The following is a 113,090-nucleotide window of genomic DNA, read 5'->3' as shown; positions in this document are numbered from 1 at the left end:
GATAGCGGAAGCTTTCGCCATGCTCGCATTCCTTTTCCGTGAGCGTCTGGATGAATTCCCACATGGTCAGTGGCCAGGACGGATCTTTCGGCTCTTTCCAGCCGCAGGCGACATCGACCTTGGCCATGTGCGAATCTTCGGCCGTATAGGTCTCGTCGAACAGGACGCCAGAGGTCATGTCGAGCACATGCTGAAGCTTGGCGCCGGCATAGGCGGTCTTTTCGAGTTCCGGCAGATACTCGGTCACCGGCGCTTGCGGATCGAGAATACCGCGTTCGATCAGACCAGCCGATGCAGCAGCCGTCACAGATTTGGCGACAGACTGCGACAGATGCGTCGTATGACGACGCATGCCGTTCATGTAGATTTCCAGCACCACCCGACCGCGATGCATGACGAGGAACCCATCCGTATAGGTTTCGGCCAGCACTTCGCCGACAGTCCATTCCTTGCCATCGTGGTTGAAGCGGATGTTCTCGATATCGTCCGGCGCCTCGCCCAGATTGGAGGGCTGTCCGATCCCTCTCCAGACGCGAGTGGTCGGTGTCAGATCGCGAACATTCTGAAACGTCCAACGATTGTAAGGGCCGAGGTCCCAGCTCGCGCGCGGAATGATCGGAGCACCCGGTTGACGCGGGTCACGGAGTTTCTGGCTATCAGGCATGGGTGATTTTCCGGTTTTTGGCAGGGTGTCACAAACCTACCCGGTTTCAGCCGCTGGGCAAGGGGACAAATTCCTCTTCGTCACCCGGCACGATATCGAAGCGGCCTGTGCGCCACTCTTCCTTGGCCTGTTCGATGCGCTCCTTCGAGGAAGAAACGAAGTTCCACCAGACATAGCGTTTGGATGCCATGGTCGCGCCGCCGAACAGCATCACATGTACTGGTCCCGGGCCCGCCTTGAGGTCGATCACATCGCCGGGCCGGAAGACCAGCAACTGGTCTGCTTCATAGTCGGTTCCCGAGACCGAAAGCGTGCCGGAAAGAATATAGGCGGCGCGTTCTTCGGTTCCGGCGGGGAAGAGGCAGGTGGCGCCGGCTTCGATGTGAAGATCGACATAGAGCGTATCGGAAAGCACCGGCACCGGCGCCTTGAGGCCAAGAAAATCGCCGATCACCACACGGCCGGACACGCCATCGTCGGAAAAGGTCGGCAGGGCTTCGGCGCCGACATGCTGGAAGGCCGGGTCGATTTCCTCATGCCCATCCGGCAGCGCGATCCAGGTCTGCAGCCCGGAAATCGAGAGCGGTTTGCCGCGCAGCTTTTCCGGCGAGCGTTCGGAATGGACGATGCCGCGTCCGGCGGTCATCAGGTTGATGTCGCCCGGTCGGATCACCATGCCGGTGCCGAGACTGTCGCGATGGGTGATCTCGCCGTCGAACAGATAGGTGACGGTCGACAGACCAATATGCGGATGCGGCTTGACATCGAGCGCTTCGCCGGCCCGCAACAGCGCCGGCCCCATGCGATCGAAGAAGATGAATGGCCCGACCATGCGCCGCTTGGCGGTTGGCAGCGCGCGACGCACTTCAAAGCCGCCGATATCAGACGAACGCGGGATGATGAGTTGTTCGACCTGATCGATGGCGCGGGAATCACCGATTTCCGGATCTGTGCCTGGAAAGAACGACATGGAAGGCTCCTCACACTTGCTGCATCGATTGATCCGGCTGGATCTCGGCAAAGGGTAGAAGCCGGCAGACGCCTTGGCAACCGCGCATCCGTCGAACAGTGCGATCGTTCATCAGCAAAGCGCATGGCAAGGATGCGGCCTTCCGGCCGCATTCCAATCCTCCATCGATGTCGGAATGCCGTCACGCGCGCCGGCGCACGGGCTCCTGCCAATGGCTGACGGACTTGGGTGCGACGCCCAGCCGGAACTGGCTGACCCGATCCTTGAGCTTGGCAGCCTCGCCGGCAAGCAGCGCGCTTGCGGCGGTGGACTGTTCCACCATGGCGGCATTCTGCTGCGTCATCTGGTCCATCGCATTGACAGCGGCATTGACCTCACCGAGGCCGGTCGCCTGTTCCTGCGAGGATGTCGTGATGCTGTCCATATGGTGACGGATCGTCGCGATGTGGCTTCCGATCATGTTAAGAGCCGCACCGGCATCGCGAACGAGACGAACGCCATTGCCCACTTCGGTCGAGGAGCGGTCGATGAGACCCTTGATTTCCTTGGCGGCGTTGGCCGAGCGCTGGGCGAGCTCGCGCACTTCCTGTGCGACGACCGCAAAGCCCTTGCCGGCTTCGCCGGCGCGCGCGGCTTCCACACCGGCATTGAGCGCAAGCAGGTTGGTCTGGAAGGCGATTTCGTCAATGACGCCGATAATGTTGGAAATGGTCTTGGACGAATCCTCGATGCGCTGCATGGCATTTTCGGCATCGGTGACGATCTTGCCGGATTGTTCCGCATCGGCGTTAGCGGTGATTGCAACATCGCGCGCTTCGCGCGTCAGCCCGTTGGCGCCCTTCACGTTGGAATTGATTTCCTCGATGGCCGCCGCCGTCTGTTCGAGTGCCGCCGCCTGCTGTTCCGTCCGGCGCGACAGTTCATCGGTACCGGCGGCAATTTCACGCGTACCGTCATCGATGATCGACACGCTGTCGCGGATGAGGATCAGCGTTTCGCTGAGCTGGGCGACCGAGGCATTGAAATCCTGTCGCAAGCCTTCGAATTCAGGCGCAAAGGGCTCCTCGAGATGGAAGGCGAGATCGCCGCTTGCCAGCCGGCGCAGACCGGATGCCAGACCCGAGGTCGCGATCGTCAAGCGCTGCTGCGCTTCCCGCTCTGCCTGCTCCTGCGTCCGCTGACGATCAGCCTCCACCATGCGGCGGTTGGCTTCAGCCTCTTCTTCAAGCTTGCGATTGCGGATGAACGCTTCGCGGAACACATCGAGCGCACGCGCCATGTCACCGATTTCGTCGCGGCGACCCGATGCATTCGAGCTGATGTCGATATCGCCATCGGCAAGCGCCTTGGTATCGCGCGCGAGTGCCCGCAGGGGGCGGATGGCGGTGGCCCGGAGAATGAAGGTCAAGATAAGCAAGGCGATCAATGTCGTAATGCCGCTATAGATCAGCTTTTCCGTGATCTCCGCCTTTGCATTGGCCAGGTCCGGCGCAAGATCGACAGCTGCGCTATAGGCTCCGACGATTTCGCCAGCGTTGATGCCCATTTTTTCGGTGTGACAGGCCGCGCATTTCGCATCCGCCGCCGTGCCCTGACCCAGAACGACCGGCCGCGTGATCCGCAGTTTTTCACTGCCCATCACCACCTGCGGCTTCAGCTCGGAGAGGGTTTTCTCATCGATCGGATCACGGGGTCCTTCGACATCCATCTCGCCGGCCGCCTTCTGGTATTCGATCACCTTCGGCGCCATCACCAGCCAGAGTTCCACGCCCTTGCTTTGGGCGGAGAAGCTTTCCATCGTGCCGTCAAGCGTCGCGATTGCCGGATCGCCATCGGCAGTCTGATCGCGATTGAGCATGGCATTGACGTGAACCGATTCCAGCATGTCGAGCGCGGCATTGCCCCGACGTTCGGCATTTTCTGCCATTTCTCGTTTTTCGGCACCAATTTCGAACCAAAGGCTGCCGGCGAGAATCGCCAGCAGGACGAGGGTTACGCCGCCGATGATCTGGGTGGCGAGCGGTAGGTCACGCAATTTGGAAATCATGGATGGTTTGTCCGGCGACGTTCGAATTGATGAGATGCAACTTTTCGCCATCCATAATATGCAATTCATTAAGGAAGAGTTTGCGGTTGACGTAACGTAAAGAAAAAACGGCAACGTTGCAGGAGAAGAGGTCAACCTGCCCGTTTCAACCGATCCGGCTCCCCTTGCTTTGCTGGGGCGCCCGGGGCATGTATCCCGGATGAACGATAAAACGCCCGCTCCGATCCGCCTTGATCAGTTGCTCACCGACCGCAGCCTGTTTCCGAGCCGCTCCCGGGCTGCCGACGCGATCCGGCGCGGCACTGTCCGGATCGATGGACAGGTCGCGACGAAACCCGGCCAGATGGTTTTGCCTGATGCGGCGATCGCGATCGATGACCCGGCGCAATCTTATGTTTCCCGCGCGGCCCTCAAACTTGTGGCCGGACTTGACGGGTTCTCTCTCTCGCCCTCGGGCCGGCGCTGTCTCGATATCGGAGCCTCGACTGGCGGCTTCACCCAGGCGCTGCTTGAGCGTGGCGCAAACTCGGTGATCGCTATTGATGTCGGCCATGGACAGATGGACGCGAAAATCGCATCCGATGAACGTGTCACCAATATCGAAGGCCTCAATGCGCGCGCCCTCACCCGCCAGGACATTGGCGAAGGGCCGGTTGGTGCCGTTGTCTCCGATGTGTCCTTCATTTCGCTGAAACTGGCACTGCCGCCGGCTCTTGAACTGGCCGACAGAGGTGCCTGGTGTCTGTTGCTGGTAAAGCCGCAATTCGAGGCCGGTCGCGAGGCGATCGGCAAGGGCGGCATCCTGAAAAAGCCTGCCATGGGCGAAAAGATCGCCCAGGATATGGCGGGATGGCTGAATTCGCTTGGCGGCTGGCGTTCGATCGGTGTAATCCCCTCTCCAATTTCCGGCGGCGACGGAAACCAGGAATTCCTTTTGGCCGGGATGAAAGAATGAGCACCGAGACAGTCACGATCACCGCAATCGGCGCCGAAGGCGACGGCATTGCCCGCACCGGCCAGGGTCCGGTGTTCATTCCCTTCACGCTTCCGGGCGAAGAGGTGGCCATTGCGCGCGTTAAAAATCAGGGTACGGCCATGTCCTGGTCGAAACTGTCCGATGACCGGGTCGCGCCCAGCTGTCGGCATTTCGGCCCCGAAGGTGCGGGCGGCACCTGCGGCGGCTGTTCGCTGCAGCATTGGGCAGATTTGCCCTACCAGTCTTTCAAGCGCGATCTCGTGGTCTCGGCTCTCGCCGCGCGCAGGATCGAAGCGGACGTCGCGCCACTCGTTGCCTGTTCTGCCGGCGCACGTCGCCGCGTGACCTTCAGTGCGAGACTGACCGAGAAAGGTCTGGTCCTGGGCTATATGCAGGCGGGCAGCCATCACATCGTCACGATCGAGGACTGTCCCATCGCAAGCCCGGCCATCATCGGCCGACTGGCCGGCATCCGCCGGATCGCCACCGCGCTTGCAACCGGCTCGGAACCGTTCCGGATCACGGTTCTCGCCACGAAATCGGGACTTGATCTCGATTTCCTCGATCTGCGCAAGCCGGATGCCCGCAAGCAACAGGCGGCTGTCGACCTCGCCATCCAGGAAAAGGGCATCGCCCGCATCTCGCTTGGCAGCGAAGTGCTGGTCGAGCCTCAGAAACCGGAGCTGGATTTCGGCGGCATTGCCGTGATCGTGCCGCCCGGCGCCTTCGTGCAGGCTTCCGAGCATGCAGAAGCAGTGATGGCCGAGCTGGTCGGCGCCCATCTCGGCAAGGCCAAGCGCATTGCCGATCTTTTTTCCGGCTGCGGCACCTTCGCGCTCCGGCTAGCGCGCAAGAGCGCGGTCCATGCGGTGGAATTCGATGCGCCGGCGCTTGCCGCGCTCGATCAGGCGGCTCGCCGCGCGCAGGGGCTGAAGCCGGTGAGCGTTGAACGGCGCGATCTCTTCCGCCGTCCGCTGCAGCCGATGGATCTCAAGCAGATCGATGCGGTGGTGTTCGATCCACCGCGTGCGGGAGCCGAAGCGCAGGCACAGGAACTGGCGCGCTCGAAGGTGGCGCGGATTGCCGCAGTTTCCTGCAATCCGGTCACGCTTGCACGCGATCTCGAGATCCTGATTGCCGGTGGATACAAACTAAAATCGGTGACGCCGATCGACCAGTTCCTCTGGTCCGGCCATGTCGAGGCCGTGGCCTTGCTGGAGCGTTGAGCGCGTTTTCAGTGCCGCGCCTGCCTCGGCGAGATGCCAAAGCGTTTCTTGAACGCACGATGAAAATGGGATGCGTCGCGGAAACCGGCGCTCAGAGCGATGGCCTCGATCGTGCGACCGGAAAACGTGCTGTGCTCCAGCCGGTCGCGCACGAGATCAAGGCGGGCCTCGAGTTGCCAGCGGCCGAAGGTGGTGCCTTCAGCGGCAAAGCGCGACTGCACCGTTCTTGCGCTGCAGCGCAGGAGGCGCGCCAGATCCTCCAGTCTGAAATCCGCGACGGATAAGTGCTGACGGGCGACTGCCTTGATCGTGGCAAGGTCGAGGCAGCTATTTTCGCTCGGGCCTGCGGCAACATTCTCGGCGATCCGCGCAAGCAGCGCCGTCACGGGCCGGCTCATCGTGCCGGCCAACATGATCTCACCCGCGCCCATCGAACGACACATGAGCCGCATCTGGAGTTCGAGACTGCGGCCAAGCTCGGTGGTGGCTATGGCGTGATTGATTTTGGCGATAACGGACTGATCGATGGACAAACCGAGGCACTGACGATCAAGGCGCAACGAATAGAGCCGCATTCGCCGTTCACGCTCAAAATCAAGGTGAAATGGACGGGCGTTGTCGAGCAAAAAGGGTCGTCCGGCGGCGACGCGCCAATCTTCGCCGACATGGCTCGCACCATAGGCCGAAAATTCACTGAGATTGAGAAACAGGCTCTCCTCCGGTCGGCGACGCAATTGCAGCGCACCGCGATCGGCCATGTGACCCGGCGAAGCAATGGAAGCCAGAACGCCCTGCGACAATGCCACGGCCTTGAACTCGGCATCGAACACCCTGTCGTCGGGCTCAACCGGCTGAACGCCAGCATAGACATCGCAGATCGCGTCACAAAAATAGTCGAACTTCCGCACATCGTTGATCGCGGCAGTCGACATGTCCGCCAGAGGTACGGCGACCACTTCACCTGTGACCATGATTTTTCGCCTCCAGCCAGAGCCCTCCCCCGGCAGCCGCGGTAACGTATGTGCCGGTACGTTCCGGATCAAGAGGAGGAATTGATGTCCCAGACCAAACCGGCATTCGTCTTCATCCATGGCGCCTGGCACGGCGCCGCTACCTGGGCGAAGCTCTTGCCGCTTCTAGAAGCGGCAGGCCATATCTCTATCGCTATCGATCTCCCCGGCGCTGGTGCGCATGCCTCAGTTCCGGCATCGCATGCCGCAAAACCCTTCGACGCCACAGCCTTTTCAACCGAGCCTTCACCGAATGCCGCAGTGACTCAGGCCATGCGCACCGAAGCCGCGATCGCGGCGGTCCAAAAAGCTGCCACGCTCGGCAATGGCAAGGTGGTGCTGGTCGGCCATTCGCTCGGCGGCATCACGATCTCGCCGGTCGCCGAAGCGGTGCCGAACCTGCTCCATGCAGTCGTCTACCTCACGGCCTTTCTGCTGCCGCCCGGGATGCCGGCCGTCGCGATGATCCAGCACGACAGTATGAAGGCGGCGCTGGTGCCAGGCCTCTTCATGGCTGATCCGGTTGCCGTCAGGGCGCTTCGCATCCATGCCGGAAGCGAAGATCCCGACTATGTTTCCCGCATGAAGGCGGCCTTCTTCGGTGATGTCGCGGATGCCGAATTCAGCGATTTCCGCAGGACGCTTCACTGCGACGAGCCAGTACAGGTGGCCTTGCAACCCTCCGCGATCACGGCGGAGCGTTTCGGCACGGTGCCTCGTCATTACATCCACTGCGATGAGGACCGGGCGATCACGCCGGAGGGGCAGGCATTGATGGTGGAGATGACGGATGCGGCGATCGGCGGCGCGACTGTTCAGCACCGGCTCGCAGCGAGCCATTCGCCGTTCCTGTCGCAACCACAGGCGCTTGCAGAGCTGCTGGCAAAAATCGCCGCTTAGGATGCTCGCCTATTCGGATCCGACGCAGCTTCCTGATAGCTGATCATGCAAATTGCCGGAGCGGAAACGCTCCGGCAATCTATGTCTAAGCCTTATTTCTTGCGGCTCATAAAAGCCTGGAAGGCGGCGGCCGCTTCCTTGGATTTCAGCTGGTTGTTGAAAATCACCAGCTCTTCCGACATGCGCGCATGGATTTCTTCCACCGAACCCTTGAGCAGCCGACGCGACAGGAGCACGGCCTGGCGCGGACGGTTGGCGAGATCGAGTGCGGCGGCCAATGTTGTCGCCTCGAGTTCTTCTTCGGAAACCACCTTCCAGATGATTCCCGCCTCGCGGGCTTCCGCGGCGGAGAAGCCGGTACCGGCGACGAACATGGCAAACGCGCGCTGATGACCCATGATGCGCGGGCCAATCAGGCTCGAGGCCGCTTCCGGAACCAGCGCGAGATCGGTGAACGGTGCCTTGAACAGCGAGCGGGGCGTCGCAAAGGTCATGTCGCAATGCAGGTTCATGGTCGTGCCGATGCCGATCGCCAGTCCATCGACGCCCGAGAGCAACGGCTTTTCGAACTTCGCCAGCTCGAAGATGAACTGCTGCACGCCTTCGCCCTGGCTGGGATCGAGCGCGATCGCCATGAAATCGGCAAGATCATTGCCGGCCGAGAAGCTGCCAGGAACGCCGAAAATGACCACGGCGCGGACGCTGTCATCGCTGCCGGCATCCACGAGCGCCTGCGCCATGCGCTTGTACATGTCGCGCGTGATCGCGTTCTTCTTTTCAGGCCGGTTCATGCGGACAACAAGAACGCCCGGATGCGCATCGCTGCGCTCGATCAGAATATGGTCGCTCATTTGCTGTTCCTTAAGCAAGGGCTGCACGGGCTGCCGCAAGGCTTTCCGCACCATGGATGACGCGGTCCTTGAGGGCCGCAGTTTCGGACAGAAGGTTTTCGGCCGTGAAGCGGGCGAGCGCGATACGGGCATCGTCGCGACCGTCGGAGGCATCGGCAAGCCCACCGCGCGCTAGGTAGGCGCCCGTCAGGGTGAGGCCGAACAGGCGCTGATAGGGCGTGGCGCCAGCCAGCGCTTCCACCATTTTGCCCTCGCCGAGCGTTGCCAGCATCCATTCGGTGGCTTCGGTGAGTTCCGCCACTGCATCGGCGAGCTTTTCGGCAGTCTTGCCGAAACCCGGGCGGTTGGAGGCACGGACCTCTTCGACCACATCCTTGATTTCATTGATGAAGGCACGGACGTGATTGCCACCCGATTGCGGCAGCTTGCGGCCAATGAGATCGATGGCCTGGATGCCGTTTGTGCCTTCGTAGATCGGAGCGATGCGGCTGTCGCGCAACAGGCGCGCAGCACCGGTTTCCTCGATGAAACCCATTCCGCCATGAACCTGAATGCCGAGCGAGGCTACCTCGACACCGCAATCGGTGGGGAAGCTCTTGGCGATCGGCGTCAGCAGATTAGCGCGCTCTTCCCAGAAACGGCGCGTCTCGCCTTCGGTGGCATGTGCCATGTCGATGGCATGCGCGCAGGCATAGGTAATGGCGCGCGAACCCTGCGTCAGCGCCTTCATCGTGACCAGCATGCGCTGGACATCCGGATGTTCGATGATCGGGCTCATGCCTTCGCCCTTCCAGCCCGGAGCGCGGCCCTGGGTGCGGTCATTGGCATACTGGATCGCCTTCTGGGTCGCGGCTTCGGCAATCGCCACGCCCTGCATGCCAACGGCGAGACGGGCATTGTTCATCATCGTGAACATGCAGGCGAGCCCCTTGTTCTCCTCGCCGATCAGATAGCCGATCGCGCCGGGTTCGGAGCCGAACTTGCCGTCGCCGAAAATCATCTGGCAGGTGGGAGATCCATGAATGCCGAGCTTGTGCTCAAGCGCGTGAACATGAACATCGTTGCGGGCGCCAAGGCTGCCATCGTCATTGACGAGGAATTTCGGCACCAGGAACAGCGAAATGCCGCGCGAGCCGGCGGGCGCATCCGGCAGGCGCGCGAGCACCAGATGAATGATGTTGTCGGTGAAATCGTGCTCGCCATAGGTGATGAAGATCTTCTGGCCGAATATGCGGTAGGTGCCGTCGTCGCGGCGCTCGGCCCTCGATTTCATGACACCGAGATCGGAACCCGAATGCGGTTCGGTGAGGTTCATCGACCCCATCCATTCGCCCGAGATCATCCGCGGCAGATATTTGTCCTTGAGTTCCTGCGTCGCGTGCGCCTCGATCGCCTCGACCGCGCCGATCGTCAGTGTCGGCCCGAGCGTGAAGGCCATCGAGCCGCCGTTCCACATTTCGAGCGTCGCCACCAGCAGCATGTGCGGCAGGCCCTGACCACCGTAATCCACCGGCGCTGTCAGCGAGTTCCAGCCACCTTCGGCCCAGGCCTTGTAGAGGGCGGGCCAGCCTTCCGGTGTCTTGACGCCGCCATCAACGATGCGGGCCGGCTGCTTGTCGCCGATATCACCGAGCGGCGCCATCTCGTCGGTGGCAAAACGGCCACCTTCCATCAGAATGGCATCCACCAGATCCTCGGTGAGATCGCCGAGTTGCCCCTTCTTGAGGGCGGCATCCATGCCCACCACATGTTTGAGGGTAAAGAGAATGTCCTCGACCGGCGCCTTGTACATGCGTTCGCTCCTCCGCAAAGCTTATCCCGGCCGATACTAGGCATCGGCCATGGGGAAATCCATACTCCGTTTGGTTATGTGCAATAATTTATGTTTACGTAAACGTCAATAAGATCGACATCCGCGCTGGAAAATCCACAGTCCGACACGATGGGGCGGCGTGACATAAAATCTTTGCAAAACCGTCATGGTTCGCGCCTAAAGACGGGCAACCGAACCCTTCTGCGTGCGCTGCATGGAACTGCCCGTTTCCGCCATTCCCGGTTTTGTCTGGGCCCATCGTTTTCTTCCGCAGACCGGACGCTCCGAACGGCTGCCGGCGAATGTGACCTTGCCCACCCTGCTTGCCGATGACGGTTTCATCTGGCTGCATCTCGGCCTTTCGGATGCGCGCGTTCCCGCCTTTCTCGAACTGGTGCCGGGATTGTCCAGCGAAGCCCGCCAGGCGCTCACAAGCCGGGATGCGCACGCCTCGCTGCATACTTCACCTGATCTCGTCTGCGGCACGATCGTCGATTTCCAGCGCGGCTTCGATGAAATGACATCGGATATCGGCTGGCTACATTTTGCCGTCAACGAACGCATGATCATCACCAGCCGGCTGCATCCGCTCAGAAGCGTCGATCAGGCCCGTCTGGCAATCGAACGGTCCAACCGTATCCTGCGCCCGATCGATGTCTTTTCGGTGCTGATGGTCGAGTTCCAGAAAACCGTCTTCTCGCTCGTGCTGGAGATCAACGAGGAACTCAATACGATCGAGGATTTCGTCTATGAGAATGCAGTGCGCGACGAGACCCACAAGCTGGCGCCGGCGCGCCGGACGATCGTGCTCCTGCATCGGCATCTGAGAACCGAGCTTGCCCATCTGCGGCGGATCACCGCTTCGGATGAGGATGAGGTGCCGGCCGGCTTCGACGATGTCGCCCGCAAGCTGAGCGAGCGGATCGAGACGGCCGAGCGCGACGTGTCCTCGCTACAGGAGCGTGCCCGCCTCCTGCATGAAGACATCGATTCCAAGGCGACTTCGGAGACCAATCGCCATCTCTACATCCTCTCGCTCTTGACGGCCTTCCTGATGCCGCCGACGCTGGTGACGGGCTTCTTTGGCATGAACACAGCCAGCCTGCCCTTTTCCGAGGCGATCGGCGGCACCTTCTATGCCGTCATCCTGATGGCGATTTCGATGCTCGGTGCCTGGTGGTTGCTGAAGCGGGCCAGAATTCTCTGAGCGGACACGCAAACAGTTGAATGGGCTGAGAAACACCGATACTCATGGATGAGTTCGCCTGTTGCCTGCCCCGGAATTCCCATCATGTCTCTTGAACGACGCCTCGCAGCCATTTCCGCCTTCGCCATTGCGCTCACCCTTCTTGCCAGTGGCTTCCTGCTCCTGTCCGACAGCCGCGCCAATATGGACCGGGCGGAAACGAACGAGATCGAGGCAACGGCTCAGGTTCTCTCGGCTGCCATGGCCCAGGCCGAAAGCATGGTGCAGACCCAGGCAGAACTTGTGGCGCACGATCCGGAGGTGGCGCGCCTGATGGCGGCGGCCGACAGGCCCGCTCTTCAGGCAAGAATGAAGCCGGTTCTCGATATCCTCCGGCAGGAAGCCGGCATGGATGTGCTGCATTTCCACAGCCGCGACATGATCTCGTTCCTGCGCGTCTGGCAGCCGGAGGATTTCGGGCAGGATCTCGCGTTGTTCCGCCCGATGATCCTGGCTGCCAACAAGAGCCAGAAGCCGCAAAAGGGACTCGAGATCGGCCTCAAGGGGCTCAGTCTGCGCTCGGTCTCGCCGATCCTCGATCAGGGACAGCTGGTCGGTACTGTCGAGACCGGTCTTGATCTCAAGACGCTGCTCGATCAGGCCAAGGCCACGACCGGCGCAGAATTTGCCATTTACATCGCGCCGGAAGCCTTTCCGGATGGCAAGGGCGGGTTCGCCGTCGCCGGCGGTCCTCTCAGGCTTGATGCGAGCACCAACCGCGCCCTGTTCAACCAGCTCAACCTCGAAGGCCTGATCTCGCTGAGCCGGGCTGCAAAGAGCCAGGTCCACGCATTCAATGGTGCCATGCTCGGCATGCTTGGCCAACCGCTGCTCGATTTTTCGGGCAAGATGATCGGCACGCTGATCGTGGTCAAGGATGTGAGCGCGCTGGAAGCGAGCTTCAAGGCCACGCTCATTACCGTCGCGGCCGTCGCCCTCTCCGGCCTGGTGCTCTGCTATGGCATCTTCATGGTCGGCATCCGCGCCTTCGTCATCCGTCCGCTGGAACAGTTGGCGCGCGAATGCAGGGCCGGCAGCATATCGGATGCGACCTCCAGGCTCGTCGCCTATCTCGGCCTTCATGAAGTGGCGCTGAAACGGCATTCGGATGCGAGCGACAAGGAGGAAGACAGTCGATGACCGTGCTTTTTCCAAAAGCGTCATGGATGGGGCTGTTCATGGCGGTCCTTTTTCTTTTCATCGCGATTGCCGGCCGTAATCCCTCCGTCGCCGCAGAATCCGCGCCAGCAGCAGCCATTCCCGTCGGCATTCACCTGCCGGTCAAGGTTCACCTGTCGGCCCGCATTCTCAACATCGCAAGACTGTCGGAAACCGACAGCGAAGTGACGGCCCGCATCGAATTCACCTATCGCTGGCAGGATCCCGCGCGCGCCTTCAAGCCGCTCGATACCGGCACCTATCGGCAGGATTTCTACGGCACCGAGGCTGAACAGGCGCTGTCGCATGGCTGGGCGCCGGGTTTTGTCGTCGGCAACCAGATCAGCGAGCCGAGGAGCCAGACGATCGCGCTATCGGTCCAGGCCGATGGCACGGTCACGATGATTCGGCAGATCGAGGCGGACTATCGGGTGGCGATCGATCTTTCATCTTTCCCGTTCGACAGCCAGAAACTGTCCTTCCAGATTTCGACGCCGCGCTATGATGCAAGCCAGGTGATTTTCGCCATCGATGACCGCGACCGCGAACTGTCCGGCATCGCGCAAAGCCTGTCGGCATCGGACTGGCGATCCGGTGATCTGACCTTCCAGCTTTCGCAAACCTATGGCTGGAATGCCAAACCGTTCTCGAATGTCACCGTCACCGCCGAAGTCAGCCGCACGTGGCCGCGCTATCTGCTGCGCATCTTTGTGCCGTTTGCCGCCGTCGTTTCGGTCTCGATCTTCATTCTCTGGGCCCCGGACCGGATGAAGGTCGATCCGGCCGGCATCATCTATTCCGCACTTCTGGCGCTTGCGGCCCTGAGCTTCAGCTTCGAATCGAGCTTTCCCGGATCGATGTCGGTCAATTCGCCGATCGCCTTCATGATCTCGATCGGCTATTTCTATCTCGTGCTGACGCTGCTCGCGCACCTTGCGATGATCTACGGCAATCTCGAGCGCCATACCGGCAATCCCTATCTGGCGCTCGAGATCCGTCGTTCCATGCGCTTTGGCCTGCCGACGATCTTCACCATCGTCTGCATCTGCGCCGTCATCCGCCTACTGTAGTCGGATCAGATCTTGTAGACCTGACCGGTCTGGCCGCCTTCGATGCTTTTCGAATAGGCGAGCGCAGCATCGGCGACCGGAACAGGCTTGAAGCCGCGGAAGAACGGTCCGTAGCCTTCCATCGATTCAACGAACACGTTGGGGCTGATCGCATTGATGCGAATGCCGCGCGGCAGCTCGATGGCCGCGGCCTTGACGAAGGATTCAAGCGCGCCGTTGACGAGGCTGGCACTCGAGCCAAGCCGGATCGGATCATAGGCGAGAATGCCGCTGATCAGCGAGAAGGAACCGCCATCGTTGAGAGATGCCGTGCCTTCCAGCACCAGATTGACCTGCCCCATCAGCTTGTCCTTGATGCCGACCTGCATGAGATCAGCCGTCATGTCCGACAGCGGGCCGAAATGAACCTTGCCGGCGGTGCAGGCAATCGCATCCACCTTGCCGACCTTGGCATACATGGCGCGGATACTGTCGATATCCTTGATATCGACATTGACATCGCCTGAACTGCGCGAGGCGGTGATGATGTCATGGCGGCTCGACAGTTCACGAACCACTGCCTGGCCAAGCGTGCCGCTGGCGCCGATAACGAGAATTTTCATATTGATGCTCCCAGTCTGTTCCGGACCGGGAGAGTAGCCAAACTGCAAATCTATTCCAGCGCGAAAGCTTCATTCTGCCTTCAATTTTATTCAAGGCTCGATCAGAACTCTTCCCAGCCTTCGGTCGAACCGCCACCGGAAGCTTTCGCCACCGCCATTCTTGCCGGCGCCGGATGCGACGACATCGCTTTAGCGGAAGGCGCGGCCATGCGGGCATGGGTGGCACGCAGACCGGCAACCGGATTGTTCGCAGGCACATCCAGTCGGAACTGGTTGACGAGATCGCGAAGCTTGGAGGTTTCGTCTGCGAGCGTGGCGCTGGCGGCATTGGACTGTTCGACCATCGCCGCGTTCTGCTGCGTCACCTGATCCATCTGCGAGACGGCGCTGTTGACCTCTTCGAGATCGCTCGCCTGCTCCTTGGAGGATTTGGCAATCGCCTCCATATGTTCGTTGATGGATACGATATAGTCGCCGATCGTTTTCAGCGCCGTGCCCGCATCGCGTACAAGGCGAACGCCGCTATCGACCTGCTGCGACGAGTTCTGGATCAGATCCTTGATTTCCTTGGCAGCATTGGCCGAACGTTGCGCGAGGCCACGCACTTCCTGGGCCACGACGGCAAAGCCCTTGCCGGCATCGCCGGCGCGGGCTGCCTCGACCCCGGCATTGAGCGCCAGAAGGTTGGTCTGGAAGGCAATTTCATCGATGACGCCGATGATCTTGGAGATTTCCGCCGAGGATTGTTCGATGCGGCGCATGGCGTCTTCGGCATCCGTCACGACGACGGCAGAACTCGCGGCACTCTCGTTCGCACGCGCTGCAACGTCACGTGCTTCGCTCGCCCGTTCGGAGGCCGATGCCACGTTGGCGGTGATCTGGCCGAGTGCGGTCACCGTCTTGTCGAGTGAAGCCGCCTGCTGTTCGGTTCTGAGCGACAGATCGTTGGTTCCTTGAGAAATCTCGCTGGTGCCGCCATCGATGGTACCGACGCTTTGGGAAATGGCCGCAAGCGTGCGTCCCAACTGCTGGACGGATGCGTTGAAATCGCTGCGCAATGCCTCGAATTCGGGGGAGAATTCCTGCGTCAACTGGAAGGCCAGATCGCCGCTCGCTAGTTGCTTCAAACCATCGGCGAGGCCGGAGGTGGCGATACGAAGCCGTTCGGCAGCAGCGGCTTCCGCCTTGCGCTGGGTATCGATCCGCTCCTGTTCGGCACGCTGGCGCGACTGTTCGGCCTCCACTTCGAGAGCCTTCTTGCTCTGAAGTGCGGCACGGAACACGCCGAGCGCCTTGCCCATGGCACCGATTTCATCGTTGCGATCCGCAGCCGGCAGGTCGCAATCGACATCGCCGGCGGCGAGCCTGTCCGTGGCTCCGGCGAGACGGCGCAACGGCTTAAGAACGGTCATGCGCAACAGCAGCATGATGACGGCGAGCGTGACCGCCAGCGTCAGGAAACCTGCAATGGCGCGCTTCTGCACATCGGCATACCAGAGCGAAATCTGTTGGGACATGTCGATGGCGGCGCTATAGACGCCAAGCGGTTCGCCTGCGGTGATGTTCATCATGCCTTCGTGGCAGCCGGCGCAGCGTTCATCGGCGGCCGTGCCGGCACCCAGCACGACCGGTCGCGTCAGCCGCAGCATGTTGCCCGACACTTCGCGCTCGCGGGTGAGTGACGTCAACGTGCGGCGGTCGAGTTCATCCTTGGGCGGCAGGATTTTCTGGCCGTTTTCCTTCTGGAACGCCTCGACCTTCGGCGCCATCACCACCCATATGTCGATATTCTGGTTGGAATGGGAAAACTGCTCCATGGCGCCATCCAGCGTGGCAATCGCCGGATCGCCATCCTCGATCTGGCCCCGATTGAGCATGGCCTGGATGTGAACCGCCTCCAGCATGTCGAGCGCAGCATTGCCGCGCATCTCGCCATTGGCCTCGATCCTCTCCCATTCGGCGCGCAGGTCGTTCGATACCTTTGCAACTTCACCCAGAACAAGCACGACCGCAACACTGATCAGGATCTGAATGACCAGTGGCAACCTGAGAATTCTACGCACCATGGAAATGCTTCCGCCGAAGTTCGAGCCAGCATGCGGTGCGGAAAACCACACGCGCAAGGTTAACAAAGGCTACGAAGCAAACGTATATTTTGTATAAATTCGGCACCCCGAGAAACCACTCCCTTCTTGACATAAGCAAAGTCCTGAGCGGTTTTGACGAACTATTCTTGCAACAGACAATGGACCTCGGTGAAAAAAACGGTTCATTCAAATTTTAACGAACCGATGAACCGCATATTCAAGATGGTTTCGTAGCATGCCTGCAATCCAGAGGCGCGAAGGGACACCGACCAATGGCCATGCCTGTTACGAAAATTGACGAAACCATCAGCAATCCAATGTTCATCGCGAAACGCGCCGAGGACGTGGCGCTCGTCGATGCACCGATCAAGGCGGAATGGATCGTCTCCGGCAACCCGAAGGCCCGCGCCGGACTGCATTCGCCGTCGCTCGACGGGGGTGCTGCGACCAACATCTGGGATTGCACTGCCGGTTCGTTCTGGTGGACCTTCTACAGCGAAGAGACGGTCATGATCCTCGAAGGCGAGGTACGCGTCACCAGCGAAGCCGGCGAAACGCGCGTACTCAAGCCCGGCGACATCGCCTATTTTGCTCAGGATAGCCGGGCGCTGTGGGAGATCGAGCGCTATGTGAAGAAGGTCGCCTTCTGCCGTCACAAACCGTCCAACCCTGTGCGCAAACTTCGCTCGGCACTCAGGGCGCTCAAGTCAACGCCAATCAAGAATATGGTTTCGGTGAGGCTTCTGGCGACGATCGGCGTGGTCCTGCCACTCTAACCTCAGAAATGCCCCTGAATTTTGCCTGATAGGAACCATGATCTGGTCTTAACCATTCAATAACCATCTTGTCACACGATGTTGACGAACATCGGATAGGGTGGCCATGAGAAGATTTCTTTCTACAGCACTCGCAGTCCTGCTGGTCGGATTTTCGCCGTTTGCCAGCGCGGAGGACCGCGAGCCCTGGAAAGACAGCCGCAATGCGCTGGTGATCGACGCCTATGAGATGAACATCATCGAGTGGGACAAGCTCGTGAAGAACAAGCGTGTCGCCGCCTTCATCTCCAAGGCGTCGGACGGTCTGCCGGAAGTGTTCGACTGTTCGCGTCCACACAAGGGCGACACGACTGCCCATTGCAAGACGATGTGGCGCAAGTATGCCGTCAGCCGCGAACTTTACCAGACAAGGCGGATGCTGGCCCGTGCCAATGGTCTGCTCTGGGGCGCCTACCATCTGGCCCGACCGGGCAACCCGGTCGACCAGGCCAATCATTTTCTCGATTATGCCGAGCCATCCGCCGACGAACTGATGGTGCTCGATATCGAAAGCCTGGACAGCGACAAGTTCATGTCGCTTGAGGATGCCGAGATCTTCGCCCGCCATATCAAGGCGCGGACGGGGCGCTATCCTGTGCTCTACACCAACCACGACACGGCAAGGCACATTGCGGTGCGACGCGACCAATACCGGCTTCTGTCGCGCTTGCCGCTCTGGTATGCCCGCTACAAGCCCGAGATCAAGGGCGTCTTCCCGATGGGCAACTGGGACAGCTATTTCCTCTGGCAATTCTCTTCGGCGGCGAACTGCGGCTCCAAATCCTGCCCGATGCGGATCGAGGGGACGCTTGACGATATCGACATCAATGCTGCCGCGATGGCCAAGGCCGAGCTTGCAAAACGCTGGTCGGAGGGTGCGCTGGTGCCGGAAAAGCCACCGGCACTGCAATATCTTGTCAGTGTTTCCGGAAGTCTGGTGGCCGCCGCCTTCTCAGGTTTCCATATCAAGCCGTTGGCACGGGATACGAGCACGCATCCGGTGGTGACGGCGCAGAACTACCAGGATCTCTGAAGCTTGCCTCACGCGGTGTCCGAAGAGACACGGACGATGACCGCAGAGGGCAAGCCTCGGGAAACCATGACCGCATAGCCTGTTCCTGTTTTCCGCGTAGACGAGTGACATGATGCAGCAGCCGTCCCCTTCCAAGCAGACCGAACGCACCAGCCTCCGCTATGTGGTGGAGGAAAAACGTACGGTGCAGGCACCCAAGCAAGCGATCCATTCGGAATTCCTGCGCACCGGGCGCATCGATCGCAACCGCCCCAACTGGTCGATCGAGGAAAAGCGCTATCTCACCTATGAAGAGGTCGCGGCACGCACCGGGCGCGTTCTCACCGTGGCGGGGGAGAAGACCCACCAGCGGCTGAACTCGTTTCACAAGTCGATCCAGTTCCCGAAGGTCATCTTTCACCGCACGCTCAACGGAACGCCGCATCTCGGTTACTGCCATGTCACAGCGGCGAAAACGAAATTTGCCGAATATGACGAAGTGAAGTGGGCCTTCTACATCGCCAATTTCTTTGCCGAGATTGCCGCCGACGAGTTGCAGTTCGAAAACATCAACATGCGGGCCGAACGGATGTATTTTGCCGTCGCCGTTCAGAAGGACATGGAAGCCAAGAAGCTTGCCATCGACACGAAAGTGCGCGGCAACGGTATCCTGTTCCGTACCCAGGATCCGAAAGAGGCGCTGAAGAATGTGCTGATGCTGGGGGCCAAGCACGAGACGCTGCGCAAGATCATCCGGGCGCTCTGAAACTAGGGTCAAGACTCAATCCGGTTCCGGGCGTAGCGCCTTTCTTGGCAAGTCCGGCCGCACAGGATATAGGCGTCAGCAATCCGGCCAGGCGGGCGGAGGACCGAACGACGCGGAAGGACCATGGCCGACATCATCACCATCGCAGACGAGCCGGAGCGGGCTCTTGATCGTGCCTGCCAGGTGCTTGCCGAAGCCGAACCGGTGGCGATGCCGACCGAGACGGTCTATGGGCTGGCCGCCGATGCGACCAATCCGGACGCCATTGCCCGCATCTATGAAATCAAGGGACGCCCGCGTTTCAACCCGCTGATCGCCCATGTCTCGAACCTTGAAATGGCTGAGGCGCACGCCACCTTCGATCCGCTCTCGCTTAAGCTCGCGAAAGCCTTCTGGCCCGGCCCCCTGACGCTCGTGCTGCCCTTGAAGCCGGAGAGCGCAATTCATCCGCTCTGCACTGCCGGGCTTTCAACGGTTGGCCTGCGCTGGCCGCGCGGTTTTGCGGGTGATCTGATCGCCCGCTACGGCAAACCGCTTGCCGCTCCTTCGGCCAACACCTCCGGCCGCATCAGCCCGACATCGGCCGAACATGTGGCCGCCGACCTTGGCGAAAAACTGCAGTTGATCCTCGATGGCGGTGCGGCGGGCGTCGGTGTCGAAAGCACGATCATCAAGGTGGATGCGCAGGGCGTGCATCTGTTGCGCCCCGGCGGGCTCTCGGTTGCCGCAATCGAAGCGGAAATCGGCCAACCGGTTCTTCGCTCCGAACATGCCGCCGGCGAAGCGATTGAAGCACCCGGCATGCTCGCGAGCCATTATGCGCCAACAGCTTCGGTTCGTCTCAATGCAGGCACCGTATCCCGCGACGAGGTGCTGATCAATTTCGGCGACCAGCCGATTGCCGGCCGGGATGAAGCGCGCGCCATCTTCGAACTCAGCAAGACGGGCAACCTGCGCGAGGCGGCCGCCAATCTCTTCTCAACGATGATCAAGGCCGATGCGGTCGGCGCCGGCCGCATTGCGTTTGCACCCGTTCCGGATCAGGATCTGGGCGAGGCGATCAACGACCGGATCAGGCGCGCCGCAGCACCGCGCGGTGAGGAGGATAGCCAGCATGGATGATCTGTTGCGCGACCGTTTCATCGCCATTGTAGGCGCCCGCAACGCCGTGACCGATCCGGATGCACTGGCGCCGAGGCTTGTCGAAACGCGCGGGCTTTACAAGGGCGCCTCGCCCTTGCTGCTCAAGGCCGGCTCGACGGAAGAGGTCGCCGCCATCATGGCTCTTGCGACCGAAAGCAAAACGCCGATCGTGCCGCAATCGGGCAATACCGGCCATGTCGGTGGCCAGACGCCCAGACCGCAGAGCACGGACGTGCTCCTCTCGCTCGAACGGATGAACCGGCTGCGCGAGGTGGACCTCGCTGCAAACACAATGACGGTGGATGCCGGCATGGTGCTTGCGCGTGCTCAGGAGATTGCAACCGAACACGACCGGCTGTTTCCCCTGTCGCTCGGCTCGCAGGGCTCCTGCCAGATTGGCGGCAACCTTTCCACAAATGCCGGCGGCACCCAGGTTCTCGCCTATGGCAATATGCGTCAGCTCTGCCTCGGGCTGGAAGTCGTGCTGCCGACCGGCGAAATCTGGAACGGCTTGCGCAAATTAAAGAAGGACAATACCGGCTACGATTTGCGTGATCTCTTCATCGGCGCAGAAGGCACGCTTGGGGTGATCACCGGCGCGGTTCTCAAACTCTTTCCGCGTCCGCGCGGCCGCAAGGTGGCATTCATCGGCCTCGACAGTTCCGAACAGGCGCTGTCGCTGTTCGAGGAGGCTGTCTCGATCTGCGGCAATGCCCTCACCGGCTTCGAACTGATGGTGCGGATGGGCGTGGATTTCACCATCCGCCATATTCCGGGCGTGCGCGATCCTCTCGCCAGTCCTTATCCCTGGTCGGTGCTGATGGAGATCTCGACCTCGGACAGCGAAGCGGCAGCCGATGCGATGATGGAAACGGTACTGGGCGATGCCCATGCCAAAGGCCTGATTGCCGATGCGGCGATCGCTTCAAGCGAAGCCCAGGCCCGCGCTTTCTGGCACCTGCGGGAAAGCATGTCGGAAGCGCAGAAGCCGGAAGGCGGTTCGATCAAGCATGACGTCTCCGTGCCGGTGTCAGAAATCCCTGCCTTCATGGCCGAAGCGGAAGCGGCGGTTCTTGCTGCGGTCCCCGGCGCGCGCATCTGCGCCTTCGGGCATCTCGGCGATGGCAACATCCATTACAACATTTCCCAGCCGGTCGGCGCCGACAAGGCTGCCTTCATCAACCGCTGGCGTGAGGTCAACGCAATCGTCCATGCGTTGGTGCTCAAGCATGGCGGCTCGATTTCCGCCGAACACGGGATCGGCCAGCTCAAGCGCGACGAACTCGCCGAAATCCGGCCGGCGATCGAAATCGACCTCATGCGCCGCATCAAACGTGCCTTCGATCCGGCCGGCATCATGAATCCGGACAAGGTGGTGATGTCCTCATGAGCGAACGGATCCGTGCCAATCTCCGGCTGACCTTTCCCGGCAAACGTCCTTTCAGCCATGGCAAGGCGGAGCTTCTGGAACTGATCCGCGAAACCGGTTCGATCCGGCAGGCCGCGCAGAAGATGGATATGTCCTACCGGCGTGCCTGGCTGCTGATCGACGAGATGAACCATATGTTCCGCGAGCCGGTGGTCGATGCCCAGCATGGCGGCAAATCCGGCGGCGGCACCGCTCTCACCGCCTTTGGCGAAGCAGCTCTCGAACGATTTCGCGCGATGGAGATGAGAGCGGTCGACGCGATTCGGGACGATCTCGACTGGCTCGCCAGCCACGCGACCAACAAGAGCGAATAGGTTTTTTCAGGATCCCGCGTTCGGATCCTGTCCGTGAAAGACGCTCATCGAATCGACCGTGGCAGCCTTGAACAGTGCATGGACCATCAGCCCTTCCTTGAGGCCCAGGCGCTCCATCGAGAGCAGCGTGATCCGGGCGACCAGCCTCTGGCCCGCGCAATCGATCGTCACCAGCACATGGGCGCCATCGCGACTGATTGTCAGGATCCGGCCTAGCAGATGGTTGAGCGCACTGATTTCCTCGGGGCGATTGAGCGCCAGCATCACATCCGTTGCCGGTATTCGCAGCCGGACGATGGTTCCAACCGGAAGATCGATCGGTTGGAGCGTGAGGATATCCTCCCCCAGTTCGGCGATCGAAAGGCCGTAATAGTCTTCATGCCCCACCAGCCGCGCCTCTATGATTGATTGCGGCACCATGGCATCCGAGAGGCCCGCAACTTCCGGAAAGATCTCTGCCGGCGCACCCTGAGCGACGACACGTCCATGATCGATCAGCACCACGGCGTTGGACAGCCGCGCCACCTCGTCGATCGCATGGCTGACATAGATGACGGGAATGCGGACGATATCGCGGATCCGTTCGATGTAGGGCAGGATCTCGAGCTTGCGCGGCCGGTCGAGCGCCGAAAGCGGTTCATCCATCATGATCAGCCGCGGCGCCGCAAGCAGTGCCCTACCAATCGCCACGCGCTGTTTTTCGCCACCCGACAATGTTGCAGGCCGGGCATCGAGCAGATGGCCGATACCGAGAAGCTCGATCACTTCGCCCTCATCCAGCATCGGCTCGCCTTTCGGCGCGAAGAAGCGGCCATAGCGCAGGTTCTGCCTTGCGGTAAGATGCGGAAAGAGCCGCCCCTCCTGGAAGACGCAACCGATGCGCCGGCGGTGGGTCGGAACGTAGAGGCCGCTCGCCGTATCGATCCAGGTCTGGCCGTCGAAAAGGATTTTTGCCCGCTCGGGACGTGCAAGCCCAGCGATGATGCGGACGATCGAGGTCTTGCCTGACCCGGAAGGTCCGAACAGCGCGGTGACGCCGGCGCCTGCCTCGAAAGCCGTTTCGAGGTGAAAATCACCCTGATGATGATCGATCATCACGGAAATCATCGACCTGCTCCGATGCGCCTGGCAACCGCGCGCGATACGAAACCGGACAGGAAGATGGCGCTGAAGGCGATGCCGATCGACAGAAGTGTCAACCGCCAGGCAGTACTTTCGCCATCGGGATCCTGCAGGGCGGCATGAATGGCCGAGGCAAGCGTCTGGGTTTCGCCAGGAATCGCCGAGACGAAGGTGATGGTGGCGCCGAACTCACCCATTGCACGGGCGAAGGATAGGACCATGCCAACGACGATGCCGGGCAGGCTGAGCGGCAGGGTGATGGTGAGAAAGACCATGATTGGGCTGGCGCCGAGCGTCGACGCCGCCTGTTCGAGCCTTGTATCGATCGCTTCCATCGACAGCCGGATCGATTGCACGAGCAGGGGAAAGCCCATGACGGCGGCGGCAAGTGCGGCGCCTGTCCAGCGGAACGAAAAGACCAGACCGAAGGCGGAATCGAGAAAGCCGCCGAGAATACCTTTGCGACCGAAGGCAATCAGCAGCAGGTAACCGGTGACGACTGGCGGCAGGATGAGCGGCAGCGACACGGCCGCTTCAAGCAGGAACCGGCCGGCAAACCGCCCGCGGGCCAGGATAAAGGCGATGGCGATGCCGAACGGCAGACTGATGGCGACCGCCAGCCCAGCCACTTTCAGGCTGAGCGCAATCGCCACCCATTCTTCTTCGCTGAACCCCATGAAGCCGGATCAGGTCCCGGCCAGAACGGTGAAGCCGGCATCCTTGAAGATGGCCTGGGCTTCCGGCTCCTTGAGGAAGGACACGAAACCACCTGTAGCGCCGTTGGCGGACGCCGCAACCGGTGCCACCGGATAAACGATCGGCTTGTGGCTTTCCTCGCCAAACGTATCGACGACCTTCACGGACGCATCAGCCTTGGCATCCGTCGCATAGACGATGCCAAGCGGTGCTTCACCGCGGCTGACGAGTTGCAGGGCGGCGCGGACATTGTCGGCACCGGCGACTTTCGGTTCGACCGCCTTCCAGACGCCATAATATTCAAGCGCTTCCTTGCCATATTTGCCGGCGGGAACGCTTTTCACTTCACCCATGGCAAGCCGTCCGTCGCCGAGCGTTTCGGCAAGCTTGAATTCCTTGCCGATCTTCAATGCAACGGTCGAATCCTTGGCGGCCACCAGAACGAGGCGATTGCCCAAAAGCGTAACCACCGATTCCTTTTTCACCAGCTGCTTCTCGACCAGATAATCCATCCACTTGAGATCGGCCGAGAGGAAAACATCGGCGGGCGCACCGGCTTCGACCTGCTTGGCGAGGGCTGAACTGGCGGCGAAGGAGATAACGACCTTGGTGCCCGTCTTCTTCTCGAACAGGGCGGCAACCTTGTCGAGCGATCCCTTCATGCTGGCGGCGGCGAACACAGTCAGCGTTGCGTCGTCCGCAAAGGCCTTGATGGGCGAGAGGCCCATGGTAGCCGCAGCGGCCATGGCAAGGATGAATGATCTACGGAACATCAGTTTCCTCCGGATTTCGTTATATCCAGATGGATATAACGATCGTCAGCAAGTTACAATCCCCGACGAAGGCAATTCTCAGCCCTTCAGTTGGGCAATGCTGAGAAGCGTGGTAGCGCTGATGGTGCCCGTGCTGTTGAACAGCGACATGACGGGATCCGTGTCGGACTCATTGGCAAGATCATACATGGCCGTGAACCGGCCGATGAACTTCTCGAGCTTTTCCGGATCCTGCATTTCCTCGAGATCAAGGAAACGTTCGACAAGCGCCTTCTGCTTGTCGATATCCATTGTCGACATTTCCTCGGGCAGGCTGAACGCGGTCCGGAACACCTCCAGAAGTGCCGTATCGCCCAGAATGTCGTAGGCCGTGTTGATGTCCGGCGCCATGCGCTTGAAATAGAGCGCAAGGCGGGCACCGGCGCTGTCCTCACCCGTTTGTTCTTCCAGAGTCTGGCGCAGATAGAGATATTCAGTGTTCAGTTCGCCAAGCCTTGTCTGAACACTACCATCGCGACGAATGATGTTGCCCTTGGTATCGAAGTTGAACGAGGCGACGATTTCCACAAAGCGGTGGTCGTCCTGCTGGTTCACGAAGCTTTCCGGGTCCTCGAGATCGGACGCAAAGATCTGCTTGAGGAAATCCTTGCTGACTTCCTTCGGGTCAATGCCGTTGGCTTCCAGCACGAAATTCACCAGACGCTTGTTATCGAGCAGTTCGGAGACTTTCGAGATATTCTGGATGTTCTCGGAATAATAGCTTGCTTCCTCGGTCGCCTTTTCCTTCTGGTCCTCGTTGCCGTAGCGCGTCTTGAGGATGACATAGTCCTTGGCGGTCTGAGTGATCTGCAATTGCGACTGAGCCAGTTGTGGCGCGGTCTTTTCGCCATCTGCATCGAAATTGAACGCCGCAGCCAGGCTGGTGAACCGCTCGTCCTTCTGCAAGTTGGCGTAGCTGGTTGGATCGTTGAGATCGCTTGTCAGCGTCTTTTCGATGATGCTGTCCTTGGTCGTATCGGGATCGAACCCGAATGCGGTCAACACGAAATCATAGAGTTTCGGCGTCCCTTTCAGTTCCTCGATCGAATCCATGCCGCCGATCTTGGAACGGTAATAGGTATAGAGATCCTCGTCCTCGGCATCCTGTTCATCATCATAGCGGGCCATATAGAGGCTGCTGGTTGCGGATGTCTGGGTGGATGTCTGCGCGGTCCCCCCGCTCGCGATCGAGCCGTCCGTTTCGAAATTGAAGGCTTTCGTGAGCGCTTCAAAGGCGGAGCCGCCGAATGTGGTTGCGTAGTTCCCCGGATCGCTGAGGTCCGATGTCAGGATGTTCTTGATCGAACTCTTCAGCGTCACGTCCTGAAGATTATAGGCCACCTTTATATAGTCGAGCATGCGGCTGTCGCCGACCAGTTCGTCGACATTGGTGATCGAACCGATCTTGCTCTCGAAATAGTCCTTGTTCATCTCGGCCGCGGCCTTGACCATATGGGACGGCACATTGAACGTGTAGGCTTGGGTCACCGTATGGGTCTGATCAGTCGTCTGGACCGCGGTGCCGCTGTCGAGCTTGCCTTCGGAATTGAAATTGAAGGCGTTGGAGAAGGCTTTCAAGGCGTTCTTGTTGGCCACGGCGAGCGTGTTGACATAACTCGCCGGATCGGACGTATCGCTGGTCAGCACTTTCGTCAGATGCGTCTTGTCCCAGTATTTCGTATCCAGTTCGAATGCTTTGAGCACGTAGTTGCGCATGCGCTCGTTACCGAGCAGCTGATCGACATTGGTGACCTTGCCGATGTTGGCTTCGAAATAGGCCGTTTCGGCAACAACCGACGCCTCTTCGTCCTCCAGCATCTGCTTGTGGCTGTCGATCACGCTCTCGATCTGTTTCGACGTCTGGACGATCTTCGTTTCGGACGAAGACTGGAAGGCACTGGCAAACTTCTTGTAGCGGTCGTCAGTCAGGCGGTTGGCAAAGGAAGCCGTGTCGGTGAGATCGCTTTCAAGCACCTTCTTCATGAAGGCCTTGGCATAGGTCATATCTTCCAGACCATAGGCCTTCATCGCATAGGAATAGAGGCGGTAGTTATCGAGAAACTCCTCGACCGTTTTCACCTTGCCGATGTTTTCCTTGTAATAATCGGCATCGCGGCTGACTTCGTTGGTAGACCGAAGCCGCTCCAGCTGGGTTTTCATATCTCGATTGACGAGATTGTAGCTCAGAAAAGTCGAGACCATTTGCGTTCCTACCAATAGCTTTCAAAATTATAACATCGAAGTCTTATCCGAAGCTTACTTGGGCTCGGCACACGCGCTCGCCAACGTTCACCTTTCGAAAACCTAATCGCGAGGCGAATTGATAACCATCTGACGAGGCAAACTTTTCTTAACCGAGAATGTTAAGCGCCCTCGAAGGGACCCTCGCCTATCGTTCAGTCACAAGAGGACAAAAGTCCCGCAACGAAGAGCGTGGCTCTCAAGAAAACAGGGTCTGAAAATGCCGAACACCGAAAAGCAGCCCGCCTGGGCAAGTGATCTCCTGCGGCTCGATCCGGGCTTGTTCCCGCAGCAACTGAGCTACAAGCTGGCGGATTCGTCCGACATCGTCACGGTCACTCTCGATGAGCGCGGCGCAGTCATGCGCCGTCCGCTTCCTTCGAGCGGATTGCCGCTGTCGATTGCCCTGCCTTCGCGGCTTTTCAAGGGCGTCGCAGCCCGCGCCATCGATCATGGCAATGGCGAAGTAACGGTGACGCTGGAGCTTCATCACGACGATCCGTCACTCTGCATTCCGCTGCTGGTCGCTCACGATCTCTATGATATCGCCGCCGACTGGCGCTCCTGGTCGGAAGCCTATGGCATCCCGATGCTGATGATCGAGGCCGACGGGATCGCCCACGAACTCGATGAACATCTGCTTTCGAGCGCACGCCGGCCCGCCAAACCACGCCGCCGCTATTCCTACTTCGCCGATCGTCGCCCACGCTTCCTCGTCCGCCGCAAGACCGGCTCGCTCGGCATCAGCCTGAAGCTCGATGGTCGACAGATCTTTCCGCGCGATTAGAGCGTAGATCGACCTGATTGAATCATTCTGCGACAAGGAATTTTTGTCAGGATCAAGGTCTTTGCCGAGAGCATACCTATAGGTACGGTCGATGGCAAAGACCGCAGAGATTGGCAAAAATTCATTTCGCCCATCGGGCGGCCGCTTCGCTCTTGCGAAGCGAAAGCACGCCCGACTTTCATAATGCGCAGATTTGCGTGAGCAAATCTGCGGTGGGTTGGCTGAAACTGGCTTCCCGCAACGTCGAGCGACTTGGCTGTATGCGACGGCTACAGCACGCGCCGCTCTCCTCGCGGATAACCAGTTTGAGCCAACAGAATTGTTTCAATAAGGCCGATCTACGCTCTAAGGGCAACGAACACCGCATACACAAATGGCGCCTTCCGGCGCCATTTTGCATTTCTTCTCTGCCAATCGTTTAAAGATCGAAATTGGTCGTGGTGAGCGTATGAACGCCGTCCAGCAGGATTTCCATATCGGCAGTGCCATCCCCATCCACATCGAGCTGGATCGTGGTCGTTGATGCATTCTGGACGTATCGGACTTCTGCCTGGCCGGTCGAATTGAATGCGGACGAGCCGATGAAATCGAAGGTATCGGCAGCCACAAGATCCTTGAGGTCGAAGACATCATCCGAAATCGAGAAGTCGGTGATGAAGTCGGCATCCGTGCCGGTGCCCGCATCGCTCTCGCTCGAATAGACAAAGATATCGTCGCCATCACCGCCCGTGAGCGTATCGGCACCGGCGCCACCGATGAGGGTATCGTCACCCATGCCACCGCGAATGATGTCATTGCCATCGTTGCCCTTCAGCAGATCCTGGCCATTACCACCGTTTATAAGATCGGCGCCATCGCCACCGTAGATGCTGTCAGCCCCGGCGCCGCCCTGGATCGTATCGGCGCCTGCGCCGCCACGCAGAATGTCGTTGCCTTCGCCGCCGTCGATATCGTCAGCACCGTTGCCGCCATCAATCGTGTCGTTGCCGATGTCTCCGGACAGGTCGTCGCTGCCGTCGCCACCATCGATTTCATCTGCACCATCACCACCGGAGATCGTGTCGTTTCCATCGTCGCCGGTGATCGTGTCGGTGCCAGCGCCGCCGGTCAGTTGGTCGGCTCCCAAACCGCCGGAAATCGAGTCATTACCATCCCCGCCAGAGATCGTGTCGCTTCCGGCATTCCCGGACAGGATGTCATTTCCACTGCCACCGCTGATCCAATCGCTGTCGTCCCCGCCCTCGATCGTGTCGATGCCTGTTCCGCCCGTGATTGAATCATGGCCGGTGCCGCCGAAAAGCTCGTTCTTTCCGTCGGTCGCCGTGATCACGTCATTGCCGTCGCCGGCATAGACCACGTCGTTGCCGGTGCCGGCGGAGATCGTGTCATTGCCCTCGCCGGCCTTGATAAGGTCGTTTCCGGCGCCGCCATCGATCCGATCCGCATCTTCGCCCCCGGTGATCGTGTCATTGCCGAGGCCACCATAGAGCGTGTTCTTGCCGTTACCGGAGGCGATTTCGTCGTCGCCGTCACCGCTGTCGATGTAATCATTGCCGTCGCCTGCCGTGATGACATCATCGCCAGCATCGCCATTGACGGTATTGTTACCGTCACCCGCCTTGATCGTATCGTTTCCGGCCCCGCCTTCGATATCGTCCGCGTCAGCGCCACCGGTGATCACATCGGCACCCAAGCCGCCGATCAGGGTGTTCTTGCCATCGCCGGCAGTGATATCGTCATCGCCGTTACCGCCATCGATGACATCGTTGCCATCACCGGTAACGATCGTATCGTTGCCGGCATCGCCATTAACGGTGTTGTTTCCGTCACCGGCCTTCAGCACATCGTCATCATCGCCACCATCGATGACATCATTGCCGTCACCGGCCGTGATGGTATCGTCACCGGCACCACCATTGATCGTGTTCTTGCCGCCGCCAGCCGTGATCGTGTCATCATCGCTGCCGCCGTCGATGACATCATTGCCGTCACCAGCCGTAATCGTGTCATCACCGGCACCGCCGTTGACCGTATTGTCGCCCGCACCGGCATCGATCGTATCGTTCCCAACACCACCGGTGATCGTATCGCTACCGGCACCGCCCGTGATCGTATCATCACCTGCGCCGCCGGTCAGCGTATTGGCGCCGTCTCCGCCGGCGATCTGGTCGTCGCCTTCGCCACCGTCAACGACATCATCGCCATCGCCGACGGTGATCTTGTCGTCTCCAGCCTCGCCATTAACCGTGTTGTTACCGTCACCGGCATCGATATCATCTTTCCCGTCGCCGCCGTCGACCACATCGTCATCAACGCCGGCGATGATCGTGTCCGCACCAGCGCCGCCATCGATCGTATTCTTACCGTCACCACCGTCGATCGTATCGTTGCCGTCGTCTCCGGAAAGCTTGTCGTCGCCATCACCGCCATAGAGGCTGTCATTGCCGGCGCCGCCCTTGAGAATGTTGGCTTCGTCCGTTCCGGTAATGGAATCATCGCCCGACGATCCCTCGACATTCTCGACCGACTTCAGCGTCACGATGCCACCGAAGTTGCCCATGTCGTTTTTGCCATCGAGCTTGATGGTGAAACCGTTCCCCTTGTCGAGAATCAGCCAATCTTCGCCGTCGCCGGCATCGACAACGGTCGAACCCGCTTTGTACCCCCCTGTCGGCGAAACCGTATAGATCCGATCATCACCACCATTGAGGTTCAACGACCTATTGAAACCGTTGAGCGCAACTTTATTGTCCTCATCGCCGAGCGAGGGACCGTCGCGGGTTTGAATGTACCAGTCTTCGAGCACGGGCTGGTATTCGACAAAGTCCCGCCCCTCGGGCAGGGGCATTTCAAGCGCTTCATTATCGAAAGATCCAGACGCATTGCTTCCATCGGAATCGTCGCTTTCCGCCTCGGCAGCCGTTTCGCTTTCGCTATCGTCGGAAGCCGCGGCAACAGTCGTTGCCTCATCGCTCACAGCATCACTGTTTTTCGATGAGGAAGCTGCGGCTTCTGTCACGGACGGCTCAGCATTCAGGACCGAATCCACCAGTTCGGTGAGCGATTCGGTCAGCGACGCGGTCAGCTGCAACTCATCATGGGCATCCGAAAGCGTTGGAAACTGGCTGAAATCGAAACTGTCGATTTCCAGAGTTTCCAGGAGATCCGCGAGCCAATCCACGCCGTTATCCTCGGCCAGGCCAGCGAAATACGGAATCTTCAGCAGCGTCGCCATAAGATTGGAATCAACGGCCATGCCAGTTTCAACTCCCAAAAAGTCCAAATCAGTTAAGCGTTTCTTTCATAGGCTGTAAGACGAGTCAAACCCGCACGCGTAACAAGAGGCCTACTTCACAATAGAGTTGTTCAGGCGAATGGCAAAGCTGCAACAAGTCCTGCAAACAAGACCGCGCCAACTCGGTTGTTGAATTTAAACAACGCCAGACATTGCGCCGCATCATTTATGTCGAGAATGAGAATTTGCCAGGCAAAGAGCGCCAAAGCGACCAATAATCCGATCCAGGCGGGGAATCCGACCCCAGCCGATGCAAAGGAAAAAGCCAGCATCAGGACGGCAAGACCATAGAGTGCGGACAGCCAGTACTTTGTGTGATCGCCAAACAGACGCGCCGTTGAACGCACGCCAATCAGCGCATCGTCTTCCTTGTCCTGATGGGCATAGATCGTATCGTAACCGATCGTCCAGAAAATGGCGCCGACATAAAGAAGAAGCGCGGCGAAGGAGAGAGACCCGAATTCTGCTGCCCAGCCCATCAGCGCCCCCCAGGAAAAGGCGAGGCCAAGAAAGAATTGCGGCCAGTCGGTGAAGCGCTTGGCGAAAGGATAGATGGCTACGACGGCAAGCGACAGGATGCCGAGGAAAATCGAAAAGCCATTCAGGCAGAGAAGCACCGCCAGACCGGCGAGCGCCTGCAGGGCGAGGAAAATCTTGGCGGCGTTGCGGCTCACCCGACCGGATGGCAGGGGGCGCGAACGCGTGCGGGCAACGCTCGCATCGATTTCGTGGTCGACGAGATCGTTATAGGTGCACCCCGCCCCGCGCATCGCGACGGATCCGACGAAGAACAGCAGGAGATGCCAAACGAACCGTCCGAGCGAGAAGGCGTCCAGGCTCGCGGCTGCATTTGCGGCAAGCGCGGCCGACCAGAAACAGGGCCACATGAGCAATTGCCAGCCGATGGGACGATCCCACCGCGCGAGCTGGGCGTAGGGCCACAGCAGCCGCGGCAGAATGCGATAGACCCAGTTGGTCGAAGGCGCGTCCAGAACGCGGCCGGTATCTGTCGAAGTCGTGCTCATGCCTTTCGAATGGACGCAAAAGCGCCAGACGTCAAGCGCACGGCACCCGATCAGGGAATGGTGAAGCCGAATCGGTAGCTGGCCGAAAGACCGATGAGGACTTGGTTGCGCGAACCACGCTCCTCAACAAGCGGCGCATTGGCTGCCGGTCCCATCAGACGCTTGTATTCGGCGAACGCGCCCGTCTCGATCTTGTCGGTCGCCTTCCAGTTGATTTCGGCGGCGAGACCGAGCGATTCGAGGCCGGCACCCGGCTTGTATTTTTTCAGGCCGGAGGCCTTGGATGCAGCCGCATCGACGCCATAATAAGCCGTCATGTAATCCTGCGACGCGATCGTCATCCGCGGACCGGCAGAGATCCGGATATCGGGCGTCACATCGGTGAAGGCATCGGCAGAGAGATCGGCGACGATCCCCTGGTGGCTGCGAATACCGTGGCGCACTTCGGCGCGCAGACGCATCCAGTCGAGCGGATAGGCTTCGGCAAATGCACCGAGTTCCACACCCAGCTTCACCGGCTTCAAACCCTTGAGGTCGTCGGAATCATCGCCATTGCGCGGCATAACGAGCTTGCCGGTGGCGCCAACGCGGATGGAACCGGCGTCATAAAGCGACAGCGACGGATTGTCGTCACGTGCCGAAAACCGCACGACGTTGCCTGCCTTTCCCATGGAAAAGAGCGGCTTGGCCTGGAAAAGATAGTCATTGTCCCCGCGATAGCGTGGCGCCGTGAAGGTCGTGGCACCTAGTTTCACATACCAGTCACCGGACCACCAGGCATCGCCGGCGGACGCGGCAGTGGTGGATGCAAGCAGGGAGCCGATCGCAAGGGAGATAAGAAGACAGGAACGCAAAACACACCTCATATGTGTAAACGAAGCAATCCGAAAAGCGATTGTATCGATACCGACCAGAAGCTGTAGCTCTGAATGGTTACCGAATCTTATACCGCTTCTCCTTGAAACCGGATCACTATGAAACAATCCATCTCGAAGTCCAGCCCGGCAGGTGGCGTTAATGGCAGGCGGCTTGACCTTTGCAGCCTCGACCCTTAACGGAACCGCATCGATATACAAGGAGGCGGAAATGCGCGTATTGCTGATCGGTTCGGGTGGACGCGAACATGCTCTGGCTTACAAAATCGCCCAGTCGCCGCTTCTTACAGAGCTTTTTGCCGCCCCGGGCAATCCGGGTATCGGACAGTTTGCCGAAATTGTCGACCTGACGATCGAGGACCAGGAGACCGTGGTAACCTTCTGTCGCGACAGGGCAATCGATTTCGTCGTCTTCGGGCCGGAAGCGCCGCTGGTCGCCGGCCTGTCCGACCGGCTTCGTGATGCCGGCTTCAAGGTATTCGGCCCATCCGCTGCCGCAGCACAGCTCGAAGGATCGAAGGGGTTCACCAAGGATCTTTGCGCCCGCTTCAGTATTCCCACTGGCGCCTATATGCGGTTCAACAATGCGCCGAAGGCCAAGGCCTATGTCCGCGCCCAGGGTGCACCGATCGTCATCAAGGCCGACGGACTGGCAGCCGGCAAGGGCGTGACAGTCGCCATGACAGTCGAGGAAGCGCTGGCGGCAATCGATGATTGTTTCGAAGGGGCGTTCGGTTCGGCCGGGGCCGAAGTGGTGGTGGAAGCGTTCCTCGATGGCGAAGAAGCGAGCTTCTTCGTGCTCTCGGACGGTGTGAATGTGCTGCCGCTTGCTTCCGCACAGGATCACAAGCGGGTTGGCGATGGCGATACCGGCCCGAACACCGGTGGCATGGGCGCCTATTCGCCGGCGCCTGTGATGACCGACGATATGGTTTCCCGCACGTTGAAGGAGATCATCGAGCCGACCGTTCGCGGTATGGCGGAGATGGGCCATCCCTTCAGCGGCGTGCTGTTTGCGGGCCTGATGATCACGGCCAAGGGTCCCGAACTGATCGAATACAATGTCCGCTTCGGCGATCCGGAATGCCAGGTCCTGATGATGCGGCTGAAATCCGATCTCTTGGAACTGCTGCTCGCAACCGCCGAGGGTCGTCTCGATACGGCAACGGCGGAATGGCGCGAGGATACAGCGCTGACCGTCGTCATGGCAGCACGCGGCTATCCCGGCAGCTATGCCAAGGGCAGCGCAATCCGCAACCTGCCGGCCGACAGCGATACCGCGAGAACCTTCCATGCCGGTACCAGAATGACGGAGACCGGGCTCGTCGCCAATGGCGGTCGCGTTCTCAACGTCACGGCTCTCGGCGCTTCGGTTTCGGAAGCGCAGGCGCGCGCCTATGCTGCGGTCGACAAGGTGGATTGGCAGGATGGTTTCTGCCGCCGCGACATCGGCTGGCGCGCCATTGCCCGCGAGCGCGACGGCAACTGATTAACCAGCGCTTAACCAAAGTTCGTGACCCAAGTTTAAGGCATCCCCGTTAGTCTTCCGGAAACGGAATTCTAGGGAGGGTGCGACATGCGCCTTATCGTGTGGACAGGACTTGCGATCGCGCTTGGCGGTCCGGCTTTCGCGCAGCCTCAGGAGCGCGGGAACCTCGCGCCTGACTCCAGCATCGAAACGATTACATGTTCAGCCTGTGCCCCGCTGGAGGAAAAAAAGCCCGAGGGCGTTCCCGAAATCGTACTCGCACCGGGAACACAGAAGGTTGAGACCCGCGAAATCAACGGCGAACTCAAGGTTTTCCGGACCGAAGCCTGGCTGGGCGGCTCGCCGGTGACCTATGTATCGAAAGCGCCGCCCGCGATGCAGGCAGAATTTGAAGACGAGAGGGCAAAGGAAAACGCTGCCGCCCATCCGGCTGACAACGCGCCTGCCGATGCAGCGCAAGTGAATGACGGCGATGCCATCGACATCAATGCCAAGACGTCAGCTGTCGCCGCGACACCGCCCGAAGCCGGCAAGGAGATCAAGGTTGAGGCCCCGAAAGCTGCCATGTTTGACCCAAGCAAGCTCGAATTGCGGCTGAATTGATCTTTTCTAGCGCTCAAGAAAGAGCGCCAGTTCATTCAGCCGTGCTGGACTGAAGACAGGAATTCCAGCCTTTTCAAGCAGCGTTGCGGTGACTCCGCGGCCGATATGCCGTTCGGCCGAAAAGCTTCCATCATAGATAAAGCCCGAGCCGCAGGAGGGGCTGCCGTCGATCAGCAGGGCAGCAACGCAACCGTGCTCGCGCGCGAAGGCAAGAGCCTTTTGCGCACCTCGAAGAAATCCGGAACTGACATCGAGCCCGTCCCGGTCGATGACACTGGCCGATCCATCGAGCACGTCGGAACCGTTGCGGCCATCCGCGATTTCGGCCGGTGCGCGCGGCACGGCAAAGCCGCCGGCCATTTCGGGACAGAAGGCCAAAAGCCGCCCCTCGCGTTGCCATTGCTCAAGCTGCGGATGAGAAAGAGGCTTGGCCTTGCCATCGTAACGCACCGCTTCTCCCATCAGGCAGGCGCTGACAAGGATGCGTTTCATCACTTGCCCGTCCGGCGCAGATGTTCGTCGAGCCGCGGCATGATCTCGATGAAATTGCAGGGCATGTGGCGATAGTCGAGCTGGTCGCGCAGAATGCCATCCCAGGCATCGCGGCAGGCGCCGGGCGATCCCGGCAGCACGAAGATATAGGTGGCATTGGCGACGCCGCCCGTGGCACGCGACTGGATGGTCGACGTGCCGATCTTCTCGTAGGAAACGCGGTGGAAGATCGCCGAAAATCCATCCATGACTTTTTCGAAAAGGGGCAGCAGAGCCTCCACCGTCACATCGCGACCGGTAAAGCCGGTTCCACCTGTTGTGATCACCACGTCGATCTGTTCGTTCAGCGTCCAGTCGCGCACCTGATCGTGGATCGCCTGACGATCATCGGGCACGATGGCGCGCGCCTCGAGCCGGTGGCCGGCCTCGGTGATGCGCGCCACAAGCGTGTCGCCGGAACGATCATCCGCCAGTGTCCGGGTATCGGACACCGTCAGCACCGCAATGCCGACCGGAATGAAAGGTCGCGCCTCGTCAATTCGTCCCATCGTCGGTCTCCGAGCCGGTTGTTGCCGGCTGGATGTACCATTCCGGATGCTCTGCCTCAAGCTTACGCGCAGCCCTGAGGCATTCCGCCGCCGTGCGATAAAGGCCGAAACAGGTCGCACCCGAACCGGACATGCGTGCAAGCAGCGCCTCGGTGGCAGCCAGTCGTGAAAGCACATCGGTAATCTTCGGCTCTATCGAACAGGCCGGCGGCTGCAGGTCGTTGCGTGCCGCTACAAGCGATGCAATCCAGTCCGCCAAACCCGCCCCCTCCCCCGGCAAGACAAGCGGCGGGTTGGTCTTGCTTGAAAGATTGCGGAAGATGACCGGGGTCGAAACTTCGACAAGCGGGTTGACGAGCAGAAGATGAAGAGGCGGAAACCCGGAAAGGAGGCGCAGATCTTCGCCGATGCCGCGTGCGACAAGCGGCCGGCTTTCCACACACATCGGCAGATCGGCTCCCAGAGGCAAGCCGATCGCACAAAGGGTTGCCGCATCGAGCCCGAGATCCCAGAGCCGGTTGAGCCCCCGAAGTGCTGCGGCCGCATCGGCTGAGCCGCCACCGATCCCGGAAGCGACAGGCAGGTTCTTTTCGAGATGGATATGAACAGCCGAGGCCGCTTTGCCGCGCGCGATGGCGACCGCCCGCAATGCATCGCGTGCCCGCAGCACCAGATTGCCGCCTTTGGGCGCCGCATCGACCGGCAGGGACGCTCCAAACCGGCCCGACAGCGTCAATCCGTCATCGGCCGCCGGAGAAAACTGCAACCGATCCCCGGCATCGGCAAACACGACCAGCGAATCGAGCAGGTGATAGCCATCGTCGCGCTGTCCCGTCACATGAAGAGCGAGGTTGATCTTGGCGCTGGCGAATTCCGAAACCGTCACGAAACCAAACCCCGGGATCAGGGCTTGGCGGCCGGCAATTTCAGCATCTGACCGGGCTGGAGAATATCCGGATTGCGCTTGAGACCGGGATTGAGATCGATGATCTCATGATAGCGCTGGCCATCGCCCAGAAGATCGCGCGCAATGTTCCAGAGCGAATCGCCCTTTGCGACCGTATGTTCGGACTGGCCGGTCGCCGTCTCGTCTTCCATGTCGTTGGCGCTTTGCGGCGCGGCCGGGACCTTGTCGTTACCGGCAACTTCGGTCGTCGATGCCTTCGGCGCTTCAGCCTTGGTCGGCAGTTCCGGCAGGCCCTCGCGGATCTTCTTTTCGATCTTCGGCTGCTCGCCGGGCTCCGGCTTCAGTTCGATAGCCGTGCGCCACTGGAAGATCGCCTCCAGCTTGCGGCCGACGCGCCAGTAGGCATCGCCCAGATGGTCGTTGAGCGTGGCATCCGCCGCCTTGAGTTCGACGGCCCGCTCCAGTTCGACAACCGCATCGTCAAACCGGCCGAGGCGGAAATAGGCCCAGCCGAGCGAATCGACGATGTAGCCGTCATCCGGCCTGAGATCGACCGCCTTGCGGATCATGTTGAGGCCTTCGTCGAGATTCATGTTCATGTCGACCCAGGAATAGCCGAGATAGTTCAGAACCTGGGGCTGGTCAGGGAAGAGCTCGAGCGCCTTCTTGAAATTCGGCTCGGCAAGATCCCACTTCTTCAGGCGCTCATAGGCAATGCCGCGCTGGAAGAAGACCGACCAGTCCGTCCGCTTCGCAATAGGGCCGACGACCTCGACTGCCTTGTCATAGACCTTGGCCATTTCGGCATAATTCTTCTGGTCCGACAGGAAGCTGCCATAGGCAATATAGCCACGCAGGTCCTTGGGATCGGCAGCGACGGCTGATTCCAGATGCGCCTTGGCTTCGGCGATCTTGCCAGTGTTGGCCAGATTGAGGCCAAGCTGCAGTTCGGCAATACGGCGCAGCGGCGAATCCGGTGCCACCTGACTATACCATTTGATCGCCCGTTCGGGCTGTTCCAGCCCTTCGGCGAGGCCGCCGAGAAGGACGGCGGTATCGGCGGCAGGATCCAGCGCATAGGATGTCACGAGATAGAAAGAGACGATGTCCTGGGCGCTTTGGCGGTCCGGTGCGTTGGTGAGCGACTGGTTGAGCGCGCCGCCAACGGCAAAGAGGACCGAAGCCATGCCCTGCTCGACCGTCTTGACGGCAAGCTCCGGCACCTTGCCAGCTTCGATCTGCTTGCGGAAGGCCTGCAGCGGCATGTAGTTGGGCGCGAAAGTCTCGCCGGCAGAAATCGCATCGAGCGCCTTCTGCTTGTTGCCTGCCTTGGCCTCGATGGTCGCAAGCGCCATAACGGCCCGCATGTAGAGATCGCTTGCGGCAGATCCCTGTTCGCGATCGGCAACCGTTTCGCTGAACTTGCGGCGCGCTGTGTCGATATCGCCTGCAGCAGCGGCAATCGCACCCGCCGAATAGTTGCGGAACACGGCGTACCAATCCGGCCCTTCGAGATCTGCGGCAGCGGCAACGGCTTCCTTGACCTTACCTTCGCCGAACTGGCCCCAGGCCGCGATCAGGCTATTGACCATGCGGTCGAGCTCGTTCGGCCCATCATACTTGAGAAGATCGTAGGCCTTCTTGTAATCCTTGGTGCGGATGCCATCGATGGCGCGGGCGATTGTGGCGATGCGGGCGACAGCCGGATCATCCTTCAGGATATCGGCTTCCTTGACGCCTTCATCGAAGCGGCCGCCCATGAACAGGCTGACCATCAGGCGCTCGCGCACCTCGATATTGTCCGGCTCGTAACGCAGGGCCGTACGATAAAGCTGGACGGCCGTGTCGTAATCGTAATCGTTGTCGGCGGTGCGCGCTGCCAGGATGGCGCCTGAGAATGTGTCGACCGAGGCCGCATCGAAGACGGTTGCTGCTGCCGGCTTTGGCGCCTCCGGCGCCTTGTCTTCGGCTCTTGCGGTGACGGACATGACCAGCAACAGCCCAATTGCGGTACCAAGACGGAAGCGGCCGGTATTCAGGAACGCCATTCTCAAGCCTCTCATTGATGCGCGGATGCGCAAATCGCTTCGGCACTAAAGATCATAATTCAGCCACCCTCACAAGGCGGGAGCGGCCGCGATGCGGAACACAAGAACGGCCGTTAGCGGTAGATCGTGGCAATCAGTTGACGCGATCGATGCAGAAATCGATGACTTCCATCAGAGCGGCCCGCCAGGGCGATGCCGGAAGCACGGCCAACGCGTCGCGCGCCATGGTGCCATAGTGGTTGGCCCGCGCGATCGTATCGGCAAGCGAACCATATTTGGTGATCAGGCCCATCGCGCGTTCGAGGCTGGCATCGTCGTTCTGGCCGCCTTCGATGGCTTGACGCCAGAAGGCCCGCTCCTCCTCGTTGCCACGGCGCCAGGCCAGAATGACCGGCAGCGTGATCTTGCCTTCGCGGAAATCATCGCCGGTATTCTTGCCGAGATCGGCCGTCTTGCCACCATAGTCGAGCACATCATCGACCAGCTGGAAGGCGAGACCGAGATTCATGCCGTAGGAGCGCAGGGCGGCGCGATCGGCCTTGCTGGTGCCGGCAATGATCGGGCCGACTTCAGCGGCGGCAGCAAAGAGCGCCGCCGTCTTGGCGCGGATGACCTCGAGATAATCATCCTCGGTCGTTTCCATGTTCTTGGCGACCGACAATTGCAGCACTTCGCCCTCGGCGATCACCGTCGCAGCGGTGGCGAGAACATCGAGCGCTTCGAGCGAGCCGACTTCCACCATCATCTTGAAGGCCTGCCCAAGCAGGAAATCGCCGACGAGCACGCTCGCCTGATTGCCCCAGAGGATGCGGGCGGTCTTCTTGCCGCGGCGCATGTCGCTCTCATCCACCACGTCATCATGAAGAAGGGTGGCGGTGTGCATGAATTCGACAGAGGCTGCGAGCTTCACATGGGCTTCGCCGCGATAGCCGAACAGATTGGCGGCAGCAATCGTCAGCATCGGCCGCAGCCGCTTGCCACCCGAGGAAATCAGATGGTTGGCGACTTCCGGAATCATCTGGACGTCGGAACCCGCCTTGGCAAGAATGAGCTGGTTGACACGCTCCATGTCACCCCGCGTCAGATCGACGAGCGGCTTGATGGAAGCCTGTTTGTTCTTGTTTTCGTCAAGCGGCACAACAACGCCCAAGGCTAAGACTCCTGTACTTTTCTCGGGTCCGACCATAAAAACAGCCAGCTTGCGCGGCAAGAGGCGAATTGTCCCGATCAACGGAAAATGACGAAAAGAAGGTGAAATCTTGATCGAAATCATCCGGACCAACGATCCTGTGGCGCTTTCCTTTGCCGAAAGCCTGTTGAGAGATGCCGGCATTCATTGCCTGATCGCCGATCAGGCAATGAGCATTCTCGAAGGCTCGATCGGCATGTTGCCCCGGCGTCTGCTGGTGGAAAGCGATCGCGAAACCGAGGCGCGGCGACTGCTGACCGACGCCGGCCTGGGTGCGGAACTGCGCCCATGACGGTGACGGAGACGATCGACGCCTTTCATTTCGGCGTCTTCCATGTGCTGCAGCCGAAGGGGCGCGGCCACCGCTCCGGCATGGATGCGATGCTGCTTGCGTCGATGGTCGAGGCGAAAGGCGCCATCAGGGTCGCAGACCTTGGCGCCGGCGCCGGCGCTGCCGGCATGGGTGTTGCCGCCCGCCTTGCCGATGCCGAAGTCTGGCTGGTCGAAAAGATGCCGGAAATGGCGGACTATTGCCGCCGCAGCGTTGCCCTTGCCGAAAACGCAGCGATTGCGGACCGGCTCACCGTCATCGAGGCGGATGTGACGCTCAAGGGCCGGGCGCGAGTGGCGGCCGGGCTTCCCGACGATCATTTCGACCATGTTATCATGAACCCACCCTTCAACAATGCCAGTGACCGCAAGACGCCGGATGCGCTCAAATCCGAGGCGCATGCCATGCATGAGGGGCTGTTCGAGGCCTGGATCCGCACTGCCGGCGCCATTCTGAAACCGGGCGGCCAAGTTTCGCTGATTGCGCGGCCGGAATCGATCGCCGAGATCATCGATGCCTGCGGCAAACGCTTCGGCGGGCTTGAAATCACCTTCCTGCATCCGCGGCAGGGCGATGCGGCCATCCGGCTTCTGGTCAGTGCGGTCAAGGGCTCGCGGGCGCGGCTGACCATCCGCTCGCCCATCTTCATGCATGAGGGCGAAAGCCATCGCTTTCTGCCCGATGTGGATGATCTCAACAATGGCCGCAGGGCCTACGGACGGATCGTCCGCAAGCAGCAGCCGTCGTAAGCCATTGGCCCCGCGCTTGCGTTTCGGGCCTGGCGCACTACATGACAGTTCAGTTCAAATACGGATAGACCATGCTTGACGCCCTCAAACGGCTTGTTCCCAAGAAATTCCGCCAGTCGAAAACCGTCATTCCCGTCGTGCGCCTTTCCGGCGTCATTCAGTCGGGCGGCAGCGCGCTTCGCCCTGCGCTCAACCTGCAGAGTGTCGAGAACCGGCTGAAGAAGGCCTTCGACATGAAGAAGTCGCCGGCGGTGGCGATTGCGATCAATTCGCCCGGCGGTTCGCCGGTACAATCGCGCGCCATCTTTCTGCGCATCCGTGATCTGGCCCGCGAGAAGGACAAGAAGGTCATCGTTTTCGTCGAGGATGTGGCCGCGTCTGGCGGCTACATGATTGCGCTTGCCGGCGATGAGATCATCGCCGATCCGACCTCGATCGTCGGCTCGATCGGTGTCATTTCCGGCGGCTTCGGCTTTCCGGAGCTGATCAAGAAGCTCGGCATCGAGCGACGCGTCTATACATCCGGTGAAAACAAATCGGTGCTCGATCCCTTCATGCCGGAGAAGGAGAGCGACATCGCGCATCTCAAAGCGCTGCAGGCCGACGTCCACAAGATATTCATCGACATGGTCAAGGAGCGCCGTGGCAGCAAGCTCGCCGACGATCCCGACCTCTTTACCGGCCTGTTCTGGTCGGGCGAACGCGGGCTGGCGCTCGGTCTCGTCGATGGGCTCGGCGATCTCCATAGCGAGTTGCGCAAGCGCTATGGCGACAAGATCGAAACCGAGGTGATCGGCACGCAGAAGGGCTTTCTGGGCCGTCTGCTGGGTGCCTCGCAACCGGCTGCCATCGGCATCGGCCTGGCACAGGGGCTCGTGGATACCGCAGAAGAACGTGCATGGTGGGGGCGTTACGGCCTTTGATGCGCTTATCCGCTTTCCGCGGACGCATTGCATTTGCCTGATGGCGCTTTTCGCGGAAAATGGCTAAATCTACGCTGGTCTATCTGGGGAGTTGGTGGTGGGACTGTCGAAAGTCATTTTCGTGCTGGTGGTGGCGATCATCGGCTGGGTTGTCTACAAGAAGTTCGTTGCCGATGCGATCAAGCTGGCGCGGCGCAATGAGGAAAAGCGCAAGGCCACCGCCAACGGCGCCTCCGGCACGCTGGTTCAGGATCCCGTGACCGGCGAATATCGCGTCAAGCGGGCTGATGAGGCGTGACGCCCGAGGGTCAAAACTCAATCAATTTTCGGTCTCCGTGAGCCGGCGATAGGCAAGCTCCTCGTTCAGCCACTCTTCGTCGGTTGCGGTCATCTGGCGGCGCACCCGTTCGGCCATGTCGCCCAGCGTATCGGTCGTATCCCGCGCCTCGGCAAGCAGATGGGCGATATAGTGCGATAGCGAGCCGAAGCCGTGCAGACGGACCTGACGCTCGGCAAAGCTCCGCAAATCATCCGGCAATTCGATTGACAGTGTCTCGGGCATCGGTCTCTCCCGCAGTGCAACCAAATCCTAATGGAAAGCCGGTTGACAGGCAACCAAGCGTTTCGACGGTCGAAAATGCATCGCCCCGACAAGGCGAGGAGTACCAAAGCTCTTGCCCTTTCCTCTTGACCCTTGGCGCCGCGCATGGCACCTGTCCGGCGCAATTCGACCCCTTTCCGGAATATGACGATGACCGCAACCGTCCCGCCCCATATGGATCCCAAGCGTTCCTTTCAGGCCCTGATCCTGACGCTGCACAATTACTGGGCCGACAAGGGTTGCGCGGTGCTGCAGCCTTACGACATGGAAGTGGGTGCCGGCACATTCCATCCGGCAACAACGCTGCGCGCGCTCGGTCCGAAGCCCTGGAAGGCAGCCTATGTGCAGCCGTCGCGGCGCCCGTCGGACGGTCGCTATGGCGAAAACCCCAACCGCCTGCAGCACTATTACCAGTATCAGGTGATCCTGAAGCCGAACCCGTCGAACCTGCAGGAACTTTATCTCGGTTCGCTGAAGGCGATCGGGCTCGATCCGCTACTGCACGATATCCGCTTCGTCGAGGACGATTGGGAAAGCCCGACACTCGGCGCCTGGGGTCTGGGCTGGGAATGCTGGTGCGACGGCATGGAAGTCAGCCAGTTCACCTATTTCCAACAGGTCTGCGGCATCGAATGTTCGCCGGTCTCGGGCGAACTGACTTACGGTCTGGAACGCCTCGCCATGTATGTGCAGGGCGTCGACAATGTCTATGACCTGAACTTCAACGGCCGCGAAGGCGACGAGAAGATCAGTTATGGCGATGTCTTCCTGCAGGCCGAACAGGAATATTCGCGCCACAATTTCGAGTTCGCCAACACCGAAATGCTGCATCGGCATTTCGAGGATGCCGAACGCGAATGCCAGGCGCTGCTGGCCGCAGGCGCACCTGCCGAATCCGACAATATCAAGCTGCACAAATGTGTCTTCCCGGCCTATGACCAGTGCATCAAGGCTTCCCACGTCTTCAACCTGCTCGATGCGCGCGGCGTGATTTCGGTGACCGAACGGCAGAGCTACATCCTGCGCGTCCGCACGCTGGCCAAGGCCTGCGGCGAAGCCTTCCTGCTGACCGATGCCGGCGGCGTGAATTGGGACAAGGCGGGCTGAGCCCAACTTGCAATCAAGGCGCGAATCTTCTTAGGTACCTGCAGGGACCTTGGGGGCATTTGTGTCGGATAACGAGTTGCAGCGGCGTGCTTCGCTGATCGGCAGGGTACGCAGGATCTTCGCGGTGATCGCCGCGTTGTCAATGTTCGGGATTGTGATCCATATCGGCATGATCGCAATGATGTTGCTGGGTGGGCCCGAGGCGCTCATTCCTCCCAACTCTCTGCCCATCGAACCCAATGTGTGGCCAAGCGTGGACGAGGTGACTTTTCTCGCCCTGTTCCTGCTGTTGGTCGCGGCTGGGCTCCTATGGCTGGTATGGCTTTTCCTTTCGATGCGGTTTGTCCGCCGGGCTGGCGGCCGCACCAGGTTCAGCCCGTGGATTGGGATTGTCTATCACTTCGTTCCCGTGCTGGGTCTCGTCATGCCGATGCTCTTGCTCGATGAACTCGAAACAGCACTCGAAAACCTTATCAACAAGGAATCGGTGAACCGCAGCGTCCAGGGCTTGACGACAGGCGCGGTGACAAAGCTTGCGATGATCCTCCTCGTGGCCGCTGGTTCTATGGTTGAGGATGCCAATTCCGGGCAGCAGTATGCGGTTGCGCTTTTAACCGTCGCCGCAGGTAATCTGCTGATGCTTCTGGCCCTGTGGTTATCCACCCGATTTGCTTTGAAAATGGAATTGTTGCAGCAGGCCATCGCTGGTCGGCTCCAACCAGATATTCCGGAATCATAACATGCAAGACGCATATGATCGTTTTCAATCGGTGTTTCGCATGCGGCAACATTCTCGATGGCACTTTGGCGGGTGAATGCTGATCAACATGCCGATTGAGGCGCGAGTTTTCCATCGCCCCAATTCGGGTCCACTCAAATCAGATCGCTTTCCTTGACGCCCAGCTCCCAGACAGGCTTGAGCGTCGGGAAGGCACCCGTCGGCAGCTGACCGGCATAGATCTGCAGGCAGCGGCGCATGCCGGCGGGCTGAACGGGCTGCATGGCTACCGCATAGTCGAAGAACAACACGGCGAAGGCGAAGATGTTGATCATCAGAGCAAGCGGTTTCATGGCGGGCTGTCCGGTTGGTTTCAACTTGAAAACCAGGATGCGCCGCAAGCACGATTTCTTCAGTTTCCGAAGTGACAGAGACGAAGAATGAACAGGTGCTGATGCAAGAAATTCTCTCTGGCGGTCGCATGACTTTTGTCATCTGAAACGTTAGTCTCGGAAAGGCAGGAATACCGGAGGGGCGCCATGTATTACATCATCGCAGCCGTGGTCGTCGTCGCGATCATCATCTTTCTCTATAACGGGCTCGTCCGCGCCCGGCAGATGGCCGAGGAGGCCTGGTCGGGCATCGATGTGCAGCTCAAGCGGCGTGCCGACCTGATCCCCAACCTGATCGAGACGGTCAAGGGCTATGCGGCGCACGAAAAGACCACGCTTGAACAGGTTGTCGAGCTGCGCAACCGGGCCCAGGGCGTGCCGCAAGGCGATGTCGCTGCCCGCAGTGCCGCCGAGGGCATGCTCAGCCAGGCGCTCGGCAAGGTGTTCGCGCTTGCCGAAGCCTATCCCGATCTCAAGGCGAACCAGAATTTCATGGAACTTCAGCGCTCGCTCGAAGGGATCGAGGGCGAATTGCAGATGGCCCGCCGCTATTACAACGGCTCGGCACGCGAACTGAACATCAAGGTCGAAAGTTTCCCGGGCAACCTCATCGCCGGCCCGTTCGGCTTCCGGAAGAAGGACTATTTCGAAATCGAGAACCCGGCCGACCGGGCCGTTCCGACCGTCAAATTCTGAGACCTGCCATGGGCAAGTTCCTCCGTTTCCTGCCCCTGCTCTTCCTGCTCCTGGCCGCTTTACCGGCGCGCGCGGACGAGCGCATCCTCTCCTTTCATTCGGTGATCGAGCTTGCCAAGAGCGGCAAGATGACGGTGACCGAAACCATCAAGGTCAATGCCGAGGGCAGCCGGATCCGCCGCGGCATCTATCGCGATTTTCCGCTGACCTTCGTTGGCGACGACGGCGCCACCCACAGGGTGGATTTTTCGCTGCTTTCGGTGGAACGCGATGGCGCGCCCGACGACTACCATACCGAAACCATCGATGGTGGCATCCGCATCTATATCGGCAAGGAGGATGTTTTTCTGGAGCCGGGCGAGCATAGTTTCCAGATCACCTACGAGACAGGCCGGCAGATCCGCTACTTTCCGACCCATGACGAACTGTTCTGGAACGTCACCGGCACACGGTGGGAATTTGCCATCATGGAAGCGTCTGCCACCGTGGTGCTGCCGGACGGCGTGAGGCCCGAAGCCACGACCTTCTTCACCGGACCGGAAGGCGCCACGGGCAAGAAGGCCCGGGTGATGGAAGAGGATGGCGAGGTTTTCTTTGCCACCACCTTTCCGCTCAACGTCAAGGAGGGGCTGACCATCGGCGTCAAGTTCGCGAAGGGCGCCATCGATCCGCCATCGGAGGAGGATCTTGCGCGGTGGCAGATGAGCGACAGCTGGAATATGCTGCTGGCTATCGGCGCCTTTCTCGTTGTCCTGCTCTATTATGTGGTGAACTGGTTCCGGGTCGGCCGCGATCCCTCCAAGGGCATCATCGTGCCGCGCTGGGATGCGCCGGAAGGCCTGTCGCCGGCTCTCGTCAACTATGTCGCCAACAAGGGTTTTTCCAACGGCGGCTGGACGGCCTTTGCCGCATCGATGGTCGATCTTGCCGTCAAGGGCCATATCAAGCTCGATGATGTCGGCGAGACGGTGACGCTGAGCCGGACGCCGGACGAACCGAAAGAGGCGTTGCCGCCCGGCGAAGACACGATCTACAACTATCTTCGCAGCACCGGCGCCTCCTTCGCCATCGCCAAGGCCAACGGGAGCCGCGTGCAGAAGCTTGGCGAGACGTTCAGGAGCGCCATCGACAAAGATCATTCCGGTCGCTACCACCGCTACAATGTCGGGTCGATTGCGCTCGGTATCATCCTGACCGTCCTGGCCTTCGTGGTGACGATCGTCTTCGGCCACCAGAGCGAAGCCATGCTTGGACTGACGATCGTGCCCTCCATCGTCTTTCTTGTCGTGGCGATCTTTTCGTCGGTGCTGGGGGCCACGGTCATGTCCTCGACATCGGCTGCCCTGCGCTTCTTTGCCGGGGTCATGCTCGCCATCTTCTGGCTGGCGCTTCTTCTGGTCATCGGCACGTCGGTCGTGCTCGCATTCGAGATGATCCAACAGAAGAGCGACCTGATCGCGCTCGGCTTTACCGGCGCGATGCTGATCATCGCCGTTTTCTTCACCACCATCATGGGGGCGGCGACACCGCTCGGCCGCAAGCTGCGCGATGGCATCGAAGGACTGAGGCTCTATCTGACGGTGGCTGAAAAGGACCGCATGAACATGGCCGGTGCCCCGACCATGTCGCCGCAGCATTACGAGCGGCTGCTTCCCTATGCGATGGCGCTCGGGGTCGAAAAACCATGGTCCGACGCATTTCAGTCCTGGCTAGATAAGGCCGGCTCCGCTGCAGATTATCAGCCAAACTGGTATCACGGCGCCTATGACCACGACCGTTTCGGCGAGCGGATGGGACGCTTTTCCTCCTCGCTCGGCTCCACCATCAGCGCCTCGTTGCCACCACCGCCGAAAAGCTCGTCCTCGGGCTTTTCTTCGGGCGGATCATCCGGCGGTGGCGGCGGCGGTGGCGGCGGCGGCTGGTAGCCGGTCGCGCGCCATTTTCGCGGCCGGGATCAGAATTCGAGACCGGCCGCCACGCGGTTTTCGATCCGCAGCACCAGACCCTGGATCTTGGCCATCAGGACATCGAAATCGATGGGCTTGGTCATGTAATTGTCGGCGCCGGCCCGCATGCCTTCCAGCATCTTTTCCCGATCTGCAAGCGCGGTGAGGAAAATGAAAGGCATGTTGGAGAATTGCGGATAGTTGATCTGCAATTCGGCCAGAAGCTCGATGCCGTCCATTTCCGGCATGGTGATGTCTGACACCACGATATCCGGCCGGTGCCGCAAGATCTGCTCGAGGCCCTCCTTGCCGTTGGTCGCCTGCAGCACCCTCAAGCCGGCATCCTGCAATTCCTCGACCAGCAATTCGCGGACATCGATTTCGTCTTCAACGCAGAGAATCGTAATCATGCTGATTTCCTTTCTTCTGGTTCGATCGAACGGAATTGTTGCGACGCCGCTTCGTTGCCCATCTCCGTGGGCGGACCGGCAATCGGAAGCACGAGGGTGAAATTCGACCCCTTTCCCCGCTCGCTTTCCACCCGCACATCGCCGCCATGAAGATCGACGATCTGCTTGATCAGGTTGAGCCCGATGCCGGTTCCGGCAATTCCGGTGGAGGTACGGGCCCTGAAATAGAGCGAGAACATTTTCGGCAAGTCGTCGGCATCGATACCGACTCCGTGGTCGCGGAAGGAAATGCAGGCATGGTCGCCTTCGCTCCAGCCGGTGATCTCGATGTCCGTTGCGTTGGGAGAATATTTCACCGCATTCGACAACAGGTTGGTGATGGTCTGGCGGATGCCGAGCGCATCGCAGCGGATCCTGGCCGGCAGCCTGTCGAGATCGAGATGAATGCGATGCCGGCTTGAAAGTTCACTTTGGCGCGATGCCACCTGTTCGACCAGCGACCGGATCGCACAGTCGCCAAGCGTGAGTTCCATCTTGCCATTGGTCATGCGGCCGGCCGACAGGAAACTCTCCATAAGTTCGACCATGCGGGCGACCGATGCCCGGATCTGCCCGGCCTTTTCGCTCAGGAATTCCCGCTCGACTTCCCCCTTGCGGCGCAGAAGCCTTTGGGCGGCACCATCGATGATCGTCAGTGGTGTCCGGAATTCATGGCTCGTCATGGTGACGAACTGGCGTTGCATGGCATTGATCTGCTTTTCATGCTCGAGCGCCTCTTCGAGCGCCCGCGCCTGCGCCTTGATTTCCAGCGTGCGCGCCCTGACCTGCTCTTCCAACTGGTCCCGGTGACGGATCAGTTCCAGTTCCGCCTTCTTGCGGATGGTGATATCGGTGTAGCAGAGAATATAGCCGCCGGCTGTCAGCGGCTCGGCACGCACGGCCAGAACCCGGCCCAGCGCGTTCATCCGCTCGAAACTGTGGGGCAGGAAAAGTCGCGCGTGATTGACGCGCTCCTGCACCAGCGCGTCGATATTGCCGTCGCCATATTCGCCGCGTTCGGCATTGATGCGGATGAGGCTCTCGAAGCTGGCGCCCGGAGGGAAGGCGTCCGGCCTCACATCAAGAAGATCGTAGAGATTGCGGTTGGCAATCATCAGCTCGAGACGATGATCGAAGACCGCGATTCCGCCCGGGAAAGCTTCGAACGCAGCCTGGAGAATGCCGAGCACCTTGCGCTGTTCTTCGGTGGTATCGACCACGACTTCCGCCAGGCACTCACCCTTCTCGCCACGAAGCGAGATGACCTTGACCGTGACCCGATAGCGGCTGCCATCGCGGCGAACCTGCACCGTGTCGAAGGTTACGAACTTCTCGTGCCCATGCAGGACCGGCTCGATCAGCCGCCGGTAGTCGCGCAGCTGCATTTCCGGCTTAAGCGACAGTGGCGTCATGCGGATCAGCTGGTCCTCGCGATAACCTGTCTTGATCGATGCCGTACCATTGGCGCGAAAGATTTCGAGCGTCGCCGGATCGAAGAGATAGATTTCGTCCGTCGAGATTTCGACCAGATCGGCAAATTGATGATCGGCGTCAGCCCGGCGGCGGTGCAGGACGATATCGGCCAGATCGTCGACCAGCAGCTTCAGGACCTCCATCTTGTCGCTATCGATGCGATGCGGGCTGTTTCCGATGAACAGGACCGTTCCAAAGACCTTTCCACTTGCGCGTTCCCGCAAAGGCAGGAGATAGGCCCGATCCCGGATTTCCTGGCTCATGGGGTTCACAAGGCCAGTCTGCGGATCATAGGTCAAAGGGATCGAACGCCAGTCAGCCTTGGTTTGGAACAGGAGCTTGTGCTGTTCGCCATAGGGCGTTTCGTTGAAAATGGCTGCACAGGGGCCGAGATCGAATTCGCGGGTGGCAACGATTTCGCCCAGAACGCCCGCGAGAACCTCATCGCGGCTGTTTGCGCCATGCATCCAGCGCAGCATCGCCCTTGTGGTGACAAGCGCCCAGACCGGCACCTTGTTCCAGACTGCTTGCGGCATAGGGGCCTCCCTGCAGTTCGTTCGGACGTCTAACATTAGAGGTTGCGCACTAACAAAGCCTGCCAGCGACGGCTAAAATTTTAGACGTGCCGCTTTTCTCTTCGGAGAGCCGGAACGGCGCATGCAATTCCAGCATGACAAACAGTGCGGAACTTGCTAGGTCCGGCGCAGTTTTTCAGACAGTCCCGAAGGCCTAGACCCATGCCCGATCTTCTCATCGAACTTCGCTCCGAGGAAATCCCCGCCCGCATGCAGCGCAAGGCGGCAGGCGACCTCAAAAAGCTTGTGACCGATGCGCTGGTCGAGGCCGGCCTGACCTATGAGGGCGGCCGTGAATACTGGACGCCGCGCCGGCTGACGCTCGATATCCGCGGCCTTACGGCACGCTCCGCCGACAGCGTGGAAGAGAAGAAGGGCCCGAGCGTGACGGCGCCGCAGCAGGCAATCGACGGCTTTCTGCGTGGCGCCGGCCTTGCCTCGATCACGGAAGCGGAAACCCGTACCGACCCGAAGAAGGGTGATTTCTATGTCGCGATCCTCAAGAAGCCGGGCCGCGCTGCCGAGGAGATCATTGCCGAGGTGATGCCGCGCATCATCCGCGAGTTTCCCTGGCCGAAGAGCATGCGTTCGGGAACGGCCTCTTCGCGCCCGGGCGCGCTGCGCTGGGTGCGGCCACTGCAATCGATCGTCTGCACCTTTGGCAGCGAGCATGAGGAAACCAGCGTCATCCCGTTCGAGATCGATGGCATCGTGGCATCCAACATCACCTATGGCCACCGTTTCCATGCGCCGGAAGCCATCACCGTCAAGCGCTTTTCCGATTATGTTTCGAGCCTCGAGGCCGCCCGCGTGGTCCTCGATGCGGAACGCCGCAAGCAGATCATCCTCACCGATGCCAAGAACATCACCTTCGCAGCTGGTCTCGACCTCGTCGAGGATGAAGGCCTGCTCGAAGAAGTATCGGGCCTCGTTGAATATCCGCATGTGCTGATGGGCGCCTTCGAGGAAGATTATCTCGCCATTCCGGGCGAAATCATCCGGCTGACCATCAAGACCAACCAGAAATGTTTCGTGACCCGCAAGCAGGGCAGCGAGGAACTCTCCAACCGCTTCATTCTGGTGTCGAACATTTCCGCCCATGATGATGGCCGCGAGATCATCCATGGCAATGGCAAGGTGGTGCGCGCGCGCCTCTCCGACGCCAAGCATTTCTACACCCGCGACCAGATGGACCTGCCCGATCTCGCCGAACTCGAAGCCTCGGCAAAGAAGTTCCATCTCGATCTCACAAAGCCGCTCGACCAGCGTATGGCGAAGCTCGACCATCTCGGCGTGACCTTCCATGCCCGTCTGGGCAGCCAGGGCCAGCGCGTGGCCCGGATCCGCGATCTTGCCGCACAGCTCGCACGACAGACAGGGGCCGATGCCAGCCTGGTCGATCGCGCCGTGGTGCTGGCCAAGGCCGACCTGCGCACCGAAGCCGTGGGCGAATTTCCCGAATTGCAGGGGCTGATGGGCCGTAAATATGCGATTCTGCAGGGCGAAGATGCCTCGGTGGCCACCGCCATCGAAGACCATTACAAGCCGCAGGGCCCGTCTGACCGCATCCCCACCGATCCGGTGGCCATTACCGTGGCGCTCGCCGACAAGCTCGACACGCTGACCGGTTTCTGGGCGATCGACGAGAAGCCAACCGGCTCGAAAGACCCCTATGCGCTGCGCCGTGCAGCGCTGGGCGTCATCCGCATTCTGCTGGAGAATGGCATCCGCCTGCCGCTTCTTTCGGTTACCAATGATCGCGACCTGCTCTCCTTCTTCCATGACCGGCTGAAGGTCTATCTGCGCGACAATGGCAAGCGGCACGATATCGTCGATGCCGTGCTTTCCGGCGATGCCGATGATCTGGTGACGGTGAACCGCAAGGCCGAAGCGCTGGCCGCCTTCATCGATACCGAGGACGGCAAGAACCTGCTGGCCGGTACCAAGCGCGCGACCCAGCTTCTGGCCGCCGAAGAGAAGAAGGGCACAGTGATCGGCGCGACCATCGATCTATCGCTGCTGAAGCTGCCGGCGGAAACCGGCCTGCATCAGGCGATCGTCAAGGCCAGCCAGGATGCCCGTTCGGCCATCGAGGCCGAAGATTTCGCGAGCGCCATGGAAGCGCTCTCCCGACTGCGCGCACCGGTGGACCAATTCTTTACCGATGTGCTGGTCAATGACGAGGATGCCGCCATTCGTGCCAACCGGCTGGCGCTGCTTTCCGCCATTCGTGCCGCCACGGCAACGGTTGCCGATTTCTCGAAGATCAGCGGCTGATAGCCGGAGCAAGCGGTCCCGCACAGGCCGCATCTATTTACCACTTGCGCAACGGCTCAATGGCCGTTGCGGATCACCCAGGCGGGGATGATTTCCGACCGCAAGGTACGGACGGGCCTGCCGTTGGCGAGCGCCGCAAGCCCCTGCCCCGCGCCTGCCTTCGACGTGGCCTCCCGCTTCGGCAACAGGTAACCATGCTCCAGGCGCCCCGGACGGCGAAAGAGCCGCTTCAGCAACGGATGGCGGAAGGTTCGTGACGGTGAGAACCGCGCCGGTGCCTTGGCGACCATCGCATATTCGGCGATTTCCTCGATCCAGCCGGCTTGCGGCCGGGCACCCGGTTCGAGAAGCAGAAGCCATTCGCCGCGGGCCGAGCCCAGGAGTTCGGCGAGATTCCAGTCGCTGATAAAGCGGCAGCCGGCAGCATCGGCCACACGAGCGGAACCGTCGCGCGAACCGTGATCAAGCACGATGACATCGCTCACCAGACCATCGACGGCACCCGACACCAGAACGGCGAGCGTATAGGCCAATTCGGGCTCGTTGTCCCGGCATTCCAACAAAACAGTCAGCATTCCTTACCTTTAACGGAAGGTTTTCCAAAAGGCGAGTCGGCATTTTGTTCTTGCATTGTTCTATTTTTCGCGTTAGGAAAATAATCACGAAGAGGCGCTCGAGTCGCCTCGCTGGAGCTGACCATGATCAACATGTCTCTTTCCAGGCAGGCGGCGTTCGCCCCTGCCAACACGGCGGATATTGCCGATGCGCTGCTCAAGGAAACCGGGCTTCGGATCGAGGTCGACCGGCGTCGCGGCCGGGCTGCGGCCCTCAACCCGGCCGGACGGTTCGAAAAGCGCGAGCATGAGAGTTTCGACGATGGCTGGCAGACGCTGGAAACGCTCGAACCATTCAAGACCGACGTGCAGGTGGAAAAGCCGCGCGCCATCATTACCCGCAACGAAAGCCCGGATATTCCCTTCGATCGCTCGATCAATCCCTACCGGGGTTGCGAACATGGCTGCATCTACTGCTTTGCCCGTCCGACGCACGATTATATGGGCCTGTCGGCGGGGCTCGATTTCGAGACCAAGCTGTTTGCCAAGCCGGATGCGGCACGATTGCTGGAACGCGAGCTTTCGAAACCCGGCTACAAGGTCAAGCCGATTGCGATCGGCACCAACACCGATCCCTACCAGCCGATCGAGAAGGAATGGCGCATCATGCGGCAGATTCTTGAAGTGCTGGACAAGGCCAACCATCCGGTTTCGATCGTCACCAAATCGGCGCTCATCATGCGCGACATCGACATCCTCTCCTCAATGGCGGCCCGCGGTCTTGTGAAGGTTGCCCTGTCGGTGACGACAATGGACCGCAAGCTCGCCCGCCTGATGGAACCGCGCGCAGCAACCCCTGCCCGGCGTCTGGAAGCGATCCGCGCGCTCAACGAGGCCGGCGTTCCGGTTGGCATGATGATCGCGCCCGTCATTCCGGCGCTCAACGATCACGAGATCGAGCGGATCCTCGATGCGGGTGCGGCGGCAGGCGTGCAATCGGCCAACTATATCCTGCTGCGGCTGCCGCTCGAAGTCAGTCCGCTTTTTCGCGACTGGCTGCTGCGCCACTATCCCGATCGTTACCGGCATGTGATGAGCCTGATCCGCTCGATGCGCGGCGGCAAGGATTACGATGCCGAATTCGGCAAGCGCATGAAGGGGGCTGGCCCCTATGCCTGGCAGATTTCGCGCCGGTTCGAGCTCGCCGCCAAGCGTCTCGGCATCAGTCGCGGTCGGAGCCTGCAACTGAATACAGACCTGTTCGTGCCGCCGAGCGGCCAGGGCGTGCAGCTTTCCCTTCTCTGAACGGCAGCAGCCGGCACCGTCCGCCACCTGTGCCGGCCCATGTCCTGCGACCCGGAAATCGCCCCATTCCGGTCGCCTCCCCGGATCATCCGCCATGATCCGGGGCTTGCAGCGGATCGGGGGAATGTGCCAGTGATTCCGCATGAGCCGGCGCATTCCCTCCGATTCCCCTGATCTGTTTGCGAACGCTAGCCCTGACGGGCCGAGCTTCCGCTTTGAAGAGGCCGCGCGTCTGGATGGTTTCAGGATCATCGCAGGGACGGATGAGGCGGGTCGGGGGCCACTGGCCGGTCCGGTTGTCGCGAGTGCCGTCATTCTCGATCCCGCCAATGTTCCCGAAGGGCTCAACGACTCCAAGCAGCTATCGGCTGAAAAGAGGGCCCAGATCTATGACGGGATCCTCGCAACGGCAGACGTGGCCGTCGTGTCGGTGAGTGCCGCAACGATCGACCGAACGGATATCCGCAAGGCGAGCCTTCTTGCCATGCGGCGTGCGGTGGAAAGCTTGACACGGCGCCCGGATTTTCTGCTCGTCGATGGACGAGATGTCCCACCGGGACTGCCCTGCATGGGCCGGGCCGTGATCAAGGGCGACGCCCTTTCGCTTTCGATCGCCGCGGCATCGATCGTCGCCAAGGTGACGCGTGACCGGATGATGGAAGAAGCCGGCCGCCTTTATCCGCGCTACGGTTTCGAACGTCACGCCGGCTATGCCACTGCCGAACACCGAAAGGCGATCGAAAAATTCGGCCCCTGCCCGATCCACCGGATGAGCTTTCGTCCCCTCCGGCAGGGTTGATGCGACAGACAATGACGGTCCTCGGCTTGCACCAGATGCCTTCGCTCTGTATCGCTATGATGTTCGGTGCCCTTAGGGGAGAATCGGGAAGCCGGTCAAAATCCGGTGCGTGCCCAACGCTGTAGAGCCGACCGTATCGCCTCAGGCCACTGCATCATGCGGGAAGGCGGCGAATGCGGGATGACGCTGAGCCAGAAGACCGGCCGAACAGGATAGCCCTCAGGCACGGACAGCCGGCAGGGTGCTGCAGCCAGGGGTCTTACGATGCAGCCCAATACCGAAAGCCGCGCGCTTGCGGCCGCCAGTCCGTTTTCCAGCGACGAGCGCAACGCCGTCTATCGTGCCATCCATACGCGGCGTGACGTGCGGAACGAGTTTCTTCCGGATCCGATCGATCCGGATATCCTCGCCCGCCTGCTCGAGGCGGCACATGCTGCGCCCTCTGTCGGTTACATGCAGCCGTGGAACTTCATTCTTGTTGAAGACGAGGCCAATCGTCGCGCGGTCCACAACCTATTCTCCAAGGCCAACATTGAAGCTGCGGATCGGCTCGTCGGTCAGCAAAGGCTCGATTACCTCGCGCTGAAACTGGAAGGGATTCTCAAGGCGCCGATCAATATCGTCGTTACCTGTGATCGCAAACGCGGTGGCGACTTCGTGCTCGGCCGCACCCATAACCCCGAGATGGATCTCTATTCGACCGTCTGCGCCGTGCAGAACTTCTGGCTGGCGGCGCGAGCGGAAGGGATCGGCGTCGGTTGGGTCTCGATCTATGACGATGAGGCCCTGAAGGCCCATTTCGGGCTTCCGGATGGGGTGGAGATCATTGCCTATCTCTGCGTCGGCAAGGTGGACCAGCTCTATCAGCGCCCCGAACTGCAGGTCAAAGGATGGCGCGACAAGATCCCGCTCGAAAAGCTGATCTTCAGGGAACGCTGGCCAGAGCAATCGCATGTGCTTGGCTTCTACCGGGAAATCGCCTGCAAGAACCCCGCAAGAGGCTGAAACGAAAAGGCCCGCCACGAGGGCGGGCCAAATCTCAGACCTGATCGCTCGATCAGTTCAGGCGGGTCTTCACCTGCTCAAGCGATGCCTTGAAGAGATCGTCGCCAACCTTACCGACATTTGCGGCAATCAGCTTCTCGGAAGCCGCGACCGCGAGGTCAACGGCCGCAGAGCGAACCGCGCTGACGGCATCTGCTTCAGCCTGGGCAATCTTCTGTTCGGAAAGAGCCGTACGACGAGCGACGAATTCCGCAGTCTTCTGGCGGGCTTCCTCGGCGAGAGCATCGGCTTCGCGCTTGGCAGCGGCCACGATCTCGGCGGCTTCCTTTTCGGCTTCCGAACGCTTCTTCTGATATTCGTTCAGAAGCGACTGGGCTTCTTCGCGCAGCTTCTTGGCTTCATCGAGTTCCCCAGCGATCTTGGCAGCACGCGCATCGAGCGCCTTCGCAACCATCGAAGGGACCTTGATGTAGACGGCACCGGCGAGGAAGATCACCAGAGCAACGGTCGCCCAGACCTGGGCCCACATTGTTGCATCCATAGTCATGCCCTCCGATCAGCCTTTGACAGAATTGACGGCGGCAGCGGAATCGGCGGCGCTTACGGAAATACCCGTCAGGCTTTCAACGATTTCAACTGCGGTTTCTTCAGCAACCTTGCCGACATCTGCCAGCGCGCTCGACTTGATCGAAGCGATGCGCTCTTCAGCGGCAGCGATCTTCTTGGCCAGATCGGCTTCGAGCGAAGCACGCTCGGCATCGGCCTTGGCCTTGGATTCGTCGCGGGCTTCAGCAGCAATGGCAGAGGCCTTGGAACGGGCGGTTGCCAGTTCCTGCTCATACTTGGCCACGACGGCATCGGCTTCGCTCTTCGCACGATTGGCTTCCGCCAGATCGGCAGCGATGCGCGATTCGCGCGTTTCCAGCGTCGAAGCGATCCGCGGTGCGATGATCTTCGAAATCAGGTAATAGAAGATACCAAATGTAATCGCCAGCCAGAGAAGCTGGGAAGGATAGCTTGACGGGTCGAAGGGCGGAAATGCCCCATGTTCGGCGCCTGTTTCGCTGTGCGTGGTCTGAGCAGCGTGTGCGTCGGTCGCGGCAGCTTCCTGAGCATCCGCAGACTCGCTCACCACGGCGGTCGTTGACAAGGCATAAGCCATCGTCACAAACATTCCTGCCTCCTGGTCGAGGAGATTGATAGAAATCAAACTGGGTCACGGCCGAAACCGCGACCCAGTTTCTTTTCGGAAAGATCAGCCGAACAGCGCCAGAAGGGCGATGAGCAGCGAGAAGATGCCGAGAGCTTCGGTAACGGCGAAGCCGAAAACGAGGCGGCCGAACTGGCCATCAGCGGCAGACGGGTTGCGCAGGGCGCCGGCAAGGAAGTTGCCGAAGATGTTGCCGAGACCGAGGGCTGCACCGCCCATGCCAAGGCAAGCGATACCTGCGGCGATGTATTTTGCTGCTTCCGCTTCCATGTGATACTCCTTCGAATGGTTGTTGCGGCTACGGACTGGCGCCCGAAGACGCCGGTTGGTTTGGGCTTAGTGACCCGGATGCAGGGCGTCGTTGAGGTACATGCAAGTCAGAACCGCAAAGACGTATGCCTGCAGGAAGGCGACGAGGAACTCAAGACCGGTCAGGCCGACCGTCATGGCGAGCGGCAGGATAGCGCCGGCCCAGCCAACTGCACCGAGCGCGCCGAGCGAACCGACGAAGCCAGCGAAAACCTTGAGCGTGATGTGGCCGGCGAGCAGGTTCGCAAAAAGACGAACCGAGAGGCTGACCGGACGCGAGAAGAACGAAATCACTTCGATGGCAGTAACCAGCGGCACGAGAATGCCCGGAACGCCCGACGGCACGAAGAGGCCGAGGAAGTGAAAACCATGCTTGTAGAAACCGTAGATCACCACGGTCAGCATCACCACCATCGCAAGCGCAAAGGTGACGATGATCTGGCTGTTGACGGTGAAGAAGCCCGGAACCATGCCGAACAGGTTCGAAACGAGCACAAAGAGGAAGAGCGAGAACACCAGCGGGAAGAACGTCATGCCAGCCTTGCCGGCGCCATCCTTCAACATGTTGGCGATGAATTCGTAGGTCAGTTCGGCGAGCGCCTGGGCGCGACCGGGAATGACGGCCTTCGGCGACGAAGCCCAAAGGAAGAAACCAGCAGCGACAACCGTCGTCAGCGCCATGAACAGGGCGGAATTGGTGAAGCTGACATTCACGCCACCGAAATCAAGCGGCACGAGGGGATTGATATGGAACTGGTGGATCGGGTCAACTTTGGTCGGATCGCTCGCCACTTTAACGTCTCTTTCGCTTTCAATCCCAAACCTTGGCAAGCAGGCGCTTACTTCCGGTCTTTCTTTTTCAGTTCACCCAGCCTGTCGACCGGATGCTGCGACTTCACTACACCCGCCGACCGCATCACATTCAACACACCCGAGCAGAAGCCCAGAAGCACGAATGCAATCAACCCGAAAGGCCGGGTCGGCGCAACCAGATCGAGCAGGTAGCCTATCGCCCCACCCACCAGAATGGCCGCCACGAATTCGGAAGAAAGTTTCATTGCCTGAGAATAACCGGCATTCTTGCCGCCCTTCTCCGCCTCTGCCTTCGCTTCCGGATCCTTTGCCGCAGCCAATTTGGCCTCAAGCTGGTCCTTACGTCTATTCAGGCTGTCGTCGTGGTGATCTGCCATACGCACCCCTTTTCGGCGCTGCCATATCTCAAGAAACCCCTGAGAACAAGCCATCAAAAAGGCTAATTAGCGCTGCCGATCCCCCGTTCAAGCCGGGCGCAACATAGTTTCACCGCCAAGCTTAGTCAAGGCTTGGGGACAACATATTGAATTGGCATTTTTGGAAGCGATTTCAATAATTTATTGGCAACTTTACGGAATCTCGGCTTTTGCGCTGCGTCAACAGGCGCCGGCTGGGCGTTTCGGCGTGCCAATAGCGGCGAAATCAGGTCCAGCCGCCCCTATATGTGCGATAGAACACGTGCAGGCCGATCTTGCCGACTTTCTTCATGGTCCGCGCCCAGGGCGGGCGCACATAAGTGGCGTGGTAGTGGGTGGAATCGCCGACTTCCTTGAGATAAATCTTGCCGGCGGTGACGGCGAGCGCGATCTCCTTGGCGACCTTGAACTTGCGCTTGGACCAGACAATGTCGGGGATACGGTCGCAGGCAAAGGAGAACTGGCAGCGGTTGCGCCAGTCTTCATTCTGGTAGACCACGCCGCAGATCGTGTTCGGGAATGTCGGATTGCGTACCCGGTTGAGAACGACCTGCGCGACTGCCGCCTGTCCTTTCAGGGGCTCGGTGATCGATTCGAAATAGATCGCTTCGGCCAGGCATTTCTGTTCTTTTTCTGTGAATACAGAGGCCGGCAGAACATTGGTGGCCCAATCGTGGCTCTTGCCTTCGATCTCCGGCACGAAACGTTGCTTGGCTGTGTCAGTGAGAATCGAATCAAAGGGCGAGATTTTCGCGTAGTCCGGTGTCGGATCGATATAGGCGGTCGCAAGGCTGTCTGCCTTGTCATTGTTGACCAGAGAGGCGATTTCCACCGGAACGCCATAATCCTTCGCCTTCGGCTTGAAGCGATGGAAGGACATCGCAATCTCCATCTCCTTGCCATTCAGCTTCGGCTTGGCAAAGGCCACCTTCTGTTCGCCGAGACGTTCGGGAACCAGCAGGCTGGCGCGGCGATCGAGAATCGAACCGGCGGTAAAATCCTTCGGCGGCTGCAGGAATTCCTGCGCGACGATGCGGCCTTTCTTGAGACTGCGGGTAACGCGTTCCTCATCCGGTGTCGCCGGTACCGGCTTCTCGGAATTGGCAAGCGCGATCCGACGTCCGTTGGCAAGCACGATACCGCGACCGGCGGGAATGCTGGCCGTCGCCATCGGATCATTGAAGACGAGTTCTTCGGTGTGAATGGAACCGGCAGCGGATGCGACGATGAAGTTGCGCCAGCCTTCCGGCGAATCTGCCTGCCCCATGATCAGGGCCGAAATATCCGAGCGCGCTGCGGCATCCGGAAAACCAACCAGCACGCCAACAGCAAGAATCGCAGGCTTGACCCAGCCAGTGCGAGAATGGAGGGCGACGCGGGATGAGAATGAACGTTTCGACACGGACACGCTACTCCAAACAGACGGACGAGAAACAGTGTCCGCTAACATGAAGTATTAACCTTGATGATTGGTTAATCGCCGGAATTGCACCCTCTTGCGCAAAGGGCGCCTTGCCGGCGCCCTTAACTGAATTCGGAAATGGTCGTTTTTCAGTCCGAAATCAGACCGAAACGTGGGCGCCGAGTTCCACCACGCGGTTTGCCGGAAGACGGAAGTAATCGGACGGGTCCGTTGCGGCCGAGGCAAGCGCGATGAACAACCGGTCCTGCCAGGCCGGCATGCCGGAATTGGCATCCGGTATGAGCTTGCGGCGACCGAGATAGAAGGAGGTCGACATGATGTCGAACTTCAGCCCGGCCTTGCGGAGATGCGCCAGAGCCTGCGACACATTCTGCGTCTCGAGATAGCCGAAATTCAGCTCAAGCAACTGGAAATGCTCGGAGATCCGCTCGATCCTGCCGCGATCCTCGGTCGGCACGCGGGGCCGGCTCTGGGTCTTGATCGTCAGGATGATGTTCTGCGAATGCATCACATGGTTATGCTTGAGATTGTGCAGCAGGGCCGCCGGCGTCGAGGTCGGATCGGAGGTGAGGAAGATCGCGGTTCCCGGCACCTCGATCGGCCCGTGATCGCTCTTCTTCTCGATCGAGCGGACGAAGGCATCGAGCGGAATATGGGTGCGTCTGGTCTTCTCGAACAGAATCCGGGTGCCGCGCCGCCAGGTCCACATGATGACCACGAAACAGGCTGCAATCAGCACCGGCACATAGCCGCCATGGTGCAGCTTCGTGAGGTTCGAGCCCAGAAAGATGGATTCGATCACGAAGAGCGGCGCAATGAGCAGAAGGGTCCGGAACAGGCTCCATTTCCAGAACAGCCGGATGAAGTTGTAGAGAAGGATGGTCGAGACGACCATATCCCCGGTCACGGCGATACCATAGGCAACCGCGAGCGCTTCGGAGCTCTTGAACATCAGCACCAGCGCCATGACGCCGAACAGAAGGATCGTGTTGACCGCCGGCAGATAGATCTGGCCGGTATGGGCTTCGGACGTATGGTAGATTTCCATGCGCGGAAGGAAGCCGAGGTTGATGGCCTGACGGGCAAGCGAAAACGCCCCGGTGATGACAGACTGGCTGGCGATGATGGTCGCCACGGTGGCAAGAAGGACGGCCGGCAGGCGAATGCCATCCGGGAACATCAGGAAGAAGGGATCGGCCAGCGCTGCGGGGTTCTGCAACACCATGGCCCCCTGCCCGAGATAGTTCAGCGTCAGGGCCGGGAAGATCAGGCCGAACCAGGCGAGCCGGATCGGCAGTTTCCCGAAATGGCCCAGATCCGCATAGAGCGCTTCTGCGCCGGTCACTGCGAGGAAGACCGAGCCCAGCACGATGAAACCCACCAGACCGGAATGAAAGAGGAACCAGACGGCATAATAGGGATTGAAGGCGATCAGGACCGAGTAATCATCCTGGATATGATAGATCCCCATGCCGGCGAGCACGAGGAACCAGAAGGCGGTAATCGGTCCGAAAAAGGCCGACACGGCGCCAGTGCCGCGCGATTGCACGGCAAACAGCAGCACCAGGATCACCACCGAGATCGGCACAACATAGGAATGCAGCGTCGGCGTGACATATTTGAGACCTTCGACCGCCGAAAGAACCGAAAGGGCCGGCGTGATCATGGCATCGCCCAGAAACAGGGCCGCACCAATCATGCCGATGATGTAGAGCACAGAGCGCCGCTTCTCCGACACGGACTTGATGACCAAAGACAGAAGCGACAGCGTGCCGCCTTCGCCGTCATTGTCTGCCTTGAGCAGAAAAATGACATATTTGATGGTGACGATAATGGTGATGGTCCAGAAGAACAGCGAGATGAGCCCGATGATCTCGAACCGGTCCACGCCATCATGCGCAACCGGACGCAGCGCTTCGCGGAACGCATAGAGCGGGCTTGTGCCGATATCGCCATAAACAACGCCGACCGAGCCGAGCGCGAGGGCGAGAACACGCCCTGTCGTCATCTTGCCGCCATGGTCGCCGGAATGATCGTTGGATGCAGACATGCGTTGTTCCTGGCTCAGAGCCAGCCTTTCCAGCGGAAGAAGAGATAGGGAATAACAGCGGAGAAGACCATCAGCAACAGGGAAGCTGGATAGCCCATCATCCATTGCAACTCCGGCATATGGACGAAGTTCATGCCATAGACGGAAGCGACGAGCGTTGGCGGCAAAAAGACCACCGAGGCGATCGAGAAAATCTTGATGATGGCGTTCTGCTCGACATTGATAAGTCCCAGCGACGCATCGAGCATGAAACTCAGATTGCCCGAGATGAAATTGGCATGTTCGGCGAGAGACTGGATGTCGCGCCCGATCGAGCTGCTCAGCGCATGGGCTTCGGAACAGTTCTGAACTGCCGGTACGCCACCGAGGAACGAATTCAGCCGCGCCAGCGAAACCAGACTGTCGCGCACTTTCGAGATCAGCCGGTGGTGGTGCGCGATTTCGACCAGCAAGCCCTCGAGCGTTCCTGCTGCTCGGCGTTTTTTGCCTTCGCCGCCATCGCCGAAGATGCGCACCAGCAGGCTGTCGCTCTTGACCTCTGCCTGCTCGAGAATTTCCGCAGTCCGGTCGGTAATCGTTTCCAATAGACGAGTCAGCGTCAGTGCCGGGTTGCGAAGCTCGCCCTGTAAGCGTCCGGCGGCATGGGCAAAGAGCGTGAAGGAACGCGGATCGTCGTAGCGCACCGTTACCAGGCGGCTCGCTGTCAAGACGAAGGCAACATCGGCGAGCACCGGCTGCGCCGAATCCGCATGACAGATCAGGGAGCCCGTTAGATAAGTGGTGCCATTCGTGCTGTAGAGACGGCTTGAAGGCTCAATGTCCCTCAGATCCTGCCGGGTGGGCACATCGATGCCGGTCAGGCGCTCGGCATACAGATCTTCCTCGCGGGTCGGGCTGTTCAGATCCAGCCAGAACACATCATCGGGCAAAGAATCGACGCGCTGATCGACCGACAGGACGATCGCTTCACCGTTGGAACGGTAAGCCTTCATCATCAGGCAGGAGCCCCATCAAGGATCATCATGCGCCTGGAATTCCCGTCCCCTTCAGGAAGCAACATCGGTTGCGATCATCTGACAGGCGAGTCCGAGACTGCCCATCATGGTCGCTGATATCGCTTAAATCGAGGCAACAATCAAGACAAGAATAGTGCAGTGCAACCGCATGCCGCCCGGCTCACGGGCGGCGATCCTGATACATTGACGCTTTGGCCGCCTCAATCGAAAACAATGCGCGGAGCGGCGGGCGTCGATGCCTGACGGCTGGAGAGCGCCTGCCAGACCTTGCCCGCAATCTCACGATAGGCGCGGGCATGAGGTCCTTCCGGTTCGGAAACCGTGACGGGTCGACCCGAATCAGAGGTCTCCCGGATCGTCATGGCGAGCGGCACTTCGCCGAGGAACGGAACACCGATCTTCTCGGCCTCCTGGCGGGCGCCACCATGCCCGAAAATATCGTGGCTGGTGCCGCAATTGGGGCAGACGAAATGGCTCATGTTCTCGACGACGCCCAGCAACGGGATCTCGACCTTGTTGAACATGGTGATCGCCTTGCGGGCATCGATCAGGGCCAGATCCTGCGGCGTCGAAACGATCACGGCGCCAGAGAGCGGCACCTGCTGGGCCATGGTCAGCTGCGCATCGCCGGTTCCGGGCGGCATGTCGACGACCAGAACATCGAGTTGTCCCCAGGCCACTTCCCGCAGCATTTGCAGCAGGGCCGACTGGATCATCGGGCCGCGCCAGATCATCGCGACATTCTCATCGACGAGGAAGCCCATCGACATGGCCTTCAGGCCATAATTCTCCATTGGCTTGATCAGCTTGCCATCGATCTGCTGCGGTCGGCCGGAAATACCGAGGAGGCGCGGAACGGAAGGACCGTAGATATCGGCATCCAGAAGCCCAACCTTCAAACCCAGCGTCTGCAGACCAAGCGCAATATTGATTGCCGTCGTCGACTTGCCGACACCGCCCTTGCCCGACGCCACCGCGATGATGTGCGTCACGCCCGGGATGCCGGGTTTGGCAGCCGGTGCACCACCTGCAGCCGGCCCGTGATTATGGGCATGTGCGGCGGGACGGCTGACGGGAGCGGCAGCGCCGCCCGCCTTCTTGTCGGCGGTCAGGGCTGCAAAAGCGCCCTTCATGCCGGGCATTTCCTTCACCACCCGTTCGGCGGCGAGGCGGAGCGGCTCGAGTTCCTTGGCACGTTCTGCCGGGACGGTGATCGAGAAATAGGCCTTGCCATCGGAAATGAAAACATCGGAAACCAGACCGAGATCGACGATGTTGCCGTCCATGTCAGGACCGCGAACGGTCTTCAGTCGTTCCAGAATCTGTGCGCTTGTTATCTCAGCCATGTCCCATCCATCCTGTCGGCCTCTGGCAACCTTTTCCGCTACGCATCCTGATATACGGTCGCTGTTGAGGTTACGCATTGCAAGGCGGCGCTCGAATCCGTTCGCCTTCGTGCTGATCTAGATAGTGGATATGTCCGGATGCGCCAACGGCAGCGACCAATTATATCGGTTTTGGCCCGTTCTGGCCTGCTGCCTATAAAACGAAGCCGCCTTTCACTCACCGAAACCGTGGCAGACCACGTGACGACGGGAGTAAAAGGCGGCTTGCCTTCAGATCGCATCCTTCGTTGGGATGCTTGTATAGTGGCCCCCTCTGGACCTGCCCTAAGTAAGCAGGAAGCATGCCAAGTTGTCCACTGGTGATTTCTCTCGTGATTTCAGCGACATCGAGATTTTCACAGGAAAGGCCTGCGTATAAAAGCGCCAACGGAACAGGCACTTTTTTGTGCAACGTCTGAAAAACGCGCATGAAAAACCCGCCCGGCAGGGCTGCGGGCGGGTTTTACCGGCAAGCGTCTCCTATGATCCGGATAGCCCGAATTTCATGGAGCGGGGTTCGCCATGCCAGAATCGTTATTCCGGAAAGTTCACGCACTGGGAAACAAACTAGCGTTATCCGTTTTGAAATATATCCCCCACTTGGGGTATGGATTGAAAAAAGGCTTCAATGGACGATCACAAAAAAGTGAACGCAGCGCTATCCGCCTGGATCGGCTCGGTATTTGACCTCGCAACCGAAGGCCTCGTAGCCGCAAAGACAAGCGATTTCTCCGGCTCTTAAGAAATGATTCCGGTCCGCAACGCCTTGGCGACAGCCTGGGTTCTGTTGACGGTATCGAGCTTCTTGGTCGCCCGATTGAGATAATGATTGACCGTATGTTCCGACAGACCGAGGATTTCAGAAATCTCGGCGCTTGTCTTTCCAGCTGCCGTCCAGTTCAGGCAGTCGATTTCGCGCTCGGTCAGTTCATCGCCGGCCCGCATATCCTTCCGGCTGATCTGGTAGAGCCTGTCGAAGACAGATGTACAGATCATAAGAAGTTGCATCAGCTCATAATCCGTGAACGGCTCCCGATCCCCGGAAAAACCGATCGCGCCACGATCCCCACCCGGATCCGCCACCGGGAAATAGGCTCCGCGCGGCATATTGTAGTGATTGAAAAGCTCCGTGACGGTACCAAAACTGCGATCCTGAATGCTGACGTCAACATCGTTGGTATCATAGCGGAAGGGAACAGAAGACTGTTTGATCTTCTTGATAACCGGACTGCTTTGCAGAAGCCCCGAAGCATCATATTTCGATAAAAGTTCCGCAGGCCAGTTTGTGATCACGGAAACGGATTGAAGTTCCTGGGTCGTCGCACCAGGAATCCGGAAGACGATAAAAGCTCGTTCACAAAAAAGCTCGGCTACCTTTTTCAGGAACCGAAAAACATCAAACTGTGTGGCAAGGCCGCCGATCTCATTCATCAAGGCGAGATGGTCGACTGCTGCACTCTCTATATTGTGTACCATATCACTTTCTTTAACGGTGAAATTCGGACACTGCCAGCATGCCTGGCCAGATCCGATTACCGTACCCTATTTTCCCGTCATGTATGAGGCGTCACAAGCCCGGATATCAACACAATTGCCCCCGCGAGATATCCAATACGACATTCTACGCGACATGAAACGTTTTACACGTTCAGAAATCGCAGTTTTCTCATCGATTCGCCAGTGAAAGCCCTTTCAGCCGTTCGAAAACGCAATGTGCGACATGGTCGACCCAATATCAATAGGCTTTGGTCCGTTTACAAAGGAAGCCCAAGCCTTTCCTCGCTCTAAAAGTATGATTTTTAACGCTCAAGGGGCTTTTCGCTCCCTCGGTTCCCCTTTATACACTGCGAGGAAATCAATCGCCGAGGAGAGGAACCGGGGTCTTGCCGACCGCGGGAAACCGCTGGCGACCGGGGTGGAGAACGGCAATCATGGCAAACCAACCGGTGCGCTATCCGGACCTGGAAAACGCCAGCATCCTGATTACAGGCGGAGCGTCCGGAATAGGCGCAGCGCTTGTGGAAAGTTTCTGTGCCCAGGGCGCGCGCGTGGCCTTCATCGACCGAGATCGGGAAGCCGCCGAACGGCTCTGCCGCGCTATAGCCGAGGCCGGGCTGGCGAGACCCGCCTTTCATGCCTGTGACCTGCGCGACATCGAGCGCCTTCGCGCGATTGTCGACATGGTCGCCGAGGACCAGGACGGTTTGCGGGTTCTCGTCAACAATGCCGGTTTCGACGAACGCCATGACTACCGGAATGTCTCGCCCGATTACTGGGATGACAACCAGAACATCAATCTCCGACCGGTGTTCTTTTCCATTCAGGCGGCAGCGCCGCACATGAAGGCGAACGGGGGCGGATCGATCATCAGTTTTTCCTCGATTGCCTATATGATGAACCTGCCGGGAATGCCCTCCTATCTCACCGCGAAGGCGGCGATCATTGGATTGACCAAGGGCATGGCGGGAGAACTCGGGCCCGATGGCATTCGCGTCAACGCCATCCTGCCGGGCATGGTTTTGACGGAGCGGCAGAAACGGCTCTGGATCAACGACGAGGCCGCCGCTAGCCATCGTGCGCGTCAGTGCCTTGATCGTTCGCTTGGCCCCGAGGATATGGTCGGACCCTGCCTGTTTCTCGCATCGAATGCGTCGTCGGCCATCACAGCACAATCCCTGATCGTCGATGGAGGCTATATGTAATGTCGGAATTTCGCTTTGCTGCGGTGGATTGGGGCACGTCGAGCTTTCGGCTCTGGCTGATGACTGCGGACGGCCGGGTGCTGGGCGAGCGCCGGTCTCACGAAGGCATGACCAGCGCCCGCGAGAGCGGTTTCGCTGCGGTGCTCGACAGCCATCTTGCCGCTCTTGAGGTCGCAAGCGATCTTCCGGTCCTGATCTGCGGCATGGCCGGCGCGCGCCAGGGCTGGCAGGAGGCCGGTTACATCGAGGTTCCCGCCGCACTGGATGCGATCGGACAGGCCGCCATACGCATCGAAAAGACCGAACGCGATATCCGCATTCTGCCCGGCCTCTGCCAGCGCCAGCCATGGTTCGATGTCATGCGTGGCGAGGAAACCCAGTTGCTTGGGGCCATTGCCGGCGGCCTGCCCGACGAATGCCTCGTCGTGATGCCGGGCACCCATTCGAAATGGGTGCATATCCAGGCAGGGCGGGTCCAGACCTTCTCGACCTTCATGACGGGCGAACTGTTCGCCGCCATTTCCGGCCATACGATCCTCAGCCATACGGTCAACGGGTCTTCCGGGGCAAAGGCAACGATGCCATGCTTCGCCGATGCCGTGCGCCGAAGCGTCGCCAGCCCCGCGCGTCTGACGCAAGCGCTTTTTGCCATCAGGGCACAAGGACTTCTGGCATCTGTTTCGCCCGAAGAGGCGGAGGCCACCCTGTCCGGCCTGCTGATCGGCGAGGAAATTGCCGGCGGTCTCGGCATGGCTCCGCACGGGCTGCCTGTAGCGCTTGTCGCCTCAGGCCGCCATGCCGAACTCTACCAGGCTGCGCTTACCGCAGCCGGGCTCAGCCCGCATATCGTCGATGCCGATGCCGTCGTCCAGACAGGATTATTGTCTGCGGCCCGCACCATCTGGCACAAGAACTGAGGATGACCGATGACCGACCGCATTCCCTTTCCCCCGATGCGCTATCCGCTGGTGGCGATCCTGCGCGGATTGAAACCGTCCGAGACGCCCGCGACCATCGAGGTTCTGCTTGAGGCCGGGTTCCGGGCCATCGAGATCCCGCTCAACTCGCCCGATCCGTTTCAGTCGATCGAGCTTGCAGCGAAAATGGCGCCGGCCGATGCGCTCATCGGTGCCGGTACCGTTCTGACGATCGAGGATGTCGAGCGGCTGGACCATGCTGGCGGACGGCTGTTCGTGAGCCCGAATGTCGATGCGCCGGTGTTGAGCCACGCCGTGTCCAAGGGCATGGTGACGCTGCCGGGTGTGTTTACTGCGACCGAAGCGCTTCTGGCCGCCCGCTGCGGTGCCACCGGGCTCAAATTCTTCCCGGCGTCGGCGCTCGGTCCGAGCGGCATTACCGCCATTCGCGCCGTGTTGCCACCGGATCTGATGATTGCCGCAGTCGGCGGCGTGTCGGATACCAATTTCGGTGACTATGCCAAGGCGGATATCCGCGCTTTCGGCCTCGGCTCCAGCCTCTACAAGCCCGGCATGGATCCGTCCGAAATCGCGCGCCGCGCCAAGGATACGATTGCCGCCTATGACCGCGTTTTCGGAGGCTGAAATGGTTGAACTCACAGGTTACAATGGACGCATTCTCGATCAGACCAGCCTCTATCATGGCGAGGGGCCGACCTATGATCCGATCACGGATACGGCCTGGTGGTTCTCGATCTTCGATTGCCAGCTGCATGAGCTCAATTTATCGACCGGCCGCAAGGTGGTTCACACCCTGCCCTTCATGGCTTCGGTGCTGGCGCGTATCGACGATGCCCGCCAGCTGATCGTGTCCGAACATGGGCTGCATGTGCGTGATGTGGCCACCGGCGCGCTGGAACTGGTGACGCCGATCGAGCAGGACAAGCCGCACATGCGCTCAAACGATGGCCGCTGCCATCCGTCAGGTGCGCTCTGGTTCGGCACCATGACCAAGCATGGTGAAGGCCGCAAGGGTGCGGGCGCCATCTATCATGTACTGCAGGGCAAGGTGACCCTGCTCTATCCGGAGATTTCCATTCCGAACGGCATCTGTTTCTCGCCCGATGGTTCGACCGGCTATTTCGTCGATACGATGGACAATCTCTACAAGAAGGTGACGCTCGATCCGGCAACCGGTCTGCCCACCGGCGAACCGACGCTCTTCTCCGATGAAAGCGGCGAAGCGGGCGGCGTCGATGGCTCGGTTTGTGCTGCAGATGGTTCGATCTTCAATGCGCGCTGGGGTGTCGGCGAAATCCAGCATTATGCGCCGGATGGACGCAAGATTGCCCGCTACAAGCTGCCGCCGAAGCAGACCACCTGCCCCGCCTTCATCGGCAAGGAGGCAAACCGGCTGCTGGTGACGACCGCGCGCGAAAATCTCAGCCTCGAGGAATGGCAGGCCGATCCGGAAGCGGGATATACCTATTCGCTCGATATCGGCATCAAGGGCGTGTTCGACGCCGCCTACAGGCTTTGACCGAAGCAGGAACTACTGCAGCTCCTTGCGGAATTCGTCGCGACGATCATGGATGCTCGCGATGACCTTGCCCATGGGGATACCCATGCAGATCAGGGTCGCCTCGGAGAGCTGCAGGCTGGCCTCGATGGTTTCAGGAACCGCCGTCGTCACGCCCAACGCATAGAGATGGCGGGCATGGGTCGCGTCGCGGGCGCGGGCGACGATCGGCATGTCCGGCCGCATGGCGCGCACGAAATCGATGACGTGATCGGTCGTGTGATCGTCCTGCACCGTCATGATCATGGCGCTCGCCCTTTCCAGCCCACAGGCACGCAGAAAGTTCGGATCGGCGGCATTGCCGAAATAGACACGATCCGATCTGCGGCGTTCGCGGGAGACCAGTGCACCTTCGGAATCGATCGCCGTATAGGGAATGGAATGACGCTCCAGCAGGCCGGCCACCACCTTGCCGACCCGACCATAGCCGACCACGATGACATGATTGTCGATAGTATCGGGCTGGACTTCGAGCGCCGGATCGAAGCGGGTTTCCGACCGGATCCTTGCGACCAGACGTTCGGCGAGGTTGGCGATCAGCGGCAGCAGCGCCATCGAGACGGCAACGGCGGTGAGAACAATGGCCGTCTTCTCCTGGGTCAGGAGCCCGGCTGAAACACCGGCGCCGAGCGCGACGAAGGCAAATTCGCCGCCCGGAGCCAGGAGCAGCGACAGTTCGATCGATTTCAGCATCGGTACGCCGAAGCTGCGCGACAGCGGCACCATGACGACGGTCTTGATGAGGATCATCAAGGCAACTGTCATCAGGATCTGAAAGGGTGCGCTGGCAAAGAGCGCCAGATCAATCGACATGCCGACGGTGAAGAAGAAAACACCGAGCAACAGGCCCTTGAACGGTTCGACGATCGCTTCGACGGCTTTGCGATATTCCGTTTCCGACAGGAGCAGACCGGCAACGAAGGCGCCGAGTGCCATCGAGAGCCCGAAGAGGGAGGCGACGAAACCGGCGCCAACAATGACGAAGAGGATGGCGGCAAGGAAGACTTCCGGCGAGCGCAACGAACCGACGAGACGGAAGAGCGGCCGGATGAAGACACGTCCGAGCAGCACGATGACAGCCAATGATGCGACGGCCTGCAGAAGGGCCATGCCGATGCTGGCAGCCATGTTCGTCGTCGAACCGGCCGCCAAAATGCCGACGAGCATCAGGAGTGGAACAACGGCGATATCCTGGGCGAGCAGAACCGCAAAGCTCGTGCGGCCGATGATCGTCGCCATGCGCCGCTTGGCCGCCAGGATTTCGATCACCATCGCGGTCGACGAAAGCGAAAGACTGGTTCCGACAAGCAGCGCCGGCACCATCTCCAGGCCCACCAGCCGGGCCATGAGCGTGAGGGCCGCCGCTGACAGGACGATCTGCAGAAAACCGAGGCCAAAGACGAGCCGCCGCAGAGCAATCAGACGCGAAAAGGACAGTTCGAGCCCAATGAGGAAGAGGAGAAAGACAATGCCCAGTTCGGCAATTGCCGACACATTTCCGGGCTCGACGATGGTGAGCCAATAGAGAAAGGGAAAGGTATCGAGATGCGACCCAAGGCCCATCGGGCCGAGCAGGGCTCCGAAAGCCAGATATCCGATGATGGGATTGACGCCGATGCGGCTGATGACCGGAACAAGTACGCCGGCGGTGGCCAGCACGATCATCGCATCGCTATAAATTCCAAGATTGACCGATGAAGCCAAGTCCGCCCCTACCGCACCATCGAGACCGAAACAGTCCTCGTTATGTCACGATAAGCGATTCGGGCCGGCTGAACAGGTCCGGCCCGGGGGAAGTGTCGATATTCGAGTAGAGATCGATCAGGCAGCCTTGAGGCTGGCTTCGTCAAAGCCTTCGAACATACGCGTCAGATTGAGAAGGCAGATGATCTCTTCCTGATGAATGATGATGCCGTCGGAATATTCCCCGACGCCAATCGCGCGAACATCCGGCATCGGCTGGATCGTTTCGGCCCCAACGGTCAGAATGTCGGAGACGCGCTCGACGACCAGACCGATCGCCATGCCTTGAACTTCCGCGACGATGATGGCGCAACGCTCGTTGGGATCGATGCTCTTCATTCCCAGTTTCAGCGCCAGATCGATGATCGGGATGACCGAGCCACGCAGATTTATGAGACCGACGACTTCGCGCGGTGCATGCGGCAGCGGCGTCGCCACCGAGTAGCTGCGGATTTCGCGGATCGAGGTGGTTTTCACGCAGAAGGCCTGTCCATGCAGGCTGAAGGCCATCAGTTCCAGCAGTTCGCCACTACCGGCATTCTTCGCAAATTGCGCATTCATCGTCCAACCTCGATCCCTGTCTTGCAATTGGTCCGGTCATTGATGCCGGTCTTGAGGCAAGCCTGCGCCCAAGCATTTTAACAAGGCTTAAAATGCCTAGGACCGGTCCGGTATTCTTCCGGGAATGGTTAGCGATTTACGACGAATCAACGTTAAGAACGGCGCCCGACAGGCCGTTCTGCGTGACCTGTTTCCGAATGGGGCAGAAGGCGCTCTGTCCGGCACGGCTGCCCGGATGTGAATTTGAGAGGAAACGTCACGAAACGCTTGCACCGAACGGATGCTTGGGGCGAAAGTCCGGCAAAATCGAGGAGGCATGATATTGGCTGAACGGACCAAACCGGCGCGGGAAGATTTTCGCGTGTTCCGACCGCTGCAGACCCGCTGGTCGGACAACGACATCTATGGCCACATGAACAATGTGGTTCATTACAGCCTGTTCGATACGGCCGTGAATGGATATCTGATCGAGCAGGGTGTGCTCGATCCGCACGGGGGCGATGAGGTGTTCCTCGTCATCGAAACCGGGTGCCGTTACTATGCCGAGATGGCCTTTCCCGATCACATAACGGCCGGTCTGCGGGTCGCCCATCTCGGCAACTCGTCGGTCAGATATGAAATCGCCCTGTTTCGCGGCAATGAAGAGACAGCATCCGCAGAGGGGCATTTTGTCCACGTCAATGTTGGCAAGGCCGACCGGCGGCCAAAGCCGATCGGCGAGGCGACGCGCCGTATCCTGGAGGCAATGAAAATCAGCCCATGACGGCGCCGGCGGCGATGGCAAACTCCAGAAGCGCCTTGTCGCCTCCATCGGGTCCATCGAAAGCCAGCCCGACCGGCATGCCCTCGGCGGTTCGCCCGGCCGGCATCGAGATGCCGGGAATCCCCGCCGTCGAACCGGGGCCCGTATTGTGGATCATCGCAAGAAAGGCCGGGACCAGTCCGATTGTGGGCAGATCGACGAGATCCTGATCGAGCGGCAGAGCCGGCATCGGAACCGTCGGGAACGCCAGTGCCGTAAGCTTGTGGCGATCGAACAGGTCCTGATAGATTTGCCGCAACGCGGCGCGGTGAACGAGAAGGGCTTGCTGATAGCGTTCTTCGCTGATCGGGGCGGTCTCTTCGAGCAGCGGCTCGAGCGTCTCGCGCACATCGACGCTGGCGATCTGGCCGATCACATCGGCAAGCGTGACGCCGGGCGCATAGTGCTCAAGATAGAGCGCAAGGTCTCGCTTCGTTTCGTAAAGGGCAATGTCGAAGCTCGCGAGGTCATAGTGTTTCGCAAGATTGCCGATCTCCACATCCACCAGTTCCGCACCGGCCTGCTGCAGCCGGTTAAGAGCGGCGCGACAGATCGCGGCGGTTTCCGGCTGGGCGACCGACCAGAAATAGGTGTCGGGGATACCGATCCGCTTGCCAGCGACACTCACTGACGTCTCGATCGTCTCTCCGGTCATGATCGTGTGCAGAAGCGCCAGATCCCCGGCATTGCGCGCGAGCGGTCCTGCCGTGTCGCGGGTGCGCGAAATTGGCACGATCGCCTCGCCAGGCCAACGACCCACCGTGGGACGAAAGCCCCAGACACCACAAAGGGCCGCCGGAATTCGGACCGAACCGCCGGTATCCGTGCCGATCGCGACCGGCCCCAGACCTGCGGCCACGGCAACGCCTGCGCCGCCGCTCGAACCGCCGGCCGTGCGGTTGGGATCGGTTGGGTTGCGCGGCGTTCCCGAGAAGGGATTGATGCTTGTGGTGCCCCAAGCCAGTTCGTGCATGGTGGTCTTGCCGAGAACGATCGCACCCGCCTCTCTCAGGCGCGTGACAAGCGGTGCATCGGCGGCCATCACCGGCTTGGCGAGTGCCGGAGTGCCCGCAGCATTGGGGTAGGAAGCGACCGCGATGTTATCCTTGATGGCGACCGGGATCCCATGCAGCGGCCCGAGGCTGTTGCCGTTCAACCGCTGTTGGTCGGCCGCACGCGCTTCGGTCAGAACGGTCTCGGGGTCGATGATCGAAAAGGCGTGGAGGCCGGCGTAATCGTCAATCCGGTCAAGCAGCCGTCCGACAAGCTCGACGGCGCTGACATGACCGGCCGCGAGCGCATCGCGAAGTTCCGTAAGGGTTGGGGACTGCGCCATGTACGACACTTTCTCGCAAGCTTTTCAATGCGGAAAGGCTAGCCTTTGCCGAAGGGAAAGAAAAGATGCGGTACACAATGCCAACAGAATCCTGACGGGTTTGCGAAAGCCGGCTAGAGAAAGCACACGGCCCGCAGGGGCCGTGCGATTTTCTCGGATGAACAGGCTGCGAAAGATCGGCTGGTGCTGGTCTCAGCTCTTCAGAGCGTCGAGGCCGGCAAACAGGTCCAGCGCTTCCCGGTTGGCAAGCGCTTCCTTGTTCTTGACCGGCCGGCCATGGACAACCTCGCGGACGGCCAGCTCGACAATCTTGCCGGATTTGGTGCGCGGAATATCGGTGACCTGCAGCACCTTGGCCGGCACATGGCGCGGCGAGGCACCGGTGCGGATCTTGGTCTTGATCTTCTTGTCGAGTTCGGCATCGAGCGTCAGGCCCGGCGCCAGACGCACGAAGAGAATGACCCGTACATCATCATCCCAATCCTGGCCGATGCAGATTGCCTCGACGACTTCATCGAGCTGTTCGACCTGGTTGTAGATTTCGGCCGTGCCGATGCGGACGCCACCCGGATTGAGTGTCGCATCCGAACGACCGTGAATGATGAGGCCGCCGTGATCAGTCCATTCGGCGAAATCGCCATGGCACCAGATATTGTCGAAACGCTCGAAATAGGCCGCCTTGTACTTGGCATTGTCCTTGTCGTTCCAGAAGCCGACCGGCATCGAAGGGAAGGCGCGGGTGCAGACAAGTTCGCCCTTTTCGCCCCGCACCGGACGACCTTCGTCATCCCAGACATCGACAGCAAGGCCGAGGCCGGGGCCCTGAATCTCGCCCTTCCAGACTGGCTTGACCGGATTGCCAAGCACGAAACAGGACACGATATCTGTACCGCCGGAAATCGACGCCAGCTGCACATCGGGCTTCACGCCCTCATAGATGAAGGCGAAGCCTTCCGGCGACAGCGGCGAGCCGGTCGAGGTGATCAGCTGCAGATGGCTGAGATCATGGGTCTTCAAGGGCTCGATGCCGCCCTTGCGGACTGCATCGATGTATTTCGCCGACGTGCCGAATACGGCGAACTTTTCTTCGGCCGCGTAATCCCACAGAACATTGCCATTTGGCGCGAAGGGCGAGCCATCGAACAGGCAGAGCGTGGCACCGGTGGCGATGCCCGAGGCGAGCCAGTTCCACATCATCCAGCCGCAGGTGGTGAAATAGAACAGCCGGTCGCCATCCTTGAGGCCGGAATGGAAGCGCTGCTCCTTCAGATGCTGCAGCAACGTGCCGCCGGCCGAGTGAACGATGCATTTCGGAACGCCGGTCGTCCCCGACGAGAAGAGGATATAGAGCGGGTGCGAGAAGGGCAGCCGCAGATAATCGATCTTGCCGGCGTCAAAGGGCGCGATGAAGGCTTCGAGCGTGCGGCCATCCTCAAGTGAAGTCGCAAGCGCTTCGGCATTGCCGGCATAGGGAACGACAAGCACGGGGGCGCCGAGCCTGGGGGCCACGGTGCGCACCTTGTCCGACACATCCTGGAGCTTGCCGTTGTACCAGTAGGCATCGCAGGTGATGAAGAGCTTCGGCTCGATCTGGCCGAACCGGTCGAGCACGCCCTGTTCGCCGAAATCGGGCGAGCAGGACGACCAGATGGCGCCGAGCGAATTGGCCGCCAGCATGCAGGCGATGGTTTCCGGCATGTTCGGCATCATCGCCGAAATACGGTCGCCCTTGCCGATGCCCATGGCCTTGAAAGCCTGCTGCAGCCGCGAGACCATGGCGTGGAGATGATCCCAGCTCCAGCGATAGGAGACCTTGTCCTCGCCACGGAAGATCAACGCATCATCGCTGCCTGTCTTCCAGAGCATGTTTTCGGCAAAGCTCAGTTCCGCATCCGGGAAGAAACGGGCTTTCAGCATGTCATCGCCATCGATGAGGCTGCGTTCGCCCTTCTCGCCGATCACGCCGCAATAATCCCAGACGGCCGACCAGAAGGCGCCGCGATCATCCGTCGACCAGCGATGGAACGTGTCATGATCGGGAAGCGTCACACCATATTTTTCCGCACACCAGGTCCGGAACTTGGTCATCGGACTGTCCGCAATCTGCGCGGCGGTTGGAGCCCAAAGCGGTGTGTTTTCCTGCATTACGAAAGCCTCCCCAATTTTGGGAGGAAGGTGTAGCCAAACTTTCGCTGCACTGCAACAGGTCAGCGGCAAATCTGGTTCCCGCTACGGGAGCAGGCAATTGTTTACCAATTTTCGCTAAAATTCGAACGGTCCATTGAATGGAGTCCGAACGTGGGTCCCTTTTTTACCGGTCTCGTCAAGCTGGTGACAGCCTCGCTTCTGGCCGGCGCTGCCTTGAACTTTTTCGGCCTGTCGGCGGATAGCCTTCTGGCCCGCATCGGCCTGACCCCGGCCGAAGCCTGGGATCTGACCCTGCGTTTCATAGCCTGGGCAGTGCCGAACATGCTGCTCGGCGCCATTGTCATCCTGCCGCTCTGGTTCTTCACCTATCTTTTCATTCCACCGCGCGGCGGTGTGGACGACTGATCCCCAACTTCGTTTTTGGTCAGAGGCCGGCGATTGCCGCCCTCTCGTCGCGCTGGCGCTGAAGCTCCGCACGCTTGGTGGAGATCGACGCCGCGATGACGCCAAGCGTCACGAGCCCGATCAGGATCGAGCAGACGGCATTGATTTCCGGCGTCACGCCGAGACGGACCTGCGAATAGATCTTGATCGGCAGCGTCGTCGCCCCCGGACCGGTGGTGAAGCTGGCAATCACCAGATCGTCAAGCGAGAGCGTGAAGGCGAGCATCCAGCCGGAGACCACCGCCGGCATAATGAGCGGCAGGGTGATCTTGAAGAAGGTCTTGACCGGTGGGCAGCCGAGATCGAGGGCGGCTTCTTCAAGGCTCATGTCGAAAGTCATCAGGCGCGACTGTACGACGATCGCGACATAGCACATCGTAAAGGTCGTGTGCGCGATGATGACCGTCACCAGGCTGCGATCCAGCCCGATGGCGACGAAGAGCAGCAGCAGCGACAGGCCGGTGATGACTTCCGGCATGACGAGTGGCGCATAGACCATGCCCGAGAATAGAAGCCGGCCCGGAAAGCGGCCGAACCTGACGAGCGCGAGTGCCGTCAGCGTGCCGAAAATGGTGCCGAGCGTGGCGCTGAGGATACCGACGCGCGCCGTTACCCAGGCCGCACTCATGAGCCCTTCGTTGGACCACATTTCCCGGTACCATTTCAGCGAAAAGCCGCCCCAGACGGTCACGAGCTTGGACTCGTTGAAGGAATAGACCACCAGGATGAGGATCGGGATATAGAGGAAGGCGAAGCCGAGCGTCAGGATCACCGGATCGAATTTTGCTGGTTTCATCGTCGGATCCTCACGCTTTCTGCTGCTGGTTCTGGAAGATGGCGATCGGCACCACCAGAAGCAGAAGAAGGATGACGGCGACGGCGGAGGCCAGCGGCCAGTCGCGATTGCCGAAGAATTCGGTCCACAGCGTCTTGCCGATCATCAGCGTGTTGGAGCCGCCCAGAAGATCCGGGATCACGAACTCGCCGGTAATCGGGATGAAGCAGATCATGGCGCCGGCTACGACGCCGGGGATCGACAGGGGAAAGGTGATCTTCCAGAAAGCCTTCCAGGGCGGGCAACCGAGATCGCTGGCCGCTTCGAGCAACGTTCCATCCAGCTTCTCGAGTGCCGAATAGAGCGGCAGCACCATGAAGGGCAGGTAGGAATAGACGATACCGATGAAAACGGCCGTCTCGGTACGGAAGATCTGCACCTGATCATCCGGACCATAAAGGCCGATGGTCTGGAGCACCAGCGTCAGCAAGCCTTCCGGCTTCAGGATGCCGATCCAGGCATAGACACGGATGAGAAACGAGGTCCAGAACGGCAGGATCACCAGCATCAGAAGCGTCGGACGGATGGTGGATGGCGCGCGTGCCATGGCAAGCGCCACCGGATAACCGATCAACAGCAGCAAGAAGGTGGAAATTACCGCAATTCGGAGCGACGAGAGGTAGGCGCTGTAATAGAGCGGATCTTCGGTGAGGAAGAGATAATTCTCGAAATCGAGTTGCGAGAAGAAGTCGCCAATCGCCGAAAAACCCTCGAAGACGGGGATATAGGGCGGCATGGCGATCGCCGTGTCCGAAAGCGAAATCTTGAAGATGATCGCGAACGGCGCCAGGAAAAACAGGAGCATCCAGAGATAGGGAACGGCGACAACCAGCCACCGGGCCGGATTGGATTTGTGTGGTGCGACGGTATCCGACATCAGAGTCTCTCCTATCGCGTCAGGACCATGCCGGAATCGGCAGACCAAGTGAGCCACACCTTATCTTCGATGGTGATCGGCCGATCCACCAGACGGGCAATGTTGGCCTGGGCGGCACGGAATGTCTTGCCATTGGCGAGCTTGACGATGAAGACGGAGAAATCGCCGAGATAGCCGATATCCCAGACTTCGCCGGAGATCGCATTTGCGCTGGTATCAGCCGGAGCCTCGGTGGAGATGCGCACCTTTTCCGGACGGATGGCAAAGGCGACATCGGCCCCGGCAGTGGCATCGCAATGGCCCTGCTCGACCTCGACCTTGAAATCGCCATCACAGATGACGGTCGCCCGGCCACCCTCGCCGCGCGGTTCGAAACCGGCCAGCTTCCCTTCGACGATGTTGATGTCGCCGATGAAATCCGCGACATAACGGCTGTTCGGCGCCTCATAGATTTCCGCCGGTGTCGCGACTTGCATGATGATGCCGCGATCCATGACCGCGATACGGTCGGACACCGTCATCGCCTCTTCCTGGTCGTGGGTGACGATGAGGAAGGTCAGGCCGAGATTCTGCTGGATATCCATGAGCTCGAACTGGGTTTCCTCACGCAGCTTCTTGTCGAGCGCGCCGAGCGGTTCATCGAGTAGCAGCACCTTCGGGCGTTTGGCGAGCGAACGGGCAAGCGCCACGCGCTGGCGCTGGCCACCCGAAAGCTGGCTCGGCTTGCGCTTGGCAAACGGTTCGAGCTTGACGAGTTTCAGCATTTCCTGGACGCGGGCGTCGATCTCGCCCTTCGGCAGATTGTCCTGCTCGAGCCCGAAGGCAATGTTCTTCTCCACGCTCATATGCGGAAAGAGCGCATAGGACTGGAACATCATGTTGGTCGGTCGCTTGTAGGGCGGCACGCCGGAAATATCCTTGCCCTGCAGCAGGATCTTGCCTTCGGTCGGCTCTTCGAAGCCCGCCAGCATGCGCATGAGGGTCGTCTTGCCACAGCCCGACGGACCGAGAAGAGAGAAGAACTCGCGCTCGTAGATATCGAGCGTCAGGTTCTTTACGGCGACGAAATCGCCAAAGCGCTTGGTGACATTTTCGAACCGAATGAACGGCTTGACCGACGGATCGGTCCAAGGAGAGAATTTACGTTTAACCGGCCCCAGTGACTTCGCCATGGTCCCCATCCAGATTGATTGTTGCCCGAAACCAAAAAGAAACCGGGCAAGTGCCCGGTTTCAGGATTGTCGCGATCCGGTCAGCTACCGGTCTTGATCTGTGTCCAGACCCGGTTGAGCACGCGCTGCTCCTTGGGTCCATAGGGCGAAATGGTGAAGAGATGTTTGGTCGTCTCTTCGTCCGGATAGACCGACGGATTCTTGATCACAGCCTCATCGAGGAACTTCTGCGAAGCAAGGTTGCCGTTGGCATATTGAACATAGTTCGACGCCTTGGCGATCACTTCCGGCTTCATCAGATAGTTGATGAAGGCATGGGCCTCGTCGATATTCTTGGCATCGGCCGGGATCGCGAGGTTGTCGAACCACATGTAGGTTCCTTCCTTCGGGATCACGTAATCGATGTTGACGCCATTCTTGGCTTCTTCGGCGCGGGTCTTGGCCTGCAGGATATCGCCCGACCAGCCAAGCGTGACGCAGATATCGCCGTTGGCGAGATCATCGATATAGGATGAGGAGTTGAAGGTTTTCACCGAGGAACGGATCTTCGAATATACTTCACCGCCAGCCTCGAGATCGGGAGTTTTCTTGCTGTCCGGATCCTTGCCGACATAGTTCATGGCAATGGCGAAGGTCTCGTCGGATGCATCGAGGATGTTGATGCCGCAGCCCTTGAGCTTTTCGGCATTCTCGGGCTTGAAGAGCACATCCCAGCTGTCGATCTTCACATCGCCGAGCGCGGCCTTGACCTTGTCGACATTGTAGCCGATGCCGGTGGTGCCCCACATGTAGTTGACGGCATATTCATTGCCCGGATCATACTTGGCGAGGCGCTCCATGATTGCCGGCCACATGTTGGTGAGGTTCGGCAGTTTGGACTTGTCGAGCTTCTGGAAAACGCCAGCCTGGATCTGACGGGCCAGGAACGGGCCGGTCGGAACGACGACGTCATAGCCGGAACCGCCGGCCAGGAGCTTGGTTTCGAGAACTTCATTGGAGTCGAAAACGTCGTAGACGACCTTGATACCGGTTTCCTTGGTGAAATCAGCAAGGATGGATTCATCGATATAATCGGACCAGTTGTAGACATTGACGACCTTGTCAGCCGCCTGGGCACCAACAACCATCGCCAACGAGGACACCAGGCCGAAGGTGAGACCAAGCATCTGTTTTTTCATGATTTTTCTCCTGTAATGCCAACCTTTTGATGTTCTTATATAGGCCAGCGTTCCGCACTCTGGAAACAGATTAGAAAGGATTGAGGCAGGCGACAACTAAAAAATTCGGATTCTTTTCAAGCGCTTCATTGAAAATCGAACACGGAGAGGCCGGCAACCATTTCATCGAGCCCGAGGGGACGCGTGAGCGGCGGCTCCGCCCGGGCAAGACAACCCGGCCGTTCACAGAGCCTGCAGGCTGTTCCGATCTTGAGCACAAGGTCCGGACTTTTCGAAAGATGCTGACCATAGGCTATCTCGCCGGCGAAGGCGGCATCGCATCCGATGAGAAGAGCCGTTCGGCGCACACGCTCCTCAAAACCCGCCATCGGTCCTTCGAGTGTTCGGGAGATCAGCAGATACTGCGTGGCATCCGGCATCTCGGCGATCTCGGCAAGGATCTGGCCCGGCGCAGCAAAGGCGGCATGAATGTTGAGCTTGGGACATTGGCCGCCGAACCGGGCCTGTGGATATCCATTGGCCCCTGCCCTGCGGATCCGGTTGCCCGCAATATCGATTTCGAGCGAGAAAAAGGCTATGCCCGTCATGCCCGGCCGCTGCAGGGATGTCAGCCGATTGGCGGCCTGTTCGAAGGAAACGCGAAAGCGGGCGCAGAGAATGCCGATATCATAGCGCGCGCGCAGGGCAGCGGCATGGAAGGCACCGTAGGGCATCATCAGGGCCAGCGCCGCATAGCGCGCGAGTTCAAAGCGGGCGATGCGCCGCGCCTCGCCCGAGGAAAAGCCCAACTCGTCGAGCGTCGCAACGATCTCGTCCTTGAGCGCGATCTGGCAGGCCTCCTGAGCGATCTCGCGCAACTGGTCGTGCGGATAGAGCCGCTCGGACAGGAAAAGCCGCATCGAGTGGCGATCATAGCGCCGTCTCAGGTTCGGCATGGCATGAACCGGCAACGTTCGCACCACGATGCCGTGCTCGTTCTTCAGCCAGGTCCGGATCGCGCCCGCCAGGTCCTCACCCGGCTGCAAACGCTCATAGAAAGCCTCGGCGGCCGCATCGATCAGCGCATGAAAATTCGGCCGGCTCTCGAAACGGGAGCGCACCTCGTCGATCGGCAGCTTGGCAGCCGAGATGGAAGCGTCATGGCCCGCTTGCGCCAAAAGCCCTGCGAGATCCGTCAGACGGGCCGCCTGCTCCTTGTAGGCGCGATAGAGCTTGATCATGCCCTGGGCGGCATTCGGTGCGGCTTCCGAAACCTCGATCAGTTCCTCGCCTCCGGGAATTTCGCCAACCAGCAGCGGATCGGTAAAGATCTCCTTGAGCTCGCTTGCGACCGATCCGGTCTCGCCCTGCAGATCCTCGATATCGATCTTGTAAACCGAGGCGAGCTTGAGGATGAGCTGGACGGTGAGTGGACGCTGGTTGCGTTCGATGAGATTGAGATAGGATGGCGAGATGCCCAAACCTTCGGCCATCGCCGTCTGGGTGATGCCGAGACCGTTGCGAATGCGCCGGACCCGCGGGCCTGCAAAGATCTTCATCTCCGCCATTTGTAGATCCTTTTACAAAACGCCGCCGCAAACGAGATTTACAATTTTTACTTTTTTACACGCCCGTTTTGTCAAAGACAAGACAGCATAACTCGAATGCATCGATCAGAATGCGCATTTTTCTCGCCTTTCTCGCGATGCAATGTAAAAGAATAGACATCGAAGCAACCAAGCCAAACGCATCTGCGACAGCTCTGGAGGAGACGAAAATTGGTTATGACTGATTTTTACAAATCCACACGAGTGGCCAGAGACGAGCAGTAGGCAACAGACAATGCCTTCCCAGCCAGACTGACGGCGGAAGGATCCCGGATTTCAACAACCCCTGCAGAATAAGAGGAGAAATGCCATGACCCCACAGACCCGTGTCAAGGAACGCGCCGAAGAACAGGCTTCCGCAATGTCGGCCGAACAGCAGGCTGCCATCCGCATGATCGCCAACGATCTGCACCGCCTCAACCATTCGGTCATGAAGGCCGTCGATGCCGGCGTTTCGGTTGAACTGATCCGTTCCGCCCGCCATCACAACGAGGGCAACTGGGGCGATCTCCTGATCCCGGTCGTGGTCACGCAGGGGCAATAACACCCCTTCGCCGGTCTGGCCGGCAAGTTCCTGGAGCCCGGGCCGGCATGCCCGGGCTCTTTTCATTCGGCCATTGACGCAATCCATGTGCTTGGCGAAAATCGCGTTTTCAACAGGCGGTATTTTCGCGATGCATGGTCCGGGCAGCTTCCGCAAAACCATCCTCTTCTATTCGATTGCTCTCCTCATCAGTTGGTCCATCTGGGCGCCGCTCGTTGCCTTCCGGCTGGGCTATGGTCCGGAAGTCGCTTCGGAACTGCATCTGATCGGGAGCCTGGGGCCGGCGATCGCGGGTCTGATCCTGCTTGTTTTTCAAGGCGGCATGACCCGTGCCGACTGGGTGCGTTTTATCTGGTCCCCTGCGTCGCTGCCCTGGCTGATCCTCGCGATCCTGCTGCCGGTCGCAATCGGTGCGGCGGGATTGCTGGGGCAGACCCTGATGACCGGAACCACACCCGATCTCGGCAGGTTTCTGACATCGAAGGAGTTTCCGACCTATTCCGCCGTTGCGCTGATTGCGGTTGAACTGGTCTTCTACGGCTTCGGAGAAGAGATCGGCTGGCGCGGCTTTCTCCTGCCGCTGTTGCTGCGCCGGTTTACGCCGCTCTCCGCCTCGCTGGTCATCACCCTGCCCTGGGCAATCTGGCATCTGCCCCTCATTCTCAGCAACGAAACCTACCAGTCACTCGGGGTAGCCGGTCTCTTCGGCTGGCTCATCAGCCTCCTGACCGGGTCGCTACTTCTGACATGGTTCTATCTGAAATCCGGCCGCGCCGTTCTGGTCGTCGCCGTCTTTCATGCCGCCATCGATGTCGTTATGGTCAACCCGGTCGTCGACACGCTCGGCATCAACATCATGGGCGCTCTGGTGACAATCGCCGGCTTTGCCGCCGGCATCAGCCTCTACCGGCTGGGCAAACGCAAGCAATCTGCTGCGTGAGGTCAATCTGTCACCTGAGACCGGGCGTCACCGCTCATTCGCACCCTTGCCGGCGATGATCCGGTCGCGAAGTTTTTCGATCCGGCTGATGCGGGTCGCCGCAGCCTTGGCTCCTGCCAGATTGATCACATAGCTGCGCTGCCGCCCCGGGGTGAGGCTGCGGAAGGCGTCGGCCAGTTCCGGATCGCTATCGAGCGCATCGACAAGTTCATCGGGCAGAGCAAGATCGATCTCTTCTTTCGGCGGACGGATGCCAGCCTCAGCATAGTCCATCGCTTCCTTTAGATAGAGCCGGATCATCGGCTCCAGGTCGGTGACCTTTTTGCTGGCCGTAAAGCGAAACATGTCTGGATGGCGCGTGTTCTGCCCCTGCTTCTCGAGCAGGCCTTCGGGATCCTTCATCAAGGCCGCGTGGAAGAAATTCAGGCGAAAATCGCCGCGCAAGGCGCCGATCAGGGCAATGTTGCGGCCGGCATGCATATAGCACGGATGGCCCCACTTCACCGTTTCGACAAGGCCCGCGCTTCGACAGATGCGGCGCAGTTCGTTTACCCCCTCGCTCCATTGACGGACCGAACAGTCCGGCGTGGCAAAACGCTCGCATCGCCCACAGCCTTTGGTGAAGAAGTCTTCGATTTCGGTAATCATCGCTTTCTCCTGCTCCGTGCCTATTGTGCCCGGCTCGGCCGTCTTCCCGCAAAAAGATCCGCGTGATCCTTGATGAGGCGAACGATGCGATCGGACAGAATGCGGATCTCCCGGCGCGAACGATCGTCACTGTGCGTCACCAGCCACTGCCGGTGTCGAAGTTCGACAATCTCGCCGCCTGCCCGTTCCAGCATCGGATCGAGATCGCCAACAAAACAGGGCAGCACCGCGACACCGGCACCAGCGCGCACAAGATCCAGCATCGAGCGCGGCCGGTCAACCGTCACCGCGATATCGTTGCCGCGATGCTGATAGGGCCAGCGCAGGTAATTCGAAATGGCATTGTCTTCGTCGACCGCGATGAACCGATCGTCCTTGCCGGCATTTTTCTGACGATAGGCGGCATAGGCGGTTTCGCCGAGCGATCGGGAGGCAAGGTTCGGTTCCTCCGGTGCGAAGGCCCGGATGCCGATGTGGTTTTCACGATGCGACAGCTGGGCGCGTCGCTCGCCGACGGAAAACTCGATGCGGAAGCGATCGCGGTCGGTCACCAGCGCCTTGAAATTCTCCATCAGAAGCCAGCCGACCCAGGTGCCGAGGGCGATCCTCACCGTCACCAGACCGCCGCCCTCCTCGCGCCAGGCCTCGACGCGACGCACCGCCGCTTCCATCTCGCGCAGCTCATCAAAAAGGATCTGTCCATCCGGCGTCAGAGTGTAGCCGGTCTGGCTGCGCCGGAACAACGGGCAGCCGATCGACTGTTCGAGTTCGAGGATGCGGCGCCCTACCGTAGCGGGGCTGAGACCGAGCTGCGCGCCGGCGCCTGTCAGGCCACCGAGGCGGGCGACCGCAATGAAAACCTGATAGGCATCCCAGGGTGTGTTTTTCATAGTTGAAAAACATAGGGCATTCTTTGGCCTATGTGAAAAGAATTCTGCAGGATAACTTTTCTCTGCAGCACCGGTTGTACCGGTCTTCCAAATCCATCTTCGACAATCAGAAGCCGGTCAGTATCGCTGACCCGGAAAGGACAATCATGTACGAAACACTCGCCGCCTTTCTGCTCGTTCAGTATTTCCAGCAAGAGCGCCAACAACACAGGACGCAGGATCAAATGACAGAAGAGCGCCGGCCGGTCTGGAACTGGCGCCTGATCCGCCTGCCTCGCCCCGCTGACAAATGAAAGAGCCCCGGCAGAAAACTGCCGGGGCCCGATCCGATTTTGTTGCTGAGGGCGTCAGACGTTCAGAAGCAGATATTCGCGCTCCCAGGGGCTGATCACCTGCATGAAGGTCTCGAACTCGCCACGCTTGACGCCGGCATACATGCCGACAAACTCGCGGCTGAACACTTCCAAGAGCGCCTCTTCGTTTTCCATAAGAGAGACACCCTCAAGAAGACCGCGGGGCAGATCGACAGACCCTTCGTTGGCGGTTCCATCCGATGGGGGCGTCGGCTCCATACCCTTCTGGATGCCAAGCAGCCCACAAGCCAGCGATGCCGCCAGCGCCAGATAGGGATTGGCATCAGAACTCGGCAGGCGGTTCTCTACGCGCCGCGCCGCCGCATCCGAGACTGGGACCCGGAAGGCTGTGGTGCGATTGTCATATCCCCAGGCATTGTTGACGGGGGCCGCCATGCCCGGCGTCAGACGGCGGTAGGAATTGACGTAAGGCGCCATCATCACAAGCGTGCTCGGCACGAAGGCCTGCATGCCGCCGATGAAATGGAAGAACTCCTTCGACGGCGAACCGTCCGGGTTGGAGAAAACATTCTTGCCGGTCTTGGCATCGACCACGGACTGGTGAATGTGCATGGCCGATCCGGCCTGCCCCTGCATCGGCTTGGCCATGAAGGTTGCGTAAATGCCGTGGCCGAGTGCTGCTTCGCGGATGGTGCGCTTGAACAGGAACACCTGGTCGGCAAGCTCGATCGGATCACCGTGACGCAGGTTGATTTCGAGCTGCGCCGGACCTTCTTCATGGATGAGCGTGTCGATTTCCAGGCCCTGAGCGGCGGAGAAATGATAGATATCGTCGATCAGTTCGTCGAACTCATTGATACCGGCGATCGAATAGCCCTGGCCACCCTGGATGGAGCGTCCCGACCGACCCTGCGGCGGCCGCAGCGGATAGTCCGGATCATCGTTCTTGGCAACGAGATAGAATTCGATTTCCGGCGCCACGACCGGCTTCCAGCCGCGCTCCCTGTAGAGCGACACGACGTTCTTCAGCACATTGCGCGGCGTGTAGCTGACGGGCTTGCCCTCGGTATCGACGATATCGCAGATCACCTGCGCCGTCGGATCCGTCTCCCACGGCACGACGGACAGCGTAGACAGATCCGGCATCAGCTTGATGTCGCTGTCGCGCGAATCGTAGCGGAATTCTTCGGTCTCTTCGGGATATTCACCCGAAATCGTGTGCCGGAAGATGGCCGAGGGAAGCGCCAGCGACGTATTCGATGTGAATTTCGACGTCGGCATCATTTTTCCGCGCGGCACGCCGGCGAGATCGGGCGTGATGCATTCGATATCCTCGATACCGCGGGCGCGAAGCCAGGCGGCAGCCTCTTTCCAGTTATCGACACCACGGGCACGAGCAACAGCAGGAGATGGTTTGGGCGGCAAGTTGGTTGTCGCTTTTGTAGTCCTGCTATGCGCTTTTTTGGCTGCCATGATGCACCGATTTGTTGTTGATAACGGCGCGATCATACCCTTTCCGGGTCAATTGGCGAGGGGGCCGCCAGTTTATTTGCCGACAAATACGCCAAATGGTCGCGATAAAGACAAATTTTACGACTTGGCTTCATCCTGACTTTGCCTCAACAAGGAGCATCATCATGCATGAACGCCCTTCCGCCCCGACCCGTGCCAAGGCCGTGGCGATCGCCCGCAAAAGCGATGAACGTCTGCAACAGCGCCGCTTCATTCTTACCCTGACAGCGACAGGTCTTGCCCTTGTCATCATGATGAGTCTTGCGCCGCTCGTGCTGCGCTGATCAAGGATCGCCGAAACCGTCAGTCGGCATGACCTTGATAGGCCGTGCCGTACTTTGGCACGCGAGCGATCCTTGCAAATAATATTATTATACCGTTTTCTGCAACCTATCGCTTACCTTATTTTAACAGCCTCCCCGCACAATCCTGCACAATGACTCGTTCTGTCAGCCTGAAAGGCCTTTGCAGCAGTTGGTTTTGACTGCTGTTGAATGGGCTTCGGACAACCAAAACGAGCACGTCTGTTTCGGAGGGGTAACGGCATGAATATTGATCGAATTTTGTCTCGTTTCAGAATCCAGACCAAGGTTCTGATTTTCATTCTGCCATTTGTCATCAGCATTTCAGCGGTGGGCTTCACTGGACTTTACGCCTCCGGTCTTCTGCAAGGCCGCATGGAAATCTCCAACAGCGTTCTGCAGTCGCTTTCCGGCTTCCGGGATGCGTCCGATGCGATGGGACATTTCCTTGAAAACACGACCCCTGAGAACCGCGATGCTGTGGCAAGTCAGTTGCAGACACAGCGCGGCAACCTCGACAGCATGCTCAACCAGCTCGCACCGGATGCAGAGGGCCGCGCCGAACTCGAAAACACTTTGAAATCGGTCGATGGCGTGAGCCAGCGCATTGACGATCTCTGGAAGCTCAACGAAAGCGAAATGGCGTTGCGGGCCCAGATCCAGTCCGGACTGGATGTGATCATCGCCCAGCAGGGTAAGGTCGAAAAAGCGGCCAACCAGATGCAGAAGGACGTGCGCAACGAAGAGAATGCCGCCAAATCCATGCTGCGCCAGGCCGACACGATCACGGCGGCTGCGACCTACCTGACCGGTGTCGCCACGAATTTCAACAAGCAGAAGAGCGCGCCGGAAAAGTTCGATTTCATCGCCGGGCAGATGAAGGAACTCAACATGCGCCACGAGATCCTGACCTCGGCGCTCCCTGCCAAGAACAAGGCGGTCTCAAAATCGCTCGGCAGCGTATTGCAGGCGCTTGCGGACATCATCAAGGCAGGCGACAAGAGCGATGCGGGCGTTTCGCAAATCTCGATGAAGCTTTCCGGTTTCCGCCAGTTGTCGGTCTATCTTGGTCTCGCCGCCGGACAGAAGATGAAGGAAGCTACGCAGAAATTTTCCGAGACCGATACTCCGCTGATCAAGGCGGAAGGCATTCTTGCAGGCTCGAACCGCATTCTGCGCACGGCCTACAATACCCGCATCAAACTCGCTCGCTTCATGCTGGATCCCAACGAGGAGAATGCCGGCATTCTAGGACAGGATCTCGTGCTCCTGCGCCGAGATGTTGATGGACTTTCGCGGGCATCGTCTGACGTGGCTTTCATTGCCGAAGCCGGCAAGACCCTCCTTCCTGCAATCGAGATGATTGGAAAGGCCAGCCAGGAACTGGTGAAGACAAGCCAGCAACGGCAGGAGCAATTTGCAGCGGCCGGCAGTGAGATCAATGGAATCTGGCAGCAGTTGACCGCTTTTGCCGAACTGCAGAAGAAAAGCGCCGGAGCCGAAAGGGAAGACGCCAACTCGATCTCGCTCGGCGCTACCGCCATCGGCATCATCATTGCCATCTTTGCCGGTATCGGCCTGGTCATGACCTTCAAGGGACCGATTGGCCAGATTACAGCGGCCATGCGCCGGCTTGCCGATGGCGCACTCGATACCAGTATCTCCGGTGAGGCCCGCGTCGACGAAATCGGCGAAATGGCCCGCGCGCTCGGTGTCTTCAAGCAGAACGCGCTGTCCAAAATCGAGATCGAACAGCGTAGCGAAGCCGAGCGTCGTGCCGCCGAAGAGGAGCGCCAGCGCAACGACCGCGAAAAGATGGATGTCGATCGCCAGATCGATTTCGCCGTCGATGCTCTTGCCGCCGGCCTTGGCCGCCTGTCGCAGGGCGATATTTCCGAAACCATCGAAACACCGTTCTTCGGTCGTCTCGAACAGTTGCGCAACGATTTCAACGTCTCGCTGCTCAGGCTGCAGGATACGATGAGCCAGATCCGCGGCAATGCCTCGATGATCCAGCGCAACACGATCGAACTGTCGGATTCCGCCGACGAGCTTTCCAAGCGGACCGAACAACAGGCCGCATCGCTTGAGGAAACCGCAGCTGCCGTCGAGCAGATCACTGTCACCGTTAAATCGTCTGCCGAGCGCGCAGAAGAAGCCAACCAGATTGTGGCCGACACGAAGAAATCGGCCGATGCTTCGTCGGCGGTCGTTGCAAGCGCGATCCAGGCCATGGGTCGGATCGAAGATGCCTCGGCAAAGATCGTCCAGATTATCGATGTGATCGATGAAATCGCCTTCCAGACCAACCTGCTCGCGCTCAACGCGGGGATCGAAGCCGCGCGCGCGGGCGAAGCGGGCAAGGGTTTCGCCGTCGTCGCCCAGGAAGTGCGCGAACTCGCCCAGCGTTCGGCTTCCGCTGCCCAGGAAATCAAGAGCCTGATCGATGCTTCGAGCACGGAAGTCTCGTCGGGTGCTCGTCTGGTGCAGCAGACTGGCGAGGTCCTGTCCGAAATCTCGCAGAAGATCGTCAATGTTTCCGAGCGGGTGGAAATGATTGCAATGGCCAGCCGCGATCAGTCCAATGCGCTTGGCGAAGTCAATTCGTCTGTCAACGAGATGGACCAGATGACCCAGCGAAACGCAGCCATGGTGGAAGAAACCAATGCGGCCACTCGCCAGCTTGCCTCTGAGGCGGACACGCTGATGATGCTGGTCGAGCAGTTCAAGCTTTCCGGCCAGGGTTCCGTTTCCCCGCGCACGTCCTATCGCGCGGCCTGACCGCGTCGGATCCTGCTGCGGGTAGCCCCGACCGTTACCCGCAGCATATATTGCATTTCAAACAATAGACAACCTTCAGTTTATAAAAACTCCAATTTATTGATTTCGGCATTAGTGTCGAATTAACTTGAAGATGTAAATCTGCTGACAATTGAAACTGGACCTCGGGGGGAGTTCAGGCGCATTGGCCTTCAGTCCTACTGATACCCTTGCGACTAAGTGGTCTAGTGAAACAACTTTACCGCCAGAGGTCGCGCGCGATGAATATTGATCGCATATTGTCCCGTTTCAAGATCCAGACCAAGGTCCTGATCTTCATCCTGCCTTTTGTCATCAGCATTTCGGCTGTCGGCCTGACAGGGCTCTATACATCCGACCTGCTCGAAGGACGCATGGAGATTTCCAACAGCGTTCTGCAGTCCCTTTCAGGGTTTCGTGACGTTTCATCATCGATGAGCGCATTCCTCGAGGATACCAACCAAGAAACGCGAGCGAAGGTATCGGACGAGCTCAAGCAACAGCGCGCTATCCTGGACGAAACGCTGGGCCAGCTTCCCAAGGGGGCTCAGGGTCGCGAAGATCTCGAAAAGGTCCTGACGTCTGTCGATGCCGTTGCCTCGAAGATCGACACGCTCTGGGAGCTGGACGAGAAAGAGACCGCGATCCGGACCGCCATCACCGACAATCTCGCACTGGTGACCGATGCACAGAAGAAGATCATAACGGCCGCGACGCGCGTACAGGTGAATGTCCGTGTCGATGAAAACAGCGCAAAGACGCTGCTTTCGCAGGCCGATCAGATCAACGCCACATCGGCATTCCTGACCGACATCGCCAAAAAATTCTCGACGCAACCAAGCCCGGAAGCCAAGTACGATTTTGCGAAGGCAAACTTCGACGAGATCAAGAAGCGGACGGGCAAGCTCAAGTCCGTGCTGCCGGAAAAAAGCAAATCGATCTCGAAGACGATCGAGGCAAACCTAGCCGCTCTTACCGGCATTCTCGACAGGAATGACAAGTCGGATGCGACGGTTTCGGAACTGTCGGCCAAGATCAATGCCATGCGGCAGACATCTGTCTATCTCGGCCTTGCCGCAGGCCAGAGGATGAAGGAAGCATCAGACAAGTTCGCCGAACTCAAGCAGCCGTTGATCAAGGCCGAGCGCCTTCTGACCGGCAGCCGCAAGGTGGTGGAGGATGCCTATGCGATCCGCATCAATCTCGCGACCTTCATGCTCGAGCCCAACGAAAAGAACCGCGGCATCCTTGCCCGCGATCTGGGCGAGATGAGCGCGCACCTCAAGACGCTGGTGTTTACGGCTGAGGAAGTGAAAGCCATCTCAGAGACTGCCACCAAACTCGTGCCTGTCATCGATGCCATGGGCGCCGCAGCCAAGGAGCTCGTGAGTGTCAGCGAGCAGAGGTTTGAAAAATTCTCCGCTGCCGGTGCAGAAATCGATACGATCTGGCAGCAGCTGACCACGTTCGCCGAACTTCAGAAGCAAAGCGCCGGTGCCGAACGGGAAGACGCCAACTCGATCTCGCTCAGCGCCATGGCAGCCGGTATCATCATTGCCATCTTTGCCGGTATCGGCCTGGTCATGACCTTCAAGGGACCGATTGGCCAGATTACAGCGGCCATGCGCCGGCTTGCCGATGGCGCACTCGACACCAGCATTTCCGGTGAGGCCCGCGTCGACGAAATCGGCGAAATGGCCCGCGCGCTCGGTGTCTTCAAACAGAACGCGCTGTCCAAAATCGAGATCGAACAGCGTAGCGAAGCCGAGCGTCGTGCCGCAGAAGAGGAGCGCCAGCGCAACGACCGCGAAAAGGTGGATGTCGACCGCCAGATCGATTTCGCCGTCGATGCTCTTGCCGCCGGCCTTGGCCGCCTGTCGCAGGGCGATATTTCCGAGACCATCGAAACGCCGTTCTTCGGTCGCCTCGAACAGTTGCGCAACGATTTCAACGTCTCGCTGCTCAGGCTGCAGGATACGATGAGCCAGATCCGCGGCAATGCCTCGATGATACAGCGCAACACGGTCGAACTGTCGGATTCCGCCGACGAGCTTTCCAAGCGGACCGAACAACAGGCGGCATCGCTTGAGGAAACCGCAGCTGCCGTCGACCAGATCACCGCAACCGTCAACACGGCATCCGAGCGTGCTGCAGAAGCCCGTACCGTCGTCGCCCAGGCCAAGCGCAATGCCGACAATTCGGCGGCGGTCGTTCAGAACGCGATTTCGGCAATGTCGCGGATCAAGGACTCGTCGGATCGTATCGCCCAGATTATCGATGTGATCGACTCGATCGCCTTCCAGACCAATCTGCTGGCGCTCAATGCAGGCGTCGAAGCTGCCCGCGCGGGCGAAGCGGGCAAGGGTTTCGCCGTCGTCGCCCAGGAAGTGCGCGAGCTCGCCCAGCGCTCAGCAAAGGCTGCCAAGGAAATCGGCGAACTGATTGCGACCTCGGTTACCGAAGTGTCAACCGGTTCGCAATATGTCGCCGAAACCGGCTCGGTGCTGACCGAGATTTCGCGTCAGATCGTCGATGTGGCCGGCCATGTCGAACTGATTGCCACTTCGGCACGGGAACAGGCCGCATCGCTTTCGGAAGTCAACTCGACCGTCAACCAGATGGACCAGGTGACCCAGCGCAATGCCGCCATGGTGGAGGAAACCAATGCGGCCACGCGCCAGTTGGCCGAAGAGGCAGACACGCTGATGCAGCTTGTGGCCGCCTTCAGCATCGAACGCGAAAACGGCAATCATCGCCGCCACGCAGCCTGACTGCGACGACACGGCAGGCTGTGCCGGCTTGCCGCTCGCACCGGTTTCAGGTTAGACAGAACGCGCCAGCAATGGCGCGTTTTTCGTTTGCACGCCCTTCAGGGCAGTGAGGTGAGCCATGCCGATGCGAGGAGGTGGAAGCAGAATGTTCCAGACCCGCAGCCGGCAACCCGCAAACCGCCGCAAACGCAGATCCCAGGGGCTGAAGGCGCTCGTCTGGGCGCTCGCTTTCGTCGTCAAACAGTTCTTCAGCGATCTCGACCGCAGGGCGGGACTTTTTGCCATGAAAATCGGTCTCCGCGCCCCGCGTGACGGCGAAGGCCGTTGTCGCCTTTCGATGTGAACCCATACGGCCGGCCGATGCATTGGCGGGTCAGACATGTTCCTCAACGAAAGGCAGTTCCATGGCTTGGCAAAGCCCCATTTCTCCCGGCATTTCCTGGTATGAAGATTCCGTCGGCGATCGTCCGACCTACCCCGCTCTCGATGGATCGACACAGGCCTCGGTGGCCATCATCGGCGGCGGTTTCACCGGCCTGCAGGCCGCCTACCATCTCGCAAAGGCAGGCGTCGATGTCATCCTGATCGATGCCAACCGCTTCGGCGATGGCGGATCGGGCCGCAATGGCGGCCAGCTCGGTACCGGCCAACGCTGGTGGCCGGAAGAATGCGAAGCCGAGTTCGGTCTCGAACGGTCGCGCGCCCTTTTTGCCATGGGCGAAGCGGCCAAACGGCATCTGCTCGATTTCTCTGCGTCCGAGAATATCGATATCGAATATCAGCAGGGACATATGATCGTGGCTCACAAGCCGCGCTATGAAAAGGCGTTCCGTGAGAATGCATCGATCGCCGCCGAGCGATACGATTATCCGCACCTGCATTTCATGGAGCGCGAGGAGACCGCATCGCGCGTGGGATCGTCGCGGTTTCATTTCGGCGTCTATGACCGGGGCACCGGCCATATCCACCCGATGAAGCTGATCGTGGGACTGGCAGCCGCTGCCGCTCGCGCCGGCGCCAGGCTCCATGAGATGAGCGCGGCCAAGGCGATCCATGCCGAGGGTGGCAAGGTCCGAGTCGAAACCGCACGCGGGACTATAATCGCCGACAAGCTGCTGCTCGCCACCAATGCCTATACGAAGGGTCTCGAGCCCGAAACCGCGGCGCATGTGATGCCGATCGGCTCCTTCATCGGCGCGACGCCGCCGCTCGATGCGTTTCCGAAGATCATCCCGGGCGGCGAATCGGTGGCCGATTCGCGGTTCGTCGTCCGCTATTTCCGCAAATCCAAGGATGGCCGTCTGCTGTTCGGCGGCCGCGAGGCCTATACGTCCGACAGTCCGAGCGACATTACCAGCCATATCCGGCGGCAGGTCGCGGAGATCTATCCGGAACTGAAGGATATTCCCTTCACGCATGGCTGGGGCGGCTATGTCGGCATCACCATGCCGAGGCTGCCTTTCGTGCGCCAGGTCAAGCCCAATGTTACCGTTATTGGCGGCTATTCGGGCCACGGCGTCATGCTCGCAAACTATTGCGGACGGCTCTATGCAGAGATGCTGACCGGCAAGGCAACCGACCTTGAGCTCTATCGCTCGTTCAACATCAAACCCTTCCCGGGAGGCCAGACATTCCGGGCACCGTTGCTGTTTCTGGCGCTGACCTGGTTTGCGATGATGGACCGGATCTGATCGACCGGCTGGCGGAGCCGCGGCTTTCGGCAGCGGCTTCGCGGATGCAAAAAAGGGTTGTTCGCTGGCGGCGGGTCTGATATCTTTAAATCGATTAGATTGCGAAATCGAAATTCGAGTATCAACCGAGAGATCGCCATGAGCAGCCAGATCATTCCCGTCGATCCATTTGACTATGTCGTCTTCGGCGGCACGGGCGACCTTGCCGAGCGCAAGCTTCTGCCTGCCCTTTATCATCGTCAGGAAGCAGGCCAGTTTACCGAGCCGACGCGGATCATCGGTGCTTCGCGCAGCCCGATGAGCCATGACGACTATCGCAAGTTCGCCCGCGTGGCGCTCGAGAAATTCCTCAAGCCCGGCGAGTTCAACGAGGAATCCTTCGCCAAGTTCGCCGCACGGCTGTTCTATGTGTCGGTCGATGCGGCATCCGAAAAGGGCTGGGACGAATTGCGCAAGCTGCTCGATGAGGGCAAGGAGCGTGTCCGCGCTTTCTACCTCGCCGTAGCGCCCGCGATTTTCGGCTCGATCAGCGAAAAGATCCGCGACCACAAGCTGATCACCAAATCGACCCGCATCGTGGTCGAAAAGCCGATCGGCCGTGATCTCGCTTCGGCACTCGATCTCAACGACACGATCGGCAAGGTCTTCAAGGAAGACCAGATCTACCGTATCGACCATTATCTCGGCAAGGAAACGGTGCAGAACCTGATGGCGCTGCGCTTTGCCAATGCGCTCTATGAGCCGCTGTGGAATTCCGCCCATATCGACCATGTGCAGATCACGGTGGCCGAGTCCGTCGGGCTGGAAGGTCGCGCCGGTTACTATGACAAGGCCGGCGCCCTGCGCGACATGGTGCAGAACCATATCCTGCAGCTTCTCTGCCTTGTTGCGATGGAAGCGCCCTCCTCCATGCATGCCGAAGCTGTGCGCGACGAAAAGCTGAAGGTGCTGCGTTCGCTGAAGCCGATCGACGCGTCGAACGTCGAGAAAATGACAGTGCGCGGGCAATATCGCGCCGGCGCTTCCGAAAAGGGCGCCGTCAAGGGCTATCTCGACGATCTCGAAGCGCCCTCCTCCAATATCGAGACCTATGTCGCCATCAAGGCCGAAATCGGCAACTGGCGCTGGGCGGGCGTTCCCTTCTATATTCGCACCGGCAAGCGACTGGCCTCGCGCGTTTCGGAAATTGTCATCACCTTCAAGCCGATCCCGCATTCGATCTTCGACAGTTCGGCGGGGCGTATCGGTGAGAACCAGCTGATCATCCGTCTGCAGCCCGATGAGGGCGTCAAACAGTCGATCATGATCAAGGACCCCGGACCGGGCGGCATGCGCCTGCGTGAAGTGTCGCTCGACATGAGCTTCGCCCAGGCTTTCGATGCCCGCAATCCGGATGCCTATGAGCGTTTGCTGCTGGATGTGATCCGGGCCAACCAGACGCTGTTCATGCGTCGTGACGAAGTCGAGGCGGCCTGGCGCTGGATCGACCCGATCCTCAAAGGTTGGGAAGAAACCGGACAATCCGTCCAGGGTTATACGTCGGGCACCTGGGGTCCGAGCCATTCCATCGCGCTCATCGAGCGTGATGGCCGCACATGGCACGAATAGGTGAAGCATGGCGCATCAATTGAACAGACTAGCTGACAAGGAAACGCTGGCTTCAGCGCTTGCAGACCGGGTCAGCGCCGCCCTTGCCGAAGGGATTGCCGCCCGCGGCAAGGCGTCGATCGCGGTCTCGGGCGGGTCGACCCCCAAGGCTTTCTTCAAGGCGCTCTCCACCCGCTCGATCGACTGGAGCCGCGTGACCGTGACGCTTGTCGACGAACGGTTCGTGCCGCCGGACAGCGAGCGCTCTAACCATGCGCTCGTCAGAGACAATCTCCTGCAGAATGCTGCAGCGGCGGCTGAGTTCGTGCCGCTTTATCATGCCGGCGGCGATGCCGCACATTCGGCAGCGCTAGCGAGTGAAGCTGTTGCAGCCATCGGCTATCCGTTCGATGTCGCCATTCTCGGCATGGGCAATGACGGGCACACGGCTTCCTTCTTCCCGGGCGGCGACCGGCTGGCAGAAGCCCTGTCCATGAAAACGCCACGCGGCGTTATTACCATGGAAGCCGAAGGTGCCGGCGAGACGCGGCTGACGCTGACTTTTTCCGCGCTCCAGGATGCGCGCCTGCTGGTGCTGCATATCGAGGGGCAGCAGAAAATGGACGTGCTCGAACAAGCGCTGGCGGGCGGCGATGAGCATGGCCCTTTCCCGATCGGCATCGTGCTTGAGAATGTTCCGGGCACGGTAGAGATTTTCTGGGCGCCCTGAGGCACCCCAATGGCCTGATTGACGAGGCGAGCGCCCTTCCCCGGGGCAACGCCTGCTTGGCGGCATGGACCGCCGGACCAGCGAAAGGAAAGCATTATGGCAGCCAACAGCACCATCGCAGCCATCACCGCTCGCATTGTCGAACGGTCGAAGCCCTCGCGGGAAGCCTATCTCGGACGTATTCGCGAGGCCGCCAGCCGCGGCCCGCACCGCAGCGTTCTTGGCTGCGGCAACCTCGCGCACGGGTTTGCCGTCTGTTCCCCCGCCGACAAGAGCCTGCTTGCCGGCGACAAGGCCCCCAATCTCGGCATCATCACGGCCTATAACGACATGCTTTCGGCGCACCAGCCCTATGAAACCTATCCGGAGCTCATCCGTCAGGCGGCGCGCGAAGCCGGTGGCGTCGCGCAGGTGGCCGGCGGTGTTCCGGCCATGTGCGACGGCGTGACCCAGGGCCAGCCCGGTATGGAACTGTCGCTGTTTTCGCGTGATCTCATTGCGATGTCGGCCGGTATCGGCCTGACCCACAACATGTTCGATGCCGTGGTCTATCTCGGTGTCTGCGACAAGATCGTCCCGGGTCTGGCGATCGCGGCGCTGACCTTCGGCCATCTGCCGGCGGTTTTCATCCCGGCCGGGCCGATGACCTCGGGCCTGCCGAACGACGAGAAGGCGCGGGTTCGCCAGCTTTTCGCCGAGGGCAAGGTCGGGCGTGACGAATTGCTCGAGGCCGAAAGCAAATCCTACCACGGACCCGGCACCTGCACTTTCTACGGCACCGCCAACTCCAACCAGATGCTGATGGAGATCATGGGCTTCCATATGCCCGGTTCCTCCTTCGTCAATCCGGGCACGCCGCTGCGCGAGGCTCTCACCCGCGAAGCCGCAAAACGCGCGCTCGAAATCACCGCGCTCGGCAATGAATATACGGCAGCCGGCGAAATGATCGACGAGCGCTCGATCGTCAACGGCGTTGTCGGCCTGCATGCGACCGGTGGCTCGACAAATCACACGCTGCATCTGGTCGCCATTGCGCGGGCAGCCGGCATTCACCTGACCTGGCAGGATGTGTCAGACCTTTCCGATGCCGTACCGCTTCTGGCACGGGTCTATCCGAACGGGCTGGCCGACGTGAACCATTTCAACGCCGCCGGCGGCATGGGCTTCCTGATCCGCGAACTGCTGAAGGGCGGCCAGCTGCATGACGATGTGCGCACCGTGTTCGGCCAGGGTCTCGAAGCCTATACGGTCGAGGCGAAGCTGGACGAGAACCGTCGCGTGCTGCGCATGCCGGTTCCGGAAGAAAGCGGCGACCCCAAGGTTCTGACCAGGATCGAAACGCCGTTCCAGCAGTCCGGCGGGCTTAAAATGCTTTCGGGCAATATCGGCACCGGTGTGATCAAGATCTCCGCCGTGAAGCCGGACCGGCATCTGATCGAAGCACCCGCCAAGGTGTTCCATGACCAGGCTGAACTCAACGCCGCCTTCAAGAATGGCGAACTGACAGGCGATTTCGTTGCCGTGGTGCGCTTCCAGGGACCGAAAGCGAACGGCATGCCGGAACTGCACAAGCTGACCACCGTGCTCGGCATCCTGCAGGATCGCGGCCAACGCGTGGCACTTCTCACCGATGGCCGCATGTCCGGCGCATCGGGCAAGGTTCCCGCGGCCATTCACGTAACACCGGAGGCCAAGGACGGCGGGCCGATCAGCCTCATCCGCGAGGGCGACATGATCCGTCTCGATGCGGAGAACGGCAGTCTGGAGCTGCTGGTCGATGCTGCGGAACTTGCCAGCCGCACGCCGGTGACGGCAGACCTCTCCCACAACGAGTTCGGGCTCGGGCGCGAGATGTTTGCAATCTTCCGCCAGATGGCCGGACCGGCAGACCAGGGCGCGAGCGTGCTGTTCTGATCATGCCGATCCAGATCCGGCGCGCAAAAGCCAGCGATATCGACAGGATCATGGAAATCGAACGGCTGCCGGGCTTCGAGGCTCTGGTCGGCCGTTCGGCACGGTCCATCCATGAAACACTGGTGGACGATCCGACGCATGCCTATCTGCTGGCAATCGATGATGCCGACAAGGTGGTCGGTTTTGCCATCCTTCGGGATATCGGCAGCGAACAGGGCAACATCTACCTCAAGCGCATCGCCATGGCCGAAACCGGCAAGGGTCTCGGCTCCGCCTTTCTCGACCTTGTGCTGGAATGGGCCTTCTCGCTGCCCGGCGCCCACCGTGTCTGGCTCGATCATTTTGCCGACAATCATCGCGCCCACAGTGCCTATGAGAAGGTGGGATTCGTCAGCGAGGGATTGATGCGTCAGGCCTACAAGCTGCCGGACGGCAGCCGCGCCGATCTCGTGATGATGGCGGTTCTGAAGCCAGAATGGTCTCTGAAAAACAGACTCTGATCAGACCATCGTGGCGCCGAACTCTGCCAAGGCCCCGATGATGCCGCGCATGGCGAGCCCCTGCTCGGTGAGTTCGTATTCGGTCGTCGGTGGATTGGTCGGAAAGACGCGCCGGAGAACAAGCCCCTGCGCTTCGAGATCGCGCAGACGCTGGGCGAGAATGCGGGGCGAAATGCCCTCAAGGCTTCGCTGCAACTCGCTATAGCGCTTCTTGCCGGAGAGAAGATCGCGGACAACCAGCAGGGTCCATTTGCCATCCAGAATGTCGAGCGCGCGACGGACGGGGCATGCCACCACGCATGGCCCATCGGCGAGATTCTCAAGGAGCTCCGTCCCGGACATGCTTGATCTCCAGAAAAGTTTCAACTTCACTTTTGGTAACTACTTCACTTTATATAGCGCTCGCTTTAGCTGATGTCACGTCAAACATAGGAGACTGACATGCTGAAACTGCTGCTGCGCCTGATCGGAACCATCCAGATCGTTCTTGGCCTTGCCTATCTTTTTGCACCCGATGCATTCCTGGCATCCATGGGACATTCGATCCCGCCAGCCGATATCCATTATCCGCTCGCCATGCTGGCCTCTCGGTTTCTCGTCTATGGTGCCGGTTTCTGGCTGGCGGCGGCAGCACCCGAAAAGAACCGCCTTCTCATCCGGCTCATGGGTGCCATCCAGCTGGTCGATCTGGCCGCCGGCCTCTATTTCACCGCCAATGGCACCGTTGCGCTTGGCTTGACTGCCTTCCCGATGTTCAACGCGATCTGGATCGGGCTTGTTACCTTCTTCTGGCCACTCCCGCGGCAGGCGGTGTGATCATGTCGAAACTCTCGGCCTACCTGTTTGATTGGCTGCAGCATTCCGATTGCTATCGGGAGATCCACGCGGCAGCGATTGCCGCTGCCGGTGCGCCGGAAGGCAGAGGCTGGCTCGACATCGGTTGCGGCCCAGGTGCGCTGGCGATCCACGCAGCCGTCAGCGGATTTGACGCATGTGGCTATGATCCCGACTCCGACATGATCGACCGCGCCAAAGCGCGCGCTCGATCGGCAATGGTTTCTGTGAAGTTCGGTCAGTCCGGCCTCACGGATGCCGTCGATTGCGGCATCCGGGCCGAGGTGGTTTCCGCCGCCTCGCTGCTGTTCGTTCTTGCAGACAGGGACGCGGCATTACGTGACCTGATGAAGCTCGTCGCACCGGGCGGGCTGTTGATCTTGATCGAGACGACACGGACAATGACACCGGCCAACGCCCTCGCCCTTTTTCTGCGCCGGTTCCGTCATCCCCGTAATCTCGGTCTTCTGCTCTGGGGGCTGGTTCGCGGTGGCAAGGCCATCGATCTGGAGCCGCTGATCGTAAACCTGCCAGTCGCCAGCCACACCACGCATCATGTTCTCGATGGGATGGTGACGATTTCGGTTCTCAGAATGGCCATGCCTGCCGGCATTGCCCTTGACGGGGCTCGACAAGTCGCGGAAAACCACCGAAGCAAAATGGAAATGCTGGATGTGGACCCGCCAGACCTTCTTTCGGCGCGCAAACGCGCAGGACATTCCGGCGATCATGGTGATCGAGCGGCAGGAAGGCTATGAGCATCAGGTCGGGCGCTGGAGCGAAGACGAACATCTTCACAACATCTCCAGGCCCGGCATTCTCTATCTCGTCCACGATGATCCGGCGACCGCAAAGCCGGTGGCCTTCGCAGCCCTGACCGGTCTCGGCCAGGCTGGCGGCGAGATCCGCATCAAACGTCTGATTGTTTCCAAGCCGGGCAGGGGGATCGGCGGCCGCTTTCTCGAAACCATCGTCGAAATGGCATTCGAGAACACGACCGCAGAGCGGGTTGCGCTCAATGTCGCGTCAACCAATGAAGAGGCGATCCGCTTTTACGATTCGCACGGCTTCAGCCGCTATGCGATCCAGCATGCCGCCGGTCGCACGCCGGCTGGCACTTTGGTCAATCTCATTCTCATGGCTCTGTCGCGGAACGCTTGGGAAGCGATCCGCGAGGAAGAACAGAACGATTCCTGATCAGAATTTAGGGACCGGCTTGCCGGCCTTGCGATAGGCGGCAATGACGGTATTGGCCATCAGCATGGCGATCGTCATCGGCCCGACACCACCCGGAACCGGGGTAATGGCGCCGGCAACCGGTTCACAGGATGCGTAGTCGCAATCGCCGACCAGCTTGGTCTTGCCTTCACCCTTTTCAGGCGCTGCAACGCGGTTGATACCGACATCGATGACCGTTGCGCCGGGCTTCACCCAGTCGGCCTTGACCATTTCGGGGCGGCCGACGGCCGCGACAAGAATATCGGCAGTGCGGCACACGGCGGCCAGATCCTTGGTTCGCGAATGGGCCGTCGTAACCGTGGCATTGCGCGTCAAAAGCAGTTGCGCCATCGGCTTACCAAACAGGTTCGAACGGCCGATGACAACGGCATTGAGACCGGACAGGTCTTCGCCACGCACGTTGCGGACGAGGATCAACGCGCCGGCCGGCGTGCAGGAAATAAGACCGGTCTCGGTATCGCCGGTGGCGAGCTTGCCGGCATTGACGACATGCAGGCCATCGACATCCTTTTCCGGCAGGATCGCCTGGATCACCGGCTCGGAATCCAGGTGCTTCGGCAGAGGCAACTGCACCAGAATGCCATGGATCGTGGGATCTGCATTCAGATCGGCGACCAGAGCCATCAGCTCTTCCTGGCTGGTTGCTTCCGGCAGCGAATACTGAACCGACTTGAAGCCGCATTCCTTGGCCATCTTGCTCTTGGAACCGACATAGGCCTGGCTCGCCGGATCGGCGCCGACAAGAATGACGGCGAGGCCGGGCGTGACGCCGGTTTCTGCCTCGAGTGTCGCCGTTGTGGATTTGACTTGCGCGATGACGGACGCTGCCGTCTCCTTGCCATTGATTACCTGCGCCACCGGCTTATCTCCCATCAATGTTTCTTAAGATGCGGCGATCCTACCAGCAGCCTTGCGGCGTGTTTGTCTCACTGCGTCCTGATGCGGCGCATCTAATACCAAAGATCCCCGATAAAACCATGGGAGGCCGAATGATTTTCCAGCCGTAAGCCATTTAACCGCCGGCCCGCCGCCGTTCCTGCATCATCATCGCCACCCGCTCGCGCATGTTGTCGAGATCGGCGGTCAACTGCACCAGTTCGGCCTCGTCGCGCCGAACGGCTGCAGGCACCGGCTTTGCGGTTTCAGGCCGGGCATAGCGACGGATCTCGCTTGCCGAGACGGCAATATCATCGGCGATCGACCGGAACGCCGAGATCGCTTCCTGCATGACGGCATACATGGCCACCAGTTCGGATGTCTGCCCCTTCGGCAGAACTTCCCTGGCGAGGCCCTCTGGCAGAAACCGCTGTGCCGCAAGCCCGATCAGCCGCACCGCTTCGGCAAACTTGGCGAAATCGTCCGGAACGTTGGGAGCTGGCGCATGATGATCGGCAGCAAGCGGCGGCGCCGTCATTGCCACCCGCGCAGCAGGCCGGGAATGAGCCATGTCCGGCTGAGGGCGGTTGAGAGCAGGCTGGTGATCGACGAAGCTCGTTCGGGCGGATTGTGCAGGATGGGCGACCGGCCGAACGGGTTGCCGCAGATTATCCTGACGACGCAGGATGGTTTCGAGCTCGCTTGCCAGGGACGATGCCGGCTGACGTTCCGGCGCCATGGCAAACTCGTCCCGTTGCTTGTCCAGTCGTTCGTCCGCCAGACGTGCCTCGAGCATGCGAAGACGCTCCTCGAGCACAGAAAGATCCGCTGACGGCTGCTCCGCAGCTTCGCGGTCCGTCAAATAGTCGAGAAGAGGACGACGTTCCATGGGCAACCTGACCGGATTGGCAACCGCGCCCCGGCCGAAATGCGGCCGCAGCGACAGGCAATTGTTAACCAAATCTAGTAGCGCCGCCTTAACAAGTGGTTAACTCGGCACCTTGCGTCGGGGCGAAACCGGTAGCCGCGGGCGATCCTGCATGGGCGGCTTGGGCTTGACGCGATCGACAAGCCTACCGGCATGAAGCCGGGCGGCATGCGCAAAGATACGGCCAAGGAAAACCGGACCGCCGACGAAATAGCGTCCGGCCAGGCGGCGCGGTTCCTGCAGCACCCGGTAGAGCCATTCCACACGGTACTTGCGCACCAGACGCGGCGCCCGCGGCACGATGCCGGCCATGAAATCGAACAGCGCGCCGACCGAAATCACCAGGCGCGCATGTTCGGGGCGCACGTAACGATCCACCCAGATTTCCTGTTTGGGCGTGCCCATGGCCACAAGCAGAATATCAAACTTCTGCCTTGCGACATCCGCCATGATTGACGGCGTTTCCTCTTCGGTGAAGAAACCGTCATGGACGGCGACGAACTCATGCCATGGCGCATGACGAGCGAAAGCATCGCGCGCTCCGGACAAGGCTTCAGGCCGCGCTCCGATCAGACCGATGCGCTTCGGTGTCGCGATATAGGTGAGCAGTGCCGGTACGAAATCCGTGCCGTTGAGATTTGCCGGGAAACGGGAGCCGTTGGTGAGCATGGACGCGATGTCCACACCGATACCGTCAGGCAGCACGAGATGGCGTTCGAGCGTCTCGCGGTAAGCGGGATCGTTGAGCATGACATTGCAGTTATGGGCATTCAGAAAGGATATCACCGTCTGGCCGATGGGCATATCGACCAGGGCACTGACAAACATGAACGCATCCGCCCAATCCAGATCGCAAACAGGCAATCCGAGAACCGGCCTGTTGGAACTGAATACCGCCATGCTGGAAACGATATTCATCACATTCTCCCGTGCGATGGCCGGCTTGTTCTGTTATGTCCGGCCAGGTATCGACGTTGAACGAGCAAGTCCCGTACCGCGGGGGCGATATCGGACTGGCTCAGGCATCAACGCCCTATGTCGAGAGAATTACCGCAGACAGCTGAAACGCCATTTAAGTCATTCATTCAAAAGCATTTTCTGGAATTTACGCTTGATTAACCGAGCGCTTGAAAGCCTTTCCTTTTCAGCGCGTTAGAGGAAGCGCGGACGCGCGATCACAGGAAATTTTCCGAGAAAAACTGTGCCGAATGGATATTTCGCGGCGGCTCCTCCGCAATGCGTTCCAATTGCAGACAGGCCAGGAGGTTTTCGGCGTGCCATTTCGAAACGCTGGCGCTCTGAAATGACGCACGAGCAAGAAAAAGGCCGGCGCTGGGTTTCCAGCACCGGCCTTCCTGTTAAGAATTCAGATACGTATTGATAGGACGTGCTCTAGTGACCGCCCTCTTTGGCAGCGTCTGCTTCAAAGCCTTCCGGCAGCTTTTCGTGCGCGATCTTCTTGGCGGACTCGCCAGCCTTTTCCGGATCGGCCTGCAGTGCATCCTTGGAGATGTAATCGATCTGCTCGATCACCACGTCCATCACCACCTCGGATCCGAGACGGTGATTGATGGTCTTCTTGAGCTTTTCCTTGAAGCCGGCGAGATCGAAGTTGCGGCGATCGCCAATACGGATGATGCGATCGCCGACGAGCACGGTATAGAGCTCGTCCGTGATGATGGGCACCACCGGAAGCGTGATTTCCGTGAGCTTCGTCTTGTCGGCGATATAGGAGGTTCGGGTCAGGAAATAGCCATCGACCTTGCCGCCCTGAATGACGGGAAAGGTCGTCAATTCGCCGCGAACGAACTCCTGGATCGCCTTTTTCTTGGCTTCCTCGACGGCCGGATCGGGTGGCTGCGACATCTCAATGGAGAAATAGACCGCCCCAAGCGCGACGATCGCCACCCAGACACCGGTAAGGACAAGCTTCAGCATCAGTTCTCGCTATAGCGGAATTGTTCCTGGGTATAGGTGCCGTCCGCTTCCCGCTCCTGCGCCGCATTGCGAAGAATATCGGTCACCGTGCGCACGGCATTGAGATGCGCCTCGAGCTTGCGCGCATTCAGCATAAGCTTCCCCTTGAGGAATTTCATGTGGGTCGCAAATCCTTCCGGAAACTCGCCGGGCTGGGTATCCCGGCACAGCATCGTCAGTTCGTAAAGGCACCGGCTCTTGTGGGCATTGGAGGCCTTGATATCGAAACGGGGATCGCTGCCGAGCCGCTCGTTTTCATTGTCGATGATCAGTTCCAGCCTCCCCAGCACGGTCTTCAGTCGAATATCCTTGAATGCATCTTCCGATGTTGCCGCCGCCATGGCATGTCCTCGTTCTTAAATCTTTGTCCGCCGCTAAACTCAAACCCGGTCTGTCCGCTTCTGCTTCTGATCACCAGGCAAAAGCGCATCAAGCGCCTCCAGCTGGTTCCGCTCGATCAGTTGCGTGCGAACATGCAGGCGCTCGCCGCGCGCCTTGTCTCTGCTCTCACGTGCATCCTCAACGGCTGTCGGGCCGTTCTTGGCAAGATGCTCGGCAATGCCGACGCCGCCATCCTTGGCAATCGCATTGCCCAGATGTTCGGCCAGCATGCCTTTCCAGATTTCGCCGGCCGCACCCTTGCCGTAGATTTCCTGGCTGTCTGGGAGCATGCTCTTGATCATGCTCTGGAGCACCATTCCCTCGAATTTGCGATAGGTTTCCGGCACAGCCTTCTTCTCGGTCAGATGCTCGGTTGTGCGCGATGCCTGATGGCGACCGAGCGTCACATCGAATCCGCGATCGGTCCCGGAAAGCCGTTGCGCTTCGCTGGCGGCCTGACCTGCCTTGAGTTTTGCCTGCGCCATTTCGACAGCAGCCGGGTCAGCTGCCTTGAGCACGTCGAGAACGATATCGCTGGGAGGTTGGATCGCCATGAAATTCCGCCATTCTTTTGCATGAAGCGCCAAATGATCATCTGCTGATAAGCTTGACCGTGGCTTGCGAAAGCTAATTCGCCGCTAGTCCTGATCGTCGATCATCATGTAGCGCTGGTCGACGATGTCGTAGATGGCATTGTCTTCTGCCTCGCGATTTTCAAGTTCGCGCGCATCCTTCATATTCTCTTCGAGTCGGTCGGCCTTGGCCTTTTCGCGCATGATCCGCGCCTCGTGGGTTCGCTGCAGACCTTCAAGCTGCTGATCGCGGATCGTGAGGCGGCCGATCTGGTTCGAGTAAAGACTTGCGAAGATCTGGTGCACCGGCTCGAGCGAACCGATCGCATCGACCACTGCATCGAGATTTTCCTGGATCTCGCCACGCGCCCGGGTGGTGTTGGCCAGTTCGATCTCGGCCATCTGTTCGATCTGCCGCTGGACCTTGACGAGCCGCTTGAGTTTTTCCGAACGGGTTTGCGGCGCCATTATCGCACTCCGAAAATCGGGCCGAACGCATCGGCAAACAGCGAGAGCAAGGCGGCAATGCCGAGATAGAAGAGGAACAAGCCGCCGAGCACCATATAGGGCGTCGAGATGAAATAGACCGGAACGATCGGCGCCAGCTTGTTGATGAAGCCGATCGCGACGTTGAACAGCACATTGAACAGAATGAAGGGGCTCGCAAGCCGGAGCATGACGGTAAACGTCGCCGCCAAAGTATCGACGAGCGTGACGAGCGCCTTCTGAGGATCGAAAACGATGCCGGGCGGCAGGGCTCTGTAGGAATCCCCGATCGCGATGAAGAGTTGGTGGTGAAAATCCAGCATGAAGAGGACCATCAGCCCAGCGAAAGACAGAAGATTGGTCAACTGCCCTTCGCTCTGGTCTTCAAGCACATCGCCGGCGGGCGGCGTATTGAGGCCGATCATCATGGTGACGACCGTACCGAGAAACTGCAGGCCCAAAGCGAAATAGCGCGTGATTAGCCCGAGCACCACGCCGACCAGGGTTTCGACGCCGATCAGACGGGCATAATCGGAGAGGCCGGACTGGATCTGCGGATAAAGGCTCTGCCAGTTGCCGGGCAGCATGGCGAGCGAGATGACGACCGCCAGGATCAACCGGATCATCATCGGCACGCGCGCAGTCGAAAAGCCGGGCATGACCATCATGCATCCGCCGATCCTGCAGAAGGAGGCGAAGGCTGCCATGACCAGGCCTTCGGGATCCTCGATCATGAAATGGTTCCGAGGATCTTGATTTCGATGCCCTTGGCCAGTTCGACATGGGACAGGACCGGCAGGGTCGCAAAGAGCCGTTCGATGATCATCCGCACATAGGAACGGGTTTCCGGCGAGGTCACCAGAACGAAGGGCAAGCCGCGATCGAGATATTCCCGCACAACCTTGGTGGCCTGTTCGGAGAATTCCTCGAGATGGCGCGGATCGATGTCGAATTCGACGATCTCGCCCTTCGCATCGCGCTTGATCGCCTGATGGAACACCATGTCCCACTTGTTGCCGAGGCGCAGCACGCGCAGGAGGCCATTGTCGGAAAGATCGCCGCAGATCTGCTGGGCCATGCGCACGCGGACATGTTCGACGATCTGTTCCGTCTTGCGCATATGCGGGGCGAGTTCTGCCACCGCTTCGAGAATGAGATGCAGGTTCCGGATCGAGACGCGTTCGGCCAGCAGGAGCTTGAGAACGGCCTGGAGGCCGGAATAGGACATATGCGACGAGCAGATTTCGTCGGCCAGCTTCTTGTATTCGGGATCGAGACGATCGATGAGGATCTTGACGTCCTTGTAGGACAGAAGCTGCGGCAGGTTGTTGCGGATCACTTCGGACAGATGCGTCAGAACGACCGAAACGTTATCGATCGGGTGGAAACCTTCACGCTTGAGTTCCTCGGTGAAGGTTTCGATGACTGATACTGCCGGCATGCCGAATGCAGGTTCGCGCACATCGTCGCCCGGAACCGTCGGCCGGCGACCGCCGCCGGTGATGACCAGTACTTCGCCGACACGCAGCAGATTGGACGCGACCGTCGTACCGTGGATGCGGATATGGTAGGCCTTGTCGGGGATCGACAGTTCGTCGGAGACCTTGATTTCGGGCACGACGAAGCCGTACTGGCCGGCGAACTTCTTGCGCATCTTGCCGACGCGGAAGGCGAGTTCCTGATGGGCTCCGAGAAGGCGCGTCGAAACCTGCTTGCCGAGGAGGAGTTCGATTTCCGGCGTCTTGAGCGCGTGCTTGACCGAATCCTTCTCCTGATCCTTGACCTCGGAGGCCTTACGATGTTCCTCGGCCTGCCGCTTGACCTTGTTCTCGGCCTCGATGCGGCGCGGGATGGCCCAACTCGCAAAACCCAGCGCGCCACCGAGAGCGGCGAACGGCAGGAAGGGCAGACCCGGAACCAGCGCCAGAACCGTCACAAGGCCGGACGCAACGCCGAGTGCGCGCGGATAACCGGCCAGCTGATCGACAACCGCCTTGTCGGTTGAACCCGTCTGGCCGCCGCGGGAGACGAGCAGGCCGGCTGCGAGCGAAATGATGAGCGCCGGCATCTGGGAGACAAGACCGTCGCCAACCGACAACTTGACGAAGACATCGGCCGCTTCGCCGATTTCCATTCCATGGCGGAAATAGCCTATGATGATGCCGCCGAACACGTTAATGGCGGTGATGAGAAGACCGGCAACGGCATCGCCGCGGACGAACTTCGAGGCACCGTCCATGGCACCGAAAAAGGAGCTTTCGTCTTCCAGTTCCTTACGGCGACGGCGTGCTTCCTGCTCGTCGATCATGCCGGCCGAAAGATCGGCATCGATCGCCATCTGTTTGCCGGGGATCGCATCGAGGGTGAAACGTGCGCCGACTTCGGCGATACGCGTTGCACCCTTGGTGATGACGATGAAGTTGACGACAATCAGGATCAGGAAGACGATCAAACCGATCACGAAATCGCCCGACATGACGAGGCTCGCAAAGCCTGCGATCACATGTCCGGCAGCTTCGTGGCCTTCGTTGCCATGCGAGAGGATGACGCGGGTCGTGGCGATGTTGAGCGCCAGGCGCAACATGGTCGCGATCAGAAGGATGGTCGGAAACGATGAGAAGTCGAGCGGCTTCTGGATCCACAGAGCAACCATGAGGATCAGAACCGAAAAGGATATGGAGAATGCCAGCCCAAGGTCGATCAGGAAGGCTGGAATCGGCAGGAACAGAACCGACAGTATCGCAACGATACCGATCGCGAAGCCGATATCGCGCCTGTTCGATGCTATTTTCGGAACCACCAGGGACTGTACATCAGCCATACTATCGCCTCTTCATGAGCCGCACACGTTCATGGAAGTTTTAGCGATCGAAGCTTGCGCGAAGGGTACCGGATAACGAAAAGGCGGCGACTAGAAACCGCTCTGCACCCGCGAAAAGATCATGTTGGTGAAGATGGAAATCTGCGAGCCAATGAAAGGCGCCGAGATGGCGACAGCGGCCATCACAGCGAGGATTTTCGGCACGAATGTCAGGGTGATTTCCTGAACCTGGGTCAGCGCCTGAAGCAGCGCCACGACCACGCCAACGATCATGGCCGCGATAACGGCCGGGCCGGAGGCAGCAAGCACGGTCCAGATCGCAGCCTGGACGATATCGAGAGCATCGGCCTCATTCATTGTGCTTGCGCCCTGGACCCGGTCGCGGGTCTATCAACTGTCTTTGTCTGTGTCGGTATCAGTGTCGGGTGTCTTGCCGACGGTGATGCCCGTCTGAACCACGACCTTGCTACCGTCTTCGAGAATAGCGGTCAATCCATCGGAGTTGATCTCGACAGACTTCACCACGCCGCTGGTCTCACCGTCGGCAGAAGTAATGTTCTGGCCGATCAGGGACGATGCCTGGGAAAGCGTCGTCTGCTGGATGAGGCTCTCGAGATTCGAGTTTATCTTGATGTTCTGCTCGACAACCGAGAAGGATGCGAGCTGCGACATCTGCTCGGATGCATCGAGCGGATCGGTGGGATCCTGGTTCTGCATCTGGGTGATGAGAAGCTTGAGAAAGCTCTCGTAGTTCAGCGCTGCACTTGCCGCATCGGTCGAAGATTCGCTGGTCGTCGTATTGGTGGTGTTCGTGGTGTTGGTCGTATTCGTCGTCTGGGTCGCAGCCGCGGCCATCGCCGAAATTGCACTTATTGCCATGGTGCGATCTCCCTGCGGATCTGTTCGCGAACAGCCGGTGTGATTTCCTGCGCCGAAAGGATCTTTTCTTCCGTCGGGTAGAGTGCCCGGATCGCCTTCAATGCGTCGAAGGGGCGTCCGGAATTGACGATCGCATCGATCCGCTTCAGCTCTGCCAGAACACTCTCGTTGTGGAAGCAATTGAGCAGCATCAGGATCGACTTGCGGAACATGATCAGCGACTGTTCCGCACCTTCCGGATTGATCAGCATCATCTGGACGATGAAGTAGAGCTGCTTGAGCGGCGTATTGGCCGCCTCGGGCTGCAGGACGTGATTTTCGAGAAGGAACGTCACGTCATTCAGGAATTCGATCGCAACCTTGCGGTCGACCCGAAGAACGGCTCCATTGATGAAGATCCGCTCGCCGGATTTGAGAGAGATGCGCAAGGTACTTTTCATTTCAGTCCATCCCTGATGATGGTGATTATGTCGGCAATGCCCTGAAAGTTTTCGGACTTTCTCAGACGGATGCGTTCGATCTCCTTGAGAACCCAAATTCCGATCGAAATGAGGTCGGCCCTCAGATCCGTCGGCAACTGGTTTTCAGGACTACGCAGGTCATCGATAAAGGCAATCCACACCCGGCGGGTGAAGAACAGGGCTTCTACGGCTACGGAAGAATCTCTTCCCTTGCCGGCTGCGGCATGGAGCATGGCGATTGCCTTGTCGAGAACCTGTATCTCTCGCTCTTTGGCATCGGCGACATCATCCGCCATAATTTCTGCATAGGAAAACTGGTACATTCAGCCCCTCATACTCCAGTCATTCTCTGTAGCGTAAATCACGATCCTGAACCCAGGCTTACGCTTCAGAATGGCCGCTCCCCCGCATGTCACGCCCGATCACGCGAAAGAGCGTCGTCTTTAAAGCTCGTTCACCAGGCTCAGCTCGGAAATCCGCGCTGTCAGATTATAGGAAATTTCCATCTGATTGGTGAGAGCTGTGATTCTGGTCGATGCTTCGTAAACATCGATCCCTTCGAGATCGTCGAGGTTGAGCTTGACGATATCAATCTGGCTGCTCAACGCCTCATTGGCGATCGAAACGCGGTTTTCAGACAGGCCCAGCTGGCTGCGTTCGTTGTCGATACCGTTGATCGCCTGCCCCATGTAGCTGATGGCCGCATTCGACACGATAGCACGCGCATCGCTGGTCAGGCTCGTATTGAGCAATTCCACGCCGATCACCGAAGCAAGCGCGAGATAGCGAAAGCCGTTCGCATTGATCGAACTCGATGTCTGCACGACTTCCGTCTGCGAAATGCGGCTCGTCATCGGCGTGTCGGATGCTGTCGACCAGTTGGTGTTCCAGTCGGACCCCATGAAACTGGTTTCGAGATCATCAATGAAGGCCTGCAAGTCCGCCGGCGCAATGGTCTGCGCTGCCGGATCAGTCTGCGCAAAGCCGAAGGTTGACAGGAATGCGTTGTCGAAAAAGGATTTCGCACCTGCTTCGTCGGTAAAATAATCCATCACCGGCTTGGTGTCGGTATTGATACCAGCAAACAGATATTCGCCGTTGACCGAGGTATTGCCTGCATCGGTGAACTGGTCGATGACGTCTGTCAGGGTGCGAACGGCAGTGCTCAACTGCGTCGAATCTGTGGAACCCGCCAGCGCAACCAGGGTGTTCAATCCGGTCTGGGCGGAATCCGCCATGGTTCCGAGTGCCATCTGCGCCGACGAGAGGCGCTGTGTCACGATGGAATTGGTCGAGACCAGATTCTCCATCATCGACATGTCGCGATGCAGATTGAGGCTGCGGGCCGTCGTGGCACCGAGTTCCGTACCGACATCGTACACCTGGCCGGTGACGATTTCCTTCTGCGTCTGCAAAAGGTCCTGCTGCACCGAATTGATCGTGGAGCGCATGTTCGATTGAACAGCCAGATTCGAGATAAACGATGTTTTCATGAATAATTACCCCACGATCGACAACAGAGACTGGATCATCTCGTCGGCTGCCGCGACCAGCTTGCTGGACGCCTTGTAACTCTGCTCGAGGTCGAGCATCAGCGACATTTCCTCGTCGAGGCTAACGCCCGTCGTGTTGGAAAGCGCTTCTGAAACACGAGAAAGCTGGGCAGCCTTGGTTTCGTTTGCCGCTGCGCTTTCGGAAATCAACTGCGAAAGCCAACCGACCGACGAGGTGGCGAAATCCCCAATCGTCGCTCTTGTGTCGAGCAACGTCGCATCGTCAAAGTCGCGATCCGTCTGGAAGCTTGCAACAATTCCGTCCAGCAGGGTCGAAAAGCCGGCATCGCCATCGGTATTGGCCAGATAGT

110 protein-coding genes, 1 pseudogene and 1 riboswitch (2 of these 112 only partly in view) are annotated in these 113,090 nt (G+C 59.7%); of the genes and pseudogenes, 48 read left to right on the top strand and 63 right to left on the bottom strand.

The genetic code is table 11. The features are described 5' to 3' along the window. The 3 genes from Q4481_RS01890 to Q4481_RS01880 all read right to left on the bottom strand — a co-directional run. On the bottom strand, positions 1-664 hold the 5' portion of the coding sequence (locus Q4481_RS01890) for a serine hydrolase domain-containing protein (protein ID WP_304374571.1). 524 nt of this gene lie to the left of the window's left edge; 664 of the gene's 1,188 nt are visible here — the first part of the coding sequence; the start codon lies at positions 662-664; its stop codon lies off the left edge, out of view. A 46-nt stretch (positions 665-710) separates the two neighbouring features. Next, positions 711-1,634: a pirin family protein gene (locus tag Q4481_RS01885; RefSeq protein ID WP_304374570.1), complete on the bottom strand. Its 924-nt coding sequence runs from the start codon at positions 1,632-1,634 to the stop codon at positions 711-713. A gap of 181 nt (positions 1,635-1,815) precedes the next feature. Next, positions 1,816-3,681, bottom strand: coding sequence for a methyl-accepting chemotaxis protein (locus Q4481_RS01880; protein ID WP_304374569.1), 1,866 nt, complete (start codon positions 3,679-3,681; stop codon positions 1,816-1,818). Between the two features lie 199 nt (positions 3,682-3,880). Here Q4481_RS01880 and Q4481_RS01875 point away from each other — a divergent pair, with 199 nt between their 5' ends. Further along, positions 3,881-4,636 carry a TlyA family RNA methyltransferase gene (locus tag Q4481_RS01875; RefSeq protein WP_304374568.1) on the top strand — a complete coding sequence of 252 codons (756 nt, stop codon included), beginning with the start codon at positions 3,881-3,883 and terminating at the stop codon, positions 4,634-4,636. Continuing rightward, positions 4,633-5,883, top strand: a complete 1,251-nt coding sequence (locus tag Q4481_RS01870) for a class I SAM-dependent RNA methyltransferase (RefSeq protein ID WP_304374567.1) — start codon at positions 4,633-4,635, stop codon at positions 5,881-5,883. The genes Q4481_RS01875 and Q4481_RS01870 overlap by 4 nt, the downstream gene beginning before the upstream one ends. An 8-nt stretch (positions 5,884-5,891) precedes the next feature. Here Q4481_RS01870 and Q4481_RS01865 read toward each other — a convergent pair whose 3' ends face one another. Beyond that, the gene (locus tag Q4481_RS01865; protein WP_304374566.1) at positions 5,892-6,974 is read right to left on the bottom strand and encodes a helix-turn-helix transcriptional regulator; all 1,083 of its coding nucleotides are present in this window, start codon (positions 6,972-6,974) and stop codon (positions 5,892-5,894) included. On the opposite strand from Q4481_RS01865, the gene Q4481_RS01860 reads away from it, so the two are divergent. Next, positions 6,939-7,793, top strand: a complete 855-nt coding sequence (locus Q4481_RS01860; protein ID WP_304374565.1) for an alpha/beta fold hydrolase — start codon at positions 6,939-6,941, stop codon at positions 7,791-7,793. The genes Q4481_RS01865 and Q4481_RS01860 overlap by 36 nt on opposite strands. Before the next feature lie 92 nt (positions 7,794-7,885). On the opposite strand, the gene Q4481_RS01855 is transcribed toward Q4481_RS01860, so the two are convergent. Together Q4481_RS01855 and Q4481_RS01850 are read right to left on the bottom strand one after the other, a co-directional pair. Further along, entirely contained in the window at positions 7,886-8,644 is a 759-nt protein-coding gene (locus Q4481_RS01855) for a crotonase/enoyl-CoA hydratase family protein (RefSeq protein ID WP_304374564.1), read from the bottom strand. Between the two features lie 10 nt (positions 8,645-8,654). After that, complete coding sequence (locus Q4481_RS01850) at positions 8,655-10,436, bottom strand: acyl-CoA dehydrogenase (protein WP_304374563.1); 1,782 nt, start codon at positions 10,434-10,436, stop codon at positions 8,655-8,657. Between the two features lie 235 nt (positions 10,437-10,671). On the opposite strand from Q4481_RS01850, the gene Q4481_RS01845 reads away from it, so the two are divergent. From Q4481_RS01845 to Q4481_RS01835, 3 genes are all read left to right on the top strand, one after another. Further along, positions 10,672-11,664, top strand: a complete 993-nt coding sequence (locus Q4481_RS01845) for a transporter (RefSeq protein ID WP_304374562.1) — start codon at positions 10,672-10,674, stop codon at positions 11,662-11,664. Between the two features lie 84 nt (positions 11,665-11,748). After that, complete coding sequence (locus Q4481_RS01840) at positions 11,749-12,843, top strand: cache domain-containing protein (protein ID WP_304374561.1); 1,095 nt, start codon at positions 11,749-11,751, stop codon at positions 12,841-12,843. 38 nt (positions 12,844-12,881) lie between these two features. Beyond that, a complete protein-coding gene (locus Q4481_RS01835; RefSeq protein WP_304374560.1) occupies positions 12,882-13,931 on the top strand; it encodes a ligand-gated ion channel in 1,050 nt (349 codons plus the stop codon). Between the two features lie 5 nt (positions 13,932-13,936). Here the strand turns inward: Q4481_RS01835 and Q4481_RS01830 are convergent, their stop codons facing one another. Together Q4481_RS01830 and Q4481_RS01825 are read right to left on the bottom strand one after the other, a co-directional pair. Continuing rightward, positions 13,937-14,533, bottom strand: coding sequence for a short chain dehydrogenase (locus Q4481_RS01830; RefSeq protein WP_304374559.1), 597 nt, complete (start codon positions 14,531-14,533; stop codon positions 13,937-13,939). Between the two features lie 101 nt (positions 14,534-14,634). Next, the gene (locus Q4481_RS01825) at positions 14,635-16,599 is read right to left on the bottom strand and encodes a methyl-accepting chemotaxis protein (RefSeq protein ID WP_304374558.1); all 1,965 of its coding nucleotides are present in this window, start codon (positions 16,597-16,599) and stop codon (positions 14,635-14,637) included. Between the two features lie 293 nt (positions 16,600-16,892). On the opposite strand from Q4481_RS01825, the gene Q4481_RS01820 reads away from it, so the two are divergent. From Q4481_RS01820 to Q4481_RS01795, 6 genes are all read left to right on the top strand, one after another. Next, positions 16,893-17,396: a cupin domain-containing protein gene (locus tag Q4481_RS01820; protein ID WP_304374557.1), complete on the top strand. Its 504-nt coding sequence runs from the start codon at positions 16,893-16,895 to the stop codon at positions 17,394-17,396. 106 nt (positions 17,397-17,502) lie between these two features. Next, positions 17,503-18,468, top strand: coding sequence for a glycoside hydrolase family 25 protein (locus tag Q4481_RS01815; protein ID WP_304374556.1), 966 nt, complete (start codon positions 17,503-17,505; stop codon positions 18,466-18,468). A 109-nt stretch (positions 18,469-18,577) separates the two neighbouring features. Next, positions 18,578-19,213, top strand: a complete 636-nt coding sequence (locus tag Q4481_RS01810; RefSeq protein WP_304374555.1) for a DUF6656 family protein — start codon at positions 18,578-18,580, stop codon at positions 19,211-19,213. A 123-nt stretch (positions 19,214-19,336) separates the two neighbouring features. Then, positions 19,337-20,335: an L-threonylcarbamoyladenylate synthase gene (locus Q4481_RS01805; protein WP_304374554.1), complete on the top strand. Its 999-nt coding sequence runs from the start codon at positions 19,337-19,339 to the stop codon at positions 20,333-20,335. Then, the gene (locus Q4481_RS01800; protein ID WP_304374553.1) at positions 20,328-21,746 is read left to right on the top strand and encodes an FAD-binding oxidoreductase; all 1,419 of its coding nucleotides are present in this window, start codon (positions 20,328-20,330) and stop codon (positions 21,744-21,746) included. Before Q4481_RS01805 ends, Q4481_RS01800 begins: the two co-directional genes overlap by 8 nt. Beyond that, positions 21,743-22,099, top strand: coding sequence for a winged helix-turn-helix domain-containing protein (locus tag Q4481_RS01795; protein WP_304374552.1), 357 nt, complete (start codon positions 21,743-21,745; stop codon positions 22,097-22,099). Before Q4481_RS01800 ends, Q4481_RS01795 begins: the two co-directional genes overlap by 4 nt. A gap of 6 nt (positions 22,100-22,105) precedes the next feature. Here the strand turns inward: Q4481_RS01795 and modC are convergent, their stop codons facing one another. The 4 genes from modC to Q4481_RS01775 all read right to left on the bottom strand — a co-directional run bounded on the left by modC (position 22,106) and on the right by Q4481_RS01775 (position 26,931). Beyond that, entirely contained in the window at positions 22,106-23,206 is a 1,101-nt protein-coding gene (modC, locus tag Q4481_RS01790) for a molybdenum ABC transporter ATP-binding protein (RefSeq protein ID WP_304374551.1), read from the bottom strand. Next, a complete protein-coding gene (gene modB, locus Q4481_RS01785) occupies positions 23,203-23,898 on the bottom strand; it encodes a molybdate ABC transporter permease subunit (RefSeq protein WP_304374550.1) in 696 nt (231 codons plus the stop codon). The genes modC and modB overlap by 4 nt, the downstream gene beginning before the upstream one ends. Positions 23,899-23,907: 9 nt before the next feature. Then, positions 23,908-24,690: a molybdate ABC transporter substrate-binding protein gene (modA, locus tag Q4481_RS01780; RefSeq protein ID WP_304374549.1), complete on the bottom strand. Its 783-nt coding sequence runs from the start codon at positions 24,688-24,690 to the stop codon at positions 23,908-23,910. Between the two features lie 78 nt (positions 24,691-24,768). Further along, positions 24,769-26,931 (bottom strand): DUF1217 domain-containing protein, encoded by a 2,163-nt coding sequence (locus tag Q4481_RS01775; RefSeq protein WP_304374548.1) that lies wholly within the window; start codon positions 26,929-26,931, stop codon positions 24,769-24,771. A 259-nt stretch (positions 26,932-27,190) separates the two neighbouring features. On the opposite strand from Q4481_RS01775, the gene Q4481_RS01770 reads away from it, so the two are divergent. Beyond that, positions 27,191-27,757 carry a DUF6101 family protein gene (locus tag Q4481_RS01770; RefSeq protein ID WP_304374547.1) on the top strand — a complete coding sequence of 189 codons (567 nt, stop codon included), beginning with the start codon at positions 27,191-27,193 and terminating at the stop codon, positions 27,755-27,757. A 418-nt stretch (positions 27,758-28,175) separates the two neighbouring features. Here the strand turns inward: Q4481_RS01770 and Q4481_RS01765 are convergent, their stop codons facing one another. From Q4481_RS01765 to Q4481_RS01755, 3 genes are all read right to left on the bottom strand, one after another. After that, on the bottom strand, positions 28,176-31,013 hold the full coding sequence (locus Q4481_RS01765; protein WP_304374546.1) for a calcium-binding protein: 2,838 nt from the start codon (positions 31,011-31,013) through the stop codon (positions 28,176-28,178). A gap of 110 nt (positions 31,014-31,123) precedes the next feature. After that, on the bottom strand, positions 31,124-32,077 hold the full coding sequence (gene ubiA / locus Q4481_RS01760) for a 4-hydroxybenzoate octaprenyltransferase (protein WP_304374545.1): 954 nt from the start codon (positions 32,075-32,077) through the stop codon (positions 31,124-31,126). 50 nt (positions 32,078-32,127) lie between these two features. After that, the gene (locus tag Q4481_RS01755; protein WP_377352410.1) at positions 32,128-32,943 is read right to left on the bottom strand and encodes a MipA/OmpV family protein; all 816 of its coding nucleotides are present in this window, start codon (positions 32,941-32,943) and stop codon (positions 32,128-32,130) included. 220 nt (positions 32,944-33,163) lie between these two features. Between Q4481_RS01755 and purD the strand changes: the two genes are divergently transcribed. Both purD and Q4481_RS01745 read left to right on the top strand, forming a co-directional pair. Continuing rightward, positions 33,164-34,441 (top strand): phosphoribosylamine--glycine ligase, encoded by a 1,278-nt coding sequence (gene purD, locus Q4481_RS01750; protein ID WP_304374543.1) that lies wholly within the window; start codon positions 33,164-33,166, stop codon positions 34,439-34,441. Positions 34,442-34,528: 87 nt separating this feature from the next. Beyond that, the gene (locus Q4481_RS01745; protein WP_304374542.1) at positions 34,529-35,044 is read left to right on the top strand and encodes a plant virulence effector HPE1-like domain-containing protein; all 516 of its coding nucleotides are present in this window, start codon (positions 34,529-34,531) and stop codon (positions 35,042-35,044) included. A 6-nt stretch (positions 35,045-35,050) separates the two neighbouring features. Here Q4481_RS01745 and Q4481_RS01740 read toward each other — a convergent pair whose 3' ends face one another. The 5 genes and pseudogenes from Q4481_RS01740 to Q4481_RS01720 all read right to left on the bottom strand — a co-directional run bounded on the left by Q4481_RS01740 (position 35,051) and on the right by Q4481_RS01720 (position 40,189). Continuing rightward, positions 35,051-35,536, bottom strand: a complete 486-nt coding sequence (locus Q4481_RS01740; RefSeq protein ID WP_304374541.1) for a 2-thiouracil desulfurase family protein — start codon at positions 35,534-35,536, stop codon at positions 35,051-35,053. Beyond that, positions 35,536-36,084 (bottom strand): molybdenum cofactor biosynthesis protein B, encoded by a 549-nt coding sequence (moaB, locus tag Q4481_RS01735; RefSeq protein WP_304374540.1) that lies wholly within the window; start codon positions 36,082-36,084, stop codon positions 35,536-35,538. Before moaB ends, Q4481_RS01740 begins: the two co-directional genes overlap by 1 nt. Continuing rightward, positions 36,071-36,970, bottom strand: a complete 900-nt coding sequence (locus Q4481_RS01730; RefSeq protein ID WP_304374539.1) for a 4-(cytidine 5'-diphospho)-2-C-methyl-D-erythritol kinase — start codon at positions 36,968-36,970, stop codon at positions 36,071-36,073. Before Q4481_RS01730 ends, moaB begins: the two co-directional genes overlap by 14 nt. 281 nt (positions 36,971-37,251) lie before the next feature. Next, positions 37,252-39,039, bottom strand: a pseudogene (locus tag Q4481_RS01725) (tetratricopeptide repeat protein); the annotation flags it as partial. 133 nt (positions 39,040-39,172) lie between these two features. Then, positions 39,173-40,189 carry a polyprenyl synthetase family protein gene (locus tag Q4481_RS01720; RefSeq protein ID WP_304374537.1) on the bottom strand — a complete coding sequence of 339 codons (1,017 nt, stop codon included), beginning with the start codon at positions 40,187-40,189 and terminating at the stop codon, positions 39,173-39,175. Positions 40,190-40,298: 109 nt separating this feature from the next. On the opposite strand from Q4481_RS01720, the gene Q4481_RS01715 reads away from it, so the two are divergent. The 4 genes from Q4481_RS01715 to Q4481_RS01700 all read left to right on the top strand — a co-directional run bounded on the left by Q4481_RS01715 (position 40,299) and on the right by Q4481_RS01700 (position 42,529). Next, positions 40,299-40,520, top strand: coding sequence for a putative signal transducing protein (locus Q4481_RS01715; RefSeq protein WP_304374536.1), 222 nt, complete (start codon positions 40,299-40,301; stop codon positions 40,518-40,520). Next, complete coding sequence (locus tag Q4481_RS01710) at positions 40,517-41,308, top strand: tRNA1(Val) (adenine(37)-N6)-methyltransferase (protein ID WP_304374535.1); 792 nt, start codon at positions 40,517-40,519, stop codon at positions 41,306-41,308. The genes Q4481_RS01715 and Q4481_RS01710 overlap by 4 nt, the downstream gene beginning before the upstream one ends. Positions 41,309-41,379: 71 nt before the next feature. Then, complete coding sequence (locus tag Q4481_RS01705) at positions 41,380-42,231, top strand: S49 family peptidase (protein ID WP_304374534.1); 852 nt, start codon at positions 41,380-41,382, stop codon at positions 42,229-42,231. A gap of 97 nt (positions 42,232-42,328) precedes the next feature. Beyond that, the gene (locus Q4481_RS01700; protein ID WP_304374533.1) at positions 42,329-42,529 is read left to right on the top strand and encodes a hypothetical protein; all 201 of its coding nucleotides are present in this window, start codon (positions 42,329-42,331) and stop codon (positions 42,527-42,529) included. A 21-nt stretch (positions 42,530-42,550) separates the two neighbouring features. Here Q4481_RS01700 and Q4481_RS01695 read toward each other — a convergent pair whose 3' ends face one another. Next, positions 42,551-42,793, bottom strand: coding sequence for a hypothetical protein (locus Q4481_RS01695; RefSeq protein WP_304374532.1), 243 nt, complete (start codon positions 42,791-42,793; stop codon positions 42,551-42,553). Positions 42,794-42,982: 189 nt separating this feature from the next. Here Q4481_RS01695 and Q4481_RS01690 point away from each other — a divergent pair, with 189 nt between their 5' ends. Together Q4481_RS01690 and Q4481_RS01685 are read left to right on the top strand one after the other, a co-directional pair. Beyond that, entirely contained in the window at positions 42,983-43,939 is a 957-nt protein-coding gene (locus Q4481_RS01690; protein ID WP_304374531.1) for a glycine--tRNA ligase subunit alpha, read from the top strand. Between the two features lie 61 nt (positions 43,940-44,000). Then, the gene (locus tag Q4481_RS01685; protein WP_304374530.1) at positions 44,001-44,678 is read left to right on the top strand and encodes a DUF4328 domain-containing protein; all 678 of its coding nucleotides are present in this window, start codon (positions 44,001-44,003) and stop codon (positions 44,676-44,678) included. 134 nt (positions 44,679-44,812) lie between these two features. Here Q4481_RS01685 and Q4481_RS01680 read toward each other — a convergent pair whose 3' ends face one another. After that, a complete protein-coding gene (locus tag Q4481_RS01680; RefSeq protein ID WP_304374529.1) occupies positions 44,813-45,010 on the bottom strand; it encodes a hypothetical protein in 198 nt (65 codons plus the stop codon). A 186-nt stretch (positions 45,011-45,196) separates the two neighbouring features. Between Q4481_RS01680 and Q4481_RS01675 the strand changes: the two genes are divergently transcribed. After that, positions 45,197-45,745: a LemA family protein gene (locus Q4481_RS01675; RefSeq protein WP_304374528.1), complete on the top strand. Its 549-nt coding sequence runs from the start codon at positions 45,197-45,199 to the stop codon at positions 45,743-45,745. Positions 45,746-45,753: 8 nt separating this feature from the next. Further along, the gene (locus Q4481_RS01670) at positions 45,754-47,670 is read left to right on the top strand and encodes a DUF2207 domain-containing protein (RefSeq protein WP_304374527.1); all 1,917 of its coding nucleotides are present in this window, start codon (positions 45,754-45,756) and stop codon (positions 47,668-47,670) included. 29 nt (positions 47,671-47,699) lie between these two features. On the opposite strand, the gene Q4481_RS01665 is transcribed toward Q4481_RS01670, so the two are convergent. After that, entirely contained in the window at positions 47,700-48,101 is a 402-nt protein-coding gene (locus tag Q4481_RS01665; RefSeq protein ID WP_304374526.1) for a response regulator transcription factor, read from the bottom strand. Then, positions 48,098-50,149, bottom strand: coding sequence for a sensor histidine kinase (locus Q4481_RS01660; protein ID WP_304374525.1), 2,052 nt, complete (start codon positions 50,147-50,149; stop codon positions 48,098-48,100). Before Q4481_RS01660 ends, Q4481_RS01665 begins: the two co-directional genes overlap by 4 nt. Positions 50,150-50,350: 201 nt before the next feature. On the opposite strand from Q4481_RS01660, the gene glyS reads away from it, so the two are divergent. Beyond that, a complete protein-coding gene (glyS, locus tag Q4481_RS01655) occupies positions 50,351-52,465 on the top strand; it encodes a glycine--tRNA ligase subunit beta (protein ID WP_304374524.1) in 2,115 nt (704 codons plus the stop codon). A 56-nt stretch (positions 52,466-52,521) separates the two neighbouring features. On the opposite strand, the gene Q4481_RS01650 is transcribed toward glyS, so the two are convergent. Continuing rightward, entirely contained in the window at positions 52,522-53,040 is a 519-nt protein-coding gene (locus Q4481_RS01650; protein WP_304374523.1) for a glycosyltransferase family protein, read from the bottom strand. A gap of 123 nt (positions 53,041-53,163) precedes the next feature. Here Q4481_RS01650 and Q4481_RS01645 point away from each other — a divergent pair, with 123 nt between their 5' ends. From Q4481_RS01645 to bluB, 3 genes are all read left to right on the top strand, one after another. Continuing rightward, a complete protein-coding gene (locus tag Q4481_RS01645) occupies positions 53,164-54,324 on the top strand; it encodes a PA0069 family radical SAM protein (RefSeq protein ID WP_304374522.1) in 1,161 nt (386 codons plus the stop codon). A 142-nt stretch (positions 54,325-54,466) separates the two neighbouring features. After that, on the top strand, positions 54,467-55,123 hold the full coding sequence (gene rnhB, locus Q4481_RS01640; protein WP_304374521.1) for a ribonuclease HII: 657 nt from the start codon (positions 54,467-54,469) through the stop codon (positions 55,121-55,123). A gap of 47 nt (positions 55,124-55,170) precedes the next feature. After that, a riboswitch (cobalamin riboswitch) is annotated at positions 55,171-55,345 on the top strand. A 42-nt stretch (positions 55,346-55,387) separates the two neighbouring features. After that, on the top strand, positions 55,388-56,128 hold the full coding sequence (gene bluB, locus Q4481_RS01635) for a 5,6-dimethylbenzimidazole synthase (RefSeq protein WP_304374520.1): 741 nt from the start codon (positions 55,388-55,390) through the stop codon (positions 56,126-56,128). Between the two features lie 52 nt (positions 56,129-56,180). Here bluB and Q4481_RS01630 read toward each other — a convergent pair whose 3' ends face one another. From Q4481_RS01630 to Q4481_RS01585, 10 genes are all read right to left on the bottom strand, one after another. Further along, on the bottom strand, positions 56,181-56,669 hold the full coding sequence (locus tag Q4481_RS01630; RefSeq protein ID WP_304374519.1) for a F0F1 ATP synthase subunit B: 489 nt from the start codon (positions 56,667-56,669) through the stop codon (positions 56,181-56,183). A gap of 15 nt (positions 56,670-56,684) precedes the next feature. Next, a complete protein-coding gene (locus Q4481_RS01625; protein ID WP_304374518.1) occupies positions 56,685-57,302 on the bottom strand; it encodes a F0F1 ATP synthase subunit B in 618 nt (205 codons plus the stop codon). 81 nt (positions 57,303-57,383) lie between these two features. Then, positions 57,384-57,608, bottom strand: a complete 225-nt coding sequence (locus Q4481_RS01620) for a F0F1 ATP synthase subunit C (protein ID WP_304374517.1) — start codon at positions 57,606-57,608, stop codon at positions 57,384-57,386. A gap of 66 nt (positions 57,609-57,674) precedes the next feature. Further along, positions 57,675-58,439 (bottom strand): F0F1 ATP synthase subunit A, encoded by a 765-nt coding sequence (locus tag Q4481_RS01615; RefSeq protein ID WP_304374516.1) that lies wholly within the window; start codon positions 58,437-58,439, stop codon positions 57,675-57,677. A 47-nt stretch (positions 58,440-58,486) separates the two neighbouring features. Next, positions 58,487-58,837 carry an AtpZ/AtpI family protein gene (locus tag Q4481_RS01610; RefSeq protein WP_304374515.1) on the bottom strand — a complete coding sequence of 117 codons (351 nt, stop codon included), beginning with the start codon at positions 58,835-58,837 and terminating at the stop codon, positions 58,487-58,489. Between the two features lie 265 nt (positions 58,838-59,102). Continuing rightward, positions 59,103-60,278: a cell wall hydrolase gene (locus Q4481_RS01605; protein WP_304374514.1), complete on the bottom strand. Its 1,176-nt coding sequence runs from the start codon at positions 60,276-60,278 to the stop codon at positions 59,103-59,105. Positions 60,279-60,438: 160 nt separating this feature from the next. Then, positions 60,439-62,307, bottom strand: a complete 1,869-nt coding sequence (locus Q4481_RS01600; RefSeq protein ID WP_304374754.1) for a potassium transporter Kup — start codon at positions 62,305-62,307, stop codon at positions 60,439-60,441. 56 nt (positions 62,308-62,363) lie between these two features. Continuing rightward, a complete protein-coding gene (locus Q4481_RS01595; protein WP_304374513.1) occupies positions 62,364-63,344 on the bottom strand; it encodes a magnesium transporter CorA family protein in 981 nt (326 codons plus the stop codon). Positions 63,345-63,565: 221 nt separating this feature from the next. Continuing rightward, complete coding sequence (gene apbC / locus Q4481_RS01590; RefSeq protein ID WP_304374512.1) at positions 63,566-64,711, bottom strand: iron-sulfur cluster carrier protein ApbC; 1,146 nt, start codon at positions 64,709-64,711, stop codon at positions 63,566-63,568. Positions 64,712-65,488: 777 nt separating this feature from the next. After that, a complete protein-coding gene (locus Q4481_RS01585) occupies positions 65,489-66,226 on the bottom strand; it encodes a LuxR family transcriptional regulator (RefSeq protein ID WP_304374511.1) in 738 nt (245 codons plus the stop codon). Positions 66,227-66,681: 455 nt separating this feature from the next. Here Q4481_RS01585 and Q4481_RS01580 point away from each other — a divergent pair, with 455 nt between their 5' ends. The 4 genes from Q4481_RS01580 to Q4481_RS01565 are packed head-to-tail and all read left to right on the top strand — an operon-like array spanning position 66,682 to position 69,909. Next, complete coding sequence (locus tag Q4481_RS01580) at positions 66,682-67,452, top strand: SDR family NAD(P)-dependent oxidoreductase (RefSeq protein ID WP_304374510.1); 771 nt, start codon at positions 66,682-66,684, stop codon at positions 67,450-67,452. Beyond that, a complete protein-coding gene (locus Q4481_RS01575) occupies positions 67,452-68,369 on the top strand; it encodes a 2-dehydro-3-deoxygalactonokinase (RefSeq protein ID WP_304374509.1) in 918 nt (305 codons plus the stop codon). Before Q4481_RS01580 ends, Q4481_RS01575 begins: the two co-directional genes overlap by 1 nt. Before the next feature lie 9 nt (positions 68,370-68,378). Continuing rightward, complete coding sequence (locus tag Q4481_RS01570) at positions 68,379-69,014, top strand: 2-dehydro-3-deoxy-6-phosphogalactonate aldolase (protein WP_304374508.1); 636 nt, start codon at positions 68,379-68,381, stop codon at positions 69,012-69,014. A 1-nt stretch (position 69,015) separates the two neighbouring features. Further along, on the top strand, positions 69,016-69,909 hold the full coding sequence (locus Q4481_RS01565; protein ID WP_304374507.1) for an SMP-30/gluconolactonase/LRE family protein: 894 nt from the start codon (positions 69,016-69,018) through the stop codon (positions 69,907-69,909). A gap of 12 nt (positions 69,910-69,921) precedes the next feature. Here the strand turns inward: Q4481_RS01565 and Q4481_RS01560 are convergent, their stop codons facing one another. After that, positions 69,922-71,652, bottom strand: coding sequence for a cation:proton antiporter domain-containing protein (locus Q4481_RS01560; protein WP_304374506.1), 1,731 nt, complete (start codon positions 71,650-71,652; stop codon positions 69,922-69,924). Positions 71,653-71,769: 117 nt separating this feature from the next. Beyond that, on the bottom strand, positions 71,770-72,252 hold the full coding sequence (locus Q4481_RS01555) for a chemotaxis protein CheW (RefSeq protein ID WP_304374505.1): 483 nt from the start codon (positions 72,250-72,252) through the stop codon (positions 71,770-71,772). Positions 72,253-72,574: 322 nt separating this feature from the next. Between Q4481_RS01555 and Q4481_RS01550 the strand changes: the two genes are divergently transcribed. Then, a complete protein-coding gene (locus tag Q4481_RS01550; RefSeq protein ID WP_377352433.1) occupies positions 72,575-73,015 on the top strand; it encodes an acyl-CoA thioesterase in 441 nt (146 codons plus the stop codon). On the opposite strand, the gene Q4481_RS01545 is transcribed toward Q4481_RS01550, so the two are convergent. Continuing rightward, positions 73,005-74,390, bottom strand: coding sequence for an amidase family protein (locus Q4481_RS01545; protein ID WP_304374503.1), 1,386 nt, complete (start codon positions 74,388-74,390; stop codon positions 73,005-73,007). The two genes, Q4481_RS01550 and Q4481_RS01545, sit on opposite strands and share 11 nt — an antisense overlap. Positions 74,391-74,582: 192 nt before the next feature. Beyond that, complete coding sequence (locus tag Q4481_RS01540) at positions 74,583-76,535, bottom strand: acetoacetate--CoA ligase (protein ID WP_304374502.1); 1,953 nt, start codon at positions 76,533-76,535, stop codon at positions 74,583-74,585. Between the two features lie 153 nt (positions 76,536-76,688). Between Q4481_RS01540 and Q4481_RS01535 the strand changes: the two genes are divergently transcribed. Beyond that, on the top strand, positions 76,689-76,943 hold the full coding sequence (locus tag Q4481_RS01535; protein ID WP_304374501.1) for a DUF6460 domain-containing protein: 255 nt from the start codon (positions 76,689-76,691) through the stop codon (positions 76,941-76,943). A gap of 19 nt (positions 76,944-76,962) precedes the next feature. Here the strand turns inward: Q4481_RS01535 and Q4481_RS01530 are convergent, their stop codons facing one another. From Q4481_RS01530 to Q4481_RS01510, 5 genes are all read right to left on the bottom strand, one after another. Next, positions 76,963-77,778, bottom strand: a complete 816-nt coding sequence (locus Q4481_RS01530; RefSeq protein WP_304374500.1) for an ABC transporter permease — start codon at positions 77,776-77,778, stop codon at positions 76,963-76,965. Positions 77,779-77,788: 10 nt separating this feature from the next. Then, positions 77,789-78,694, bottom strand: coding sequence for an ABC transporter permease subunit (locus Q4481_RS01525; protein WP_304374499.1), 906 nt, complete (start codon positions 78,692-78,694; stop codon positions 77,789-77,791). Between the two features lie 11 nt (positions 78,695-78,705). After that, positions 78,706-79,866: an ABC transporter ATP-binding protein gene (locus Q4481_RS01520; RefSeq protein ID WP_304374498.1), complete on the bottom strand. Its 1,161-nt coding sequence runs from the start codon at positions 79,864-79,866 to the stop codon at positions 78,706-78,708. Between the two features lie 80 nt (positions 79,867-79,946). Next, positions 79,947-81,044 (bottom strand): polyamine ABC transporter substrate-binding protein, encoded by a 1,098-nt coding sequence (locus tag Q4481_RS01515; protein ID WP_304374497.1) that lies wholly within the window; start codon positions 81,042-81,044, stop codon positions 79,947-79,949. Between the two features lie 125 nt (positions 81,045-81,169). Continuing rightward, entirely contained in the window at positions 81,170-82,591 is a 1,422-nt protein-coding gene (locus Q4481_RS01510) for a helix-turn-helix domain-containing protein (protein WP_304374496.1), read from the bottom strand. A 349-nt stretch (positions 82,592-82,940) separates the two neighbouring features. Here Q4481_RS01510 and Q4481_RS01505 point away from each other — a divergent pair, with 349 nt between their 5' ends. Further along, entirely contained in the window at positions 82,941-83,174 is a 234-nt protein-coding gene (locus Q4481_RS01505; protein WP_304374495.1) for an SMc00767 family acetate metabolism repressor, read from the top strand. 85 nt (positions 83,175-83,259) lie between these two features. Then, a complete protein-coding gene (locus tag Q4481_RS01500) occupies positions 83,260-84,114 on the top strand; it encodes a CPBP family intramembrane glutamic endopeptidase (protein WP_304374494.1) in 855 nt (284 codons plus the stop codon). A 27-nt stretch (positions 84,115-84,141) separates the two neighbouring features. Here the strand turns inward: Q4481_RS01500 and Q4481_RS01495 are convergent, their stop codons facing one another. Together Q4481_RS01495 and Q4481_RS01490 are read right to left on the bottom strand one after the other, a co-directional pair. Continuing rightward, positions 84,142-84,762: a YdeI/OmpD-associated family protein gene (locus Q4481_RS01495; RefSeq protein WP_304374493.1), complete on the bottom strand. Its 621-nt coding sequence runs from the start codon at positions 84,760-84,762 to the stop codon at positions 84,142-84,144. A 20-nt stretch (positions 84,763-84,782) separates the two neighbouring features. Continuing rightward, a complete protein-coding gene (locus Q4481_RS01490; RefSeq protein ID WP_304374492.1) occupies positions 84,783-85,652 on the bottom strand; it encodes a LysR family transcriptional regulator in 870 nt (289 codons plus the stop codon). A gap of 23 nt (positions 85,653-85,675) precedes the next feature. Between Q4481_RS01490 and Q4481_RS01485 the strand changes: the two genes are divergently transcribed. Further along, positions 85,676-85,945, top strand: a complete 270-nt coding sequence (locus Q4481_RS01485; protein WP_304374491.1) for a hypothetical protein — start codon at positions 85,676-85,678, stop codon at positions 85,943-85,945. A 54-nt stretch (positions 85,946-85,999) separates the two neighbouring features. Here the strand turns inward: Q4481_RS01485 and Q4481_RS01480 are convergent, their stop codons facing one another. Next, complete coding sequence (locus Q4481_RS01480; protein WP_304374490.1) at positions 86,000-87,439, bottom strand: glutamine synthetase family protein; 1,440 nt, start codon at positions 87,437-87,439, stop codon at positions 86,000-86,002. Between the two features lie 164 nt (positions 87,440-87,603). On the opposite strand from Q4481_RS01480, the gene Q4481_RS01475 reads away from it, so the two are divergent. The 9 genes from Q4481_RS01475 to Q4481_RS01435 all read left to right on the top strand — a co-directional run bounded on the left by Q4481_RS01475 (position 87,604) and on the right by Q4481_RS01435 (position 99,772). Beyond that, positions 87,604-87,762 carry a hypothetical protein gene (locus Q4481_RS01475; RefSeq protein WP_304374489.1) on the top strand — a complete coding sequence of 53 codons (159 nt, stop codon included), beginning with the start codon at positions 87,604-87,606 and terminating at the stop codon, positions 87,760-87,762. Positions 87,763-88,023: 261 nt separating this feature from the next. Beyond that, on the top strand, positions 88,024-90,561 hold the full coding sequence (locus Q4481_RS01470) for a methyl-accepting chemotaxis protein (protein WP_304374488.1): 2,538 nt from the start codon (positions 88,024-88,026) through the stop codon (positions 90,559-90,561). 260 nt (positions 90,562-90,821) lie between these two features. Beyond that, positions 90,822-93,350 carry a methyl-accepting chemotaxis protein gene (locus tag Q4481_RS01465; RefSeq protein WP_304374487.1) on the top strand — a complete coding sequence of 843 codons (2,529 nt, stop codon included), beginning with the start codon at positions 90,822-90,824 and terminating at the stop codon, positions 93,348-93,350. Positions 93,351-93,495: 145 nt separating this feature from the next. After that, positions 93,496-93,693 (top strand): hypothetical protein, encoded by a 198-nt coding sequence (locus Q4481_RS01460; protein ID WP_304374486.1) that lies wholly within the window; start codon positions 93,496-93,498, stop codon positions 93,691-93,693. A 61-nt stretch (positions 93,694-93,754) separates the two neighbouring features. Continuing rightward, a complete protein-coding gene (locus Q4481_RS01455; protein ID WP_304374485.1) occupies positions 93,755-95,041 on the top strand; it encodes an NAD(P)/FAD-dependent oxidoreductase in 1,287 nt (428 codons plus the stop codon). 138 nt (positions 95,042-95,179) lie between these two features. Further along, the gene (gene zwf / locus Q4481_RS01450) at positions 95,180-96,649 is read left to right on the top strand and encodes a glucose-6-phosphate dehydrogenase (protein ID WP_304374484.1); all 1,470 of its coding nucleotides are present in this window, start codon (positions 95,180-95,182) and stop codon (positions 96,647-96,649) included. 7 nt (positions 96,650-96,656) lie between these two features. Then, positions 96,657-97,358 (top strand): 6-phosphogluconolactonase, encoded by a 702-nt coding sequence (pgl, locus tag Q4481_RS01445; protein ID WP_304374483.1) that lies wholly within the window; start codon positions 96,657-96,659, stop codon positions 97,356-97,358. A 96-nt stretch (positions 97,359-97,454) separates the two neighbouring features. Further along, entirely contained in the window at positions 97,455-99,272 is a 1,818-nt protein-coding gene (gene edd / locus Q4481_RS01440; RefSeq protein ID WP_304374482.1) for a phosphogluconate dehydratase, read from the top strand. A 2-nt stretch (positions 99,273-99,274) separates the two neighbouring features. After that, positions 99,275-99,772 carry a GNAT family N-acetyltransferase gene (locus Q4481_RS01435; protein WP_304374481.1) on the top strand — a complete coding sequence of 166 codons (498 nt, stop codon included), beginning with the start codon at positions 99,275-99,277 and terminating at the stop codon, positions 99,770-99,772. On the opposite strand, the gene Q4481_RS01430 is transcribed toward Q4481_RS01435, so the two are convergent. Beyond that, positions 99,773-100,114 carry a winged helix-turn-helix transcriptional regulator gene (locus Q4481_RS01430; protein ID WP_304374480.1) on the bottom strand — a complete coding sequence of 114 codons (342 nt, stop codon included), beginning with the start codon at positions 100,112-100,114 and terminating at the stop codon, positions 99,773-99,775. A gap of 99 nt (positions 100,115-100,213) precedes the next feature. Between Q4481_RS01430 and Q4481_RS01425 the strand changes: the two genes are divergently transcribed. The 3 genes from Q4481_RS01425 to Q4481_RS01415 are packed head-to-tail and all read left to right on the top strand — an operon-like array spanning position 100,214 to position 101,803. Beyond that, the gene (locus tag Q4481_RS01425; protein ID WP_304374479.1) at positions 100,214-100,588 is read left to right on the top strand and encodes a hypothetical protein; all 375 of its coding nucleotides are present in this window, start codon (positions 100,214-100,216) and stop codon (positions 100,586-100,588) included. A gap of 2 nt (positions 100,589-100,590) precedes the next feature. Further along, complete coding sequence (locus tag Q4481_RS01420) at positions 100,591-101,364, top strand: class I SAM-dependent methyltransferase (RefSeq protein WP_304374478.1); 774 nt, start codon at positions 100,591-100,593, stop codon at positions 101,362-101,364. Continuing rightward, positions 101,336-101,803: a GNAT family N-acetyltransferase gene (locus Q4481_RS01415; protein ID WP_304374477.1), complete on the top strand. Its 468-nt coding sequence runs from the start codon at positions 101,336-101,338 to the stop codon at positions 101,801-101,803. Before Q4481_RS01420 ends, Q4481_RS01415 begins: the two co-directional genes overlap by 29 nt. Here the strand turns inward: Q4481_RS01415 and folD are convergent, their stop codons facing one another. The 15 genes from folD to flgK form a co-directional block, all read right to left on the bottom strand. Next, on the bottom strand, positions 101,804-102,703 hold the full coding sequence (folD, locus tag Q4481_RS01410; protein ID WP_304374476.1) for a bifunctional methylenetetrahydrofolate dehydrogenase/methenyltetrahydrofolate cyclohydrolase FolD: 900 nt from the start codon (positions 102,701-102,703) through the stop codon (positions 101,804-101,806). A gap of 154 nt (positions 102,704-102,857) precedes the next feature. Further along, positions 102,858-103,610 (bottom strand): hypothetical protein, encoded by a 753-nt coding sequence (locus tag Q4481_RS01405; protein WP_304374475.1) that lies wholly within the window; start codon positions 103,608-103,610, stop codon positions 102,858-102,860. A gap of 99 nt (positions 103,611-103,709) precedes the next feature. Continuing rightward, positions 103,710-104,567, bottom strand: a complete 858-nt coding sequence (locus Q4481_RS01400) for a WecB/TagA/CpsF family glycosyltransferase (protein ID WP_304374474.1) — start codon at positions 104,565-104,567, stop codon at positions 103,710-103,712. Between the two features lie 474 nt (positions 104,568-105,041). Beyond that, a complete protein-coding gene (locus Q4481_RS01395) occupies positions 105,042-105,587 on the bottom strand; it encodes a hypothetical protein (RefSeq protein ID WP_304374473.1) in 546 nt (181 codons plus the stop codon). Next, on the bottom strand, positions 105,587-105,967 hold the full coding sequence (locus Q4481_RS01390) for a hypothetical protein (protein ID WP_304374472.1): 381 nt from the start codon (positions 105,965-105,967) through the stop codon (positions 105,587-105,589). Before Q4481_RS01390 ends, Q4481_RS01395 begins: the two co-directional genes overlap by 1 nt. A 39-nt stretch (positions 105,968-106,006) precedes the next feature. Then, entirely contained in the window at positions 106,007-106,561 is a 555-nt protein-coding gene (locus tag Q4481_RS01385) for a rod-binding protein (protein ID WP_304374471.1), read from the bottom strand. Between the two features lie 84 nt (positions 106,562-106,645). Then, entirely contained in the window at positions 106,646-107,047 is a 402-nt protein-coding gene (locus Q4481_RS01380; RefSeq protein WP_304374470.1) for a hypothetical protein, read from the bottom strand. Continuing rightward, a complete protein-coding gene (locus tag Q4481_RS01375; protein ID WP_304374469.1) occupies positions 107,047-107,799 on the bottom strand; it encodes a flagellar biosynthetic protein FliR in 753 nt (250 codons plus the stop codon). Before Q4481_RS01375 ends, Q4481_RS01380 begins: the two co-directional genes overlap by 1 nt. Continuing rightward, entirely contained in the window at positions 107,796-109,886 is a 2,091-nt protein-coding gene (flhA, locus tag Q4481_RS01370; protein WP_304374468.1) for a flagellar biosynthesis protein FlhA, read from the bottom strand. Before flhA ends, Q4481_RS01375 begins: the two co-directional genes overlap by 4 nt. Positions 109,887-109,976: 90 nt before the next feature. Continuing rightward, complete coding sequence (fliQ, locus tag Q4481_RS01365; protein WP_304374467.1) at positions 109,977-110,243, bottom strand: flagellar biosynthesis protein FliQ; 267 nt, start codon at positions 110,241-110,243, stop codon at positions 109,977-109,979. Between the two features lie 33 nt (positions 110,244-110,276). After that, positions 110,277-110,765 carry a flagellar hook assembly protein FlgD gene (gene flgD / locus Q4481_RS01360; RefSeq protein ID WP_304374466.1) on the bottom strand — a complete coding sequence of 163 codons (489 nt, stop codon included), beginning with the start codon at positions 110,763-110,765 and terminating at the stop codon, positions 110,277-110,279. After that, positions 110,756-111,205: a flagellar biosynthesis repressor FlbT gene (gene flbT, locus Q4481_RS01355; protein ID WP_304374465.1), complete on the bottom strand. Its 450-nt coding sequence runs from the start codon at positions 111,203-111,205 to the stop codon at positions 110,756-110,758. Before flbT ends, flgD begins: the two co-directional genes overlap by 10 nt. Beyond that, entirely contained in the window at positions 111,202-111,549 is a 348-nt protein-coding gene (gene flaF / locus Q4481_RS01350; protein ID WP_304374464.1) for a flagellar biosynthesis regulator FlaF, read from the bottom strand. The genes flbT and flaF overlap by 4 nt, the downstream gene beginning before the upstream one ends. 120 nt (positions 111,550-111,669) lie before the next feature. Then, the gene (locus Q4481_RS01345; RefSeq protein ID WP_304374463.1) at positions 111,670-112,719 is read right to left on the bottom strand and encodes a flagellar hook-associated family protein; all 1,050 of its coding nucleotides are present in this window, start codon (positions 112,717-112,719) and stop codon (positions 111,670-111,672) included. Positions 112,720-112,725: 6 nt separating this feature from the next. Beyond that, a protein-coding gene (gene flgK, locus Q4481_RS01340) for a flagellar hook-associated protein FlgK (protein WP_304374462.1) crosses the window boundary here: on the bottom strand, positions 112,726-113,090 show its final stretch. The gene runs 1,126 nt beyond the window's last position; only the last 365 of its 1,491 coding nucleotides appear in the window; its start codon lies beyond the right edge, outside the window; it ends in the stop codon at positions 112,726-112,728.

The sequence above is a fragment of the Fluviirhizobium alvei genome (assembly GCF_030551875.1).
Classification (GTDB): Bacteria; Pseudomonadota; Alphaproteobacteria; order Rhizobiales; family Rhizobiaceae; genus Rhizobium_E; species Rhizobium_E alvei.
Note: the sequence above shows the minus strand (reverse complement) of the source record. Positions and strands in the feature narration are given on the sequence as shown.

Bases quoted from the DNA above. Each gene is read 5' to 3' on its own strand.
- Q4481_RS01395 (WP_304374473.1), bottom strand. From the start codon at position 105,587: ATGCTGAAGCTTGTCCTTACCGGTGTCTGGGTGGCGATCGTCGCGCTT.
- Q4481_RS01705 (WP_304374534.1), top strand. From the start codon at position 41,380: ATGCTTGACGCCCTCAAACGGCTTGTTCCCAAGAAATTCCGCCAGTCG.
- Q4481_RS01625 (WP_304374518.1), bottom strand. From the start codon at position 57,302: ATGTTTGTGACGATGGCTTATGCCTTGTCAACGACCGCCGTGGTGAGC.
- Q4481_RS01815 (WP_304374556.1), top strand. From the start codon at position 17,503: ATGAGAAGATTTCTTTCTACAGCACTCGCAGTCCTGCTGGTCGGATTT.
- Q4481_RS01755 (WP_377352410.1), bottom strand. From the start codon at position 32,943: ATGAGGTGTGTTTTGCGTTCCTGTCTTCTTATCTCCCTTGCGATCGGC.
- Q4481_RS01660 (WP_304374525.1), bottom strand. From the start codon at position 50,149: ATGCCGCAAGCAGTCTGGAACAAGGTGCCGGTCTGGGCGCTTGTCACC.
- Q4481_RS01860 (WP_304374565.1), top strand. From the start codon at position 6,939: ATGTCCCAGACCAAACCGGCATTCGTCTTCATCCATGGCGCCTGGCAC.
- modC (WP_304374551.1), bottom strand. From the start codon at position 23,206: ATGATTTCCGTGATGATCGATCATCATCAGGGTGATTTTCACCTCGAA.
- Q4481_RS01835 (WP_304374560.1), top strand. From the start codon at position 12,882: ATGGCGGTCCTTTTTCTTTTCATCGCGATTGCCGGCCGTAATCCCTCC.
- Q4481_RS01585 (WP_304374511.1), bottom strand. From the start codon at position 66,226: ATGGTACACAATATAGAGAGTGCAGCAGTCGACCATCTCGCCTTGATG.
- Q4481_RS01530 (WP_304374500.1), bottom strand. From the start codon at position 77,778: ATGAAACCAGCAAAATTCGATCCGGTGATCCTGACGCTCGGCTTCGCC.
- Q4481_RS01805 (WP_304374554.1), top strand. From the start codon at position 19,337: ATGGCCGACATCATCACCATCGCAGACGAGCCGGAGCGGGCTCTTGAT.
- Q4481_RS01690 (WP_304374531.1), top strand. From the start codon at position 42,983: ATGACCGCAACCGTCCCGCCCCATATGGATCCCAAGCGTTCCTTTCAG.
- Q4481_RS01600 (WP_304374754.1), bottom strand. From the start codon at position 62,307: ATGACGACAGGGCGTGTTCTCGCCCTCGCGCTCGGCTCGGTCGGCGTT.
- Q4481_RS01405 (WP_304374475.1), bottom strand. From the start codon at position 103,610: ATGGAACGTCGTCCTCTTCTCGACTATTTGACGGACCGCGAAGCTGCG.
- purD (WP_304374543.1), top strand. From the start codon at position 33,164: ATGCGCGTATTGCTGATCGGTTCGGGTGGACGCGAACATGCTCTGGCT.
- Q4481_RS01515 (WP_304374497.1), bottom strand. From the start codon at position 81,044: ATGAAAAAACAGATGCTTGGTCTCACCTTCGGCCTGGTGTCCTCGTTG.
- pgl (WP_304374483.1), top strand. From the start codon at position 96,657: ATGGCGCATCAATTGAACAGACTAGCTGACAAGGAAACGCTGGCTTCA.
- Q4481_RS01710 (WP_304374535.1), top strand. From the start codon at position 40,517: ATGACGGTGACGGAGACGATCGACGCCTTTCATTTCGGCGTCTTCCAT.
- edd (WP_304374482.1), top strand. From the start codon at position 97,455: ATGGCAGCCAACAGCACCATCGCAGCCATCACCGCTCGCATTGTCGAA.
- Q4481_RS01610 (WP_304374515.1), bottom strand. From the start codon at position 58,837: ATGGCAGATCACCACGACGACAGCCTGAATAGACGTAAGGACCAGCTT.
- Q4481_RS01810 (WP_304374555.1), top strand. From the start codon at position 18,578: ATGATGCAGCAGCCGTCCCCTTCCAAGCAGACCGAACGCACCAGCCTC.
- modB (WP_304374550.1), bottom strand. From the start codon at position 23,898: ATGGGGTTCAGCGAAGAAGAATGGGTGGCGATTGCGCTCAGCCTGAAA.
- Q4481_RS01545 (WP_304374503.1), bottom strand. From the start codon at position 74,390: ATGGCGCAGTCCCCAACCCTTACGGAACTTCGCGATGCGCTCGCGGCC.
- Q4481_RS01390 (WP_304374472.1), bottom strand. From the start codon at position 105,967: ATGGCGGCGGCAACATCGGAAGATGCATTCAAGGATATTCGACTGAAG.
- Q4481_RS01850 (WP_304374563.1), bottom strand. From the start codon at position 10,436: ATGTACAAGGCGCCGGTCGAGGACATTCTCTTTACCCTCAAACATGTG.
- Q4481_RS01695 (WP_304374532.1), bottom strand. From the start codon at position 42,793: ATGCCCGAGACACTGTCAATCGAATTGCCGGATGATTTGCGGAGCTTT.
- Q4481_RS01620 (WP_304374517.1), bottom strand. From the start codon at position 57,608: ATGGAAGCGGAAGCAGCAAAATACATCGCCGCAGGTATCGCTTGCCTT.
- Q4481_RS01825 (WP_304374558.1), bottom strand. From the start codon at position 16,599: ATGGTGCGTAGAATTCTCAGGTTGCCACTGGTCATTCAGATCCTGATC.
- Q4481_RS01875 (WP_304374568.1), top strand. From the start codon at position 3,881: ATGAACGATAAAACGCCCGCTCCGATCCGCCTTGATCAGTTGCTCACC.
- flhA (WP_304374468.1), bottom strand. From the start codon at position 109,886: ATGGCTGATGTACAGTCCCTGGTGGTTCCGAAAATAGCATCGAACAGG.
- Q4481_RS01460 (WP_304374486.1), top strand. From the start codon at position 93,496: ATGTTCCAGACCCGCAGCCGGCAACCCGCAAACCGCCGCAAACGCAGA.
- Q4481_RS01470 (WP_304374488.1), top strand. From the start codon at position 88,024: ATGAATATTGATCGAATTTTGTCTCGTTTCAGAATCCAGACCAAGGTT.
- flaF (WP_304374464.1), bottom strand. From the start codon at position 111,549: ATGTACCAGTTTTCCTATGCAGAAATTATGGCGGATGATGTCGCCGAT.
- Q4481_RS01795 (WP_304374552.1), top strand. From the start codon at position 21,743: ATGAGCGAACGGATCCGTGCCAATCTCCGGCTGACCTTTCCCGGCAAA.
- Q4481_RS01495 (WP_304374493.1), bottom strand. From the start codon at position 84,762: ATGATTACCGAAATCGAAGACTTCTTCACCAAAGGCTGTGGGCGATGC.
- Q4481_RS01830 (WP_304374559.1), bottom strand. From the start codon at position 14,533: ATGAAAATTCTCGTTATCGGCGCCAGCGGCACGCTTGGCCAGGCAGTG.
- Q4481_RS01575 (WP_304374509.1), top strand. From the start codon at position 67,452: ATGTCGGAATTTCGCTTTGCTGCGGTGGATTGGGGCACGTCGAGCTTT.
- zwf (WP_304374484.1), top strand. From the start codon at position 95,180: ATGAGCAGCCAGATCATTCCCGTCGATCCATTTGACTATGTCGTCTTC.
- Q4481_RS01375 (WP_304374469.1), bottom strand. From the start codon at position 107,799: ATGATCGAGGATCCCGAAGGCCTGGTCATGGCAGCCTTCGCCTCCTTC.
- Q4481_RS01865 (WP_304374566.1), bottom strand. From the start codon at position 6,974: ATGGATGAAGACGAATGCCGGTTTGGTCTGGGACATCAATTCCTCCTC.
- Q4481_RS01885 (WP_304374570.1), bottom strand. From the start codon at position 1,634: ATGTCGTTCTTTCCAGGCACAGATCCGGAAATCGGTGATTCCCGCGCC.
- Q4481_RS01880 (WP_304374569.1), bottom strand. From the start codon at position 3,681: ATGATTTCCAAATTGCGTGACCTACCGCTCGCCACCCAGATCATCGGC.
- fliQ (WP_304374467.1), bottom strand. From the start codon at position 110,243: ATGAATGAGGCCGATGCTCTCGATATCGTCCAGGCTGCGATCTGGACC.
- Q4481_RS01490 (WP_304374492.1), bottom strand. From the start codon at position 85,652: ATGAAAAACACACCCTGGGATGCCTATCAGGTTTTCATTGCGGTCGCC.
- rnhB (WP_304374521.1), top strand. From the start codon at position 54,467: ATGAGCCGGCGCATTCCCTCCGATTCCCCTGATCTGTTTGCGAACGCT.
- Q4481_RS01475 (WP_304374489.1), top strand. From the start codon at position 87,604: ATGCATGAACGCCCTTCCGCCCCGACCCGTGCCAAGGCCGTGGCGATC.
- Q4481_RS01540 (WP_304374502.1), bottom strand. From the start codon at position 76,535: ATGCAGGAAAACACACCGCTTTGGGCTCCAACCGCCGCGCAGATTGCG.
- Q4481_RS01645 (WP_304374522.1), top strand. From the start codon at position 53,164: ATGATCAACATGTCTCTTTCCAGGCAGGCGGCGTTCGCCCCTGCCAAC.
- glyS (WP_304374524.1), top strand. From the start codon at position 50,351: ATGCCCGATCTTCTCATCGAACTTCGCTCCGAGGAAATCCCCGCCCGC.
- Q4481_RS01675 (WP_304374528.1), top strand. From the start codon at position 45,197: ATGTATTACATCATCGCAGCCGTGGTCGTCGTCGCGATCATCATCTTT.
- Q4481_RS01740 (WP_304374541.1), bottom strand. From the start codon at position 35,536: ATGAAACGCATCCTTGTCAGCGCCTGCCTGATGGGAGAAGCGGTGCGT.
- Q4481_RS01580 (WP_304374510.1), top strand. From the start codon at position 66,682: ATGGCAAACCAACCGGTGCGCTATCCGGACCTGGAAAACGCCAGCATC.
- Q4481_RS01665 (WP_304374526.1), bottom strand. From the start codon at position 48,101: ATGATTACGATTCTCTGCGTTGAAGACGAAATCGATGTCCGCGAATTG.
- moaB (WP_304374540.1), bottom strand. From the start codon at position 36,084: ATGGGACGAATTGACGAGGCGCGACCTTTCATTCCGGTCGGCATTGCG.
- Q4481_RS01650 (WP_304374523.1), bottom strand. From the start codon at position 53,040: ATGCTGACTGTTTTGTTGGAATGCCGGGACAACGAGCCCGAATTGGCC.
- Q4481_RS01500 (WP_304374494.1), top strand. From the start codon at position 83,260: ATGTGCTTGGCGAAAATCGCGTTTTCAACAGGCGGTATTTTCGCGATG.
- Q4481_RS01770 (WP_304374547.1), top strand. From the start codon at position 27,191: ATGCCGAACACCGAAAAGCAGCCCGCCTGGGCAAGTGATCTCCTGCGG.
- Q4481_RS01765 (WP_304374546.1), bottom strand. From the start codon at position 31,013: ATGGCCGTTGATTCCAATCTTATGGCGACGCTGCTGAAGATTCCGTAT.
- Q4481_RS01775 (WP_304374548.1), bottom strand. From the start codon at position 26,931: ATGGTCTCGACTTTTCTGAGCTACAATCTCGTCAATCGAGATATGAAA.
- Q4481_RS01455 (WP_304374485.1), top strand. From the start codon at position 93,755: ATGGCTTGGCAAAGCCCCATTTCTCCCGGCATTTCCTGGTATGAAGAT.
- Q4481_RS01680 (WP_304374529.1), bottom strand. From the start codon at position 45,010: ATGAAACCGCTTGCTCTGATGATCAACATCTTCGCCTTCGCCGTGTTG.
- Q4481_RS01345 (WP_304374463.1), bottom strand. From the start codon at position 112,719: ATGAAAACATCGTTTATCTCGAATCTGGCTGTTCAATCGAACATGCGC.
- Q4481_RS01465 (WP_304374487.1), top strand. From the start codon at position 90,822: ATGAATATTGATCGCATATTGTCCCGTTTCAAGATCCAGACCAAGGTC.
- bluB (WP_304374520.1), top strand. From the start codon at position 55,388: ATGCAGCCCAATACCGAAAGCCGCGCGCTTGCGGCCGCCAGTCCGTTT.
- Q4481_RS01855 (WP_304374564.1), bottom strand. From the start codon at position 8,644: ATGAGCGACCATATTCTGATCGAGCGCAGCGATGCGCATCCGGGCGTT.
- Q4481_RS01400 (WP_304374474.1), bottom strand. From the start codon at position 104,567: ATGAATATCGTTTCCAGCATGGCGGTATTCAGTTCCAACAGGCCGGTT.
- Q4481_RS01505 (WP_304374495.1), top strand. From the start codon at position 82,941: ATGACCCCACAGACCCGTGTCAAGGAACGCGCCGAAGAACAGGCTTCC.
- apbC (WP_304374512.1), bottom strand. From the start codon at position 64,711: ATGGCTGAGATAACAAGCGCACAGATTCTGGAACGACTGAAGACCGTT.
- Q4481_RS01840 (WP_304374561.1), top strand. From the start codon at position 11,749: ATGTCTCTTGAACGACGCCTCGCAGCCATTTCCGCCTTCGCCATTGCG.
- Q4481_RS01430 (WP_304374480.1), bottom strand. From the start codon at position 100,114: ATGTCCGGGACGGAGCTCCTTGAGAATCTCGCCGATGGGCCATGCGTG.
- Q4481_RS01800 (WP_304374553.1), top strand. From the start codon at position 20,328: ATGGATGATCTGTTGCGCGACCGTTTCATCGCCATTGTAGGCGCCCGC.
- Q4481_RS01480 (WP_304374490.1), bottom strand. From the start codon at position 87,439: ATGGCAGCCAAAAAAGCGCATAGCAGGACTACAAAAGCGACAACCAAC.
- flbT (WP_304374465.1), bottom strand. From the start codon at position 111,205: ATGAAAAGTACCTTGCGCATCTCTCTCAAATCCGGCGAGCGGATCTTC.
- ubiA (WP_304374545.1), bottom strand. From the start codon at position 32,077: ATGAGCACGACTTCGACAGATACCGGCCGCGTTCTGGACGCGCCTTCG.
- Q4481_RS01870 (WP_304374567.1), top strand. From the start codon at position 4,633: ATGAGCACCGAGACAGTCACGATCACCGCAATCGGCGCCGAAGGCGAC.
- Q4481_RS01565 (WP_304374507.1), top strand. From the start codon at position 69,016: ATGGTTGAACTCACAGGTTACAATGGACGCATTCTCGATCAGACCAGC.
- Q4481_RS01510 (WP_304374496.1), bottom strand. From the start codon at position 82,591: ATGGCGGAGATGAAGATCTTTGCAGGCCCGCGGGTCCGGCGCATTCGC.
- Q4481_RS01415 (WP_304374477.1), top strand. From the start codon at position 101,336: ATGGTGATCGAGCGGCAGGAAGGCTATGAGCATCAGGTCGGGCGCTGG.
- Q4481_RS01435 (WP_304374481.1), top strand. From the start codon at position 99,275: ATGCCGATCCAGATCCGGCGCGCAAAAGCCAGCGATATCGACAGGATC.
- modA (WP_304374549.1), bottom strand. From the start codon at position 24,690: ATGTTCCGTAGATCATTCATCCTTGCCATGGCCGCTGCGGCTACCATG.
- flgD (WP_304374466.1), bottom strand. From the start codon at position 110,765: ATGGCAATAAGTGCAATTTCGGCGATGGCCGCGGCTGCGACCCAGACG.
- Q4481_RS01385 (WP_304374471.1), bottom strand. From the start codon at position 106,561: ATGGCGATCCAACCTCCCAGCGATATCGTTCTCGACGTGCTCAAGGCA.
- Q4481_RS01525 (WP_304374499.1), bottom strand. From the start codon at position 78,694: ATGTCGGATACCGTCGCACCACACAAATCCAATCCGGCCCGGTGGCTG.
- Q4481_RS01670 (WP_304374527.1), top strand. From the start codon at position 45,754: ATGGGCAAGTTCCTCCGTTTCCTGCCCCTGCTCTTCCTGCTCCTGGCC.
- Q4481_RS01745 (WP_304374542.1), top strand. From the start codon at position 34,529: ATGCGCCTTATCGTGTGGACAGGACTTGCGATCGCGCTTGGCGGTCCG.
- Q4481_RS01595 (WP_304374513.1), bottom strand. From the start codon at position 63,344: ATGATGAAGGCTTACCGTTCCAACGGTGAAGCGATCGTCCTGTCGGTC.
- Q4481_RS01380 (WP_304374470.1), bottom strand. From the start codon at position 107,047: ATGGCGCCGCAAACCCGTTCGGAAAAACTCAAGCGGCTCGTCAAGGTC.
- Q4481_RS01425 (WP_304374479.1), top strand. From the start codon at position 100,214: ATGCTGAAACTGCTGCTGCGCCTGATCGGAACCATCCAGATCGTTCTT.
- Q4481_RS01520 (WP_304374498.1), bottom strand. From the start codon at position 79,866: ATGGCGAAGTCACTGGGGCCGGTTAAACGTAAATTCTCTCCTTGGACC.
- Q4481_RS01555 (WP_304374505.1), bottom strand. From the start codon at position 72,252: ATGAATGCGCAATTTGCGAAGAATGCCGGTAGTGGCGAACTGCTGGAA.
- Q4481_RS01420 (WP_304374478.1), top strand. From the start codon at position 100,591: ATGTCGAAACTCTCGGCCTACCTGTTTGATTGGCTGCAGCATTCCGAT.
- Q4481_RS01630 (WP_304374519.1), bottom strand. From the start codon at position 56,669: ATGGATGCAACAATGTGGGCCCAGGTCTGGGCGACCGTTGCTCTGGTG.
- Q4481_RS01820 (WP_304374557.1), top strand. From the start codon at position 16,893: ATGGCCATGCCTGTTACGAAAATTGACGAAACCATCAGCAATCCAATG.
- Q4481_RS01845 (WP_304374562.1), top strand. From the start codon at position 10,672: ATGGAACTGCCCGTTTCCGCCATTCCCGGTTTTGTCTGGGCCCATCGT.
- Q4481_RS01570 (WP_304374508.1), top strand. From the start codon at position 68,379: ATGACCGACCGCATTCCCTTTCCCCCGATGCGCTATCCGCTGGTGGCG.